Below are 114443 nucleotides of genomic sequence, written 5' to 3'. Positions count from 1 at the left end.
CGGGCCGGGCTGCCGGTGGCGCGGACCAGGACCTGCCGGGTGAACGCGGCCGCCCCCTTGCCGTACCCGACGAGGATCGCCGCGATGGCGAAGGACAGGACGAACGACACCTCGCCGGCCGCCAGGCGACGGGCGGCCGACAGGAGCCAGGCCGCCGGCTTGCGCAGCATCGGGCCGTAGCGCGCGAGAGCCCCCGGCGCGTTGGCGGCGGCGAGCGCCCAGGCCTCCGTCAGCCTCCCGCCGACCAGCGGCAGGTCGGCGAGGCGGGCGGGCGGCGGGGGTAGGGTCAGCCGCTGGTCGCGCAGGTCCGAGACGAATGCGACGAGGGACGATCCGAGCGACGTCACGACCAGGATCGTCGCCGCCAGCATGACGGCGATGCCGACGACCCCGATCAGGGCGGCCGAGCCGCGCTCGCCGACGCCGACGAGGAGGCGGCGATGCAGCGGGTACAGCATGACGGCCAGGATCGCCGACCAGAGCAGGATCTCCGCGAGCGGCGACAGGATGCGGGCGCAGGCATAGACGAGCGCCGCGGCGAGGCCGATGCGCAGGGCGGCATCGAAAGACATCGTCGGTCCGGATTCCCGGTCGGAGCAGGATACGGTCTTGTCCATCTCGATGGCGCCTGAGCAGCAACACGCTGATCGGGATTTGACACCTGCACGCGTCACGCCTCGACGCCGCGACGTGTCCTCGTCCCGCATCCTGGATGCAGGACCGCCCACGTCCTTGAGGCAGGTCAACGCGCCGTTCGCCTCGCCCCGCATCCTGACGTCCCGTTGCGCCTCGGGGTCGAGCCGCGCTCCGGGACGTCACGAGAGGACCACATGGCAGCGACGCGTACGACCTGTCGCGCCGGGAGGCGCGGGCTCGTCCGGCACGAGGCCGGTCCGCGTCCCACCCGATCAAGCGGTCGGGCGCGGTCCCTGCGACATTGCCGGCGGGTCCGGGCCCGCCCAACCCGGGGGAGCGCCCGATGACCCAGGAGGCCCCGGCCCGCCGCCGGCACGAGAAGTACGACCGTCTGATCGCCGCCGCGCAGGCGCGGCCCCGCCTCACGGTCGCGGTCGCGCACCCTTGCGACGAGGCCTCGCTCGGCGCCGCGCTGGAGGCGGCGGATCTCGGGCTGATCACCCCGGTCCTGGTCGGGCCCCGGCCGAGGATCGCGGCGGCGGCCTGCGGGCGGGATCTGGCGGCGTTCCGCATCGTCGAATCGGCCCATAGCCACGATTCCGCCGACAGGGCGGTGGCGCTGGTGAGGGCCGGAGAGGCCGGCGCGCTGATGAAGGGCAGCCTCCACACCGATGAGCTGATGGGCGCGGTAGTGCGGCGCGAGGGTGGGCTGCGGACGGAGCGCCGCCTGAGCCACTGCTTCGTGATGGACGTGCCGGGCCACGACGATCCCCTCATCGTCACCGATGCCGCGATCAACATCGCCCCGACGCTCGAGGAGAAGCGCGACATCGTCCAGAACGCCATCGACCTCGCCCATTCCTTCGGGATCGAGGTGGTGCGGGTCGCGATCGTGTCGGCGATGGAGACGGTCAACCCGAAGGTCCCCTCGACCCTCGATGCCGCCGCGTTGTGCAAGATGGCCGATCGCGGCCAGATCACCGGGGCGGTCCTCGACGGGCCGCTCGCCCTCGACAACGCCATCGATCGCGGCGCGGCGGCGATCAAGCAGATCCAGTCGCCGGTCGCCGGCCGCGCCAACGTGCTGGTGGTGCCGGATCTCGAAGCCGCCAACATGCTGGCCAAGAGCCTGACCTTCCTTGCCGACGCGGACGCCGCCGGGATCGTGCTCGGCGCCCGGGTGCCGATCATCCTGACGAGCCGGGCCGATTCGCGCCTGACGCGGCTCGCCTCCTGCGCCGTCGCCTCGCTGTTCGCCGCGGGCCGTCGCGCCGAAACACCGCGGCCGGGGGTCCAGGGATGATCCCGGCCTACCTCGTGCTGAATGCGGGCTCGTCGAGCCTCAAGTTCCAGGTGTTCGAGCCGGGAGGGGACGGCGTGCCGCACCGCCTCTCCCGCGGCCTCTTCGAGGGGCTCGGCGGCGCGGCGCACATGGTCGTGCACGATCGGACCGGCGCGGTCGTCGCCGAGGAGCGGTTCGGGGCGGGCGAATTCGGTCACGAGGAGGCCCTTCTCCACGTCGCCGCGTGGCTGCGGGAGCATCGGAGCGGGCACCGGCTGGCGGCGGTCGGGCATCGGGTCGTGCATGGCGGCGCGGATTACGCCGCGCCCGTGCGGATCGACGACGCGGTGCTGGCGGCGCTGGAACGCCTCGTCCCGCTCGCGCCCCTGCACCAGCCGCACAACCTCGCGCCGGTCCGCATCCTGCGGCGGCTGTTTCCGGACCTGCCGCAGGTGGCGTGCTTCGACACCGCCTTCCACCGCGGCCAGCCGGAGGTCGCGCAGCTCTTCGCGCTGCCGGCCGAGATCACCGACCGGGGCGTGCGCCGCTACGGCTTCCACGGCCTGTCCTATGCCTTCGTCGCCGGGCAGCTCGCCGCCTGCGCGCCCGGCCTCGCGGAGGGCCGGGTGGTCGTGGCCCATCTCGGCAGCGGCGCGAGCCTGTGCGCGCTGGCGGGCGGTCGCAGCGTCGCCACCACGATGGGCTTCTCGGCCCTCGACGGGCTGCCGATGGGCACCCGCTGCGGCAGCCTCGATCCGGGCGTGGTGTTCTACCTCATGCGGGAGATGCAGCTCGACGTCCAGGCGGCGGAGCACCTGCTCTACACCCGCTCAGGGTTGCTCGGCGTCTCCGGCCTGTCGAACGACATGCGGGTGCTGCGCGCCCGCGCCGCCGAGGACCGGCGTGCGCGGATGGCCATCGACCTCTTCGTCTACCGCATCGGGCGCGAGCTCGGCTCGCTCGTCGCGGCGCTCGGCGGGATCGACGGCCTCGTCTTCACCGGCGGCATCGGCGAGAACGACGCCGCGACCCGGGCCGAGGTGCTGCGGGGCGCCGCCTGGGCCGGATTCCGGCTCGACGCGGCCGCGAACGCGGCGGGCGCTTCCCGGATCAGCGCCGGCTCCGGCCCCCAGGCCTACGTCGTCCCGACCGACGAGGAGGCGACGATCGCCAGCGGGATGCACGAGGTGCTCGACGATGCGCGCCTGACGGTGCCCTGAGACCAAGGAGGATGTCATGGAGGCGCTGACGACCCATCCCGACGCGAAGCCCGCCGCGATCGGCAACGAGCCCTTCATGTCGGCCGACGATCTCGCCGCCTACTCGGCCCGCATGCGCGCCGCCCGGGCCATGAAGGAGATCGAGGGGCAGGACCGGGCCGGCAAGGCGCGGGCGGAACTGGCCAAGCAGCTCGCCGAGCCCGTCGCGGTCACGCCGGAAAAGGTCGGCGAGATCATGCAGGCCCTGCTGCACAAGCTGCGCATCGCCGCCGAGCAGGGCCAGAAGGAACTGCTCGTGATGCGCTTCCCGAACCTGATGTGCAGCGACAAGGGCCGGGCGATCAACAACGGCGAGGCCGGCTGGGCCGAGACCCTGACCGGCCGTCCGCGGCAGGCCTACGAACTCTGGCGCGACCGCCTGCACCCCGCCGGCTACGGCCTCAGGGCGATGGTCGTCGACTGGCCGGACGGCATGCCGGGCGACATCGGCTTCTTCCTCACCTGGAAGGCCGCTCAGGCCTGAGCCGCGGGCACTGGAGATGCTCTCATGACACAGCCCGCGACAGGCAACGACTCCCGGCAGGATGCGGCGACCAACGGCCCGGCCTCCCTCCTCCGGCTCCAGGCCCGCTTCGCCGAGATCTACCGGGACCGCTGCACCGCGGCGCTCGGTGCGTATCTCGACGCGATGCAGGACGCCGGCGGCGTTTGGCTGGAGGCCTGCAGCGCCTGGCAGAAAGCCGGCGGCGCCTGGCAGAAGGCTGGCGGCGCCTGGCAGAAGGCTGGCGGCGCCTGGCAGAAGGCTGGCGGCGCCTGGCAGAAGGCCGGCGGCGCCTGGCCGGAGCACGCGCGGCCGACGAATCCGGTCCGGGCCGCCGGCGACGCCGTCACCTACTGGACCGACTTCGCCCAGCGCTCGCTCTTGTTCAGGGACACGCTCCGGCAGCGCGGCAACGACTGGCTCGTGCACGAGGCGGCCGGCAAGCCGCCGCTCCTCGCCTTTCCCTACGAGATCGTGGCCGATGCCCGCCGCTTCGAGCGGCCGGCGAACTACGCCCTGGCGCGGATCCTGCTGCCGGCCGACAGCCCGGCCGACGAGGAGAAGCGCCCCTACCTCATCATCGACCCGCGCGCCGGGCACGGGCCCGGCATCGGCGGCTTCAAGCCGGATTCCGAGGTCGGGGTGGCGATGCGCGCCGGCCATCCGGTCTACGTGGCGATCTTCTTTCCCGATCCGGTCCCGGGCCAGACCCTGGCGGACGTGGCGCAGGCGGAAGCCGCCTTCGTGCGCCTCGTGCGCGAACGCCATCCGACCTGCGGCAGGCCCGTCATCGTCGGCAATTGCCAGGGCGGCTGGGCGGCGATGCTGGTGGGCGCCCTCGATCCCGGGAGCGTCGGGCCGATCGTGGTGAACGGCGCGCCGATGTCCTACTGGGCCGGCAACGACGCCGAGAACCCGATGCGCTACGCCGGCGGCATGCTCGGCGGAAGCTGGACGGCTTTGCTTGCCAGCGATCTCGGCGGCGGCGTCTTCGACGGCGCCCACCTCGTCGACGACTTCGAATCCCTCGACCCCGCCAATACCTTTTTCGGGAAATCCTACACACTGTTCTCGAAGATCGACACCGAGCCGCCGCGCTACCTGGAGTTCGAGCGCTGGTGGGGTGGGTACTTCCTGATGAATCGGGAAGAAATCCGCTGGATCGTCGACAACCTCTTCGTCGGCAACCGGCTGGCCGCAGGCCGCGCCGAATGGGCCGAGGGCCGGGCCTTCGACCTGCGGGCGATCCGCTCGCCGATCATCCTGTTCGCCTCGCTCGGCGACACCATCACCCCGCCGCAGCAGGACTTCAACTGGGTCGCCGACCTCTATCCCACCACCGCGGGGCTGAAGGCGAACGGGCAGGTCATCGTCGGGCTGATGCACCAGAGCATCGGGCATCCCGGCATCTTCGTCTCGGGCAGCGTCGCCCGGCGCGAGCATGCGCGGATCGTCGATCTCCTCGACTATATCGAGCACCTGCCGCCCGGGCTCTACGGCATGACGATCGCGGCACGCTCCTGACCATGAGGTACCACGGCGCCACCAAGGTCGTGCCGAACTACAACCTGATGGGGCCGGTCAAGGCGGCTTTGGAGAGCGCCGTGCGCTACCTCGCCTACGAGCTCGGCGACCGCGGTATCCGCGTCCACGCCGTGTCGCCCGGCCCCCTCAAGACGCGCGCCGCCTCGGGCCTCAAGAATTTCGACCTTCTCCTCAACGAGGCGATCCAGCGCGCGCCGATCGGCGAACTCGTCGACATCGACGATGTCGGCCTCACCGCCGCCTTCCTGACGACGCCCTACGCCGCCCGTCTCACCGGCTCGACCGTCTACGTCGACGGCGGCCTCGGCATCATGGCGTGAGGGGGGGAGCATGGCAGGTCTTGTCGCGGAACTCGTGTCGCCCGAGCGGATCGTGTTCTCGGGCGAGGTCCGGTCGGTGCTGCTGCCGGGCGCCGACGGCGAGATGACGGTCCTTCCCGGCCACGTGCCCCTCGTCACCCTGCTCCATGCCGGGATCGTCTTCGCCACCGACGCGACCGGGACCGGCCGCCGGGCCTATGTCAGCGGCGGCCTCGCCGAGATCGCGGCCGAGGGCGGGGCGACGCGGGTCACGATCCTGGCGGAGCGCGTGACGGCGGTCGAGGAGATGACCGCCGACCGGATCGCGGCCGAGATCGAGGAGATCCGCCTGGAGCGCGACAGCTCGGCGGATCTCGACCACCAGGCGCGCTGCGACGTCTCGATCGGGCGGCTGGAGGAGATCGGGGCGAGCCTCGGACTGTCAGGCCGCTGCGGCTTCGCTCACGCGCCGCACGGGCTGGCGATCCATTTTCCGGATGAATTCTTCCGGACAATGGATCAGATCTGTTTGACTGATCGACGAGATCTTTCCCACCCTCGACCTCCTCCTGAGGTGTTAGTCGATCGAAGATCGACTGACCTCGAAGGAGGGTTCCAGAGAGCGCCGAGATTTCTGGAGCCTCCTTCGAGGCTCCCTTCGGTCGCACCTCAGGATGAGGTATGAGGGCAGGAAAGTACCATTTGCGTCAAGTTTTGATTATAAAACCCTTCTCAAAATACTTTCATGATAATCATCGGGCACCTCCGCCAGCAGGCCCGGGTCGGTCTCGTCCATGGCGGGTCCTCCCCTATTCCGCGGGCAGGTGCTCCGGCGTGTGCCCCGGGGCGCCCTCCGGCTCCTTCGGCGGCGACGGCTCCGTCGTCCTGCCGCCGAGGAGCCGCCAGGCCCGCTCGCGCAGGCTCTGGAACACGACGTAGAGCGGCGGGATCACGAAGATGCCGAGGAAGGAGGCGGCGATCATGCCGCCGAAGACCGGGGTGCCGACGTTCTTGCGGGCGAGCTGCGAGGCGCCGGTGGCGACGACGAGGGGCAGGAGGCCGAGGATGAAGGCGAAGGAGGTCATCATCACCGGCCGGAACCGCAGCCGCGCCCCCTCGGTGGCGGCCTCGCGCAGCGGCACGCCGTGCTCGCGCTGCTCCTTGGCGAACTCGACGATGAGGATGCCGTTCTTGGCAGCCAGTCCGATCAGCACCACCATGCCGATCTGGGCGTAGAGGTCGAGGGTGAGCCCGCCCCAGACCATCGCCGCGTAGGCGCCGACGATGCCGACGGTCACCGAGAGCAGCACCGGCACGGGGATCGTCCAGCTCTCGTAGAGCCCGACCAGGAACAGGAAGGCGAACAGAACCGCGAAGGCGAGGATGATCGCGGTCTTGCCCTCGGCGCGCTTCTCCTGGAAGGCGGTGTCGGTCCATTCAGCCCCGAAGCCCGACGGCAGGGTGCGGGCCGCGACCGCCTCCATGGCGGCGAGCGCCTGGCCCGACGAGACGCCCGGGGCCGGCCCGCCCTGCACCGTCACGGCGCGCAGGTTGTTGTAGCGGATGAGCGCGGGCGGTCCGACGACGATGCGCACCTCGGCGAGGCTGCGCAGGGGCACCATCTCGCCGTCCTTGTTGCGCACGTTGATGCGATAGATGTCGTCGATCCTCTGGCGATCGGTCGCCTCGGCCTGGACCTGGACCTGCCATGTCCGGCCGAACAGGTTGATGTCGTTGACGTAGTAGCCGCCGAGCGAGGCCTGAAGCGCCTGGAACACGCTGTCGAGGGAGACGCCGAGGATCTGGACCTTGTTGCGGTCGATATCGAGGAGGACGGACGGGTTCGTCGCCGAGAAGGTGCTGAACACGCGGCTGAGCTTCGGCTCCTGGTTGGCCGCGACGATGAGGCCGCGCAGCACCTGGGCGAGTTCGCGCGGATCGCCGCCGCGCAGGTCCTCCAGCACGTAGGCGAAGCCGCCGCCGGTGCCGAGCCCGATGATCGGCGGGGGGCTGAGCGGCACGACGAGGCCGCCCGGGATCTCGCGGAAACGCTGGCCGAGCCGGGCGATCAGCGCGGCGGCGCCGTCGCCCGCGCCTTTTCGCTCCTCGAACCCCTTGAGCGTCACGACCATGAAGGCGGCGCTGCTCTGCGAGTAGTTGTCGATGAAGTTGAGGCCGACCACGGTGGTCACGTCGGCCACCGCATGCTCCTCGCGCAGGATCGCCTCGGCGCTGGCCGCGACGTCGGCGGTGCGGCCCACCGCGGCGCCCTCGGGCAATTGCACCACGACGAAGAAGGCGCCCTGGTCGTCCTCCGGCAGGAACCCCGTGGGGGTGATCCGCGCCAACTGCACAATGCCCCAGGCCGCCGCGAGGGTGACGACGAGGCCGAGGACCGACAGGCGCACGATGCGGGCGACCGCCGCGCCGTAGCCGTCGCGCACGGCGTCGATGCTCCGCATGACGAAGCCCATGATGCCGCGCCGCGGCCCGTGATGGGGCCGCAGGAGCACGCCGCAGAGCGCGGGCGAGAGGGTGAGCGCGTTGATCGCCGAGAGCAGCATCGAGACCGCGACCGCGACCGCGAACTGGCGAAACAGCTCGCCCGAGATGCCCGGCACGAAGGCGACCGGCACGAAGACCGAGAGCAGCACCAGGGTGATGGCGACGATCGGCGCGGTGATCTCCGCCATGGCGCGCTTCGTCGCCTCGCGGGGCGAGAGTTCGGGATGCTCCTCCATCACCCGCTCGACGTTCTCGACCACCACGATGGCGTCGTCGACCACGATGCCGATGGCGAGCACCAGGGCGAGCAGCGAGACAGAGTTCGCCGAGTAGCCGATCGCCTTCAGGGCGATGAAGGTGCCGATCAGGCTCACGGGCACGGCGATCGTCGGGATCAGGGTCGCCCGCAGGCTGCCCAGGAACAGTAACACCACAATCACTACGAGGACGAAGGCCTCGACCAGGGTCTTCTGCACCTCGTGCACCGTCTCGGTGATGAAGGCGGTGGGATCGTAGGTGACCTTCCATTCGAGGCCCTCGGGAAAGGCCTTGGCCAGGGCCGAGACCCTCGCGGTGACCTCCTTGAGCGTCGCGATCGCATTGGCGCCGGGCGACTGGTAGATCGCGATGACGGTGGCCGGGCTGCCGTTGAGCCGGGTCTCGCGGTCGAGGCTCGCCGCGCCGAGCTCGACCCTCGCGACGTCGCCGAGGCGCAGGAGCGACCCGTCCGGGTTGGTGCGCAGGATGATGTTGCGGAACTGCTCGGGCGAGGTGAGCCGCCCCTGCGTCTGGATGCTGAGCTGGAGCTGCTGCTCGTCCGAGATCGGCCGGGCGCCGATGCGGCCGACCGGCGCCTGGACGTTCTGCGCCTTGATCGCCCCGATGACGTCGCCGGTGGTCAGGTTGAGACCGGTGAGCTGGTCGGTGCGGATCCAGGCCCGCATCGCGTAGTCCTGCGGTCCCCACAGGGTCGCGTCGCCCACGCCCGGCGTGCTGCGGATCCGGTCGAGCAGGTTGATGGTGACGTAGTTCGAGATGAACAGCGGATCCTGGATCGCCTTCGGCGAGTAGACCGCCAGCACGCCGAGCAGGGCCGAAGACTTCTTCTTGACCGTGACGCCCTGCTTGCGCACGTCCTCGGGGAGCTTCGCCAGCGCGATCTGGACCCGGTTGTTGACGTTGACAGCGTTGATGTCGGGATCGGTGCCGAGCTCGAACGAGGCGGTGAGCGTGTAGCTGCCGTCGTTGCCGCTCACGCTCTTCATGTAGATCATCTTGTCGACGCCGACGACCTGCGACTCGATCGGCTGCGCCACGGTCGATTCGACCACGTCGGCGGCGGCGCCCGGATAGGTCGTCGTCACCGAGACCTGGGGCGGCACGATGTCGGGATACTGCGCCACCGGGATCGCCAGCAAAGCGAGCCCGCCGGCGATCGCCGTGACGATGGCGATCACCACCGCCAGGCGCGGCCGGTCGACGAAGATCGCGGAGAGCATCGGATCAGGTCCTTCCGGTCAGGTTCTACCCGTGACTTGCCCGGCCGGCACCGACAGCACCGGGATGCCGGGGCGCACGCGCTGCAGCCCCTCGACGATGACGCGCTCGCCGCCAGAGAGGCCGGACTCGATCACCGCCTCCCCGCCGCTGCCGCCCGACGCCACGCTCACCCGCCGGACCACCGCGCGGCCATCCTCGACCACGAAGACGTAGACGCCGCCCTGGTCGGCGATGAGCGCGCCTTGCGGCACCACCACCTTCTCCTCGGGCGTCCCGGTCTGGAGCGCGACCTGGACGAGCTGCCCGTCCCGCAGGGCGCCCGCCGGGTTCGGCAGGCCGGCACGCACCGGCACCGTGTCGGTGGTGCGGTCGACGCTGATGTCGACGAAGTTGATGCGCCCGACCTGGTCGTAGGTCGTGCCGTCCTGGAAGCGGACCCGCACGGCGATCCGGCTGCGCTCCGGCATCGGACCGCCCTGGCGCATCCGCAGGAACTCGCGCTGGCTCACCGGGAAGGTGACGAACATCGGATCCTGGCTGACGATGGTCGTCAGCACGCCGCTGTCGGGGCCGACCACGTTGCCCTTGGTCACGCTGGTCCGGCCGATCCGGCCGGCGACGGGAGCCGCGATCCTCGTGTAGCCGAGGTTGATCCGCGCGGTCCTCAGGGTGGCGTCGTCGCCCGTGACGGCGCCCTTCGCCTGGTCGAGGGCGGCGCGGGCCTGGTCGCGGGCGACCACCGTGCCGGAATTGCGGTCGAGGAGGTCCTGGGCCCTCTGGAGCTGGATCGCCGCCAGGGTCTCGGCGGCGCGGCTGCGCTCCAGCGCGCCCTCGGCCTGCTTCACCGCGGCCTCGAACAGGTCGGGCTCGATACGATAGAGCGGCATGCCCTCCCGCACGACCTCGCCCTCCTTGAACAGGACGGCGTCGAGGTAGCCGACGACCCGGGCCCGCACCTCGACGCGGGCCGGCGCCTCGATCCGGCCGACGAAGTCGAGGGGCTTGTCGATGGCCTTGTGCTGGGCAGCGACGGTGCCGACGGTCAGGGCGGCGGGATCGGGCTCGGAGCGGGCGGCGGGCGCGACGACGAGCGCCAGGACCAGCGCCGGGACCAGCGCCGGGACGAGGCCGGGACCGAGGAGACGGGGACCCGCCGGACGGTGACCTGAACCTTGATGCATGATCGCCCTCGCCGCAGGGCCGTCCTCATGCGGAGGGCGGCTCGACAGTGTGGCGAGTCGCGCCGGGCCGGCTTGATCGAACGGGACAGCGGGGCGGTGCGCCGCCGCACGGCGGCAGCCGGCTTCATGGACCGGGCCGCAATCTCGCCCGATAGCAAGCTCCATCGTCCGTCAAACATCATATGATAAAAAACTTGAATGTAACCGCTAAAACCATCGTTTCTGCATCAATATCCATCAACACATCGAACACTGTTGCCAAATTGCACTTGCAAAGCTATCCACGGCAGAAGCCTCATGCGCCATCGGTCCGACCGTATCGGACCTGAAACGGAGGTGTATGCAAATGTTAAAGAATGCTCTACTGACATCGACGGTGGTACTCGCAGCTTCAGGTGCTGTATTTGCTGCCGACTTGCCGCCCCAGGCCCCTCCGCCGGCGCCGATCCCGGTCCCGATCTTCTCCTGGACGGGGTTCTACGTCGGCGTCAATGCGGGTGGGGCGTTCTCGTCGCAAGAGAACCGTACCGCTGCCGTCGCCGCCGTCGCTCCCGTGGGTACCTTCGCGGCGGCAGGGCCGGCCTTCGCGGCAACCTCCGGCACCTTCCTGGTCCCGGCCGGCGCCGGCGTGCGGAACGGCAACACCACCACGAGCGGCTTCGCCGGCGGCGGGCAGATCGGCTACAACTGGCAGGTCGGCAGCTTCGTCGTGGGTGCCGAGGCCGACATCCAGGGGCTTGCCGGAAACAACGGCCGGCGCGGATTCGGGGGCGTTCCGGCGGCTCCGTTCTTCATCACGGCGACCGGCCCCGGATTGCCGCCGGGAACGATCCTCGTTCCGCGCGGCGTACTCGGGACGCTCGACTGGTACGGCACGTTCCGGGGCCGGCTCGGCTACGCCATCGACCGCACCCTCGTCTACGTCACGGGCGGCCTCGCCTACGGCGAGGGCAGCCTCGACAAAGGCATCTGCGGGAACGGCCTGCTGAACTGCACCAGCAACATCCGGACCGGCTACACGGTCGGCGGCGGCGTCGAATACGCCTTCACCAACACCTGGACCGCCCGCGTCGAGGGCATGTACGTGAACATCAGCAACGACCGGCGCAACAACACCGCCGTCGGGCTCGGAGCTGTCGGCTACAACGCGCCGACGAACACGGTCCTGCTGCTCGCCAACGGCAACCGCAACGATAACGGGTTCGGCGTGGTGCGCGCCGCCCTGAACTACAAGTTCGGCACGTACTGACCGCGCCGGACGCGGCGCCGGTCGACCGAGCCTCCCAGCCCCCGATCGCCTGGCGGCAAGGGCGAGCGCCCCCTGGGACCATCCTTCCAGGGGGCGAGCGGGGCGGGCGAGGCCTTGCGACGCCACGCCCTTTACTTTGCGGAAGTCCGGCTTGCCTGCGCCGAACAGCGCCGATACGCGATGCCCGTCGGATCCTCGTCGCTGTAGTACCGCGTCAAGTTTCCGTCGGGCGTGGCCGCCATGATGACCTTGACGTCGTTGACGGCGACGGCATTCGCACAGTCGAGGTCGAGATGGTCGCGGCCCTGCACGGTCCGGACCGCCTTGATGCGGCACGAGGCCATCGGCGTCTTCAGGCGCTGGCCGGAGACGATGAAGGCGGGGGCGAAGAGGTCGATCGGCTTGCGGAACGACAGGCTTCGCCCGGCGGAGGCGTAGACCTCGGCGCAGTCGCGCCCGGCCAGAACCCAGGCTCCCTGGTAGCCCGAGAGGCCCGCCGTCGCCGGCCCGGCCGCGACTGCGAGCCCCAGGCCGATCGCAGTAGAGCGGAGCGACCGCGAGAGCCGGGCCCATGACGCATGCCGTGACGGACTCTCGATCCTGCGGGCGGGTTCCATCGGCACCTCGGAGCCGGCGTTGCGTGCCGCGTCCTCGACCATGCGCGCCGTGCCGAGGGCTCCCCGAAATCCCCGGCAGGTCCTCGCCACCGGTCTCCCGAATGCGCCGGGCCCGAGGCCGCACGCTCGAAAACACTCCCATGACCTCGCCTCACGAGCAAAGCCAGGATCGCGCCATTTCGACAAATCTGCCTGCGCAAGACAAATAACGTATGCTAAGTTTCTTATTGCCTAACGGTTAGATAGTGCAGTCGAAATTCTGCATTGATTCAACTTATCAACGTCTATTCGATCGACATCTCCGGATCCGGCACGTCGCGGCTGTCGAATTGCACCGCATGCGCGATGCGGCTCACGGCCGGCCATTCGTGCGCACGGCGCAGCGGGATGCGCGCTTCGATCAGGAGATCATCGTCGAGCAGGCCCTGGGCCACCTCGAGCGAGGCCTCGGGGAAGGCCTCCAGGATGGCACGCACCGCCGCATCGATATGCGCGTCGCAGTCGGGGCCGTACTCGATCAGGACGTGCTTGAGGACGCAGAGCATAGCCGTGATGTAGCCGCTCCGGGCCTCAGCGAGGTAGTGCGTCCCGGCCACGGTCGCGCGGCCGGATGGGGGCCGCCGCGGGTTCGGGCACCGGCGCCAGGTTGCGGGGGCCGCCCGACGGCACGGCCTGGAATGCCCGCTCGCCCCCCGATCGACAGGATGGCTCGTCGTCTCTCCGAGTGAGCGCCCCGAGTGAGCGCCGGTCCGACCTGGGCCTTCGACGGCGTGCCGACGGTGATCCCCTCCCCGATCGGCAGCGATTCCGATCGCATCCCCGAGCCATTGCCGCTATGCTCCGGCCTCGAGATCGAAACTCCTCGGATGTCCTGCGATGACGCCGCAACGGCCGTTCGACAGGAGAGGCCTCCTGTTCCGGCAGGCGAACCGACGGGACGTGATCGCCGGGCTCGCGACCGCGCTCGCCCTTCCGGGCGCGGCCGGCGGGCAGCCGGCCTTGCCGGTCGTCGGCTATCTCGGCCCCGAATCGCCCGAGCCCTTCGCGAGCCGGCTCGCCGCCTTCCGCGAAGGCCTGGCCGAGGCGGGCTTCGTCGAGGGACGCGACGTCGCGATCGATTTCCGCTGGGCGGACGGGCACTACGAGCGGCTACCCGGGCTCGCGCGGGACCTGGTTGCGCGCCGGGTCGCGGTCCTCGCCGCGCCCGGCGGGGCGCCGACCGCACTCGCCGCGAAGGCCGCCACCGCGACGATCCCGATCGTGTTCGAGATGGGCGGCGACCCCGTCGCGCTCGGGGTCGTTCAGGATCTGGCGCGCCCCCGCGGCAACGTCACGGGCGTGTCCAGCCTGAGCGTGGAGGTGTCGCGCAAGCGGCTGGAATTCCTGCACGAGGCCGTGCCGTCCGCCGCCACGATGGCGGTCGCCTACAATCCGACGAGCCCGACCGCGCCCGGGCAGCTGCGATCCCTGCACGAGGCCGCCGAGACCCTCGGCGTGCGGCTCCGGACCTCGCCGATCGGCAGCGAGGCGGAGTTCGAGCCGGTCTTCGCCGGGGCGGCGGGTTTACGGCCCGCGGGACTCGTCTTCACCTCCGATCCCTATTTCGCGCTGCGCAGCCGGCGGCTCGCCGCCCTCGCCCGCCGGCACGCCGTACCGGCGGTCACGCAGACGCGGGATTTCCCCCTCGCGGGCGGCCTGATGAGCTATGGCGGCGACTTCACGCAGACGCACCGGCTGGCCGGGCTCTATGCCGGCCGGGTCCTCAAGGGCGAGCGGCCGTCCGACCTGCCGGTGCAGCTCGTCACGAAGGTCGAGCTGTTCGTCAACCTCCAGGCCGCCGCCGCCCTCGGCGTGACCGTCCCGCCCGGGCTCCTCGGCAGCGCCGACACCGTCATCGAATGATCCACCGTCAGGCGCCGCACGCGACGCCGAAGACCGGCACCTCACCGGCCAGGCCCTTCAGCGGCAGCGCGCCCAGCGCCGTGACGGCGCAGCGGCCGCGCACGGCCTCGGCCAGGGCCGCGTCGATCAGGATCTGGGCATCCGCCGCCGCGGCGCAGAGGCGGGCCGCCAGGTTCACCACCGGCCCGACCGCCGTGTAGTCGGAGCGGCCTTCGTAGCCGATCCGCCCGACGGTCGCGGGCCCCATCGCGGCGCCGATCCCGAACCCGATGCCGTAGCCCCTCGCCGTCCAGGTCGCGGCGAGCGGCCGGACCGCATCCTGCATGGCGATCGCGAGCTGCACCGCCGTGAAAGCCGGGTCCGGCGCCGGCACCGGCGCGTTCACCAGCGCCATCAGACCGTCGCCGGTGAAGGAGACCAGGGTGCCGCCATGCGCGGTGATCGCGCTCCCTAAGGCCGCAAAGAGCGTGTCGAGCACCTCGATCACCGTCTCCGGGGGCGAGCGGGCCGAGAACGCCGTGAAGCCGCGCAGGTCGCCGAAGATCACCGCGACCGCGACCCGGCGCCCGTCGAGCACGCCGTCGTCGCCGCAGCGGTCGACGAGCTCGGCCACCTGCGGAGCGAGGAAGCGGCGCAGACGCCCGATGCGCTCCTGCCGCTCCTGCGACAGCGCGAGCTCGCCCGCCATCGCGTTGAACCGCGCGGCGAGCCGGCCGAGCTCGTCCGCCGAGCCGATCGCGATGCGGTGCCCGAAATCCCCGGCGCCGATCCGTTCCGTGCCGTGCTCGAGCAGCCGGATCGGCCCGGTCATCCGCCGGGCCAGCCCGTAGGCGAGGGACGCCGCGAAGGCGATGCCGAGGAGGATCAGCGCGCCGGTGCGCAGGAGTGCCCGGGAGATCGGCTCGAACGCCTCGGCGACAGGCTGCATCACCACCACCGTCCAGTCGACGCCCGGGACCATCGCCGTCGCGGCGACGACGCGGCGCCCGCCGGCCTCCACGCCCGTCGCGATGCCCCCGGCGCTGCGTGCGACCGTGCGCAGGCTCGCCAGGCGGCGCGACGCGGGATCGTCGGCGCCCCGCAGCACGAGGCTGAGGTCGGGATGGGCGACGAGCCGGCCCGGCCCGTCGAGGACGAAGGCCTGCCCGGTCTCGCCGACGCGAATCCCCGAGATCACCTCCCGGATCAGCTTGAGGTTGATCTCCGCCACCGCGACGCCGATCGAGGCGCGGTTGCCCGCCACCGCCACCGTCATGAACGGCTCGGAGCCGCGGTGGTAGGTCACCGGCCCGTACCAGGCTTTGGCCGTCCGGGCGCCCGCCACGGCCGGGTCGGCCGAGCGGTCGGCGCCGCTCCCGGTGCGGTTGAGGCTGACCCGCGACACCTGCAGCCGCTCGCGGCCGTCCCCGTCGACGAGGGTGAGCTCCGCGACCGCCGGCACCTGCCGCAGCAGGCGTAGCGCATCGAGACGCTGGCTGTCCTCGACGGCGGCGGGCCAGGGCAGCTGCACCATCCAGCCGAGCTGGCCGCGGATGAGGTCGAGGAAGCCCTGGATGCGGAAGGCGGCGTCGCGCGCCTCCAGGGCGAGCAGCGCATGCAGCTGGTCGCGCCGGTCGCGATAGCCGAACCACGCCTCCAGGCCGCCGCTCGCGAAGAGCGGCAATGCCACCGCCGCGAACAGGACGGCGAAGTACTTCGCGAACAGCGAGCGGCGCGGATCAGCCCTGGACATCACCATGACCTGCGCGGGACCCCGGAGCCTCGTCCGACGCGGCGGAGGGCCGGGTCGTCGGAGACCCTGCGGAACGATCGGGGACCCGGAGCATCGCCGTGCGACCGGGCGCGGACGCACACCCGGTGGTGCCGCATCTCCGCTCACGCCGAGCGCGTGTCGAGGCCGGCGATCGTCCAGCCGAAGTATCGCCATGCACAGCCACCCGGCACCCGTCGATGACGCCGCTGTGAACTGAGCACCTTCCATGCTTCGCTCATTTGGGTGGACTGTCAATCACCGTTCCGGTCGAGCCGACCGGGCATGGAGTCGACGACGCCGTCGAGCCGGAGAGGGCCGGCGTGGCGAGGGCCGCGATACGGTTCGGGCGTCGCCGGCATCGACGTTCCGCGGCCTCCGCGCCGCTCCGAACGTCCAATCGAGGGCGATCCCGTACAAGCCGGCCCGGAGCCACCACGTTAAGCCGCCGGGACGGTCGCGCCCATGGCGGCCGATGAGGAGAATCCCCGGATGCGCCTCCCCCCGATCGCTTCCGCGGACCTGACTGACAGGCAGCGCCCGCTCTACGACGACATGAGGTCGGGCGTCGCCGCCAAGTACGATCTCTTCACCACCATGCGGAACGACGGTGCGCTCCTCGGGCCCTGGAACGCGTGGCTGCACCAGCCCGAGGTGGGCGCGGCATTCTGGACGGTCACCCGGGCGATGACGGCGTTCCAGATCCTGCCCGACGCGGCGCGGCAGGTCGCCATCCTGGCGGTCGGCGCGCGGTTCGGTGCCGCCTACGAGATCTACGCGCACGGGGCGGTTGCGCAGGCCCGCCACGCCATGGGCGACCAGCGCCTCGCGACCCTGGCCGCGGGCGAGCGGCCGCCGGACCTTACCGACGAGGAGGCGACGGCGTTCGACGTCGCCCGGGCGCTCACCGGGGGTGGGGTCCTGCCGGAACCGACCTACCGGCGCGCCGTGGCGCTGTTCGGCCAGGCGGGCGCCAACGAACTGATCTATCTCGTCGGCCATTACTGCTTCGTCTCGGTGACCCTGAACGGCTTCGCGATCCCCGTCCCCGGGGACGAGCCGGCCGGAACGGGGGAGCGGCCGTGACCGGGCCGGACGAAGGCGGTGCCGCGGCCGGCATCCTCCGGCGCCTCGGCGGCGCCTGCGCCCTGGCCCTCGGGCTGGTCCTGGCGGGACCGTCCGGCGACGCGCGCGCGACGGCGCCCCAGGTGGCGCGGCAGGCGCCGGGCTTCTACCGCATGATGCTCGGGCGCTTCGAGGTGACGGCCCTCCTCGACGGCACCCACACCTTTCCGATCCCGACCGTGCTCCAGCGCCCCCGCGACGGCGCCGGCCCGCGCGCCCTCCTCTCCGAGGTCCGGCCGGGCGAGGCGGAGAGCCGGCTCGCGCGAGACTTCCTCGCGCTGCCCTTCGAGGGCTCGATCAACGCGTTCCTGGTCAATACCGGGTCGCGGCTCGTGCTGATCGATGCGGGCGCGGGCGACCTCTACGGTGCCTGCTGCGGCAAGCTCGTGGCGAACCTGCGCGCCGCCGGCTACGCCCCGGAGGCGGTCGACGAGGTGCTGCTGACCCATCTGCACGCGGACCATGTCGGCGGGATCATGCATGACGGGAGGGCCGTCTTTCCGAACGCGACGATCCGTGTCAGCCGCCGCGATGCCGATTACTGGCTGAACCCGGGCAACGAGGCGGCAGCACCCCCGTTCCTCCTGCCGATGTTCAAGGGCGCCCAGGCCGCGCTCGAGCCCTACCGCGACGCCGGACGGCTGGTGCCGTTCGACGGCGACGGTGAAATCCTGCCGGGCTTCGTGGCGATCGCCACCCCGGGGCACACGCCGGGGCACAGCTCCTACCGGGTGTCGAGCGGGGGCGAGACGCTCCTGGTCTGGGGCGACATCGTCCACGTGGCGCCGATCCAGTTCCCCGATCCGCAGGTCACGGTGACCTACGACAGCGACGGTGCGGGCGCCGAGGGGCGGCGCGAGGCGCTGTTCTCGGAGGCGGCCCGCACCGGCGCCTGGATCGCCGCCGCCCACATCTCGTTCCCGGGTCTCGGCCACATCCGGGCCGAGGACGGACGGTTCGGCTGGGTTCCGGCCAACTACACCACCGTGCTCCCCGCCCCTCCGCCCGGCGAGGCGCGGTAACGGCACCGGCACCATCGCCGGTCTCCTCCGGCCGCCGTCCTGAGACGGGGATCTCATCGTCGGGCGCAGGATCGAAGGATGTCGGCCCCGTAGTACGCTTGGCGTCTCCCCTCGCGCCTACTTCTCGACCAGCTCCAGCCGGCGGTTCCTGGCCCGGCCGGCCTCGGTGGCGTTGCCGGCGACCGGGGCGTAGGGGCCGACGGCCCCTGGCATTGAGGCGGCCGGGATCGATGCCGAACCGGCCGGTCAAGGCCTTCGCGACGGCGGCGGCGCGCGCCTGGGACAGCGTGAGGTTGTGATCGAGCGTCCCCGACGCGTCGGTATGGCCGACGATGTAGACCTGCCGGGCCGCATCCCGCGTGAGCAGAGCGGCCATCTGGGCGAGCGTCGGATCGGATTCCGGCTTCAGGGTGGCGCTGTCGGTCTCGAACTGGATCCCGTCGAGGGCGACATGGCCGAACGACGCGAGGCCGTCGCCCATCGCCTTGGCGTCCACGACGACCTGGCCCGTCTTCATCGCGCGCCCCTCGACGACCTGCAGCAGCACGCCGGGTTGCCGGGCGCCGTCCTGGCTCACGAGCAACGACACGTCGACGTTCCCCTCCGGACGGGTCAGGCGGGCCGTCAGGGACCGCACGTTGCAGTCGGTGGCATCGAGGAGATCGAGCCGCAGATTGAACAGGGTGCCGCCCATGGCCCGGTTGACCGGGTCGGCGAGGGCGGCGGCGAGAGAGGTGAGCGCAATTCCGTCCGCCCGTCTCTTGAGACGTGAGAACAAGGCCGCGATCCTTTCGTGGCTGGAGACGCAATCGGAATCCGGGAGGCGGTGGCCGCACGCCCGCGTCATGCGGCCGGGGAGCCGGCTCCTACGGCCGTGCCCCTGATCAGAATGCTCTTGGCCACGATGCTCTTCGCGACGACGACGGAGCGCAGCTCGGCCGGACGGACGGGCTTCGACAGGATCGGCATGTCCGGCGCGCCCCGCTCCTCGCGCACCCGCGCCTCGTCGTGGCCGCTGATGACCACCACGGGAACCTCGTGCCCGGCCAGCCGCCGCACCGCCGCGATGCATTCGGCCCCGGTGACGCCGTTGCCGAGGTCGAAATCGGCGACGAGGAGGTCCACGGCGGCGATGGACGCGGGAATGCCCGGCTCGGCCTGGACCTCGCAGCCCCATCTGCGCAGCAGGCTGGCGGTCGCGGTCAGCACCGCCTCGTCGTCCTCGATCAGCAGCACCCGCAGGCCGCGGACGGCGGCGGGCGGGTCGAGCCGGCGCCACACTCGCCGTCGAGGACCGGCGCCCGCACCACCGGGAGGTTGCCCAGCGTCACGCAGGTGCCCCGCCCCGGGACCGATCGGAGCGCGACGCCGGCCGAGCTCTCCGAGCGGCCGCAATCGGCCTTCGGCATCGTCCTGCCGCGCCGGACCTTCAAGTCCGTCCCGCGCGCTCGACGATGCGGCCCGGGTCGAGGGGGCAGGCGCCCTTCAGATCCTGCTCCGGGTCTACGTGCTGCCCGCCCGGCCGGTCTGCATCGCCTACGGCCTCGTCTCGCCAAGAATCACTTGCCAAGAATCACTTGCCAAGAATCACTTGCCAAGAATCACTTGCCAAGAATCACTTGCCAAGAATCACTTGCCAAGAATCACTTGCCAAGAATCACTTGCCAAGAATCACTTGCCAAGAATCACTTGCCAAGAATCACTTGCCAAGAATCACTTGCCAAGAATCACTTGCCAAGAATCACTTGCCAAGAATCACTTGCCAAGAATCACTTGCCAAGAATCACTTGCCAAGAATCACTTGCCAAGAATCACTTGCCAAGAATCACTTGCCAAGAATCACTTGCCAAGAATCACTTGCCAAGAATCACTTGCCAAGAATCACTTGCCAAGAATCACTTGCCAAGAATCACTTGCCAAGAATCACTTGCCAAGAATCACTTGCCAAGAATCACTTGCGCTGGATCAAGGCACCGGACGTGGGGCCCGTCAGGCTCGGCCTCCAGCCGGAACGGGGAAAGCGCGCCCTGCCCTCCCGAGGCTCGCTCTGGGCCGCTCCGCGAAAAGCCGCCGCGCCCGCGAAGTCCCGCGGCGGGCTGCCCGGTCGGGGCGGGCCGAGCGCCGTCATGCATGGCCGTGAGGGTCCGGTGCGATGCGGCCGGCCGCGAGGAGGCCGACGAAGGCCTCGAAGGCGAGCGGCTTGTCGATGAGCGGCACGCCGGCATCCCGGGCCCGGGCCCGGATGCGCGGGTCGGGATGACCGGTGATCAGGATCACCGGCACGGCGGCATCGAGGAGCCGCAGGCGCCGGCAGACCTCGAGCCCGTCCATCCCCGGCATCACCTGGTCGAGCAGCACGCAGAGCGGGCACGGTCCGGGGAAGGCCGACAGGAGCTCGGGCCCGCTGGCGAAGGTCTCGACGCGGTGCCCCTCGCACTCGAACAGGAAGCGGGTCGAGTGCAGGATCGCCGGATCGTCGTCGACGACGTAGATGGGAGAGAGGCGCGGCGCAGGGGTCGAGATGGGGCTCGGCATGGCGCTCGGCATGGGGCCCCCCGTGGCGAACGAGGCTCGGATGCGTGATCCGACCCTCGGACGCCCGGAGGCCGCCCGCCTTGACCTGCCTCAAGCGGCTCAGGCGAGGCCGGCCAGCACCGCCCGGCGCACCAGGTCCTGGAGGGTGGCGGCCTGCGTCTTGGCCATCAGCTTGGCCCGGTAGATCTCGACGGTGCGCGGGCTGATGGCGAGGGCGCGGCCGATCTCCTTGCTGGTCGCGCCGGCGACCAGGCGGTCGAGGACCTGGCGCTCGCGCTCGCTGAGCGTCGCGACCCGCCGCAGGAAGTCCTGCACCGCCGGGTCGGAGCCGGCGGCCGGCGGATCGGGAGCCAGGGCGGCGCGCAGGGCCCGCAGGAGCACCTCGTCGTCGAACGGCTTCTCGATGAAGTCGCGCGCGCCGCGCTTCATCGCCTCGACGGCGAGCGGAACGTCGCCGTGGCCGGTCATCACGATCACCGGCAGTCGGTTCCCGGCCTCGCGCAGGCGGCGGAGCAGGGTCAGCCCGTCGATGCCGGGCATGCGGATGTCGGTCAGGACGCAGCCCGAGACCGGCGCTGCGAACCGCGCGAGCCGGTCGAGCAGTTCGAGGCCGGTCGCGTAGAGGCGCACGGCGTAACCGGCGGTGTCGAGCAGGAAGGCGAGCGAATCCCGCATGGCGGGATCGTCGTCGACGACGTGCACCAGGTCGGCCGTCTTGGGGTCGGCCGTCTTGGGGTCGGCCGTCTTGGGATCAATCGTCATGGGGTCAATCGTCATGGCCCCGATCCCCGTCGCGCGTCGCCGGCATGGTCGGCCGGAAGGATCAGCCGGAAAGTGGCGCCGCCGGACGCGCTGCGCTCGACCTCCAGTCGCCCGCCATGCGCCTCGGTGATGGTGCGGCAGATCGAGAGGCCGACGCCCATGCCGCCGGGCTTGGTGGTGACGAAGGGCTGGAACAGGCGCCCGGCCACGTCCTCGGCGATGCCGGGCCCCGTATCCGAGACGGCGATCTCGACCCTGTCGGGCGCGAGGCGCCGCGCGGCGATGCCGAGTTCGCGGCGGGGCCCCTGCGCCACGGCCTCGCGGGCGTTGCGGATCAGGTTGACCAGCACCTGCTGGATCTGCACCCGGTCGGCCAGGACCGAGCCGGCCCGCCGGTCGAGGGCGAGGCGCAAGGCAACCCCCTGCTCGCGGGCGCCCACCATGGCGAGCGCGCAGGCATCCTCGATCAGCCGCGCGACCGGCTCGACGCGGCGCTCGGTCTCGCCCCGCGCCACGAAGTCGCGCAGGCGGCGGATGATCTGGCCGGCCCGCAGCGCCTGCTCGGCGACCTTGTCGAGGACCTCGACCGCCGTGGCGACGGAGCCGGAATCGGAATGGGCGAGGAGGCGGCGGCACCCCTTGGTGTAGTTGGTGATGGCGCCGAGCGGCTGGTTGAGCTCGTGGGCGAGCGTCGAGGCCATCTCGCCCATCGCGCTCAGGCGCGAGACGTGGACCAGTTCGGACTGGAGTTCCTGCAGGCGGGCCTGGATCCGCTGGTACTCGGTCAGGTCGTCGACGAAGCCGGTGAAGAAGACCTGCGTCCCCGAGCGCATCTCCCCGACGGCGAGCTCCATCGGGAAGGTCGAGCCGTCGCGCCGGCGCCCCGTCACCACCCGGGTGGTGCCGATGATGCGGCGCTCCCCCGTGCGGCGGTAGCGGGCGAGGCAGTCGTCGTGCTCGGACCCCATCGGCTCGGGCATGAGGATCCGGACGTTCTGCCCGATCGCCTCGCCGGCCGCGTAGCCGAACAGGCGCTCGGCGGCGGCGCTGAAGGAGTGGATCAGGCCGGCCTCGTCGATGACCACCATCGCGTCCGGCACGGTGTCGAGAATGGAACGCAGATGGGCCTCGCGGGCCCGCAGGTCGGCCTCGACCCGCTTCCGCTCGTCGATGCTGACGATGATGCCGCGGTGCCGGACCGGTTTTCCGTCGGCGTCGAGGTGCACCTGGCCCCGCGAGCGCAACCAGCAACACTCGCCGTCGGGCCGCACGACGCGATAGACGATCTCGTAGGCGCCGCCCTCCGCCAGGGCGCGCCGGATCGCCTCGGCCCTCATGGGCCGGTCGTCGGGGTGCACGAGGTCCTGGGTCGCCGCGAACGTCGTCAGACGGTCGGACGGGACGCCGAAGAGGCGGGCACAGGCCGGCGAGACCGTGATCGGGCCCCGCGACACGTCCAGCGACCAGATGCAGACGCCGACCTCGTCGAGGGTCCGCCGAAGCTCGTCGGCACTGAGAAGGTCGGTGCCGCCTGGATCCACAGGCGCTGCGGTCACCGGGTCGATCATCGCTCAGTCCGGAAGCGAGGCTCCAGGCTCGCTCTCTCGCGCATTATCGCTTCGCGCGCCCTGCCTGTGGCTATCATTTGATAGCGGCGCGGTTCCCGCCCGGGGTGTCTCCAGCCGCGTCACCGTTTCACGGGCGATTCGCTGCTTGACCGGAGCAGTCCGGCCCACGCATGCCCGCGGATACTAAATTGGAGTATATTGATCGAGATGGCACCTCTCTGCAGAGCAAGCCCGGCGGAGCGGAGGCGGCATTGTCTTGGTGACATGAAGGACTGCAGAGAGGAATCCCGTCCGCTGCATTGACCTTGGGGACGTCGGCCGCGATCCGGCATAGCAGAGGTACAGGCGGGATCGATGCATCGCGTGCGGCGCGACATGCAAGCACGGGCTCGGTTGGATTCCCCTGCGGACACCGCCCGCGAAGAGCCGGGACACTCCATCTCCCTTGCTCGACCGCAAGCCGTGCCGCATGCGCCAGATGCCGCGAGAAAAGACGGCAACATCGCCGGCCCTCGGCGCTCGCCTCCGTGTCGTTCGACAGCGTCGCCCGCGCGCTGGACGGGCCGGCTCGTCCCGGGATCCTTCGCGAGGCCGGTCTGACCGCGCCAAAGTCTATGCAAGAGCCATCGTCATGCCGCAGCATCCGACCTGGATTTGTCGTGTCCGGAGCGCAATCCACAGGGCATGAATGACTTTATTTGATATTTTTCACGCATTCGTCCAATGGAAGAGTGATGCCGAGACAGAAATCGCAGGATCGTAATACCGCATGACAAAAATCGACACTTCTGGATACGATCTGATTAGCCTCGCAGCCAGCATCGTTTCGTCCTATGTGACGAGGAATAGCCTGCCCGCCGCGGACCTCCCGGGGCTGATCACGACGACGCATGCGGCGCTCGGCAAGCTCGGCGCCCCGGCCGAACCGGAGCCCGTCCGCCCGCAGCCGCCCGTGGCGATCAGGAAGACGGTGGGCTACGATTACATCATCAGTCTGGAAGACGGCCGGAAGTATAAGGCCTTGAAGCGCCACCTCACGAGCCGCGGCCTCACGGCCGAGGAATACCGGCAGAAATGGGGGTTGCCGGCCGATTATCCGATGGTGTGCGAGGCCTATGCGAAAACCCGGTCCGATCTGGCCAAGAGTAACGGCCTGGGTCAGTCGCGAGGCGCAGGATCGCGATTGCGGTAACGATCGCGACCCGACCCTTCACGGCCCGCTACGCCTGAACGGGTCGTTTCGCCGGAGCGATGCGCGCATCGGCGCGGCCGCCGGCGCACCCTGTTCGAGCGTGGCCTTCGGCTTTCCGTCACCACCGGCCGGCCCGCCGACGCGCAAGGACGCGATGATGCCGCACGACCGACCGCGCCTGCCGGACGACGGCCGCCCCGTCGTCCTCGCCCATAAGACGTTCCTGGCGAGTCGGGAGGCCTTGGCCTCCCTGTCGCTGAAGGACAGGTTCCGGTTCATCCACGACCACAATCTCTGGGGCGCGGCGACGTCGGCATCGGGCCTCGGCTCGGAGGCGGGTGCCACGCGGGCGATCCGCGACGGGCTGCCCGGCCTCCTCGACGGATTGGGCGTCGCGACCCTGCTCGATGCGCCGTGCGGCGATGCCGGCTGGATCGTGGGCGTCGATCTCGGCGCGATCCGTTACGTCGGGGTCGACATCGTGCCCGACCTGATCGCCCGGAACAGGACCGAACATCCGCCCGGATTCGAGTTCCGCGTCGCCGACATCACGCGCGACACGCTGCCGGAGGCCGATGCCATCCTGTGCCGCGACGGCCTCGTTCATCTCAGTTTCTCGAACATCGACGGGGCTCTGGCGAATTTCAGGCGCTCGGGCGCACGCTGGCTCGTCACGACGACCTTCACGCAGTGGCAGGCCAACCGGGATTGCGAGGACGGCGATTGGCGCGCCCTCAATTTCGAGCGCGCGCCCTTCGCCTGGGGACCGCCGCTGCGGCTCCTGGACGAGCGCTGCGAGGAAGGCGGCGGCGGGTGGCGCGACAAGAGCCTCGCCGTGTGGGATCTCGCCGCGACCGCCCGGCCGTGAGGGGCGCGGCGAGGGCCCCCGCGGTCTATCGCTTGTCGGTCTTCCGCCCCGGGTCCGACGAACGGTTTCCCCGCTCGCGGTGGGCCCGGTGGCGGCCGCCCCAGCCGAAGCCCCGGACGACGACGAGATGGGAATCCCGCATCGCCGGAGCCGTGGCGGGCACGGGACCGGGCCAGGCGAGCGCGGCCGGCGGCCGCATCACCGCGAGCAGCGATGCCACGAGGACAGGTCCTGCGATCCGTCGAGAAAGACGCATGGTCGGCTCCGTTCTGTCGTGTCCGCGTTGCCGGTGGAACGGCCATGCGTCATTGGCCCGACGCCTCCATCGACTTCTGCATCTGCTCGATGATCTGGTCGACGCTGAAGCTCGCGGCGCGCTGGCGCGGCGGGAAGTCCCGGAACGTCGCCAGGAACTTCGCGACCTCGGCCTGCGCCGCGAAGACGAGATAGGGCTGCGACAGGAACCAGTCGTAATAGGTGTTCGACGTGACGTCGGCGCGTTCGTACGGATCGGCCCGCAGGTCGAACAGCTTGGGGACGCGCAGGCGGGTGAACGGCTCGGCCCAGACCCGCAGGGTTCCCGGCGCCCGCTGCTCCTCGAACACGAGCTTCCAGTTCTCGTAGCGCAGTCCGACGAGATCGCCGTCGTCGTTGAAGTAGAAGAACGAGTTGCGCGCCCCGCGCTCCTGCCGTCCCGTGAGGTAGGGAAGCTGGTTGTAGCCGTCGAGATGGACCCGGAAGGTCCGCGGGCCGACGCCGTAGCCCGTCAGGAGCTTGGCGACGATGTCGGGCTCGCCGGCGGCGGCCATCAGGGTCGGCAGCCAGTCGAGGCCGCTGACGATCTCGTTCGAGGCCGACGCCGCCTGGATGCGGCCCGGCCAGCGGATCATGCAGGGCACCCGGAAGGCCCCCTCCCAGTTGGTGTTCTTCTCGCTCCGGAACGGCGTGACCGCCGCGTCCGGCCAGGAATTCAGGTGCGGGCCGTTGTCGGTCGTGTAGAGCACGATGGTGTCGTTCGCGATGCCGAGCTCGTCGAGCGCCTTCAGGAGCCGGCCGACATGGCCGTCATGCTCGACCATGCCGTCGGCGTATTCCGTGCGCGCGGTCAGGCCCGGCGGGCTGCGTCGGCTCTCGGCGACATGGGTGCGGAAGTGCATCCGGGTCGCGTTGAACCAGCAGAAGAAGGGTGTGTTCGCCCGCACCTGCCGCTGCATGAAGTCGATCGCCGCCGCCGAGGTCTCGTCGTCGATCGTCTCCATGCGCTTGCGGGTCAGCGGGCCGGTATCCTCGATCCGGCCGTCGGCCGAGGCGCGCAGCACGCCGCGCGGCCCGAACCGCTTGCGGAAGGCGGGGTCGCGCGGATAGGTCCGCTGCTCCGGCTCCTCCTCGGCGTTGAGGTGGTAGAGGTTGCCGAAGAACTCGTCGAAGCCGTGCTTCGTCGGCAGGAACTCGTCGCGGTCGCCGAGGTGGTTCTTGCCGAATTGGCCGGTGGCGTAGCCGAGCGGCTTGAGCAGTTCGGCGAGCGTCACGTCCTCCTTCTGCAGCCCGACCGTCGCGCCGGGCACGCCGACCTTCGACAGGCCGGTGCGCAAGGTCGCCTGCCCGGTGATGAAGGTGGAGCGGCCCGCCGTGCAGCTCTGCTCGGCATAGTAATCGGTGAAGATCATGCCCTCGCGGGCGATCCGGTCGATGTTGGGCGTTCGGTAGCCCACCAGGCCGAAGGTGTAGGCGCTGATGTTCGACTGCCCGACGTCGTCGCCGAACATCACCAGGATGTTGACGGGACGGCCCGCGCCGGCGGGCCGGAGCGGCGCCGGCTGGGGCGCCGGGGCAGGCTGCTGGGCTCGCGCCGGCACGGCCCCGGTCCCCGCCATCGCGGCGGCGAGCGCGGTCCCGCCGAGCAGGATGCGGCGGCGGTCGAGGATCCCGTCGGAGTCGCCCGCGCGGTGGGCGGCGTCTGCCGATCCTGGATCCGCCGGTCGTTGCTCCGTCAGTCGTTGCTCCGTCAGTCGTTGCTCCGTCATGGCCCTCTCCTCTCGACGCAGCGGAAGCCGACATGGCTCGTGGAGGTATCGACCGGGTGGGGGTGGCGCGCCGCCGGGCGGTAGCGGCGGCAGTAATTCGGCGCGCAGAGATGCGAGCCGCCCTTGAGCACCCGGCGCGGGATGGGACCCGCGGGCTCGCCCGGATCGTAGCTCGCGTCCTCCCGGCCCCCGCGAGGGTTCCGGGGAATGCAGCAGGCGCCCGGCGCCTCGTCGGGGTGGCGCGGCACGAAGAAATCGGCGGTCCACTCCCAGACGTTGCCGATCATGTCGTGCAGGCCGTAGCCGTTCGGCGGGAAGGCGGTGACCGGCGAGGTGCGCTCGTAGCCGTCCTCGGCCGAGTTCTCGTACGGGAAGGCGCCCTGCCAGGTATTGGCCCGGTGCCGCCCGCCCGGCACGAGCGTGTCGCCCCAGGCGAATTCGGCCCCGTCGAGGCCGCCGCGCGCCGCGTATTCCCATTCCGCCTCGGTCGGCAGCGCCTTGCCGGCCCAGGCCGCGTAGGCCGCGGCATCGGCATAGGCGACGTGCACCACCGGATGGTCGTCGAGGCCGGCGATCGAGGAGCCGGGCCCGAGCGGGCAGCGCCAATGCGCGCCGGGCCGGAAGCGCCACCAGGCGAGGGGGTTGCGCAGGTCGACCGGTCCCTTCGGCGGCTTGAACACGAGCGAGCCCGGCTTCAGCTTGTGCGGGAGCGCGCCCGGATAATCCGCGGCGCGCGGCGCCCGCTCGGCGAGCGTCACGTGGCCCGTCGCCCGCACGAAGGCGCGGAACCGGGCATTCGTGACCGGCGTGCGGTCGATCCAGAACCCGTCGACGGCGACGCGGTGGACCGGCGCCTCCTCGGGATAGTGGCGGTCCGAGCCCATGCGGAAGGTTCCGCCGGGCAGGAAGACCATGTCGTCCCGTGCCGGCGGTGCGTCGGGGCGGTCGAGGGGAATCGCGTGCGGCATCGCTCGCTCCTCGGCGTCTTCGGATCGGGTCGTCGGGGTCGTCGGGGTTCCGATCCCGGCTCACTCCGCCGGGGCGGGCGGTGCCATGCCGGCGACCTGGACCGGGGGCTCCTCGCTCATCGCGCGGTAGAGGACGCCGCCCAGGACCCCGCCGGCGATCGGCGCGACCCAGAACAGCCACAGCTGCGCCAGCGCCCATCCGCCTACGAACACGGCCGGGCCGGTGCTGCGGGCCGGATTGACCGACAGGTTGGTGATCGGGATGCCGACGAGGTGGACGAGGGTCAGGCACAGGCCGATCGCCAGGGGCGCAAAGCCCACCGGCGCCTTGCCGTGGGTCGCCCCCATGATCACGAACAGGAACATCGCCGTCAGCACCACCTCGGCGAGGAGGCAGGACATCAGGGAATACTGCCCGGGCGAGTGCTCGCCGTAGCCGTTGGCCGCAAAGCCCTTGGCGAGGTCGAAGCCGGGCGCGCCGGCGGCGATCGCGTAGAGCAGAGCCGCCGCGACGAGGCCGCCGAGAACCTGCGCGATCACGTAGGGCGCGATGTCGTGGGCGGGAAACCGGCCTCCGGCCGCAAGCCCGATCGTCACCGCCGGGTTGAGGTGGCAGCCCGAGATGTGGCCGATCGCGTAGGCCATGGTGACGACGGTGAGACCGAAGGCGAGCGCGACGCCGAGGAGCCCGATACCGACCTGCGGGAAGGCGGCGGCGATGACGGCGCTGCCGCAGCCGGCGAAGGTGAGCCAGAAGGTGCCGATCGCCTCGGCGGTGCATTTGCGGATGTCCATGGCGGCCTCCCTCCGTCAGGTGGGCCGGTCGCGGGAGCGCGGCGGTGAAGGCGCCGGGCCGCCCGCGGCCGTCGCGGTCGTGCATCGTAGGGGCGCGCCGGCCCGGCCGGTTTGAGCCAGGTCAATGCCGGGCCGCACGGCGTTTCGTCGCCCGGGGAGTGAGGGCTCAGCGGGCGGCGTGCTCTGCCAGTGGGCCGCGCGTGCCGGGCATCAGGCTCGGATGCGCGACCGCGACGATGCCGTTGTCGTGGAAGGCCCGCTGCACCGCCGCCAGCACGGCCTTCCGAATCGCGAATTGCCGCCCGGCGCGGGCCTTGAACTTGCCCCGGATGACCAGCGTCCCGTCCTCGACCGCGGCGATGCCCTGGCTCTTGAACGGCTCCAGCAGATCCGGGCGCAACTCCGGATCGGCCTCGAGGTCCCGGCCGATCTGCTTGAACAGCCGGCGCACCTTCTCGACGTCGGTGTCGAAGGCGACCCGGAAGGCCAGCTTCTCGATGACCCAGTCGCGGCTGTAGTTCTGCACCTTGCCGATCTGGCCGTAGGGGATGGTCGCGAGCGCGCCGCGAGGATGGCGCAGCGAGACCGAGCGGATCGAGATCTTCTCCACGCTGCCCTTGGCGCCGGCGGTCTCGATGTATTCGCCGAGGCGGAAGGCGTCGTCGGCAAGGAAGAACAGGCCCGACACCACGTCCTTGACCAGGGATTGGGAGCCGAAGCCGATGGCGAGGCCGAACACCGACAGCCCGGTGACCAGGGGCCAGACGTTGATCCCGAGCGCCAGGAGGACCGACAGGACCGCGAGCGCGGCGAGCCCCGCCTTCGCCGCCCCGGCGAGCAGGGGCAGGACCGTGCCGAGGCGCGTCCGCGGCGCCTCCTCGGCCTCCTCGCCCCCGGATTCCGCCCCCGCGCCCCGCTCCCCGGCCAGGAGCCGGCCGGCGGCGACCCCGATCACGTTCCACAGATAGGCGGTGGCGAGCGCGACGGCGGCGATCTCCATCAGGGTCCGGGCGAGCGTTCCGACCGCGATGCCGAGACCGAGGGCGGCGGGCGCCCCCCACAGGGCGGCGAGCGCCGCGCCGATCACCGCGGCGAGCGCCATCCGGGCGGTGCGGCGGGCCGCGACCGCCGCCGCCGGGACCGTCTCGACCTGGAAACCCCGTTCGGCCCAGGCGGCGATCCGCCCGTCGCAATGCGGCCAGGTCAGCACGAGGACCAGCGTGACCAGGGTCGCGAGCGGCGGGAGCGGGCGCCCGAGCGTCGTCGCCACCTGCGAGGCCGCGAGTGTCACCGCGACGACGGCGACGGCGGCGACCGGCCAGCACCGGGCGAGGAGGCGCCGCGCCCCGCTGCGCGGACGCGGTCCGGCGAGCGCGGCGGCGAGCGGCCGGCCGGAGCGCAGATAGGCGCCCGCGATCAGGCAGGCGGTCGGCAGCGCCACGAACGCCGTCCCGACGAGGTCGCGCAGGCCGCTGCCGGCCTCCCAGATCGCCAGCGTCCTCAGGAGGGCGATGCCGCCGAGCGCCCAGGTCACCGCCACGGTAAGGTCCCGCGCCAGCGGACCGAGACGCTTGCGGTGCGGGGCGGCGGATCGCTCCAGGATCGCGGCCCGGATCAGCGACGCGGCGAGCCCGGCGAGCGGGACGACGAGGGCCCAGGCGCGCAAGGTGCGACGGACGGCCTCCGCCTCCCCGGCGACGAGGGTGGCGGCGACGAGGCCGGCGGCCAGCGCGGCGGCGGCGGCGAGGACGCGGCGTGCGAGAAACCTCCCGCTCGCTCCCCCGACGGCGTCGCCATGGGTGCGGGCCGTCAGCCGGTATGCCGCGAGGCCCGCGACCAGCACGGCCGCGATCCCGGCCAGGAGCGGCATCGGCGACCAGTCGGCGGCGGCGAGGGTGGAGCGGACGAGGTCGAGATCGGTGCCGGCCGCCATCATCTGGTCGAGCCGCGCCCGCAGCCCGCCGGAGAACGCCGCCACGGCCCGGTCGACCGGCTCGACCACCGCCTCGGACCAGTCGGCATGCGTGGACGCCGCGCGGCCCTCCACGGTCATGAGGATGAGGACAAGGGAAGCCGAGGCCGGAAGCCGGGGGCAGGTCGGGCGCGGGCGGCGGCGATCGAACACGGCAGGGGATGTCCCGTCTCCGACGAGCCCCTCGGCCATCCGAGCGGCGGGATCGTACCGCGCCCGGCGGAATACTTCATATTGATCCACATCAACGCCATACCGTCAATATCGCCCACACAATCCCGACCATTTCGACACTATCGACTCTCGCTCACAACTGAAGATGGAGGCGACAGATGAGCGGTTCGGCAATCTTCGATCGGTCGCCGCTCGGCGCGGGGCGCGACCGTGGATGGTTCATCGCGATCGGCTGCGCCTTGCTGCTCCTCGGTGCCGCGGGCCTGTTCATGGTCACGACGCTGACGATCGCCAGCACGCTGTGGTTCGGCATCCTGTTGCTCGTCGCCGGCATCGTCGAGATCGTCGAAGCCCTCGCGCGGTCCGACGAGGCGGAAGCGCTCAGCTCCCGCATCGGGCGCTTCCTGGCCGGCCTGATGTATCTCATCGGCGGGCTCTACGCGGTCTTCCGGCCCCTCGAGGCCTCGCTCGCCCTCACGCTCGTTCTCGGGGCAACCCTGATCGCCTCGGGCGTGGCGCGGGCGATCTGGGCCGCCGCCCACGAGATGCGGACGTCCCGCGCCGCCGTGATCCTGTTCTCCGTGCTCTCGGTGCTGCTGGGCGCCGCCATCATCGGGCAGTGGCCGTATTCCGGCCTGTGGGCGATCGGGCTGTTCGTCTCCTGCGACCTCCTGGGCACCGGCCTGTCCTGGCTCGGGGTCGGCCTGTTCGGCGAGGCACAGGCCGCGCCGGCCCTCTCGCGGTGAGACGGCCCCGGTGGCGCCGCCATGCGGGTTCGACATGCAGTCCAACCAGGGAGTGAAGGCCATGGGATCGATGAAGGGAACCCGGGAAACGCTGTCGCGTCGTGCCGTCCTGGCGGGCTTCTCGTCCGCCGCCGTGGCGGCGGCCGGGCTCGCCGTCGCGGCGCGAACCGCCGAAGCCGCGATGCCGAGCGTTGGGATGGCGAGCCTGGGGCAGGTCGGCGGGCCGAACGACGACCCGCTCGTGCAGAAGGCCCAGGCCGTCATCGTGGCCCCACGGCGGCGGCGCCGCGTCTGCTGGTGGCGGGGCGGGCGCCGGGTCTGCACCTGGCGTTGATGGTTTGCACGGACGAGTATCCGGCGCCGACTACGGTACATGAGGTGCAAGAAGGCCGCGGTGATCCTCCGTCCCACCCGCAACCTCATCCTGAGGTGCGACTGAAAGGAGCCTCGAAGGAGGGATCCAGAAGTCTCGGCGATCCCTGGAGCCCTCCTTCGAGGTCAGCCGATCTTCGATCGACCAACACCTCAGATGAGGTCGCGGGTGGGAGAGGTGGGCCCCTCGGATGATCCGCCCCGGCGAGGACCGTGGGTGCCGACGACTTGGCACTTGCGATTCGTCACTAAAGACTTGGCACCAAAGACTTGGCGCGATTGCCTTTGCGCCGACCGAGCCGGGCCTTCCGGCTCGACCCGCCCGGAACGGAGCGAGCCGATGTCGACGAGACGCGCGTTCATCAAGGCGCTGCCGGGCGCGGGGGCCGCCTTCTCCCTCGCCGGCAGCGCCGTCTGGGGCGAGGGCGCCCCTCGGGCGGGGGACGAGCGGACCGTCCCGGCCTTCGCCGACCATTTCCACCCGCAGGGCAAGCCGCCCTCCGCCTTCACCCGGGAGGTGCTGCGGCGGGCGCGGTCCACCCTCCCCTTCTCGGACGAGCGGGACTTCGCGGAGCAGCGCAGGGGGCTGATCGCCCCGATGACCGCGATGACGATCCCGGCCGATGCCGGTCATCTGGCCTGGGACATGCGGCCGTTCCGGTTCCTCGACGAAGAGGACGCGTTCGACACCATCCATCCGTCCCTGCTCAGGATCTCGCGGCTCAACAACAATTACGGGCTCTACGAGGTGATTCCGGGCATCTACCAGGTGCGCGGCTTCGATCTTTCCGACCTCACCTTCGTGCGCGGCCGGACCGGGTGGATCGTGTTCGATCCGCTCGTCAGCCGGGAAACGGCGCGGGCCGCCCTCGCGCTGTTCCAGGAGCATGTCGGCGAGGGGCGGCCGGTCTCGGCGGTGATCTATTCCCACACCCACGGCGACCATTGGGGCGGCGTGCGCGGCGTGGTCGACGAGGAGGACGTGCGCTCCGGCAAGGTGCCGGTGATCGCGCCCGCGGGCTTCCTCGCCCACACCGTGGCGGAGAACGTCTATGCCGGCAACGCCATGAACCGGCGCCTGTTCTACCAGTACGGGCTGCTCCTGCCGTCCGGCCCGCACGGCTATGTCGGGCAGGGGCTCGGCCAGCGCGTCTCGGCCGGGGCGAGCGGGCTGATCGCCCCGACGCGCCACGTCGAGAAGCCGATCGAGGAATTCGAGGTCGACGGTGTCCGGATGGTCTTCCAGAACACGCCGGACACCGAAGCGCCCCGCGAGATGAACACCTACCTGCCGGACATGAAGGCGCTCTGGATGGCGGAGAACGTCATCGCCTCCCTGCACAACATCTACACCCTGCGGGGCGCGCCGGTGCGCGATCCGCTCAACTGGTCGAAATACATCAACGAGGCGCTCTACCGCTTCGGCCGCGAAGCCGAGGTGATGTTTGCCTCCCACCATTGGCCGCGCTGGGGCAACGCGCGGATCCAGGAGGTCCTGCGGGCGCAGCGCGACCTCTACGCCCACATGAACAACCAGGTGCTCCACTTGGCAAACCAGGGCGTGACGATCAACGAGATCCACACTGTCTACGCCTTGCCGAAAAGCCTGCAGCAGACCTGGCATTGCCGCGGCTATCACGGCTCGCCGGAGCACAACAGCCGCGGGGTGATCCAGCGCTATCTCGGCTTCTGGGACTGCAACCCGGCGACGCTGATCCCGCTGCCGGCCTCCGAGAGCGCACCGCTCTACGTCGAGATGATGGGCGGGGCGGGCGCGATCCTCGCCCGCGGCCGGCGCCTGCACGAGGAGGGGAAGTATCGCCTGGCCCAGGAGATCGTGAACACGCTGATCCAGGCCGAGCCGCACAACCGAGCCGCCAAGGAACTGCTCGCCGACATCTTCGAGCAGATCGGCTATCAGCAGGAGAATCCCGGCCTGCGCAACAGCTTCCTCTCCGGCGCCTACGAGCTGCGCTCCGGCATCCCCGAGGGCGCGACCGCGAATTCGAGCAGCCCCGACGTGGTGCGGGCGATGACGACCGAGCTGTTCCTGAACTTCCTCGGCATCCGCATGGACAGCCGCAAGGCGGAGGGACTGCGCTTCACGATCAACCTCGTCACGCCGGACAACGGCGAACGGTTCGTGATCGAGATGGAGAACGCGACGCTCACCAACATCGCGGGCTTCCAGGCCGAGAATCCGGACCTGACGCTCACCATCGACCGGGCCGAGCTCGAGCGGACGATGACCGGCGAAAGGACCCTGGAGGCGCAGATCGCCGACGGGACCGCGCGGGTCGAGGGCGATGCCGGGATCCTGGCGCAGCTCGCCGCCACGATGGTCGCGTTCGATCCGCGCTTCGAGATCATGCCGGGCACCAAGCCGGGCGCCCCCCACGGGCAGAGGCAGGCCGACGCCTACCGGGCCGAGCCCCGTGCCGTGATCGCCGAGTAGCCGGACGGCCGGGCGCCGGGGCCGGTGGACCCTGATCCAGATCAAGGCCCGTCAGCCCGGCCCGTCCAGAGTACGGGGCGACGCCGCTCGGGAGCCGATCGGCGCAACGCCCCGGAGGCCGTGAGCGGAGGCCGTGATGATCGTGCGTGACGTGATGACCCGCGAGGTCGCGACCGTGCAGGACGATGCTGCGATCGAGGCGGCCATCGCCCTGATGCTGGAGCGGCGGGTCAGCGGCCTGCCCGTCCTCGATCGCGCCGGCGCCCTCGTCGGCCTCGTCAGCGAGGGCGACTTCCTGAGGCGCCGCGAACTCGACACCGCCCCGCCGCAGCCCGGCTGGATCCAGTACATCGTCGATCCGGGCCGCCTGGCCGAGACCTATGCCCGGGAGCACGGGCGGGGCGTCTCCGACGTGATGACCCGCGCCCTCGTCACCGTCTCGCCCGAGGCGACGCTCGCCGAGGCCGCCGCGCTGATGGCGCGCCACCGCATCCGGCGCCTGCCGGTCGTCGCGCAGGGACGGCTCGCCGGGATCGTCGCCCGGGCCGATCTCCTGCGGGCCCTGCATGCGGCCCTCGGGCGATCCCGCGCGACGACGCCGAGCCCATCCGCCCGGAGCGATGCCGAGATCCGCGCCACCGTCGAAGCGGCCATCGCCGAGACGGGCCTTTTCCCCGCAGGCCGGATCTCCGTCGCGGTGGTGGACGGCACGGTCACCCTGCACGGGACGCTGGTCGGCGAGCGCCAGCGCGCCGCGATCCGGGCGGCGGCCGAGTCGGTGTCCGGGGTGCAGATGGTCCGCGACGGGCTGGCCTCCATCGATGCCCGGACGAACGGCGCCGATCCGCCGCCGGGCGACGGACCGGATGGCGGCGTGCGCGCCGCCTGACAAACCCGTGCGGCGTTCCCAGCGTCCACCCCGCGCGGCAGGACGTCCACCCCGGACGCGACGCGACCAGGAGATCACCATGGCATCCAGAACTATGGGCAGCGAGACGCCCCGGCTCGCCGGCTTCGGCGACATGTCCGCTCTGCTGACCACCGAATCCAAGCTCTGGCGCAGCCTCGGCGTCGACCTGCCGCTGCGGCTCACCGCCGAGATCCTGAGCTTCGGCAGCCGGCGCCTCCAGGCGCAGGCCGAGCACGTCGCGGCGCTCGGCCGCTGCGGCTCGCCCGCCGAGACGCTCAAGCTCCAGGCGGACTTCGTGATGAAGACGCTCACCGACTACCAGCGCGAGGCGGACACGCTCTCCCGCGACGTGGTCGACACCGCCGTGCCCGAATCCGGCAAGGCGGCCCGGTCCGTCACGGCCTGAGCCGCGCGAGTGCCGGAGAGGCCGAAACAATGGACGCGATGGTCCTGCACCGGATCGGCGGCCCGCTGGTCCGCGAGACCCGGCCCGATCCGGTGCCGGGTCCGGGCGAGGTCCGCATCCGGGTCGAGGCCTGCGCGGTCTGCCGCACCGATCTCCACGTCATCGACGGGGACCTGCCGGACCTCCGCCTGCCGATCGTGCCCGGCCACGAGATCGTCGGCCGGGTCGAGGCCGCGGGCGCCGGCACGGCCGGGCCCGCGATCGGCGCCCGGGTCGGCCTGCCCTGGCTCGGCCATACCTGCGGACATTGCGCCTATTGCGCGGCGGGCCGCGAGAACCTGTGCGAGGCAGCCGGCTTCACCGGCTATACCCGCGACGGGGGGTTCGCCTCCCACGTCCTGGCCGAGGCCGCCTACACCATCCCGTTGGGCGACGGCATCGACCCGGTCGCGACGGCGCCGCTCCTCTGCGCCGGGCTGATCGGCTGGCGCACCCTGCGGATGGCGGGCGAGGCGGCGGCGATCGGCCTCTACGGCTTCGGCGCGGCGGCGCACATCGTCGCCCAGATCTGCCGCCACCAGGGCCGCGTCGTCCACGCCTTCACCCGGCCGGGCGACCGCAAGGCGCAAGACTTCGCCCGCGACCTCGGCGCGGCCTGGGCCGGGGATTCGGATGCCCCGCCGCCGGTCCCGCTCGACGCCGCGCTGATCTTCGCGCCCGACGGCGCCCTCGTGCCGACGGCGCTCAAGGCCGTGCGCAAGGGCGGCAGCGTGGTCTGCGGCGGGATCCACATGAGCGACATCCCGTCCTTCCCCTACGCGCTGCTCTGGGGCGAGCGCCGGATCCTCTCGGTGGCGAACCTGACGCGGGCGGATGCGAAGGACTTCTTCGCCCTGGCACCGCGGGCCGGGATCACGACCCGGACCCGGGTGTTCCGCCTGATGCAAGCCGAGGCGGCCATCGCGGCGCACCGGGCCGGGATCGAGGGAGCGGCGGTGCTCGTGCCGTGAGCGCCGCCGCGGATGTCCGGCCTCACGCCGCCTTGATCTCGATCGCCTTCGGGGTGACGGCGGCGGTCTTGGGCTTCGGCAGCTTCAGGGTCAGGACACCCTTGTCCATCCGGGCGTCGATCTCCTCCGGCCTGGTTCCGGGCGGCAGCTCGATCGTGCGCGAGAAGGCGCCGTAGCTGCGCTCGGTCACCTTGCGGGCGCCGTTCGTCTCCTCCGTCTCCTGGCGCTTCTCGCCGCGGATGAGGAGCAGGTCGTCGGCGAGCTCGATATGGACGTCGGCGCGCTCGAGGCCCGGCAGCTCGGCCGTCACCTCGACGTGGTCGGCGCGCTCGACCACATCCATCCGCGGGAACGGCCCGGCCTGGAGGAAGGCGGGCATGCCCGACAGGACCTTGCCGGACCAGACGTCGCCCAGCATCCGGTCGATCTCGCGCTGGAACGGGAACGTGGCCGGCAGCGCCCGCTCCGCCGCGTCGTCGCCCCGGTTGAAGGCGAGGAGGGATTTGAGATTCATGGCGGTCTCCCTGTTCGAGGCCGGCCGGGGCACGGCCGGCAGAATCGGAGGAGGCCACCATCGCGACGCGCCCGCGTTGAGGTGCATCAAAGGCGACCGGGACGGCCCGTCAGCGCGACATCAGCACCGGGACCGTCATCGAGGCGAGAATCGTCCGGCTGGTCCCGCCGAGGATCGCCTCGCGCAGGCGCGAATGGCCGTAGGCGCCCATCACCAGGAGATCGGCCCCGCGATCGGCGCAGTGCGAGAGCAGGGCCTCGGCCACCGGCACCCCGCCGGGGATCGTGTGGACCGTGGCCTCGATCCCGTGCCGGGCGAGATGGCGGATCGCCCGCCAGCGCGTCGCCTCCGGCACCGGCTCGTCGGTCACGCCGACGAGTTCGACCCGGGCGGTGCGGCGCAGGATCGGGATCGCGTCGCTCAGGGCGCGCGCCGCGGGCGCGCTGCCGTCCCAGGCCACCACCGCGCAGGCGAGCCGGGGCGGCGCCTCGTGGATGTAGGGCACCACCAGCACCGGGCGCGCGCCCTGGAACAGGAGGTCGTCCAGATAGGCGTCCGCGGGCTTGGGCGCGGTGTCGTCGGCCTGCTCGATCACCGCGAGGTCGCTCAGGTGGACGAACTCGGCGAGGCGCCGCGGCGCGAGCGGGGCCGAGGTGCAGATCGCGCTCGTCTCGCAGGACAGGCCCGCGGCCTGGGCCGCGGCGGCCACGGCCGCGACCGCCGCATCGGCCTGCTCGCGGGCATCCTGCTCGGCGGCCACGACCAGGTCGTAGCGGATTTCGGCCTGCGCGAAGGTCTGGAACGGCACGAGCGGCAGGACGCTCACGGCGGAGATGCAGGCCTCGAACTGCGCCGCGAGCCTGATTCCGTACGGCGCGGCGCGCCGGCCCACCCCGTCGACGACGATCGTCAGATCCTTGATCACGGCTGCTGCTCCCGCTGGATGAGGCGCGCCCAGGATCGGCCCGATCGGGCGTCGCCACCTTGATGCAGCGCAAGCCGGGGTTGCCGATCTTGGCCGATCTTGGCCGATCTTGATCCGCCTCAAGGCGGCGGCGGGCCGCCGACGGGTAGACGAGCACTCGCCGGGGGCGGCTCTCGCCGAGGGTTCGTCCTCGCTCCCGGGGGCGACGGCATCGGGGACGACGCATGCCGACGAGCCTGCATACGGACTTGGCCGACCTCTCCCGGACCCGGCGGCCGGAGCCGTCCGACACCGCCTCCCCCGCCCCGCGCCGCACGGCGCCCAGTCTCCTCGCCTTCATCTGGCGGGAGAGCGCGCTCGCGCAGGCCGGGCTGGCGCTGCTCGCCGTCGCGGTGTTCCTGGCGGGCCTCGCCCCGATCGAGCTCCAGCGCCGCGCGGTGGGCCTCGCCGTGCGCGGCGCCGATCCGCGCCCGCTCCTCGGCCTCGCCCTGCTCTACGTGCTGGCCGCGGCCGGCCTCGGCGGGCTCAAGCTCGCGCTCAATCTCGGCCGCGGCTTCGTCGGCGAGCGCGCCGTCCGGCGCCTGCGCGCCGCGATCATGGCGGATGTCCATGCCGCCTCCGGCCCGGATCGGGGCATCGAGATCGCGATGGTGCTCGACGAGGCCGAGCCGGTCGGCAGCTTCGTCGGCGTGTGCCTGTCGGAGCCGCTGCTGCAGGCGGGCGTGCTCGTCTCCACGCTGACCTACCTGGCGCTCCTCCATCCGCCGATGGCCCTGGTGACGCTCGCGGTGTTCTCGCCCCAGCTCGTCTTCGTGCCGCTGATGCAGCGGGCGATCAACCGCCGCGTCGCCACCCGGGTCGGGCTGCTGCGCCGGATCAGCGGCGGGCTGGTCGAACGGCCGGCGGCGCTGCCGGGACCGACGCCGGCGGAGCTGGACCGCCTCGACGGCGTGTTCCGCCTGAACATGGGCATCTTCGGCTACAAGTTTTCGATGAACTTCCTGATGAACCTGTCCTACCACCTCGGCGTCGCCGGCATCCTGGCGGTCGGCGGCTACGCCGTCGCGACGGGCGGGGCGGAGCTCGGCACGGTGGTGGCCTTCGTGTCGGGCCTCGCCCACATGAACGACCCGTGGGGCGACCTCGTCGGCTGGTTCCGGGACGTGAGCGTGACGCGCACGAAATACGACCTGATCGCCCGGGCGACGGCGGGCCCCGCCGAAGGGCCGCTCGCCACGGGACCACTCGGACGTGTCACCTCCGATCAAGCGAACCGCCGCGAAGCGACCTAGCCTCCAGGGTGGCGCCCGGATCGAAAGCCGGGCCGTCTGTGGAGGTCGTCTTCGGAGGTTACAATGCCGGTCAAGACACCAAGGGAACTCTTCGTGCGGATGCTGAGCGACGCGCGGCACCATGCCGAGCGGGCGACGAAGGTCTACGACGAGCTGAGCCAGGTCGCACAGGATCCGGCCATCCAGGAAGCGCTGCAGTCGCGCGCCTTCATCCAGGACAAGATCATCAAGTCGCTCGACCGCTGCTTCGAGCTGATCGGCGAGAAGCCGATCACCGCCAATGGAAGGCTGCAGGAGGTCTTCATGGAGGACTTCCGGCGCGAGCTCTCCGAGATCCAGGCACCGGCGGCCAAGGCGCTGTTCATCCTCGTCAAGGCCAACCACCTGATGCACCTGCGCATCGCCGAGTACCGGGCCCTGATCGCCATGGCCGACGTGAGCGGGCATTTCGGCGTCGGCGTCCTGCTGGAAAGCTGCCTGGCCGACAAGATGGCCTTCATCGAGCGGACCGGCCGCCTGATCCGCCGCACCATCGAGAGCAAGCACGCGGTCAAGCTCGCGGCCTGAGCCCGACCGGCGAGGCCCCGCGCCGTGCTCTCGGCGCGGGGCCTTCGATCATGGGCGGGGATCGGGCTCGTCCATGCGGGCCGGCGCAGGCCGAGGCCCGGAAGCCGCGCGAGGAGACGGGACCTCCGGAGATTCACGCCATGCCCGCCACATCCCCCCGACAGGCCGCCCTCGATCCGCAGGACCGTGCCGGTGCCGGCCCGCCGAGGCCGACCCTGGCGCAACGGGCCGCCCGCGAGGCCGGGCGCTACCTGGGCTTTGCCACCTATCTCCTGGTCATCTTCGGCACCCTGATCCTGTTCAGCGTCAACATCTACGCGAGGGCCGACCAGGACGTCCCGCATTTCCCAAGCTATCATTTCTACGCGCTCGGGCTGATCAACGCCCTCGTCCTGGCCAAGTTCATGCTGATCGCCGAGGCGGCGAAGCTCGGCTCGCTGACCGTGGGCCGGCGCCTCGGGGAAGGGCCGCTCGTCTACGCGATCCTGTACCGCTCGCTCCTGTTCACGGCAGTCCTGATGGCCGCCTACGTGCTCGAGGAGCTGCTGGTCGGGGCCTGGCACGGGAAGGCGCCGCGCGCCGTCCTGCCCGAGATGGCGGGCGGCCCGCGCGGCTTCGCCTCCTTCGCCTGGGTGATGTTCGTGGCCCTGATCCCCTACTTCACCTACCGGGAGATCGACCGCGCGACCGGCGGGGCGAGGCTGCGCGCGCTCCTCCTGGAACCAGCCGGGCGGCGGGCGGATGCGGCGGCGACGGGCCCCGACGCTCCCCCGGCGCGGACGTGACAGGCCGCGTCGACCGGACATCCTCGCCATGTCACCCGGAATCGGGTCACCCGGACCGGGCCGGGGTCGCGGCCGGCCGGGAGGGGGCCTCGGGGCCGAGGACGGCGCGCCGGCTGTCCAGGGCGTGCCGGGCATGCGCGAGCGCCGTCGAGAAGGCCGACAGCCGGTCGGTATCCGCGGCGCCGGGCGAGCGGCCCAGGACGGACGAGACGAGAGCCCGGAACTCGCTCTCCAGCACCGCCAGTTCGGGGCCTGCGGCCCGCGGCGCCTCGTCGGCGATCGCGACCAGCCGCTGGATCGGCCGCCAATCCTGGGCCGACCGCCGCCTCGTCCAGTAGCTCGACAATGCGGCAAACAGCGAGCCGGCGAGGCTGACGACCAGGCCGCCGACGTAGAAATATTGCTGCGCTTGATCGAAGAAGCTCTCGTCCCCGTTGCTGAGATAGGCGGCGACGCCCGGGTGGAGCGGCAGGATCGGGCTCTTGTCGTCGGGATCGGGCGCCTCGATCTGGGCGGCGAGCGGCGTGACCGCCACGAGCTTGGCCTTCGTGGTCAGGATCGAGCGTGCGATCGCGGCCGCGACCACGTTGGGCATCAGTTCCGACGCGGCGAAGCGGTAGGTGACCGCGAGGGTGGTGGTGGTGTCGCTCGGCGTGGCCGGTCTCGCCCGGAGCGCCCCGGCGGGCACGTCGATCGACTCGAAGCCCGGGAAGCGCTTGCCGATGGCCTCCGCCTCGTCGAGGGCGAGGAGGCCCGGCGTCCCCCTGGTCGCGCGCGCGACCGCGGCGACCGCGTCGACGGCCTCGCCCGGGGCGATCGGGCCGACCGCCAGGATGGCGGCCAGCTTCTTGTGGCTCACGGCCTGGGCGAGGTCGTCGAGCGGCATGAACACCCGTCCGACCTCCTTCGCGGGGACGTTGAAGAAGCTCAGCACGGTGTCGAGGATCCGGGCATTGTCGGCCTGCAGCGGGCCGGAGGGGATGCCGACCGTCCGGCCGGCCAGGTTCGCGACCGCGCCGACGGGGCTGTGGGGCGGCAGGACGAAGGCGACCACGTCCCGGCGCAGGATCACGATGGTCTGGGCATTGGCGGGCGGGGCCGCGTCGCTGCGCAGGATCGCGAGATCGGTTTGCCGCTCCTCCAGCGCCTTGGCGCTGCCTGCGAGGCCGTCCACCTGCACCAGTTGCAGGGCGACGCGGGGGTGCTGGACCTTCGAGACCGACGCGAAGGCCGTGATGAAGCGATAGGCCGCGCTGCCGGGCGGGCCCGTGGTGATGCGCAGATCGGCGTGGGGCGACCAGACATGGGCGAGCCCGAACCCGGCCGCCGCCACGAGCAGCACCCCGATCACCGCGATCGTGCGGCCCCATCCCCGCCGCGGCGGCACGACGGGATCGGGGCGATCGGGATCGGGGTGATCGGCCCCCACCCGATCGGGATCGGCGGGGATGAGACTTGCCTCGTCCATCATCAGCTCGCCTCCGGCTCACCGGCCGCATCGCGCGGCTTTCTCGGCCGCGACCCCGGCGCCAGACGGAGCGGCGCAGATGGCCCAGACTGGCCCGGACGCGCCTCGCCGACTTGATCCGAGGGGACATGTTCCGGGCGCGCTTGATCCGAGCGCGCTTGGACGATGCGGCAGGCGGCAGTCTTCGGGGTTGGCCCGGCGACTGGGCCGGCAGGACGGCAAGGTCGATCGGCCAAGACCGCATGGGAAAGACCGGATGGCCAAGACCGGATGGACAAGTCCTGCCGGGCCTTCGCACCATCGCGAGCGATTCGACCGGATCATCCGTGCCGCAGGAAGACTGCGCGCGAGATTGTCCTGTTCGATCAAGCCTCTGCCTGCGAGGCGTGCTCCAATCCGATCGATTTCTCAAGATCGAAGCGTGCATGACATCGAATACATCGAATGACGATCAGTCGAATTGTCAAATTTTGTCCGATTGGACAGTATTTTATAAATACCTAAAGATATTTCAAGACCGATATTTCGATGGCGAATTGCGCGCCTGAAAAAAGACCGAAGCCGGAAACCGGGAGGCTACTCATGATCCTCGACATGCGACGAATGGTGGCCGCTGGGGCGCTCGGATCTGCGATCGCGCTGGGCTCCGGCGCGCCGGCCGGTGCCGGACCGTTCCCGGTCGTGTCCGGCGAGCAGATCGCCGGCCGGTCGATCACGGAATCCGTCTATTGGTACGGATGGGGGCCTGCCTGGGGCGGCGCCTTGGCGGCGGGGGCCATCGTGGGCGGCGCCGTGGGCCTCGCGGCGGCGGCCACCGCTCCGCTCAACCCGTACTGGTATGGATACCCGGCCTATTATCCGGCCTACTACTCCTATCCAGGATATTATCGCCCCTATCGTCGCGTCTATTGGAGAGGATACGGCGGGCCTGGATATTATGCGTATCCCGTCTATCGCTACGGTTACAGACGGTCCTATTGGCGCACAGGCTACCGATGGGGATATCCTCGCGTCTATTATCGTCGGGCATACTGGTATTAGAGCATTTTTCGACGAAGTGGATACCGGTTCGTCGCAGAAAAATGCGCCACGATCGACCACCTGGAGCGGCAACCAGAATCCGGTCCCGCGTATCGGCGCGGGCCGAAGCGGCGGGGTCGGATCCAGGCAGGGCCGCGATCAGGCGCGTTCGACGTCGGAGACGACATCCGCGAGGTAGAGTTCGAGGCGGCGGACGGCCTCGCCGTCGCGGCCGATCACCGCGACCGCGATGGCGGCGCCGCGGGAATGGGCCCGGCGGATCAGGGTCTCGGCCTTGGTGGCCACCGCGCGCTCGGTGGCAGCGCGCAGGATCGCTCCCGCGGCTCCCGTCATGATCCTGATCTCGTAGAATCCGTCATCGGCCATGGTCGGATCGATGCTGCGCCGGGCCGGGTGGCGGCCGCGGAGTCCATCAATGAAATCGTGGCGATCGACGGCGCAAGACCGTCACATCGCCAGCGGTTTTCGACTTTCTGTGCTGTATGACGCTAACTCTTGGCATCCTATATTGCAATCGATCTGCGGCGTCCGTCAGTGATATTGACAATGCCATTCGATCGGGTGCGACCGTCACGCGCCCTGCCGATCGCGTTGCGGGGTCGCGACAGCGCACGATCCATCGCGGCGATCGGCGATGCGAAGCTTGATCTCGATCAAGGGCGGCTCGGCGAGATCGCAGTGAACTCGACCGACGACCGAGACAGGGAGGCACGGTCATGAAAACATCCATTCCGACTGCCATAGCCGCGCTCCTCTTCGGGGCATGGCTCGGATTCGGTGCCGCGCCGGCGCAGGCCGCCCAGGGATGCGGCCCGGGATTCCACCGCAACGTCTACGGCTATTGTCGGCCGAACGCCGGCGGATACTACGGCGCGCCGGGCTACTACAGGGGCGGCTACGCCTATCGCGGCGCCTACGGCCGGCGGGTCTATGGCGGGCGCGTCTACGGGGGGCGCGCTTATGCCGGTCGCGCCTATGGCGGCCGTGCGTATGGCGGCCGCGGCGGCTACGGGTACCGGGTCGGCCATTACGGCGGGCGCGGCGTCGGCGGGCGAGGCCGGCGGTAACCGCCCGGCGGGACATCGCCCTGCGGCCCCGATCGCGGCCCGTCCGATCAAGCATGCGCAAGGTCCCGACGCTACCGTCCGACGGAGCCGGCGCCGACGGCCCACGGCCCGCGCCGCCGGACGGGCGACCACCATCCGGACACGAGGAAGGAGACGAACCGATGAGACGCTTCATGATCGCGGCATCCTCCCTGGCCGCACTGCTCCTCGCGACCGCCGCCGAGGCGCGCGGTGGCGGCTTCCATGGCGGCGGCTTTCATGGCGGCGGCTTTCATGGCGGCGGGTATCGGGGCGGCGGGTATCGGGGTGCGGCCGGCTACCGGGGCGGACGCGTGGCCGGTTACCGGGGCGGCTACGGCTATCGCGGGGGCTACGGCTACCGGGGTGGATACGGTCGCTACGGCTACGGCTACGGCCGGTACGGCTACCGGCCCTACGGGCTCGCGGTCGGCGCCGCCGGGGCCGCGGCCGCGGCAGGCTATTACGGCGCGACCCGCGCCGGATGCGGCCCCTACCGGTACTGGGACGCCTATACGAGCCGGTGCCAACCGTATTGAGAGCCCGCTTGACGGGTCGCGCCGATGATCCGGCGCAGAGGCCGACACGTCTCCCCGTCATCCCGGGTTCCGCTTTCGCGGCCCCGGAACGACGGGGAGGGTTTCCCGAGTTTGCGGCATCGTCCGACGAACCGGCATCCACGGCATCGGACGATGCTCCAGTGCCGGAGCGACATTCATGCACACACCGATCGCGATTCTGCTGTTCGCCACGGCCGGGCTGTCCTGTTTGTCCTGCGCGCAGGCGCAATCGAACGGGCACGGGGGAGATCCGTCTCTCCTCGTGCATGGCAACTATTGCGGCCTGGGAAACCGGTTCCCGCTCCCGCCGGTCGACGCGCTCGACGCGGCCTGCGCGCAGCACGACGCCTGCACGCCGGCGGGCGGCCTTCCGTCCCGCTTCTGCAACATGCGCCTGTTCCGGAAGGCGGATCTCATCTCGCGCGACCCGCACCAGCCCGACGACGTGCGCGCCGCCGCCGGCTTCATCGCCTTCGGCGCGTCGGTGATGCCGTTCGATCCCGCGCCTCCCGTGCCCCGCACGGTCGTCGCGGCGCCGTGGCGGGAGGCTCCGGCTCCCTACCGCCGGGCACGGCTCGCATACTGAACAGTCCCGCGGGAGGGCATCCCGACCGATGACGATCGCAGCGATCCGCAAGGTGTCCCGCGTGCGGGATTCCCCGCGGATCGTCATCGCAACAGGTCGCCCGGTTCGGCGCGGCCGAGGCTCAGCCCTCGTCGTCCTCGTCCTCGATCATCTCCCGCCGGCGAGTCTCGACCACCTCGCGCACCCCGCCGATGATCCGGGCCGCGACCAGCCGCATCCGCTCCTTCTGGTCCGGGCCGAGGGCCTGGTAGAGGGGCTGCCATGCATCGGCGAGCCGCTTGAGCTCGGCCGAGCGCTGGCCGAGCGAGTCGGCGCGCGCCCGCATCAGGGCGACCGGATCGACGTCACCCCGCTGCTGCAGGTGCCCGACCACGGTGGACAGCCGGTGATACCGCCCCTCCGCACGGGCGCGGATCGCCTCCTCGACGGCCGGCCAGTAGCGCTGCTGCTCCGGCGTCAGCTGGAGCACGGCCTTCACGACGCCGATCCGGGCATCGGTCAGGACCTTGAAGTTGGTTTGGCTCAGGGTTCCGTTCTCGCCGATCGCGCCGGTCGTCGACACGTCCGCGGCCCGGGCCGCGGACGATCCGGCCCAGGATCCCGTCCGAGATCCCGTCCAAGATCCCGTCCAAGATCCCGTCAAGGATCCCGTCACGACGATCGCGATGGCGATCCCGTTCATGCTCTTGTGCATCGTTGCCTCCTGATGGGCGGTGTCGGACGCGGGAAGAAGGCGGCCGCCGACGGCTCGGGCGTCCGTTGTCCGAATCGTCTCGCAGCGGCGCGGAGGAGGAGATCGCACGATCGCGAATCCCCTCGATCCGGCCGCGAACGAGGCCGCCTCGATCGATCGGGTGCCGCGCCGGATGTCTCGCCTTTCCGGCCGATGCGCGGCCCGCGAAAAGGCTCGTCCGGCGCGACGGCCGGGCTCGTTCAATGGTTGATGACGCGCATGACCCTGCGGGAACCGAGATCGACCACCACGGCGTGATCGTCCGGCGAGATGTAGTAGCCGTAATATCCGACCGGGTTCAGGCCGGGGATCGAGACGTTCTGGAACGACCCGAGTTCGAGCCAGTCGGGAATCACGCTCCCGCGCCCGACGCGCACGCCGCTCGGCTCGGAGTAGCGGGGCCCCGAATCGAACAGGGTGTCGATCGTGCCGGGCGTGCCGCCGGACATCAGCACGCCGCCTTGAGCGAGTTGCGGGTTGACGCGCACCACCAGCGGCTGAGCCGACGCAGCCGCGCAGGCAAGGCCGCTCGCCAGCGCCAATCCGAGTCCGGCAGTCAGGCGCGTCCTGCGCCCGATCCTGCGCCACGTCCATGACAGCATCGTGCTCTCCCTCGTCATGCCATCCGGTCGATCGGACGGTCGCGAGTATTGTGGCGGGTCGCCGGCAACGCGCTTGATCTGTCGAGACAACGGGGCCGGGGAACGGAAAATTTCGACCGCATGCCCGCAATATCGCAAAGCAACAAGACTACGAGACACAGCCGAACCGTGATCTGTGCCTCGGGTTGGCCGGGATGAGGCCGTATCATCGCTTCATCGCTCGCGACGGCGGCGCTTCATCGGCGGCGAATTCTTTGTCGGCGAAGAAGTCTTGCACGTCAGAATGCACCGCGCGGCCGACTGCGATCCGAAGCAGAGCGCGACCCTCGATCAAGCACGAGAGGACATCGGCCAGGATCATCGGGCGGGTTGCCTGCCGCGAGCGTGGCACGGCGTCCGATCCCCGCCCGGCTTCGGCACCCTCGCGCCAGACTCTCGCCCCGAGGCATCGCAGTCGGCGGAATACAAGGCGAGGCAGGCCTCGCCCCGCCAGCGGTCGCAGTTTCAGCGGGCATCGGATCCACTTCCAGACTACAAAACAACAATACCTTGTACATTTTCTTGCAATGACACGACTTTATCGCACATCCTTGCTGCGGATAGCCGCGCCTGAGCCAGATAGTTCTTGATCCATGTCAACGCCGATTGTGCCGTGTCGGCTACCGTTTCGGCATCGAGGAGCAGGCAGGCCGTCGCTCGCATCCTCGCCGAGACAACCGATGGCACGAGCCGCGCAGCATCCGCACGCACGGGCACAGGCATCGGCGACCACGATCGTGACATGCACTCGCCATGATATCGCAATCGTCTTACAGTAATTACAGTCCATATTATTTGAATATATAACAAATTTAAACGACCATCAAACCATAATATTCATTTTATTCTATAACAGAGGCTCGATTTGAAAGAATAGGCATACATCACACCCTGATAGTCCGCCGATTTCGGGCGCCGGCGACGGGACGCCTCGTCGATCGTGCCGGCCGGCATGGCGGCGACCGCGATCGGATCCGGCACACGGCGGGACGGTCGGGAGGCAAGGCTTCGGGAGGCAAGGCTTCGGGAGGCGAGGATTTGGGAGGCAAGGATTTGGGAGGAACGAGCATGACGACGTCGCTCTCCGCCGGCCGCGAGCGATCGCCACGGGAGGCCGAAGGCGACGGCACCCAACGGCCGCCGATGGCCGTCGGCTTCGTCTCCGGCAGCGCCGTCGAGGCGGTCTGCGAGACCCTGGCCGCGCTCGGGATCGAACCGGATCGGGCGCTGGCACAGAGCGGCATCGATCCGTTCGGCCCCGGGCCTGCCGATCCGATCTCGTTCGCCGCGCTCGGCCGCCTGATGGCCGTCGCCGAGCACCGGAGCGGCTGTCCCCATATCGGGCTCCTGGCCGGCCAGCGCACGAGCCTGGCCTCGCTCGGCGAGCTCGGCCTGCTGATGAGGCATTCGGACACGCTCGGCGATGCCCTGCGGACCCTCGAGCGGCACCAGGGGCTCTTCGACCGCGGCGCCGTCGTCGATGTCGGGGTCAGCGGCTCGGTCGCCATCGCGAGCTACGCGCCCTACGAACCGGATGCGGACGGCATCGCGCTGCATTGCGAGCGGGCGCTCACCGCCCTGACGACAGTCATGCGCGCGCTCCAGGATGCGGACTGGGCGCCCGACGAGGTGCTGGTACCGCGCCGGCAGCCGCCGGACGCGAAGCCCTACGCCGAGTTCTTCCGCGCTCCCGTGCGGTTCGAGCAGGAAATCGCCGCGCTGGTGTTTCCGGCAACACTCCTCGACCGCCGGATCGGCGGCGCGAACCCCGTCCTGCGCCGGATCGCCGAGCGGCGCCTGCGCCGGTTCGAGGGCGGCGACCTCACGGAGGTACTGCGCCGCCACCTGAGGTCGACCCTGATCCGCGGGCGGCTCAGCGCGCAGCAGGCCGCGGAGACGATGGCGGTGCACCGGCGGACGCTGAGCCGGCGCCTGAAGGCCGCGGGGACCTGCTACCGCTCGGTGGCGAACGAGACCCGCCTCGCCGTCGCGAGGCAGCTGCTGGCGGATACCGATCTCGGCCTGGCCGAGATCGCGTCGGCCCTCGAATTCTCCGAGCCCGCGGCCTTCACGCATGCCTTCCGGCGCTGGACCGGCACGACCCCGAGCGCGTGGCGCCGCGATCGGCGCAGTCCCGTGACCGTGGCGGAACGGTTCGCCCCGGGTCAGGGCGGCGAGGCGCCGTGACGGTCGGGATGCCGCTCGCGGAAGGGCTTGATTCAGGGCAACCGCCCCCCGGCGCGGAGCACCTCGGCCGTCTGGCGGCGATACTCCGCCGGGTACGGGGGACGGGTTCTCGGCATGGCAAACACACCTCACGCGAAAGCGTTCTCGGTGCCCGCCGATGGTTCACAATCCGTGGCGCCGCCTATGGAAGAGGCAGGCCGTTGCGGCGGTGAAGCTCGCGGAGGACGGCGCTGTGGTCGAGATCGCCGTCGCCGTGCGCGACCATGTCTGAAAAGACCTGATCGACGAGGGACAGGACGGGAAGCGTCAGACCGAGCGTCGCGGCATGGGCGAGCGCCGTTCCGGTGTCCTTGACCTGGTACTTCGCAGGGCCACCGGGCGCGAAATCGCGTTCGATCATCCGCAGGGCGTGCTGCTTGAGGATCGTCGAGTCGGCGAAGCCACCGAGGAGCGCCTCGCGGACCTTTGCCGGATCGGCGCCGCCGCGCTCGACGAACGTGATCGCTTCCGCCACCGTCAGAATCGTCGAGGCGACGATGGCCTGATTTGCAAGCTTGGCCAGCTGTCCGCAGCCCGCCGGGCCGACATGGGTCGGGCGCCCCATCGCGGCGAGAAGCGGCTCGGCCCGCCTGAACGCCTCCGGGCTTCCACCGGCCATGATCGCCAGCGAGCCGGCGATCGCACCCCGCTCACCACCCGAGACCGGTGCGTCGAGGTAATGGAGACCGGCCTGCGCTGCGGCCGCGGCCTGGCGTTGCGCCGTCTCGACGGGGATCGAACTCGTCACCACGAGCAGGCTGCCATGCGGCATCGCGGAGAGCGCACCGTCCGGGCCGAGCAGGATCTCGTCGCAGACCGGACCGGAACTCAGCATGCAGATCACCGCGTCGGCGCCGCGCGAAGCTGCGCGCGGATCGGCCGCGATGCTCGCCCCCGCCTGCGCGAGCGCGGCGGCCTTGCCGGGCGAGCGATTCCAGGCGCGCACGGCGTGTCCGGCCCGGCACAGGTGGCGCGCCATCGGGCCGCCCATGATACCGGTACCGAGGAAGCCGACCGTCAGCGGTGCCATCACGGGGCATCCGTTCCGCTCGACGTGCGGGTGAGGAAGCGCACCGGGCGCTCCTCCTCGATCAGGGCCGGGAAGCCGGCCCGGAACCGGGCGAGGTGCGGGGTCTCGAGATGCGCGTCGAAGGCGGCGCGGCCGTCGTAGACCTCGTAGAACACCACCGTGAGGGTGTCGCTCTCGTCGACCGCGACATCGAAGGCGCGGCAGCCCGGTTCGTGCGCCACCGAGGCGCGGGCATCGTCCCGGGCAAGGGCGAGGAAGGCGTCGAGGCAGCCGGGCTTCACCCGGAACTCGGCGATGACCACGAAGGGCCGGGGTGAGGACGGCATGGCTGGACTCGGCTTGCAGGGGTAGATCTTGCAAGGATAGATCTTGCAGGGGTAGATCTTGCAGGGGTAGATTTGGACGAGCGGGGAGCGGCGCCGACCGGCCGGCGCCGCCCGTCTCGCGTCAGGCCGCCTTCGGTGCCGCCATCTGCCGGGTCGTGTCCTCCATCTGACGGCGCAGCGCCACCACGTCGAGGTCGTTGACGAGTTCCACGTCGTCGACGCTCACGATCGTGTCGCGGGCCACCGGGCGCTTGAGCTTGACGTTGTGGGCGAGCCCGATCGGCAGGGCGCCGAGCGCCAGGCTCCTCGAGGCGGGAATCGCGTTGGCCCAGACCGCGTAGCCGCCTTCACCGTCGAGCATCTCGCCGGGCTGCAGGTCGCGCTTGGCGGTGGCGACCGCATCGCCGCGGAATTCCTTCGAGCAGCCGGTCGGCTCGCCGCGCAACACCGCCGAGAGCACGCTGACGCTGGTCTCGAGCCCGATCATGTGGAACGGCCGCCACATCGAGCCGTACCAGCCGGACGGATCGGTCAGCAGGCCGTACTGCTTGAAGCAGGCCCTGGTATACTCGCTCGTCGCCTTGAAGGTCACGAACACGCCGTAGCGGATGTTGTTGAACACCTCGCGCCCGTCCGGCTCCTGGCTCGCCGCGATGTCGACGAGGCCGCTGCGGGGCAACCGCCCGCCGTCGCTCACCGGCCGGAAGACCCGGGCGAGGTCGTGCAGGCCGGTCGGCGGGAAGGCGAGGCCGTCGTCGGGGCAGTCGAGCCCGGTGCCGTTGGCCACCGCCGCCATCTCGATCGCCGCCTTGGTGCCGTCGGTGAACGAGTTGTACATCTTCGGGTTGAAGTCGCCTTGTCTCACCTCCTCCTCGGACCAGCCGAAGAAGCCCCACACCGTGTCGGGGGTCGAGTAGCGGTAGCGCGGCTCGAAGTTCATGCCCTTGCCGGCCGAGGTCAGCTCGAAGCCGCAGGAGCGGGCCCAGTCGACGAGCTCGCAGATGATCGCGGGCTGGTCGCCGTAGGCCATCGAGTAGACCACGCCCTGGCGGCGCGCCCGCTCGGCGAGCAGCGGGCCGCACAGCACGTCGGCCTCGACGTTGACCATGACGACGTGCTTGCGGGCATCGATCGCCTGGATGGCGTGGCGGATGCCGGCGATCGGGTGGCCGGTCGCCTCGATGATGCACTCGATCTCGTCGCAGGCACTGAGCGCGCCGGCATCGTCGGTGACGAAGGTGCGGCCGCTCTTGACCGCATCTCCCATCGAGGTCGCGGCGTAACGCTCCTCCGGCCAGCCGACGCGGGCGAGCGAGGCGCGGGCGCGGCCCACATCGAGGTCGGCGACGGCGACGACGTGCATACCCTCGATGCGCTGGGCCTGGGCCAGCACCATCGAGCCGAACTTGCCGGCGCCGATCAGGCCGACGCGGACCGGGCGGCCGGACGCTGCGCGGGCAAGGAGCAGGGTGGAGAGATTCATCGGTTTCCTCCTTTGCCGACCGGCTCTCGCCGCCGGTCCTCGAAGGATGGCGGGGCCGGTCTCGGCGCGATCCCGGCGGCGCGAGCGATCGGCTCGGCGGGACCCAACGGCCGGGAAGCTAGAAGCCGTATCCGTGAAGGACAATCCAGTTTTCCGAGCCGATCATGAAGCAACGCTAAAGGCTCGCGGCGTCCCGCTCCATGGCCCAAGCGTCTCGCTCGCGGCGGATCCAGTCGAGGAAGGCGCGGACCTTGCGGTGGCGCAGGTGGTCGGGCGGGCACGTCACCCATTGGGTGACGAGGGTGATCCGCGGCGGCGCGGCAAGCGGGCAGGCCAAGCGTCCGGCCCGCAGGTCGCCCCACAACATCAGGTCGCTCTCGAGCGCGATGCCGAGGCCGCCGGCGGCCGCGTCGATCGCCATGTGGGTGCGGTCGAACAGAAGCCGGCGCCACCGCGTCGTCGGCACCATGCCGGCGAGCTTGAACCAGTGCGCCCACTGCACCTGCGACTTGACCGAGTGGATCAGGAGGTGGTGGGGCAGGTCGGCCGCCGCGAGGCTGCCGGGCGCGGCCAGCGACGGCGCGCAGACCGGCCGGAAGCTCTCCTCGACCAATCCCTCGGCGAACAGACCCGGCCAGCCGCCGCTGCCGTGGCGGATCTCGACGTCGACGCTCTCCTTCAGGAAGGCCGTCGGCTCGTTGGTGCCGTCGAGGCGCAGTTCGATGTCCGGATGCGCCTCGATGAAGCCGGAGAGACGCGGCAGCAGCCACTTCGTCGACAGGCTCGGGGTCGCCCTGACGGTCAGCGTCGTCACCGAGCGGAAGCCCTGGATGCGCTGCGTCGCCTCCATGATCCGGTCGATCTCGCCGCCGATCATCTCGAAGTAGCGCTCGCCGGCCTCGGTCAGCACCACGTTGCGGCCGGCCTTGGCGATGAGCGCGGTGCCGAGGCCGACCTCGAGCGCCTGGACCTGCTGGCTCACCGCCGAGGGCGTGACGCCGAGATCCTCCGCCGCCCGGGTGATGCTGCCGGAACGGGCGACGGCGTGAAAGACCGTGATGGCGCGGAGCGGGACCGACATCGCAACAGTTTAGCAGCGCTTCATGGATGCGCAAATAATCTGGATTGTCCTACATGGACCTCGTTCCATAGTGTCGCCTCCCAGCGAGACGGGACGCCCCGGAACAGGGGTGCCGCTTACGGAGGATGACGAGCGAACAGCCTCGCGCCTCCTCCGCCTCGACCTGAACGATGCCGCACCGCATGCCCCGCGGATGCCGGCACGCCGGAGGAAACCCATGATGTCCAAGCCCGAATCCGGACCCTCGCGCCGCCTGTTCCTGGCTGGCGCCGCCGCCTTCCCGCTCGTCGCCATCCGCACGGGCCCGGCGCGGGCGGCCGAGTTCACCTACAAGCTCGCCACGGGCCAGTCCCTGACCCAGCCGATCAACGCCCGGCTCGATCAGGCCTGCCAGCGCATCCGCGAGGCATCCGGCGGACGGATGGAGCTGAAGTTCTTCCCGGCGAGCCAGCTCGGCTCCGACACCGATCTCATCACCCAGGTGCGCAGCGGGGGAATCGAGTTCCTCAACATCGCCGGCTCGGTGATCTCGACGGTGGCGGCCGGCGCGGCGATCACCAATGTCGGCTTTGCCTTCTCCGACTACGACCACGTCTGGCGCGGGGTCGACGGGCCGATCGGTCAGTACGTCCGGGTCCAGATCGAGAAGGCCGGCCTCGTCGTCGCGGCCAAGGCCGCCGACAACGGCTTTCGCCAGATTACCTCCAACGCCAAGCCGATCAAGACGCCCGACGACCTCAAGGGCTACCGCATCCGCGTGCCGGTGGCGCCGATCTTCACCTCGCTGTTCTCCAGCCTCGGGGCGAGCCCGACCTCGATCAACTTCAACGAACTCTACACCGCGCTTCAGACCCGGCTGGTCGACGGCGAGGAGAACGGGCTGGTGACGATCGAGGCCGGCAAGCTCTACGAGGTCCAGAAATACGTCTCCGAGACCAACCACATCTGGGACCCCTTCTGGATCGTGGCCAACCGGCGCGCCTTCGGGAAGCTGCCCGAGGCGCTGCAGGAGATCGTCCGGCGCGAGCTCGACCGCGCCGCGATGGAGGAGCGCGAGGACATCGTGCGGCTGACCGGCACCCTGAAGGGGCAGCTCACCGCCCGCGGCCTGGCCTTCGAAGCCGCCGACAAGCCGGCCTTCCGCAAGGCCCTGACCCAGGCCGGCTTCTACCGCGACTGGAAGGAGAAGTTCGGGCCCGAGGCGTGGAAGGCGCTCGAGGCCGTGACGGGGGACCTGGCATGAGCGCGCTCGCCCAGGCCGATGCCACGCCCGCAGCCCTTCCCGCCGACTGGCTCTCGTCGGCCGAGCGGGCCCTGCGCCTCGTCGTCGAGGTGCCGGCGGCGATCCTGGTCGCCGCCGAGGCGGCGATCCTCTTCGCCGGCATCGTCTCGCGGGCGATCGGGCACTCGATCATCTGGAGCGACGAGCTCGCCTCGATCCTGTTCCTGTGGCTCGCCATGCTGGGCAGCGTCGTGGCGGTGCAGCGGGGCGAGCACATGCGGCTGACCTTCGTGGTCGGCTCGCTCTCGCCGCGGGCCCGGGCCTGGTGCGAGGCTCTGGCCGTCGGCATGATCTTCGCCTTCGTGGTCCTGCTGATGCACGCGGCCTACGACTACACCGAGGACCAGTCCTTCGTGGAGACGCCGGCCTTGGGCTGGTCGGGCACGGTGCGGGCGCTCGCCGTGCCGGTCGGCTTCGTGCTGGCGCTGCTGGCCTGCGGCTTGCGCCTCGCGCGCCACCGCCCGGCCGACCTGATCGGCGTCGGCACGGTACTCCTGGGCCTTGCCGCCCTCCTCGCCCTTGCGGCGCCGGCGCTCGCGGGGATGGGCAATTGGGCGCTCCTGGTGTTCTTCGTCGGGCTGCTCGGGATCGGCATCCTGGCCGGCGTGCCGATCGCGTTCTCGTTCGCGCTCGCCACCTCCGCCTACCTGCTCACCACCACCTCGACGCCGCTCACCATCGTGGTCGGGCGGATGGACGAGGGGATGAGCAGCCTGATCCTGCTCGCCATCCCGCTCTTCGTGCTGCTCGGCCAGCTCGTCGACGCGACCGGGATGGCGCGGGTGATGGTGGCCTTCCTCGCCTCGCTGCTGGGCCACGTGAAGGCCGGCATGTCCTACGTGCTGCTCGGCGCGATGCTGCTGGTGTCGGGCATCTCCGGCTCGAAGACCGCCGACATGGCGGCGGTCGCGCCCGTCCTGTTTCCCGAGATGCGCAAGCGCGGGATGAAGGACGGCGAATTGCTGTCGATCCTCGCCGCCTCGGGGGCGATGAGCGAGACGATCCCGCCCTCCATCGTGCTGATCGCCATCGCGTCGGCCACCGGCGTGTCGATCGCCGCCCTGTTCACCGCCGGGATCCTGCCGGCCCTGGTGCTCGCCCTGGTGCTGGCAGCCGTGGCCCGCTACCGCGCCGGTCGCGAGGAGGACGCGGTCGCGATTCCGCGCGCGCCGATGTCGGTGGTGGGCAAGACCCTGATCGTCGCGCTTCCGGCCATATTGCTCCCGTTCCTGATCCGCACCGCGGTGGTGGAGGGCGTCGCCACCGCCACCGAGGTCTCGACCATCGGGATCGTCTACTCGTTGGTGCTCGGCCTCGTGATCTATCGAGGCGGGCTGAAAGCTCGGGACGTCGTCCCGATACTGGCACGGACCGCCTCGCTCTCCGGAGCGATCCTGTTCATCGTCGGAGCGGCGAGCGCGATGGCCTGGGCGCTGACCCAGTCGGGCTTCTCGCACGATCTCGCCCGGGCGATGGCGGCGGTGCCGGGCGGCAAGACCGGGTTCCTCCTGATCTCGGTCGTGGCCTTCATCGTGCTCGGAAGCTTGCTCGAAGGTATCCCGGCAATCGTGCTGTTCGGCCCGCTGCTGTTCCCGATCGCGCACCAGTTCGGGATCCACGAAGTCCACTACAGCATGATCGTGATCCTGGCGATGGGCCTCGGCCTGTTCGCCCCACCCTTCGGCCTCTGCTATTACGCCGCCTGCATCATCGGCGGGGTTCCGCCCGAGGCAGGGATGCGCCGGATCTGGATCTATCTCGGCGCGCTGTTCCTCGGCCTCCTGGTCCTGACCTTCGTGCCGTGGTTCTCGATCGGGTTCCTGTAAGACCAACGGTCGTTGAAAACGACCTCCGGTTCCGTTCGCGAATTGTCGCCAAGCCCGAGGTCCCGGACTTCAGGGCTTGGGATCGAAGATTCGAGATGGATCGACGGCCCCGTCGATCTCGGGCCTGCCCGAGATCGAATCGATGCGTCAGCATCTTGGGGTTGTTGGCATAAGAGCGTGTTTGACCTGATCAACGGTCTTCATACCCTCCTCGTCGTTCCGGGGCCGCGCGGCGGAGCCCCGAATGACACGGCGGGCTCAGACTCTGTACAAACCAATCAAACAGGCCCCGGGTGATGGGCAACGCACCTACGTCGCGCGGTGGTGGACTGACGCGACGTCCTTCTCGCGCCCTGGCGATACGGCTTCCGGCGGATTCCTTCCGGACGCCGTATCAGCAGCCCGCGCGGCGCGTGAGCGAAGCCGGTTTCCGCATCGCGAAGCGATCAATCGGAAAACCGTATCAGTCCCCGTCCTGCCACCTCCGCAGATCCGTCTGGTCACGATAGCCCATGCGGTCGGGTGTGGTGATGAATTCCATCGTCGTGCCCCAGGGCATCCGGCAGTAGCAGACCTTGTTTCCCGGACCTTTTTCAGTCGCGTAAGGAATGGCGCGCGGCGCGGTCAGGGGCGTGCCGCCAGCCCTCTCGAAGCGCGCGACCGACGCCTCGATGTCGTCGGTGTAGAGCGCGAAATGCGTGATGCCGAAGTCGCTGGCGCGGACCGGCTCGGCCTGTTCGGGGCCGTGCATCTCGAACAGCTCGATGTCGGCCCCGGTGCCGATCTTGACCATCGCCTGGGCACGAACGACCGTTCCGGGGAACGCGCCGACCGCCCGCTCGAATTCGGGCCCCTGTCGCGGCGGATCCTGCGGTCCGAAGGACTGGTAGATCACCTGGCCGCCGAAGGCTTCCACCAGGAACGATTGCGCCGCCTCGATGTCGGGCACCGTGATGCCGATATGATTGACGCCGCGAATGACGGATGCGGACATGACGGTCTCCTTGTCTTGACTGGATCCTTCGCGACCCGTCGACCGGGCCTTGCCCGGAGGGTCGCGACCGGCTCGGGCCCGCACTCTCTCGCGGGCGCCGGTCCTCAGTCGGTCTCGAGGAACGCGATCAGAGCGGCCGCGACGTCGTGCGGCCGCTCGTCGGCGACATAGTGGCCGCATCGTGCAATCGAACCGCCCGTGACGTTGCCGGCGAATTCTCGCAGCATCGGTACCATCTGCGCCCCGAACCGCTGGTCTCCGCCCAGGCCAAGCACCGGTATCGTGAGCGGTTGCTTCTTGTATTCGAGGGCCGCCGCATGATCGACGGCGAGGGTGCGATACCATTCCATGCCGCCGCGCGTGCGGCCGGGAAGCACCATCGCCCTGGCGTAAATCTCGATGTCCGCCGGATCGAAGGTGCCGTGATCGTAGAACCGCTCGGCCATGAACGTCGAAACATAGTCGTACTCGCGACCGTGGATCAGGCGCTCGGGCAGATCCCGGTTCATATGGAAACCGAAATGCCAGAGCCTCGCGGTGGTCGCCTCCCATCCGGTCCAGCCGGGAAGCGGCACGTCGAGCACGGCCAGATGCGTGACCGCCTCCCGGTAGGTCGTCGCCTGCGGCAGCGCCACCATGCCGCCGATGTCGTGCCCGCACACCGCGTAGCGCTGGTGCCCGAGGGCGACCATGACCTCATGCGCATCGCGCGCCATCGTTGCCTTGTCGTAGCCGTCGGGCGGACAGTCGGAGAAGCCCGCGCCGCGCAGATCGATGGCCACCACGCTGAAATGCGCCGCCAGCAGCGGCATCACATGGTGCCATTCCCACCAGGTTTCAGGCCAGCCGTGAAGCAGGAGGACCGGCGGGCCGGCGCCTCCGGTGACGGCGTTGAGCCTGATGCCGTTCACGGGCACGAGTTGCTGGGTAAATCCCTGCAAAGCTGCGATCATGATCGCACTCCGGTCGGATGGTGGGGATAGTACGGCGCTGGCGGCCGGCGCTCAGGGCCGATCGAAATCCGTGGCGATCGAGAGTTCGCGCCAGGCATCGATATCGCTGCGAAACGCCGCCAGCTTCCGCTCGGCGATCGCATGCGCGATCGGGCCGAGCGGCAGATGAAGCGGAGCGTCGTCGGCGTCGACCGCCCGCAGGATCACCGCGATGGCCTTGTCGGGATCGCCGGTCTGGTTGCCGTCGTATTCTTCGAAGCCGCCGCGAACCGTCATGTCGGCCATGATCGACCAGTCCTTGTCCCCGAGGCCTGCCGAGACGGCTCGGCCGAGCCCGTCGTGGACGGCTTCGAGCAGCACAAGCCTGCGTCCGATCTCGTCGCCGGCCGCGATCGCCAGGCGCATGTCCTTGAGGGCGAGCTTGGCTTTGAAACCCGGCTCGAAGGATCGTTCGGTGATCTGCGCGCTGTAGCTCTCGTAGGCGCGGCCCGAGAACAGGGTGCCCAGGATGAGGTCGAAGAAATCCGCACGGTCGAGGCCGACGCTCTCGGTCAGCACGACGCCCTCGGCCATCGCCGCGATCGCCGCGATCGCCATGGCGATCATCATGTTGCAGGCGAGCTTTGCCGCATTCGCCCGAGCGGGGTTCTCCCCCAGCTTCCAGACCTTCTTGCCGAGGGGGGCGAGCAGCGGCTCGATCGCCGCAACGGCATCGGCCTTCCCGGCCGCCAGGATGTTGAGCTGACCGCTCGCCGCGACGGTCGGTCGACCGAGGACCGGTGCGGACACGTAGCCGAGGCCCGCCTCGTCGTGCAGGCGTTCCAGTTCCCGTGCGAAAGCGACCGAGATCGTCGATGTGACGACATGGATGATTCTCGGTTGCGCACTCGCCAGCAGGCCGGCGTCAATGATTACTTCCCGAATGGCCGTGTCGTCGGACAGCATCGTGAAGACGGCGTCCGCCTCGAATGCATCCGCCGCGCGTTCGACCAGCGTGACCCCGGGAACGCTGTCCTTCGCGACCTTGCTCCGGTTCCAGGCCCGCACGTCATGGCCGGCATTCACCAGGTTGATGGCCATGACCGAGCCCATGCTGCCGAGGCCGATGAATCCGATCTGCATGGTCCGTCTCCCGTCGTTCGGGTGGAGCCCGAGCGGCCGTCCTCATGGGCCGGACGATCCAAGACAGGACGCGTCGTCCGGCGATGGCGGCAATCTAGATGATCGGATTTGTACTGAAACTGACATCATTGTACTCTCGCCGTTCATTTTTGTGCGGGTGGTCGCGATGGAATGGAGCGACGTCAGAATCTTTCTTGCCGTCGCGCGATCCGGCACGCTCGGCGGCGCCGCGCGTTCTCTCCAGACGAGCCATCCGACCGTGGGCCGGCGCCTTCGCGCATTCGAGCAGGCGATCGGTCACACGCTCTTCCAGCGCACGGCGGACGGTCTCGTACTGACCGACGAGGGTCACGGGATCATCGCGCTGGCCGAGCAGATGGAAGAGGGAGCCCTGGCCATGGAGCGCCGGCTCGCGGGGCAGGAGCAGAACCTCAAAGGCAGTCTGCGGATTTCGTCGGCGGACTGGTTCGGGGCCTATGTCCTCCCTCCCATCCTGGCGGATTTCTCGAAGGCCTACCCCAATGTCGACGTCGAGATCCTGACCGGCACGCGCCTGTTCAACCTTGCCCAGCGGGAGGCCGACGTCGCTTTTCGGATCGTTCCGTTCGATACGGCCGATGTCGTTCAGCGGCGGCTGTTCAGGCTCGAATACGGTGTCTACATCGCCGAGGAGGCGGCCGACCCCCAATATGGCGACGGGACCGGTTTTCGGCTGATCACCCACGACACGTCCACGGGCCACTTCCCCGACATCGCATGGCTCACCGAGAGTTTCCCCAACGCGAAGCCGGTCCTGCGATCGAACAACCGCAACGTTCAGGGGCGCATGTGCCGGCAAGGCGTCGGCATCGCCGTCCTGCCCCGGGTGGTCGGCGATCAGATTCCGGGTCCCCGCAACCTGGAGATGCCGACGCCGCCGCCGGCACGCGACATCTGGATGGGATATCACCGGGACCTGCGGCGTCTTCAGCGTCTTCGTGCATTCATCTCGACCGTATCGGACCATCTCGCGAACGCCACCGCGTGATGCCGACTTGGGAGAATGTCGACTTGGGAGAATGCCGACTTGGGAGAATGCCGACTTGGGAGAATGCCGACTTGGGAGAATGCCGACTTGGGACGACGCGGGTTCGAGCGGTCCGCTCGCAGCCTGTCGGGTTGGGGCGAGATTTCGCGGCTGGCGCATTGCCTGACGAAACAAATGCCGGTTCGTCGAAGAAAATGCGGACAAATCAAGGATCCAGAGAGCTTCGCGATTGCCGCGCGATCGTGACGTGCGCGAGCACAGGAGCGGGCGTGTCGAGCCGGGGCGGCGGGGCAGCCTGCAACTTCGCCGGACACTTCGAGGCGCTGCGCTGGAGGACCCCGTTCCAGACCATCCGTCAGGCCTGGACCAAAGACCCGGACCGGTTCAAGATCGACCCGCACCACGTCATTCCGGGACCATGCAGCCAGGCTGTCCGCCCGACGCGAGTTGGCCCGAGAATGTGGCCCGTGCGGGCGGGAGCCCGACCGCGATGTCAGGCTGGAGGCAGGCATGCGCAAACCCGTCTTTCAGGATCGTGCCGATGCGGGCCGCGCCCTCGCCGGCCGGCTGTCGGCCTACGCCGCCGACCCGGACGTGAGCGTCCTGGCGCTGCCGCGCGGCGGCGTCCCGGTCGCGGCCGAGGTCGCCCGCGCGCTGCATGCGCCCCTCGACGTGTTCGTGGTGCGCAAGCTCGGCGTGCCCGGCAACGAGGAACTCGCCATGGGGGCGATCGCGAGCGGCGGCATCCGCACGCTCAACGCCGACCTCGTCGCGGCTCTGCGGATCCCTCCTTACGCGATCGATGCCGTGGCGGCGCGCGAGCAGCGCGAGTTGGAGCGGCGCGAGCGCCTCTACCGGGGCGGCCGGGCGCCGGCCGACCTGCGCGGCCGCACGGTGATCCTCGTCGACGACGGGCTCGCGACCGGCGCCACGATGCTGGCGGCGATCGAGGCTCTGCGCTTGCGCCGGCCGGCCCATCTCGTCGTCGCGGTGCCGACGGCCTCGCGCGAGACGCTGGCGCGGCTCAAGGGCGAGGCCGACGTCGTGGTCTGCGTCGACAGCCCCGAGCCATTCCACTTCGTCGGTGCGGCCTACGCGGATTTTACCCAGACGAGCGACGCCGAGGTCCGGCGGCTCCTCGGCGACGAGGGCGCGGCGCCCGACGGCGACCCGGTCCCGGCGGAGGATCGCGACATCCTCGCCCTCCTGCGGCAGGAGGCGATCCGCCTGACCGGCGAGGCCCGCGACTACGATCCTCTGATGGCGATGATCGGCGAGGCGCGGCTGGTCCTCCTCGGCGAGGCGACGCACGGCACGCAGGATTTCTACCGTGAGCGGGCCGAGATCACGAAGCGCCTGATCCGCGAGAAAGGCTTCGGGGCCGTCGCGATCGAGGCCGACTGGCCCGACGCCTGGCGGGTCAACCGCTACGTGCGCGGCGAGAGCGAGGATCTCGACGCGGTCGAGGCGCTCTCGGGCTTTCGCCGCTTCCCGACCTGGCTCTGGCGCAACACCGAGATGGCCGCCTTCGTCGAGTGGCTGCACCGTCACAACGCGACGCAGCCGGAGGGAAGCCGGGTCGGCGTCTACGGCATCGACCTCTACAGCCTACACGCCTCGATGAAGGCGGTGCTGGCCTATCTCGACGCGATCGATCCGGCGGCGGCGGCGAAGGCCCGCGACCGCTATGCCTGCTTCGACCGGTTCGGCGACGACAGCCAGGTCTACGGCTTCATGACCGGCATGGCGCTCGCACCCTCCTGCGAGGCGCAAGCGGTCGCGCAGCTCGCGGCGCTGCGGCGCCGGGCCGCCGACAGCCTGGCCTGGACCGGCAGCACCGAGCGCGACGAGCTGTTCTGCGCCGAGCAGAACGCAGGCGTGGTCCGGACCGCCGAGGAGTATTACCGGACGATGTTCCTGCGCGAGGTCTCGTCCTGGAACCTGCGCGACACCCACATGGCCGACTGCGTCGGGGCGCTCGTCGCGCATCTCGGCCGCACGGGCCGCGCCACGAAGGTCGCGGTCTGGGCCCACAATTCGCATCTCGGCGATGCGCGCGCGACGGGGATGGGCGAGCGCGGCGAGATCAACCTCGGCCAGATCCTGCACGAGCGCCACGGCCGCGCCGTGGTGCGGATCGGCTTCACCACCCATTCCGGCACCGTCGCGGCCGCCGCGGACTGGGGCGCGCCGGTCGAGCGCAAGCGGGTCCGCCCGGCCCTGCCCGGCAGCCACGAGGCCCTGTTCCACGCCCTCGGCCTCGGCCGCTTCTGCCTGATCCCGGCGCCCGGGACGCGGGCTGCGCAGGCCCTGCGCGAGGGCCGGCTCCAGCGGGCGATCGGGGTGATCTACCGACCCGACACGGAGCGGGAGAGCCATTACCTCCGGGCTCGCCTGCCCGACCAGTTCGAGGCGGTGGTGCATCTCGACGAGACCCGGGCGGTCGAGCCCCTGGACGCCGGTGCCGCCTGGGAGCCCGGCGAGGTTCCGGAGACCTTCCCGGCCGGCCTGTGACGCCGACGCGCCGCCGGACGGGTCCGTCCGGCGGCGCGTCCGTCGATCGTCTGGAGTCCGATCCGGCTCAATGCGCCATCAGGAGCGGGACGGGGCAGGCGCGCAGCATCTCCTGCGTCACCCCGCCGAGCACCGTCTCGCGCAGGAGGGAGTGGACGAAGGCGCCCATCACGACCATGTCCGCCCCGGTCGCGGTCGCGTGGCGGCGCAAGGTCCCGGCGACATCGCCATCCGCGGCCGGCAGATCGGTAACGGTCACGGCGACGCCGTGATGCGCCAGGCCCGGCGCCGCCTCGACCCCCGGGACCGAGCCGGACAGATCCTTCTCGCCGGTCACCGCGACGATCTCGACGATGTCGGCCTGTCGCAGGAACGGCAGGGCGTCGCGCAGGGCGCGGGCCGCCTGGGCGCTGCCGTCCCAGGCGACCAGGATGCGGCGCACCGTGAACGTCGCGCAGCCCGGCGGGACGACGATCAGCGGGCGTCCGCTCTCGAACAGGAGGGTCTCGATCAGGCCGCGATCCCCCGTCAGCGCCCGCGGCTCGGCGTCGATCACCGCGAGGTCGTGCAGCCGCCCCTCACCCGCGAAGCGCGCGAGCAGGCGGTCGTAGGACAGGTGCTCGGCCTCCGCTCTGCACAGGATGCCGGCGGCGGCCGCGTCGCCCCAGGCCCGCTCGGCCACCTCCTGCGCCAGCTCCCGCAGCCGCCGGTTCTCGGCGGCAACGACCATGCCGACGAAGCGGCTGATCCAGGCATGCGGCAGGACCAGCCGGACCGAGACCGCCTGGACCGTCACCCGCGCCTGCGCGCGCTCCGCCAGCGACAGGCCGTAGGCGAGCGCGCTGGACGGCATCTCGTCGCCGAGCCGCTCCGTCAGGGCGATCAGGATGGTCCGCAGGTTCTCGATCATGGCCGCCCCGCCCGTGTCCAACGCCAAGTTGAGTCTGCGAGCGAGTCTGGCAGCCCGGCCCGGGGGCACGTTGCGCTGGATCAACGACGACCCTCGTCGACGACCGGACCGGTCAGGCGCGGCAGTCGATGGAAAATCGACGGACCTCGAAGGAGGGCTCCAGGGATCGCGAGACTTCTGGATCCCTCCTTCGAGGCTCAGCGACCTTCGATCGCCCGCATCTCAGGATAAGGTTGCGGATGGGAAGGGAAAATTTTTCTGCGAAGCCGATCTCGTGCAGACAAACATAATATCGGCATAATATTACGGTAAAAGAGATTTATAAATGCCTTCTGATGCCTTTCGTAAGAAAAACCAGCCCCGATCCTTGCACAAGTCGTCCGGTTTCGCGCACCAGAGCACTATTTTTCGACTGCTCGCGCCACAACTCTGGATTTCGACGACGCATTGCCCTTGCCTGCCGGCCGAGCAAGCCCCGGAACCGGAGCCCGTCGCAACGATCTCCGGTCCCTCTCGGCCGAGGAAGGATCGTCTTCCGGAAAGATGATCGATCGGCCCTAGAGCGCCTCACGATCGCGTTGCCATCGCGAAGCTCTCCAGGACTTTGTTTTGACGCATTCTCTGCGACGAACCGGTTTCCACTTCGTCGGAAAATGCTCTAGGCGTTCATCGGCCACAGCAGGCGGGATGATGCAAACTCCTTCGGGAAGACGGTCACGAATTGGCCGTCCTGGTACTGGATGAGGACCGGATCGCACAGGGTATTCTGCCCATCGGGCCCGAACTTGATGCCCCGCCAGGGCATGATGGTCTGCTCGGCCGGCGTGTCCGTCGCCATCAGGGCGTCGCGGATCTTCGCGCCGTCGGTGGACTTGGCCCGGTCGACCGCATCCGCCATCACCAGCATCGCTTCGACGAGCCGGGACGTGTTGTCGTTGAGGTCCCGGCCGGCGCGGGCCTTGTACATGCCGTTCACCGCGCCGATGGCGGGGCGTTTCGCGGCCAGGTCGAGGGCGAAGGACGCGCGGCTGATGAGGCCGTTGAGCTTGTCGCCGACACTGTCGAACGTCGCCTTCTCGGCGAACCCGGCCGCCTGCGCGATGATGTTGCGCGGCCTGTATCCGAGTTCCGCCATGGTCTTGACGAGAAGGATGGCGTCCGTCGTGTAGCTGGACGGCAGCAGCACGTCGGCGTCGGCGCTCTTGAGCTGCTGGACCTCGGCGGTCAGGGACGGCGAGCTTGCGCGGTACTTGACGTCGGCCGCGACCTTGTAGCCGCGCTCCTTCGCCAGCTTGCGCTGCACGTTGGACGAATCGGTCCCGAAGATCGTGTCTTCGTAGAACAGGGCGACCGTCTCGATCGTCTGCCCGGCCTTCTTCTGGGCATCGAGGAAATCGAAGATGGCGACGGAGAACATCTCGTCGTGGGCGGCGGGGCGGAAAAAATACTTCAGATTGCGTCGATGCAGGCTCGGCGACGAGCTGTCGGCGGCGACGAAGGGCACGCCGTAGCGCTCGCAGGTGACGCTCACCGTCGCGGCGACCGAGGAATGATAGGTGCCGACGACGCCGACGACCTTGTCCTGCGTGATGAGGCGCTCGGCTTCCGAGCGGCCCTTCTGCGGATCGCCCTGGTGATCGGCCATGACCAGGCGGATCTTCGCGCCGCCGAGACCGGCGAGCCCGGCCGTGCGGGCGCCCGGCAGGTCGAGGTCGTGGACGCCGTTGACGATCTCGATCGCGGTCTCGAGGGCGTGGCGGCCATCGACCCCGACCTGAGCGCTCGACCCGGACATCGGGTAGACGGCACCGATCAGCACCTCCCCCGCCGCCCGGGCCGTGCCCATGCCGGTCAGGCCGGCGGCCAGGGAAGCGACGCCGCCGACAAGGATATCCCGCCTGTTCACGATCTCGTCCCTCCGATCGACAGCCGTCATCTGATCGCATCTCCTTCGTCTCGGAAGACACGAGACACCGGGCCCCGAGACACCGGCCCCCCGAGCGCGATGCACGTCCCGGTCCGCCGACACCGTCGCTTCCTGAGGCGGCATCGGCCGGCCCGCAATCGGCGGCGGCTGCGCGGGAGCGGGTCGCACGGTGTCCTCGCCCCGCCCCGACGGCACAGGAAAGTCACGCAAGGAGTGTGCCGCGGCTCCTACCTTCATCGAAGCAAGAACGGTCGCCGAACGGCAAATTTTACTGACCCGGGTTTTGCTCGGCCCAATGTTTCATCGACCCCAGATTTTTCAGGCCTCGGAGGCGGCGTCGGGGCACCCCGGCCGCGCGGCTGTGCCCCCCGGCTACGGCTTGCCCACCCGTGCGACGACCGGAAGCACGACGGCGCTCGGCGCCACCCAGCCGAAGATGCCGCCCTGCGCGACGATCATCGCGAGGCCCGCCGCGTGGAAGGCCGGGATGTACGAGCCGCAGGCATCCGACACGACGAGGCAGCGATAGCCGCGGTCGTTGGCCTCGCGCACCGTTGTGTGGACGCACACCTCGGTGGTGACGCCGCAGACGATCAGGTTCGCGATGCCGTGCTCCGCCAGCACCGCCCCGAGACCGGTGGCGTAGAACGCGCCCTTGCCGGGCTTGTCGATCACGATCTCGCCGGGGGCGGGCGCGAGATCGGGGACGATGTCGTGCCCGGCCTCGCCCCGGATCAGAATCCGGCCCATCGGGCCGGGCTCGCCGATCCGGGCGCGCGGGGCGCCGCGGGCGACCTTGGCGGGCGGCGCGTCGGACAGGTCCGGCGCGTGGCCCTCGCGGGTATGGACGACGAGGAGGCCGGCATCCCGCGCCGCCGCCAGCAGCGCCCGGCACGGCGGCACGGCCGCGGCGAGGAGCGACACGTCGTTGCCGAGGCTCTCGCCGAAGCCGCCGGGCTCCAGGAAGTCGCGCTGCATGTCGATGATGACGAGGGCCGTGGCGTCGAGGTCGATCGTCAGCGGTCCGGGCTCGGCGGGGATGGTGAGGATGCGCGGCATGGGATGTCCTCGAGGCGTCTCGCCGCCATCATGTATGCACGCAAGCAAAAGCGCCTGCCTCATCGGCGCGCGGCGTTGCGCGAGTTTCGGGCAGGGCGCGCATCGGGCGGGCCGTCGTCCCGGCGCGGCGCCCCGCGCCTCCCGGGAGGCGGGTCACTGGGCCACGGGGCCTCGCGCTGGCTCGCCCCCGTCATGTCGACGACCACGTCCTCGACCACGCTCATATGGACGAGCATCGCCGCATTGGCCCCGGCGGCGTCGCGGGCGAGGACCGCGCGGACCACGAGGTCGTGCTCGGCATGCGAGCGGGCGAGCCGCCCCGGCGCCTGGAACTGCGCGCGCCGGTAGGGCATCAGCCGCCGCCGCAGGGCCCGGGCGACCTCCTCGATCGGCGGGTTGTGGGCGCCCGCGTAGATGAGGCCGTGGAACTCGAGATTCGCCTCGACATAGGCCTCGCGGTCGCCGGCGGCGGCGAGCCCCGCCATCGCCTCGTGATGGGCGCGCAAAGCCGCCCGCTCGGGCCGGGTCATGCAGAGCGTCGCGAGGCGGGCGCAGCTCGCCTCGATCTCCCCCATGGCGACGAACAGGGTGTCGAGCTCCTCGGTCGTCACCGTCCGGACGGTAGCCCCGAGCCGCGGGCGGATGTCGATCAGCCCGGTCCCGCTGAGCAGGCGCAGCGCGTCGCGCACCGGCGTGCGCGACACCCCGAAGCGCCGGGCCAGCACCTGCTCGTCGAGATGCATCCCCGGCGGCAGGATGCCGGCCAGGATCTCGTCGGCGATGCGCTCGGACAGGAGGTCGGCGCGGGTCTTCGAGACGGCCACGGGAACGGACGCCCTCCTCACGATGACACGATCCCCGACATCGGGGTCCGGCGCGGCCGCCTCCTCCGGCTGCGCGAGCCGGGTTCCGCAGCCACCGCCGTGCATACATGGCGATGCCGCGGAAGGCCATCCTGCGAACCGCTATGGCCCCCGGGTATCCAGCGCGAAACCCGTCCGGACCCGCGAGGCCTGGCGCGCGATTGTGCATACAAGGATGCGAATTTGGGCGAGGGCGTCCGAATCCTTCGCCCGCCCGAGCGCGGCGGCGGCGGCGCGGTGCCGAAATTCCATGCTTCGCCGCCGGAACACCTGGTTCTAGTCTTCGGTCCGCACGGATTTCTTGCCGGCGGAGCGCGACGCTGTGACGAAGACTGATCTCACCCGGCGGCATCTTCTCGGCGGCGCGGCCGCAATCGGCCTCGCCGGCCTGCCCGGGCGGGCGCGGGCCGCCGGGCCCCTGACGGTCGGGTTCATCTATGTCGGGCCGAAGGACGATTACGGCTACAACCAGGCCCACGCGGTCGCCGCCAAGGCGCTCAAGGGCCTGCCCGGCCTCGAGGTGATCGAGGAGGAGCGGGTGCCCGAGACCAACGCCGTCGAGAAGACCATGGAGAGCATGATCAATCTCGACGGGGCCGGCCTGCTGTTCCCGACCTCGTTCGGCTACTTCAACCCCTTCGTGGTCGCCGAGGCGAAGAAGAACCCGAAGGTGCAGTTCCGGCATTGCGGCGGGCTGTGGACCGAGAAGGACCCGAAGAATGCCGGATCCTATTTCGGCTACATCGCGCAGGGCCAGTACCTGAACGGCATCGTGGCCGGCCACACCACGAAGTCGAAGAAGATCGGCTTCGTGGCGGCCAAGCCCATCCCGCAGGTCCTCAACAACGTCAACGCCTTCCTGCTCGGCGCGCAGAGCGTCGATCCGGGAATCACCTGCCAGGTGATCTTTACCGGTGAATGGTCGCTCGCCGTCAAGGAGGCCGAGGCCACCAACGCGCTGATCGACGGCGGCGCCGACGTGATCACCTGCCACGTCGACAGCCCGAAGGTCACGGTCGAGACCGCCGCCCGCCGCGGCGCCTTCGTGTGCGGCTACCACGTCGACCAGTCGCCGCTCGCCCCCAAGACCTACCTCACCGGGGCCGAGTGGGACTGGCTGCCGATCTACAAGAGCTTCGTCGCCGACGTGCAGGCCGGCCGCAGCCCGCCGAACTTCTTGCGTGGCGGGCTCGCCGACGGCTTCGTCAAGATGAGCCCCTACGGGCCGGCGGTGAGCGACGGGGCGCGGCGCAACGCCGATGCGGTCAAGGCCGAGATGATGAAGGGCGGCTACGAGATCATCAAGGGACCGCTCAAGGACAATACCGGCAAGGAGGTGCTCGCCGCCGGCAAGGCGCTGCCCGAGAACGCGATCGAACTCGAGGGCACGAATTATCTCGTCGCCGGGGTGAAGGGGGCGGTGTGAGCCGCGGTACCGGAGGGTTCCCCCCATGGTCGCCGATGCCGCCCCATCGGGCATGACGGCCGCCGAGACGCGGCACGCGCCCGCGATCCGGGCCCTGGCCTGGCTCGCCCGGCGCGCCGAGGCGGTGGCGATCCCGCTCGGCGCGGTGCTGGTCGGGCTCGCCCTGTTCAGCCTGTTCCTCGTCACCCTCGGCAAGTCTCCGGCCGCCCTGGTCGATCTCGTCTGGCGCGGCGGCTTCGGCTCGGCCTTCGCGTGGCAGAACAGCCTCCAGCGCGCCGCGCCGCTGCTCTTCGCGGGCCTCTGCGTCGCGCTGCCCGCCCGGCTCGGGCTGGTGGTGATCGGCGGCGAGGGGGCGATCGTGCTCGGCGGCCTCGCGGCGGCTGTCGCGGCCCCTCCCCTCTCGGGCGCACCGGCGCCCTTGGTCATCGCCGCGATGGCTCTCGCCGCGATGCTGGCGGGGGCCGCCTGGATCGGCGCGGTCGGGGCGCTCAAGGCCTATCGCGGCGTCGACGCGACGATCGCCAGCCTGCTGATGTCCTACATCGCGATCGCGCTCGCCAACCACCTGATCGAGGGGCCGCTGCGCGATCCGACGAGCCTCAACAAGCCCTCGACCCTGCCGGTCGGCGAGGCCAACATGCTCGGGGCCATGCCGGGAATCGGCGTGCATTGGGGGCTCGGTGCCGGCGTCGTAGCCTGCCTCGCCGCCTGGCTGCTGATGGACCGCACGACGCTGGGCTTCTCCGTCCGGATCGCCGGCGGCAACGTGCGGGCGGCGCAGATCCAGGGCCTGCCGGTGCGCCGCCTGATCGTCGGCTTCACGGCGCTGGGCGGCGCCGCTGCTGCGCTCGCCGGCTTCTTCGAGGTCGCGGCGGTTCAGGGCAACGCCAACGCGACGCTCGCCGCCGGCTACGGCTTCACCGGCATCCTGGTCGCCTTCCTCGCCCGCCACAACCCGCTGGCGATCCCGCCGGTGGCGCTGGCGCTGGGCGGCCTGGAGGCGTCGGGCGGGCTGATCCAGCGCCGGATGCAATTGCCCGACGCCACGATCCTGGTGCTGGAGGGCCTCCTCTTCCTCTGCCTGCTGGTCGGCGAGACGGCCTATGGGCGCTTCAAGATCTTCAGCCCGCATCTCTGGGCGTCCAGGAAGGCCTCCGCGACATGAGCCAGGATCTCGGCCTCTGGACGGTGCCGCTCGCGGTGATCGGCGGCGCGATCCGCGTCTCGACCCCGTTCCTGTTCGTCAGCCTCGGCGAGACGATCACCGAGCGGGCCGGGCGGATCAATCTCGGCCTGGAGGGCACCCTGGTCTTCGGGGCGATGGCGGCCTACGCCACCGCATTCCTCACCGGCTCGCCCTGGGCCGGCGTCGCGGCGGCGGGCCTGGCCGGCGCCGGCTTCGGCCTCCTGCACGGGGTGATCTGCTCGCTGCCGCGGGTCAACGACGTCGCGGTCGGCATCGCCCTGATGCTGTTCGGCCTCGGCCTCGCCTTCTTCCTCGGCAAGCCCTTCATCCAGCCCTCGGCGCCGCCCCTGCCGTCGATTCCGTTCGGGTTCTGGTCGGACCTGCCACAGGTCCAGGCGGCCTTGCGGGTCAACGTGCTATTCCTCGTCGGCGCCGCCTTGAGCGTCGTGCTGTGGTGGGCGTTCCGCCACACCAAGGCGGGCCTGGTGGTCCGGGTCGTCGGCGACAGCGCCGAGGCGGCGCGGGCCATGGGCACCTCCGTCACGCGGGTGCGGGTGCTCGCCACCATGGCGGGGGGCGTGCTCGCGGGCATCGGCGGCGCCTACCTGTCGCTGTATTATCCGGGCTCGTGGAACGAGGGCATCTCGTCGGGCCAGGGGCTGATGGCGGTGGCGCTCGTCATCTTCGCCCGGTGGAATCCGCTCGCCTGCTTCGGCGCGGCGCTCCTGTTCGGCGGCGCCGGCGCCCTGGGCCCCGCCCTGCAATCGGTCGGCGTCTCCTCGGGCTACTACCTGTTCTACGCCGCCCCCTACGTCCTCACCCTCGGGCTCCTCGTCGCCACCTCCTCGCCCGACCGGGCGCTGGCGGGCGCGCCGGGCGAGCTCGGCCTGTCGCGTTGAACGCAATTCGCGGCGTTGTCGAACGGCTTCGGTCGACCGCGCCGGGCAAGCCCGACCGGGCGCCGGCGCCGATGCGCCGAACGCTCCTGCATCGCCATGGCGATGCAGGAGCGCAAAGGAAAAGGAGTACCGCATGAATGGCCTCGGCGGATTGAACAAGGCGCCGGACGGCGTCGTCATCGGCCTCGTGCAGCTGCAATTGCCGGTCGTCGCGACCCCGGCCGACCTCGCGGCCCAGACCGCCCGCATCGTCGCGATGGTGGGCAAGGCGCGGGGAAACCTCGCCGGGATGGACCTCGTGGTCTTCCCCGAATACGCCCTGCACGGCCTCTCGATGGACACCAATCCCGAGATTATGTGCCGCCTCGACGGGCCGGAGGTCGCGGCGTTCAAACAGGCCTGCCTCGACAACCGGATCTGGGGCTGCTTCTCCATCATGGAGTACAATCCCGACGGCAATCCCTATAACGTCGGCCTGATCATCGACGACACGGGCAAGCTGCGGCTCTATTACCGCAAGATGCACCCTTGGGTGCCGGTCGAGCCGTGGGAGCCGGGCGACACCGGCATCCCGGTGATCGACGGGCCCAAAGGGGCCAAGCTCGCCCTCATCATCTGCCACGACGGCATGTTCCCCGAGATGGCGCGCGAATGCGCCTACAAGGGCGCCGAGATCATGCTGCGCACCGCGGGCTACACCGCGCCGATCCGCGAGGCCTGGCGATTCACCAACCAGTCCAACGCCTTCTGCAACCTGATGGTGACCGCGAACGTCTGCATGTGCGGCTCGGACGGCACCTTCGATTCGATGGGCGAGGGCATGGTCGTCAATTTCGACGGCACGATCATCGCCCACGGCACCTCCGGCCGGCCCGACGAGATCATCACCGCCGAGGTGCGGCCCGATCTCGTCCGCGAGGCGCGCCGGCACTGGGGGGTCGAGAACAACATCTACCAGCTCGGCCATCGCGGCTACGCCGCCGTGAAGGGCGGCGCCGGCGACTGCCCCTACACCTACATGCACGACCTCGCCGCCGGCCGCTACCGGCTGCCCTGGGAGGCGGAAGTCAGGATCACCGACGGCACCTCCTGCGGGATCCCGGCGCCGACGCGGAGCTACCGGCCCGGGGCGGCGGCGGGCGCGAAGGAGGCGGCGGAGTGAGCGGTGCGTCACTCTTCCCGCTTCAGTGCCGCCAGCATCTCGCGGCGCAGGATCGCATTGATGCGGGTCTGGTAGCCGCGCCCTTGCGCTCGCAGCCAGGCCAGCACGTCGGAATCGATACGGACCGTCGTCGACGTCTTCGTCGGCCGATCGTATCGACCCCGCACCGCATCGGCCCAGAACGCATCCGAGAGCGGCGGGATCTCACTGTAGTCGATCTCGTCGTCGGGCCGCGCGGCCAAGGCTTCGAGCCGGGCCTTCTGCTCCGCCGTGAGCGGCGGCAGATCGGCGGCATCGATCGTGACGCTAGAGTGCTTCGTTCGCATATCGCTTTCGCTCGGCCCGTCCGGCGCGTCGTGCGGAAATGATGCGGATGATCTCGATCGTCTCTGAACACGCGCGCCGCTTCCTCGAAGCTCACGCCGTGCTTTCGGAGGTTCGATGCGGACTTGACCGGGTCCCATTCGAATCGCGTCGTCACAACCATAGTGTTACTGCAAAATCGTCCCGGCACCAAGATCGCGGAGGCCGCATGAGCATCGCCACGGACAGCGCGGAAGCCCCCTCCACCGGCACCTTCGTCGCCGCCGAGCCCTATCCCTGGCCCTTCGACGGCAGCCTCTCAGCCAGCAACACCGCCCTCGTCATCATCGACATGCAGACCGATTTCTGCGGCAAGGGCGGCTATGTCGATGCCATGGGGTACGATCTCGGCCTGACCCGCGCCCCGATCGGGCCGATCGGCCGGCTGCTCGCGGCCGCGCGGGAGACGGGCTACACTGTCATCCACACCCGGGAGGGCCACCGGCCTGACCTCGCCGACCTGCCGGCGAACAAGCGCTGGCGCTCGCGCCGGATCGGTGCCGGCATCGGCGATCCCGGCCCCTGCGGCCGGGTGCTGGTGCGGGGGGAGCCCGGCTGGGAGATCATCCCGGAACTGGCGCCGCTCCCCGGCGAGCCGGTCATCGACAAGCCCGGCAAGGGCTCGTTCTGCGCCACCGACCTCGAACTGATCCTGAACCGGCTGGGCATCCGCAACCTGATCCTGACCGGGATCACCACCGACGTCTGCGTCCACACCACGATGCGCGAGGCCAACGACCGCGGCTTCGAATGCGTCATCGTCTCGGACGCGACCGCGGCGACCGATCCGGGCAACCACGCGGCGGCGCTGAAGATGGTGACGATGCAGGGCGGCGTGTTCGGCGCCGTCGCCTCCTCGGCGGCGATTCTGGAGGCGTTTCGCTGATGGGCGCCCTCGCGGTCGAGACGATCGGCATGACGAAGCGCTTCGGCGCCTTCGCGGCCCTCGACGACGTGTCGATCAAGATCGAGGCCGGCGGCTTCCACGCGCTGCTGGGCGAGAACGGGGCCGGCAAGTCGACCCTGGTGAAATGCGTGATGGGCTTCTACGCCCCGACCAGCGGCAGCCTGCTGATCGACAACCGCGAGGTCGCGATCGACGGCCCGAAGGCAGCCCAGGCCCAGGGCCTCGGCATGGTCTACCAGCATTTCACCCTGGTGCCCTCGCTCACCGGGGCCGAGAACCTGGTGATCGCCCGGGCCGACGTGCCGCGCCTCATCGACTGGGGCCGGGAGCGGGCGGCGCTCGCAGCCTTCATGGCCGGGATGCCGTTCCGCCTCGACCTCGACCGGCCGGTCGCCACGCTCTCGGCGGGCGAGAAGCAGAAGCTCGAGATCGTCAAGCAGCTCTACTTGAAAGCCCGGTTCCTGATCCTCGACGAGCCGACCTCGGTGCTGACGCCGGGCGAGGCCGAGGAGGTGCTGGGCCTGCTGCGCGGCATGACCGATGCCGGGCGGCTGACGGTGCTGATGATCAGCCACAAGTTCCGCGAGGTCGAGACCTTCGCCCGCTCCTTCAGCGTGCTGCGCCGCGGGCAACTCGCCGGCGGCGGCGCGGTCGGTGCGGTCTCGCGCGACGACATGGCGGCGATGATGATGGGCGAGCGCCGGGTCCGCACGGTCGCCGCCCGGTCAGGCGCGCCGGATCCGGACCGCACCGTACTGCAGCTCGACAGCGTCACCGCCACCGATGCGTCGGGCCTGCGCCGCATCGCGATCGACGACTTACGCGTGCGGGCCCGGGAGATCGTCGGGATCGCGGGCGTCTCCGGCAACGGCCAGAAGGAGCTGGCCGACGTGCTCGGCGGCCAGCTCCGCGCCACCGGCGGCCGCGTCGCGGTGGCGGGCGCGCCTTACGCGGGAACCCGGGCCGAGAGCCGGAGCCGAAAGGTCCGGTTCATCCCCGAGGAGCCCCTGCGCAACGCCTGCGCGCCGCAGATGTCGGTGACCGAGAATATCGGCTTTCGCGCCTTCGACCGGCGCGACGACGGGCGCACCGGCCTCTGGCTCGACAAGGGCGCGATGCGCCGGCGCGCCCGCGACCTGATCGCCCGGTTCGGGGTCAAGACCGCCTCCGCCGAGGCGCCGATCGCCACGCTGTCGGGCGGCAACGTGCAGCGCGCGGTGCTGGCCCGGGAGCTGACCGACCCGGTCGATCTCCTGATCGTGGTCAATCCGTGCTTCGGCCTCGACTTCGCCGCGGTGTCGGACATCCGCTCGCAGATCGTGGCAGCCCGCAACGGCGGGGCGGCGGTGCTGCTGATCAGCGAGGATCTCGACGAGATCCTCGAATTGTCGGACCGGATCGTGGTGATGTCGGAGGGCCGCCTCGTCTACGAGACCGAGGCGGCGGGGGCCGAGATCGGGGTGATCGGGCAGCATATGGCCGGGCATCACTGACATGACGCTCATCAAGTAGGATTTTTACTCAAGTCGGCGGCGAAAAACAATATTCAATCAGATTTTTGAAAAATAATCCGACAATCCTATCCAACCACCTCATCCTGAGGTGTCAGTTCATCGAAGATCGGCCAACACCTCAGGATGAAGTGAGAGGGTGAGACAACACTGCTCGTACCAAGCCTCCAGTCGAGAGAAATGCTCGAAACAACCCCTCAGCAACACCCGACACGACGGTAATACCCGGCCACCGCCGCCTCGAAGCCCGGCATCGCCCGCCACAGGCCGGCGCGTCCGGGCATCGCCGCCCGGCACGCGTCGCGCAAGGCCCGGTGCGCCGCATCGAGATCGACGCCGAGCACGACCCCGTCCCGCACGACCGTGCGCCCGGCGACGATCAGCTCGCGCACGTGGCTTTTCGTGGCGCGGGCGAAGAGCAGGTCGAGGGGATCGACCTCGGCCAGGGCGTCCTCGTCGAGCGCCGCGCGGTCGAGCACCAGGAGGTCGGCGGGAGCCCCCACGGCGATCCGCCCGCCCTCGGGCGCGCCGATCGCGGCGCGGCCGGTCTCGAGCGCCATCGCCAGGGCCTGGCGGGGGGAGACCTCGCCGTCGAAGCCCCAGCCGCCATGGAGCGACCACAGCAGGCGCAATTCGCGCAAGGCGTCGTCGTCCTCGTCGAAGGCCTGGCCGTCGAGGCCGAGCGCGACCCGGCAGCCGCGGCGCACCATCTCGGCGACCGGCGCGATCCCGGAGCGGAGCGCGAGGTTGGACGAGGTGTTGACGGCGATGATGCAGCCGGCCTCGGCGATCATCTCCAGTTCGTCCGGCCGGGCATGGACGCAATGGGCGAGGGTCAGCCGCGGCGAGAGCAGCCCGATCTCGCGCCAGCGCCGCACGAGGCCGCCGGGATAGGTCCGGTCGGCCCAGTCGCGCTGGTACCGGGTCTCGAAGAGATGCGTCGTGACCCGGCGCCCGGTGCGGGCGGAGGCCTCGGCGACCGCCTCCCAGAGCGCGTCCGAGCCCCATTGCGGCCCGTTCGGGGCGTATTGCACGTCGACCATCGGGCCACCGACCGAGGCGGCGACCGCCTCGACGCGGGCGAGCTGCTCGGCGAGCGGCAGCATGGGGGCGAGGAAGCGCGCCTCGATCTCCGCCCGCGCCTCGGGGTCGAGGGCGTCCAGCACCGGCCCGTGGTCGCCGTAGACCAGGGGGTTGCGGTCGCGCAGGCCGATGCCCAGCGCGATGCGCACACCGACGTCGCGGGCGGCGCGCGCCATCGCCTCCACTTCGGTCGGGTAGTCGGTCAGCCCGACCGGACGCACCTGGTGGATCATCACCGCGCCCTGGCCGCCGAGCGCCGCGCGCGCGAGCGGCGCCAGCGTCGCCAGATAGGGATCGACCGGCGCGAGGAGCGCGAGCCGGTGCAGCCAGGTCTCGAGTGGCTTGTTGAAGCCGCCGACCGAGCTCGGTCGCAGCGGGCGGGCATGGTCGTGGGCATTGGCGAGCGCCGGCAGCACGACGAGGTCGTCCGCCACCGCAGCGGGGCCGATCGCGGCAATCCGCCCGTCCTCGATCGTGAGCGCGAGGTCCCGGACCGCGCCCTGCGCGTCGAAACCGTGTCGGGCCGCAAGCTGGCGCACTGGCTTTACGTCTCCCCAAGTCCTGACGGCGGCGAGGATACGCGCGGGTCCCGGCGCCGGGAAGGCGCAGCCGACGGTCTCGACGCAGCCCCGGCGCCGGGCGATGCTGCGGCCTCCCGCCGATCCCGGATTTTTCCGCATGACGCATCGCCTGACCGCCTCGCCCGAGACCTGCCGCTGGGGCTACCTCGACGCGGCCGTGCCGCCGGTCCTCACGATCCGCAGCGGCGAGCGGGTCACGATCGAGACGGTCTCCGGCGGCCCCGACGCCCTGCCCCCAGCGGGCTTCCACGTGCCGCCGGAGCTCTTGGCGATCCACGCCGCCGAGACCGGCATCCCGCAAGGCCACATCCTGACCGGTCCGGTGGCGATCGAGGGCGCGCAGGCCGGCGACGTGCTGGAAGTGCGGATCCTCGACGTCGGTTTACGCCAGGATTGGGGCTTCAACCGCCACCGGCCGCTCGCCGGGACCCTGCCGGACGATTTTCCCGTCTTGCACCAGATGAACATCCCCCTCGACCGGAATCGCCTGACCGCCCGGATGCCCTGGGGTCTCGACATCCCGCTGTCGCCGTTCTTCGGAGTGATGGCGGTGGCCCCGCCACCGGAATGGGGCCGCTGCACCTCGATCATCCCGCGCGCCTTCGGCGGCAACCTCGACAACAAGGAGCTCACCGCCGGCTCGACGCTCTTCCTGCCGGTCTTCGTCGAGGGCGCCCTGTTCTCCTGCGGCGACGGGCATGGGGCGCAGGGCGACGGCGAGGTCAACGTCACGGCGATCGAGACGGCGCTCACCGGCACCTTCGAGTTCCATATACGCCGCGATCTGCGGCTCACCACCCCCCGGGCCGAGACGCCGGACCACGTCGTCACGATGGGTCTCGATCCCGACCTCGACCGCTGCGCCGAGCGGGCCTTGCGGGAGATGATCGATCTCGTGGTCGCCCGCACGGGCATCACCCGCGACGAGGCCTATGCGCTCTGCAGCATCGCCGCCGACCTGCGGGTGACGCAGACGGTCAACCAGCACAAGGGCGTGCATTGCATGCTGCGCAAGGAATACCTGGTGCGGTGACGCACCGAACTCTTTCCGGGACGGCCGGTCGGGCTCGTTCCGCGCGCCGGGAGCGGCGTCCGTCAGGCGTGCCCGGCGAGGAGCCGGCGGGCGGAAACCGGCCGATCGTCGATCGGAAAGTGGAGCGGTGCGGCCAGCAGCCCCGCGAGGGCGGTGGCCGCCCACAGCGCGTCGTAGGAGCCGGTGACGTCCAGCAAGACGCCGCCGAGCCACGCCCCGAGGAACGATCCGATCCGGTGGCTCAGGAAGACCATGCCGAACAGCGTGCCGAGATGACGGACCCCGAAGACCCGCGCGACGAGCCCGCTCGTCAGCGGGATGGTGTCGAGCCAGGTGAGGCCCATGATCGCCGCGACGACGACGGTGTCGGATTTCGGCGCGACGACGAAGAGGCCGGTCGCGACGCCCCGGACCACGCAGAGCCAGCCGAGCACGTGCCGCGGCCGGAAACGGCCGCCGAGCCAGCCGCAGGCCCATCTGCCGACCATGTTGAACAGGCCGATCACCGCCAGGGCCGTCGCGCCGAGGCCGACCGGCATGTGGCAGAGGGCGAGGATGGCGTGGCTCGCCGCGCTGGGCGTCACGTTCAACTCGGCCGCCGCATGCGCGAAGCTCAGATGCCGGCCGGCCGCGTCGAAGAGCCTGAGCGTCGACTAGGGGGGCAGGCGCGTCCGCATGGTCCTGCCCCCTCCCCCGGTCGACGCTGCGCGGGCGCGAGGCCTGCGCGGCGCGCCCGACCCACGGGGCCTGCACGGCCAAAGTCTCGTGAAGTAACCTAAATTTTCGTGATCGCGGGCTTCTTTTCGGCAGCCGGCTTCGACGGGGCGACCCAGAGCGGCGCCGATATCGTCAGGTAGGCCGCCGTACCGGTGAACCGGTTCTGGACGTCGAACTCCCGGAAGAACCTGACATTCGTCGAAACCGGGATGTCGCCTACCTTGAACGTGTAGCCGACCTGGCCGCCCAGCGCCGTCACCCGGCCCTTGAACGGACCGATGCGGTTCCCCGCGCCGCTGTCGCCCGTGAGCTGATCGTAGAAATAGCCCACGACCCCCAAAGACAGCTCCTTGCTCAGGTATTTCGACGCCGACCACTCGAGGTGGAACTCGGTTCCGGTGAGATACTGGGTCGCCGGGTTGACCCAGTTGAAGGTGATCCCCGGTACCACCGAGAGTTCGTAGCCGAGCACCGGATCGAGATAGGTCAGGGCGCCGCTGAGATCGAGGGCCGGACGGTTGAGCGCGACGTTGGACAACTGGCCGGGCTGGTAGGAGCCGGACGGCACGACGCCGAGCAGCGTGGCGCTCCAATGGAGGTTGCCGGAATGCCACCCCACGAACGAGGTGAGATAGATGTCTCCCACGTTGACATTGGCATCGTGCTCGCGCCCGGCAACGATGCGGTCGATGCGCGGCGAGGACAGAACGGCCCCGGCGCCGACATTCGGCGTGCCGAACGGGAGGGTGATAGAGAGGCCGAGGTTCCCGCCGAGGATCTCGGCCGGCGTCACCCAGACCGGCGTCACGAAGTCCGCGCTGAAATCGAGCTTGACGTTCGCGGCAGCGACGCCGCCGCTCTGAAAGGTGCGGTTGCCCCCGAGGTTTCCCGAGTAATAATACGTCTGGCTTCCGACGTAGAACCCTGGCGGTGGGGTCACGCCGGCGAGCGGCCCGCGATTGCCCAGCACGTACACGCCCTGCGCCGATTCGGCGGCGCGGGCGGCCTCCGTCGCCGCGAGGCTCATCGGTGCCAGAATGGCGGCGACGATCCAGTGTCTCGACCGGGCTCCAGCTTGCATTCCCACGTCCCCCTCCCATGGTGCATGAGCGAGAATTTGACGAGGGAAAGACAGTAAAACCAGGCTATTCGCTCACGTCGTATCATTTGAAAATTTCGATGATTGGTTTCGATACGTGATGCAGATCGGCAACGACGTCAGCGAAAAGGCGCGGGCGGCCTTGTCTGGATAAAGCCCGCTCGTCGGCACCGCTCCCTGCGCCGACCGCACAGAAATCGTCTCATACGCTTTCCGATTGATCGCTTCGCGATGCGGAAAGCGGCTTCGCTCAGGCGTGTGAAGCCTACGGCTTCACCGCGCGGGCTGATGATACGAAATCCGGAAGTGATCGTCCAGATTTCGTATCAGTCGGCGAGGTCCGGTCTGCTGCACGTCTCCCTGGAGAATCGATCATCCTCCGTATCTTCGTTCTGCCTCATAAGCGAACCGCGATCGACAGCCCGGCTTCCTTCGCGATCTAATCAGCCAAGCCTTTCTTCAAGGCCCCGGTTTCGCGGGCGCGCTCGGCGTCGTCCTGTTCGGCCTTCTCGATGTCCTTCAGCGCGATCGTGACCTTGTCGATCCTGCCCGTGAAGGTGAACGGCACCCGGTAGGCCTCTGTCACCGGCGTGCCCTCATCGGCGCCGACATCCGCGCCCTCGTCGGCCGAGAAGGCGCAGCACTGGGTCTGCGCGATGCGTCCCGTGGCGACGTTTCGCCCATTGACCGAGAGGGTGCCCGTACCGCCCTTTCCGGGGCCGCCGCCGTCATACGCGAAATCGAAGCGCAAGCTCGCTTTTCCGGGAGGCAGGGGTTCATCGGCGGCGATCGTGTAACGCTCAAGGCCGAGCCAGTTGTAGGTGTAGGTCGGCCTGCCGTCGTCGAGGTAGAGGCTCCAGCCTCCGAAGCGCCCCGCCTGGGCCAGGATGGCACCGCTCGCGCCGCCGGCAGGAACGTCCAGGTCGGCCGTGATCGAGTGGGAACGATTCTTCACGTTGATGAAGGCGTGCTCCGACATCCCGGTCATGCCCGCGTGAACGGTCAGGGAGGTACGGCCGGCCATCAGGTCGGGCCGTCCGACCAGGGACGCGGTCAGGCGCTCCAGGGTGCGATCGTCGAGGGGAAGCACGGAATACTTGACCGCCTCCTCCAGGAACACGCCCTGCAACTCCTTGAGCTTGGCCGGATCGGCCGCCGCTCTGTCATGCGCGAGGCTGAAGTCGGAGCGGGTGTCGTACAATTCCCAGACATCGGTCTCGAGCGATCGGCGCGGCGTGTATTCCCAGGCCGCCCGGTGGACCGTGCCGGCGAGCCAGCCGTCCCGGTAGATGGCGCGGTTGCCGAAGATCTCGAAATACTGGATCGTGTGCCGATCGCGGGCGCCCGGATCCGCGAAGGTGTAGACGAGGCTGGTCCCTGCAATCGGAATCTGGGCCGTTCCGTTCACGCTTGTCGGCTCGGGCAGCCCGGCCGCTTCCAGCACGGTGGGCGCGATATCGATGACGTGGTGCCACTGCGACCGCACTTCGCCGCGTGCCGCGATGCCCTTGGGCCAGTGGACCACCATCCCGTTGCGGGTCCCGCCGTAGCTCGAGGCGATCTGCTTGGTCCAGGTGAACGGCGTGTCGCCCGCGACCGCCCAGCCCGCAGCGTAATGACCGTAGGTCGTCGGGCTGCCGAGCTCGTCATAATGCTTGAGGATGTCCCCCGTCTTCTCGGGCACGCCATTGAAGTAGGTCATCTCGTTGAACAGGCCGTTCATCCCGCCCTCGGCGCTCGCGCCGTTGTCCCCGACGATGTAGAAGACCAGGGTATTGTCGAGCTGGCCGGCCGCCCTGATCGCCTCGACCAGTCGGCCGGTTTCCGTGTCGGCATATTCGCCGAATCCGGCGAACACTTCCATCTGGCGGGAAAAGAGCTTCTTTTCATCGTCGCTCAAGGCGGCCCAGTCCTTGATCGCCTCGGGCTTCGGCGCGAGCGTCGTTCCCGCGGGAACGATGCCCATGGCGATCTGGTGCGCGAGCGTCTCTTCTCGCAACGCATCCCAGCCCCGGTCGAACTTCCCCTTGTACTTCGCAATCCACTCCTTCGGCACCTGATGGGGGGCGTGGGTGGCGCCCGGGGCGAAGTAGATGAAGAACGGTTTATCGGGCGTCAGCGACTTCTGATAGTTCATCCAGGCGATGGCCTGGTCGGTCATGTCGGCCATGAAATGATAGTTCGGATCGCGCGGCGGCTCGACCTGGTTCATCCCGTCGTAGAGCCGCGGGGCCCACTGGTTCGTCTCGCCGCCGATGAAGCCGTAGAACTTGTCGAATCCGGAGCGGGTGGGCCATCGGTCGGTCGGGCCGGAGGGGCTGACCTCCCAGGCCGCGGTCTCGTGCGACTTGCCGAACGCGGCCGTGCTGTACCCGTTCAGGCGCAGCATCTCGGCGAGCGGCGCGACGCCGTTGGGGCGCTGCCCGGTCTGGCCGGGGAACGCGGTCGCGGTCTCGGTGATCGAGCCCATGTTGTTGGTGTGATGATTGCGCCCCGTGAGCAGGGCGGCCCGCGTCGGCGAGCACAGGGCCGTCGTGTGGAACTGGTTGTAGCGCAATCCCCCGGCTGCGAGCGCCTCCACGGTGGGCATGGCGATCGGGCCGCCGAAGGCTCTCGACTGGCCGAAGCCCATGTCGTCGATCAGCACGATGAGGACGTTCGGCGCCTGCGCGGGCGCCTTGACCTCGAAGCGGGGCGGCGGCGTCGCGTTGCGGACGTCGAAGACGGTGCTGTGCGGAATGCGGGGCTCCGGGATCGGCAGCACCGTGCGGTCGGTGGGGAGCACGACGGCGTTCGGTCGCGACGGCGCCTGCGCGGAGACGGGACCGATCCCGATGGCCAGCATCAGCGACAGGGACGACACACCGGCCGCATGGCGCAGCATCGGTCTCATGACAGGCCTCCCCTGGAAGCATGCTGGAGTTCTTCGGATCCGGCGCGACCCCGGCGACCGGGACGGGCGAGCTGTCGATCCCGATCTCGCTCGACGCAGGGGGCTCGCACGCTCGGCTCGGCTTTCCGCACGTCGGAGGGTCCTCGATGTCGTCGATCGGGACGATCCCGTCGACGCGGGGGTTGCAGCCGCCACGGGTCCGGCGGTGGAACACCGCGACGGCGATCGATGGGCGCGGCCGTCCGATCATCGGTGGTTTTGCAGGCGCCGCTTGATCGATCGGGACTCCATCCCTGTGCAAGTTCGCATGCTTCCGCCGCTTGGGGCCGGTCTCGTCGACGGGCGAGCGCTGGAATCATGGCAACGGCCCAAGATGCTGACGCATCGATTCGATCCCAGGCAGGCCCGAGATCGACGGGGCCGTTGATCCATCTCGAATTTCCGACACCAAGCCAAAGTCTCGGCGAGAAAATTCGAGAACGGAACCAAAGGTCGTTTTCAACGACCGTTGGTATCATAGGACCGCCGACGCGATCGTGATCGCGAGCGGCATGCCGTCGAGGCGGCGGCGGGTCCCGGCGATGGTGTCCGGCTTTCGCCTTCGGCTCGTCGCTGCCCAGGGTCGCGGCGGCCCGCTCCACGAACGGCGGCACCCGCCCGGCTGCAGGGACGCGGACATGATGGACATCCGGACGGACATCGATTCGGCCAGTCGGCAACGGCGCCGGCGAGCACCATTTCGACGAGGTGGTGTTCGAGGACGTCCCCCGTCCCGAGGACGCGCTCCTCGGGCGCCAGGGCGAGGACGGGGTACAGGTCACCGGCGAGCTCGCGCGTAAGCGCAGCGGGCCGGAGCGATTCCTGTCGCCGTTCCGGCTCCTCGTCGCATCGCCCGCGGGCTCGGGCATAGATGATCGGAGATTTCCCATGACCGATGCGGTGCTCTACGAGCAGGATGGCGGCATCGTCACCCTGACGCTCAACCGGCCGGAGACGCGCAACCCGATCTCCGAGCGCGACGTGGTCGACGGCCTCGTGGCGGCGCTCGGGCGGCTCGGCGCCGACCCGTCGGTCCGGGTGGCGATCCTGACCGGGGCCGGCAGCGCGTTCTCGTCCGGCGGCGACCTGCGGGCGATGCAGGACGCCCTGGACGCGCGTGCCCGCGACCCCCACGCCACGATCGCCTATTACACGCAGGGCATCCAGCGCATCCCGCTGGCCTTCGAGGCGCTGGACGTGCCGGTGATCGCCGCCGTCAACGGCCCGGCGATCGGCGCGGGCACCGACCTCGCCTGCCTGTGCGACCTGCGCATCGCCGCCGACACGGCACGCTTCGCCGAGAGCTTCGTCAAGATCGGCATCATCCCGGGCGACGGCGGCGCCTGGCTCCTGCCGCGGATCGTCGGCTGGTCGAAGGCCTGCGAGATGGCGCTGACCGGCGACGCGATCTCGGCCGCGGAGGCCCTGGCCTGCGGGCTGGTCTCGCAGGTGGTGCCGGGGGCCGAGCTGATGACGGCGAGCCGCGCGCTCGCCGCGCGCATCGCCGTCAACCCGCCCCAGGCGGTCCGGGCGACGAAGCGCCTCCTGCGCGAAGGACGCTCCACCACCCTGCCGACCCTGCTCCAGCTCTCGGCCACGGCGCAGGCGATCGCGCATACCAGCGCGGAACACCGGGACGCGCTCGCCCGCGCCCTGGCGCGGAGGTCGAAGGGCTAAGCAGACTTGCGTTGGCAGGCCAACGCTTCGTCCGCTTAGGTTGTTGAATTATCGCAGATTTTTGTCGCAAAACCGGCCGCCACTTTTGCGAAATCTGCTTAGATCATTGTCCGACGAAGTGGATGCCGGTTCGTCGAAAGAGAATGCGACGAGGCCGGAGACCTGGAGAGCTTCGCGATCGCAACGCGATCGTGAAGCGCTCTAGCTACTCCCCTGCCCGCCGGGGGTCGGCCGGGGCGACCGGGCGTTCGTCACGCGGGTCTCCGCCATACCCGGCACGGGTCCGATCCTTCCTCGCTTCCGCGGGTGGCGTGGAGACGTGCAGCCATCGGCTGCCGTCATGGCGAGCACGGTGCCCCGAATCTTTGCAAGCGCGAGCGTGGCGCTTAGAGCTACGCGCCGTCGGCGCTCTTCCGTCGGCCCCGTCACGCTCCGCTCGTCCAAGGATCCAGCCCGCATGTGGGGGATGTCGCGCCTGTCACGGATCGTCCGGCCGCTGCGTGCGGGCGGCAGGACATGGGCAGGACGGCTGTCGACGCCCATACTCCCGGGCGCGAGCTTACGCGAGCGCCTGCTCGCCTGCCTGGGCGCCCTCATCGGCATCGCGCTCACCGGCCTGATCAGCGGCTGGATCGTCGGCCAGGGGCCGCACATCCCGATGATCGTCGCGCCCATGGGGGCGAGCGCCGTGCTGCTCTTCGCCGTCCCCGCCAGTCCGCTGGCCCAGCCCTGGTCGATCATCGGCGGCAACACGCTCTCGGCCCTGATCGGGGTGACCGCCGCCCACGTCATTCCCGATCCGGTGGCGGCGATCGGCGTCGGCGTCTCCCTCGCCATCGCGGTCATGTCGCTCACCCGCTGCCTTCACCCGCCCGGCGGCGCCGCGGCGCTGACCGCGCTGATCGGCGGCCCGGCGGTGACCTCGTCCGGGTTCCTGTTCCCGTTCGTCCCCGTCGGCCTCAACTCGCTTATCCTGGTCGGCCTCGGCATCGTGTTTCACCGGCTGGCCCGCCGCCAGTATCCCCATGTCCCGGCCGCGGTACCGGCCAATGCCCACGACACGGCGGACCTGCCCGCCGCCTTGCGCGTCGGATTCCATGCCGAGGACATCGACGCGGCTTTGCTCACTCTCAACGAGTCCCTCGACATCGACCGCGCCGACCTCGACCGGCTGCTGCGCGAGGTCGAGCACAAGGCGCTCGTCCGGTCCCGCGGCACCGTGACATGCGCCGACATCATGTCCCGCGACGTCGTCACGATCGGGCTGCACGAGCCGGCCGCCCGGGCACGGGAGCTGCTGTTCAAGCACGACGTCCGCACGCTGCCGGTCGTGGACGAGAGGGACCGGCTCGTCGGCACGGTCGGGCTGCGCGAGGTGACGCTGCAGGCCGCGGGCGACATCGCACAGGCGCTCTCGGCCGCCAGGACCGCCGGGCCGGACGAGCCCGCGGCGGCCCTGGTTCCGGTCCTCACCGACGGCCGCACCCACGCCGTCGTCGTGACCGGGCCGGATCGCCGCGTGCTCGGGATCGTGACGCAGACCGACATGCTGGCGACCCTGGCCCGTGCCGCCACCGCGCAGGCCCTGCTGCCCTCGTGAGCGGGCGACGCCGAAGCGAGGAAGCGCGCGCAGGTCCCGGTACCGGCCGTCATCCGCCTGGCGAGGGCCCGATCGTTGCATGGGGGTAGCGGCCCACGAACGGCCCGCCCGCAGGGACGATATCCATGCCCGATGCCCCCCAGGTCCTCACCCTCCTGCACGCCGCCCTCATGGTGGCGAGCATGATGATCACCTGGCAGGTCTACCTGCTCGGCAAGCGGTAGGGACCGCACCGGTGTCGCCGGGGCGGAAGAACAGGCCGGCCTGAAGGCTCGCGCCGATCCGCTCGGCCCGCGCCTGCAGGGCCTCCGCCTCGTCCGGGGCGAAGCACGAGGCGGCCGTCTCCCGGAACAGGGCGAGCCACCGCGCAAAGTGCTCCGGTCTCAAGGCGCCGAGCGCCTGGTGCCGGCCGAACGGATTGCCCTTGTAGCGGCCCGTCTTGAACAGGACCGACGACCAGAATGCCTCGATCGTCGCCATGTGCCGGGGCCACTCGGCCTCCGGAATCGCGGCGGCGAAGACCGGCCCGACGAGCGGGTCGCTGCGGACGCGCGCGTAGAAGGCTGCCAGGAAGGGGGCGAGGCTGCTCTCGTCCAGAATCATCCGAGCCATTCCCGTTGGATGCCGACCGGTGCGGGCCCGTGCAAGGGCTGGCGGATCGCCTTTGCACCATTCCGCTTCGTGCGTCGGTGCCGCATGGCTGTTAACCGCGGCTAACTCCGGTGGCGACCGAGACGGCAGGGCAATCAGAAACGCGCATCGGTCAGGTGCGCGAGCTGGGCCCCGGCCTCGTAGAAGGCCTCCTTCAGCCGCCGCCGGGGCGCCGCGACCGGATCGGTGACCGGGAGCGGCAACGCGTCCTCACCGATCGCGCCGGCGACGAGTTGGGCGAGGCAGCGGCCGAAGACCGTGCCGGGCGCGATGCCCCTGCCGTTGTAGCCGCTGAACGAGACGACGTTCCGGCCAAGGCGGTGGAAGCGCGGCAGGTTGTTCACCGTCATGCCGATCTCTCCGTACCACTCGGTCTCGAAGGATACGCCCGCGAGTTGCGGAAACAGCCTGGCGAGGGCCCGCCGGCCCCAGCCGCGGTGGATGGGCAGGCCCGTCCCGCGTAAGGCGCCGACGCTGCCGAAGACGAGCCGGCCCGCCTGGTCGAACCGGAACGAGCTCAGCACCTCGCGGGTATCCCAGGCGCCCTGGCGCTCGGGCAGGATCGAGCGGCGCAAGTTGTCGCTCAACGGTGCGGTCGCCATGTTGAAATACGGCAGATGGACGAGTTCCGTCCGGATCTCCGGCCAGACCGCGCTGGTATAGGCGTTGGTCGCCACGATCACCTGGGCGGCCTCGACGCGGCCGTGCGGGGTGTCGAGCCGCCAATGCGTGCCCGCATCGATGACGGCGACGACCGGGCTGCCGGTGTGGATCCGGGCCCCGGCCTTGATCGCAGCGCCTGCGAGGCCGCGGGCATAGGCGAGCGGCTGGATGGTGCCGGCTCGCGCATCGAGCAGCGCGCCCGCATAGGCGCGGGTGCCGACCTTGGCCGCGGTCTCCTCCGCGTCGAGCAGCCGGACCGGCGCGCCGCGGGCCTGCCACTGGCGGGCGCGCTCCTGCAACTCGGCGAGGCCCTTCTTGCCCACCGCGCAATGCAGCGTTCCCCGGCGCTCGGGCTCGCAGGCGATGCCGTGCCGCTCGACGAGATCGAACACCGCGGCGGGTGCTGCGCCGAGCAGGTCGAGGAGGGCTGAGCCGTAGCGATCGCCGAGTTCGCCCGGCAGGTCGTCGGGCATGACCCACATCCCGGCATTGACGAGCCCGACATTCCGGCCCGACCCGCCGAATCCGATCTCGACGCCTTCGAGAATCGCAACGCTCGTCCTCCCTTCCGCGAGGTGGAGAGCGGCGGACAGGCCCGTGAACCCGCCGCCGACGATCGCCACATCGACCGCGATCCGACCCTCGAGTGGCTGCGTCGGCGGAGCCGGGGGAGCCGAAAGCTCCCAGAGGCCGTGGCTGCGCGGATCATCTCTCATGGATCGTCACTCGCGATAGGGCGGACCGGAATCGGCACGGCGCGAGCGATACCGGCGCGCGGCGCACCTGTCTTGTGCGGCGGGGGGCGCCCCATCGAACCCAGCCCATGTCGCACGCGGCCCGTGTCGCACGGGCCGAGATTCGTGGCTTGCCTCGACGATGTGAAGTCCCTCCCCTGCCACCCGCCGCCACATCGCGGGAGACATTCGAGCCCGCCTCGATTCCGAATCGCAACCGGTCTGCGGCACGGTTGCGATTCGGAATCGAGAAGTCCGAGCCGGTGGCGGCGGTTCCGAGCGACCCGGCCTGTGAGAATCGCGAGGACGCCGGAATGGCGGGACCGCGGACCATGGCGCACGGCGCAATCCTCGACGGGACGATCCGGCACGGGCCGCCGGCCGGAGCATCATGCGGCGGCAAATCGGCGGAGCGCCGACGCTTCGGTCGCCGCGACTGTGCATCGGCCTTCGACATCGGAGGATACGGACCGGTTCAGGGCCTGTGGTCGGTGGAGGTGAGTCGCTGTTCTGCCTCTCTCGACTGGCACGAAAACCGTGCTTGTGCGAATCGAGGCGTGAGCGGACCGAAATACGCCTCTCCCTCTTCTTCCTCGGAATCGAATGATTTTTGTCAGCCGAAGGCGTTTCAAGAATCTGTTTCTCTAGTTTTGATTCTAAGTTTTAGGTGCCTGACCACGCCCTAAAGCGATGATCGTTAAGGTAAATTTCCGGTTGCCGGAGTCCCAAGTACGGCGCTGCCGGATCGATCTACGCCGTCGACAGATCGATGTACGGCGCGTCCCGGAGTGATGTACGCCAGGATTCGGCTTATCCACAGCCGTCCACAGGGGCCGTTTTTGTCATGATCGGGCCGGACCGATGTACGGCGCCCGCCAAAATCCGGGGTCACCGATTCGCTTCTAGGCCGTCTCGCTTTTTGGCAAAGCCGGGCGGATCGAAATACGGGGGTTTTGGCAGCCCCCTCCCCTGCCCGGTTTTGTCACGGATTGCCGGACTCATGTACGGCGGATTTGTCATTGGACCGGTTCACCATCCGCAGCACCGGCTCGCGCTCGCCGTCGATGATGCTGAGGTCGTAATCGGGCAGCGGCACCGCCGCCTCGACGATCTCCTTGATCGCCTGACGGAATTTGTGCTTGGGCAGCTTCGAGCCGCTCCGCTTGTGGAGTTCGGTCATGCCGTAGCGGGCTTCCGTCTGCCCGGCCGCCTTGCGGGCGAGGCGGTAGAGGAACTTGGCGATCGGCCGCGTGATCAGGAAGTAGTCCGGGTTCAGGGTCAGGATCGACGGCTTGCCGTCGGGCTTGACGACGCCCTCGTAGACCCAGTCCGGAATGTCGATCTCGACCTGGTCGATACGGTCGGCGCTGGTCCGGGACACGACCTTGTAGCGGCCGATCAGCGGAAACGCCTCGGTCTCGCGGCGGCGCGTCTTGGCCTTGTCGCTCGACAGGTTGGTGATCTTGATGCGGGTCGCCTGCAGGCGATCGAGTGCGCGCTCGAGATCCTCGTACTGCTTGCCGCCGAGCTCACGCCGGCAGAATTTCAGGATCTCCGAGGCGGCGGGCCGGTAGGTCCGGGGCGGCAGGGACGGACGCAACCCCTTGGAATCGTCGATCCGGTACTGGCGCGTCTGCTCCGCCAGATGCGAGATCATGTTGATGACGATGTCGTAGTCGTAAGCCGTGGCGAGCCCGACCTCGGCGCCGCCCTCGACGGTGATGACGGAATCCTTCAATTCGTACCGGATCACCCCCTCCCCCGTCGTCTTCGACAGGGCGAAGGGCGCGATGTCCATCAGGTTCATGTCGTCCTTGATCGGCGCGTCGTGGACGGTCGGCACGAAGAAGGCCAGCTGGGCGTCGTCGATCGGCGGCGGCCGGACGAGGGCGCGCGGGGGCCTCACCACCTCGTGCTCGACGATCTTGGCGACCTCCTCGGAGCGGATCGCCTCCGCCAGGACCGTGAGGGATTTTCGGAGCGGCTCCTCCTCGCCGAACTCCGCGAGCTTCAGGTCCGCGAAGGAGCGTCGGCTGTAGAAGCGCCGGATGCGGCTGAGGCCATCCTTCGACAGGCGGGTGAACTCGTCCCCGCGTAAGTGCGCGACCTGCTGCGCGACGCCTTGCAGGTACTCGTTCTTCTCGTGGAGCGAGAGTTGGGCGAACTCCTCGCGCGTCTTGAGATGCAGCTTCGCCATCGGCATACCAGTTCCTCAAGCGCTACCATAGCACAGTACCACCTTGCGCATTCGTCTCCAGATTCGCGGTGTCGTGCGGGCCGGTGGCTTCGGCCGTCCGGACACCGCACGGCGATCGGTTGGCGGACGACTCCCCTTCAGGCCTCCCTTCCCGGCCCGGACGGCGCGACGGCGATTCGATCGCCCATCGCCGCAAAGTATCCGGTGAGGCGCGAGCACGGCGTGACGACGCGGGACCGACCCCGCAGGAAGGCCGCCACGATCCGGCGGTGCGGTTCGGAGCGGGAGCGCCACCGACCGGCGGGACGATATCGGGGCGGTCGGCATATCGTTAAGCAAAGGATAATCGATGCCGCATGGGCGAGACCGACGGTGGCCGCATTCTCATCACGCGCACCGGCCGCCCCTCCCAGGCGCCCGGCATGACGGCCTATCCGAGCCGGAACGTTGTTCATGGTATGATGCGCCGCAGGTCCGGACGTCGGCCAAGCCGGCACGGCGCTTGAGCAGACCCTGTCGGCGCATGGCCCGGCCGTCGGCCGGCAACCGCAGGAGCGATCGGGCGCCGCTCTGGGTCCGCCCCCACGCGCGGACGGGCACGCTGCGGCATTCTTCCCCACATGGTGCAGGGCTGGTCTGGCAGGCAGAATCCGTGCCTCGTCCTTCCCCGAGACGACCTGCCCCATGGCGGAGGAAGGTCGTGACGTGCAGGCTTGCGACGCATCGCGGCGTTGTGGCTCCCGGTTACCGAAGCCCCCCGTCGCTTCGCCATCCGGCAGGCGTTAGCCGCGGCTAACACATGTCCTCGGCCATCCCTGCAAGCGCGTGTCGTGAAGGTGAAGGCGACGACGAGCAGCGCGCATTCCGTCGGCCGGGTGATCGCGCTCGACGCTCCTCCGCGCCCTGACCCGCCCCGGTTGCTCGCCCGGTGGCTCCGCGAAGCCGGGAAGCGACCCGCGTTAGCCGCGGCTAACACGCGCGCACCGCCCGAACCGGATCGTCGAATTACCGGCGAGATACCGCTTGAATATCGCCCGGAATCGCTTCTACCCTGCCAGCCGCGCAGTTTCATCGATTCTGCCGATAAATGCGATTCTGGCCACGGACGACGAGATGAGTGCGGAGACGGCGAATGCGGCGGCCATGCCCGGGGCGGCGCCTCCTTCCGAGCTGAAAGAGCTGGTGCAGCGTCACGGCGCCGAGCTCTCCGCCCAGCTGCAGGCCCACCACCGCAACATCTTCCCGCCGGAAGCCGAGAAGACCATCCGGCCGTTCAGCCCGGCGGAAGCCGCCCGGCTGCTCGGGATCCACGAATCCTACCTCCGGCAGGTCGCCACCGAGGAGAACGGGATCACGCCTCTGGTGAAGAACGGCCGCCGCAGCTACTCGGTCGAGGATATCCACGAGCTGCGCAAGCGCCTGGACCAGGGCACGCGCGGGAACCGCCGCTACCTGCCGCATCGCGGCCCGGGCGAGCACCTGCAGGTCGTCACGGTGATGAACTTCAAGGGCGGTTCCGGCAAGACGACGACCGCGGCGCATCTCGCCCAGCACCTTGCGCTACACGGCTACCGGGTGCTCGCCATCGATCTCGATCCGCAGGCCAGCCTCTCGGCCCTGTTCGGGCACCAGCCCGAGACCCATGTCGGGCCGAACGAGACGCTGTACGGCGCGATCCGCTACGACGACCAGCGCCGCCCGATCGCCGAGATCGTCCGGGGCACCTACATTCCCGGCCTGCACATCGTCCCGGCCAATCTCGAACTGATGGAGTTCGAGCACGATACCCCGAAGGCCCTGCTCCAGCGCCGCTCCGGCGACACCCTGTTCTTCGCCCGGATCGGCCAGGCGATCGGGCAGGCGCAGAACCTCTACGACGTCGTCGTGATCGATTGCCCGCCGCAGCTCGGATACCTGACGCTCTCGGCGCTGACCGCCGCGACCGCGGTGCTGATCACCGTCCATCCCCAGATGCTGGACGTGATGTCGATGAGCCAGTTCCTCCAGATGACCGGCGATCTGCTCGACGAGGTGTCGCGGCACGGGGCCTCCACCTCCTACGACTGGATGAAGTACCTGATCACCCGGTTCGAGCCGGGGGACGGGCCGCAGAACCAGATGGTGGCGTTCCTGCGCTCGATCTTCGGCGAGCACGTCCTGATTCACCCGATGCTGAAGAGCACGGCGATCTCGGATGCGGGCCTCACCAACCAGACCATCTTCGAGGTCGAGCGGCAGCAATTCACCCGCTCGACCTACGACCGCGCCGTGGAAGCGGTGACCAACGTGAACACCGAGATCGAGGCCCAGATCAAGAAAGCCTGGGGGAGGGCGGTTTGAGCAGGAAGGCGCTGTTCGGCGCGATCGGCAATCGCGAGTCTCAAGCCCCCGAGGTCCCGGCCCCCGCGGTCGCCCGCGTGCGGGCGCGGCCCATCCTCGGCTCGCCCGACCTCATCGCGGACACGGCCGCCAAGCCCGTGGGCGCCATCAGCCAGTCGCTCGGCGAGGTCAGCGAGCGCGCCAAGCGTGCCGAGGAGATCGAGAAGAAGCTGACCGAAGGCCAGGTCATCGTCGCGATCGACACGGACCTCGTCGACCCGTCCTTCGTCTCAGACCGCATGCCGGTCTCCGAGCAGGCGCTGGCGAGCCTGGCCGAAAAAATCCGCGACCACGGCCAGCTCAACCCGATCCTGGTCCGGCCCCATCCGGAGGCGCCTGGCCGCTACCAGGTCGCCTTCGGCCACCGCCGGCTGCGGGCGGTGACGGCGCTCGGCCTCCCGGTGCGGGCCGTGGTCCGCGAGCTGACGGACGAGCAGCTGGTCGTCGCGCAGGGACAGGAGAACCACGAGCGCGAGGATCTCTCCTACATCGAGAAGGCGCTGTTCGCGCATCGCCTGGAGCGGCGCGGCTTCACCCGCGCGACGATCATGGCGGCGATGTCGATCTACAAGAGCGACCTGTCGAACATGCTCTCGGTCGCCACCAGGATCCCCGAGGAGATCATCCACGCCATCGGTCCGGCGCCCGGCATCGGCCGGCGGGCCTGGCTCGATCTGGTCGGCCTGATGGCGGAGGAGGGGCGGGCGGATGCGATCCGTAGGGCGATCGCCGATCCGGCCTTCGCCGCGCTCGAGAGCGAGGCCCGGTTCAAGCAGGTCATCGCCGCGACGAAGCCGCCGCCGGTCCGGGCCAAGGCGGAGAGCTGGTCCACGGCGAACGGCGAGACGCTGGCGAAGGTAACGCAGGACGAGGACCGCGTCTCGCTCACCATCGACCGGCGCAAGTCGCCGGACTTCGCCGAGTTCGTGCTGACCCGCCTGCGCGACCTGTATGCGGAGTTCAAGGCCGGCGCGTGAGCGCCGGTCCCGGTGGTGTATCACGAGCCCGCGACGGTGAAGCTTCGCTTCACACGCCTGAGCGAAGCCGATTTCCGCATCGCGAAGTGATCAGCGGAGAATCGTGTGAGAGGAGCGACGACGCTCCCGTCGTGCCGCCGCCGGCCTATGATCCGGTCCGTCTGACGTCGTTCTGACGCACGGACGTCCTTCGCCCGCCGACAGCCGAGAACGACCTCCGTAGCGAGGTGGTCGCATTCACGCATCTCGGTGCGAGCGCTTCCCCCTTCGGGGATAGCGCAGCTCTCCTCCCCCAAGGAGGACATCGCTTTTTTACAACGAGTTCGTCGTCAGGGACGGGGGGTGGACCTGCGGTGGCGGGGGAGGGGGCTTCGAGGGACCCGTCTGCACCGCGAAATGAAGGAGCCGATCGGGAAGCGGACCGTCGGCGCAGACGGCTTTCGACGGGGCATAGTATGATGATGAACGCTCCCGTGCGCGCAGCCACGAAGACTTGCGATGCCGGCGAGCCGATTTCGGCGAAAGCAAAGAATGTTCGACTGTACCGCCAAATTGTGAGATCGATTGCCCGATGCTTCGACGTGGACGATATTTCATGGCCGCTTCGATGCACGATCTTCGCAGCTGGCAAGACGAATTGTTCGTCCTTTGCAATCCGGACGAGCGAGTCCTGAGCCGGCCATCGAGATTTTTTCTGATCTGAAATTGCAATCACCCACCTCAGGGTGTAATTGATTCGAGCGCAGTAGACACGCATCGGGTCGATGCCTTCGAGGTCAATCATCTCACAGCATCGAAGATCGTCGATCTGATGGTGTGCTTTGAAGATGCATTATTTGCATCCTCTTGTCTTCGCTGAAGATTTTGCCGCGGTTCTGAAAATCCACGAATAATTTCCAGTCGATGCGCAGTCATCGATGAACCTCGTCGGAGGATGCCGTGACGACGCCCTTAGCCCATGGTGCCTTTCCGCCCACGCAGCGGGTCGGGATTCTCGTCTACGACAACTTCGAGCCGATCGACGTGTTCGGGTTCGCGGAGGCGTTCACGATCGCCCGGTTCGTCGGAACCGGTTACGACAGCCCGCCGCCCTATCCGTTCTCGGTCAAGCTGATCGGGCATCGGCGCGAGCCGGTGCGGAGCATCAACGGCCCCGCCGTCATGCCGGATTGGGACATGGCCGAGGCGCTGGCCGAGGCGCTGGCCGAGCCGCTGGACGTCCTCATGATCCCGGGCGGCGGCGGAACCTGGCCCCTCCTCGACGAAACGACCGACCCCGAGGGCGTGGCGGCTTTGCTCGACTGGGTCCGCCGGATGGACGAACGGGTGAAGCTCATGGCGTCGGTCTGCACCGGCGCCGCGGTGCTCGCCCGCGCCGGGCTGCTCGACGGCCATCCCGCCACCACCAACCATGCCAGCTTCGCCTGGGTGGCGCAGCACGGGCCGGCCGTCCTCTGGGACAGCGTCTCGCGCTGGGTCGATGCGGGCCGCTACGCGACGTCCGCCGGCGTCTCGGCGGGGATCGATCTCGGCTTCTACCTCGTGTCGCGGCTCGCCGGCCGCGCCGTGGCCGAGAATGCCGTCGCCTCGGCCGAGTACGACTGGCACCGCGACCCGCAGATGCCGATCGACTACCCGCAGCGGGCGCAAGCCTGATCGCCGGACCATCAAGAGAGACGGAGACGCACATGCGGTTCACACGGCGCGCGTTCGTGGGCACGGCCCTGGCGGCCAGCATCGCCCCGCCGATCGGACGGGCCAGGGCGGCGGCGCGGTACAAGAGATGCCTCGTCACCACGCCGGAGGGGCAGAAGGCGCTGGCGAGCTACGCCAAGGGCGTCCAGGCGATGCTGAAGCTGCCGGCCGACCATCCCCACAACTGGTTCCGCAACGCGTTCGTCCATCTCATGGATTGTCCGCACGGCAATTGGTGGTTCTACGTCTGGCATCGCGGCTATATCGGTTATTTCGAGCAGACGATCCGCAAGCTCAGCGGCGATCCGGACTTCGCGCTTCCCTACTGGGACTGGACGCAGGAGCCCAAGATCCCGGATGGCATGTTCGGCCCCGGGCTGACGCCGACCGATGCCGCGTTCGAGCCGTATACGAAGACGCTCGACATCTTCACGGCGTATTTCAAGCCCGGCTTCGAGCGCTACTGGGGCGGCCTCACGCCGGCCCAGCAACAGCAACTCGCCGCGCGCGGCTACAAGACTCTCGGCAATGCCTGGAGCGACGTGACGGGCATCGACGGGAAGGGCAAGTACGATCCGGGGAACGAGGCCTTCGCGGCCACGTCCCGCGCCCGGTACCTCTCCCGCGACAAGCCGGGTCTTGACGCGGGCGCCACAACCGCCGTGTCCAAGTACACCGTGCTTGCCGGATTGCTCGCACCGCACTTCAACGACCCGACCGTCTCGCTCAGCTTCACCAGCTCGAAGAGCCCGTCCCATACCGCCCCACCCGCCGAGAAGCCGGCTTTCTCGGTTCTCGAAGGGCAGCCGCACAACCTCGTCCACAATTGCATCGGCGGGGTCGGGCCTTTCGATCCGGGGCCGTACGGCAACATGACGAACTTCCTCTCGCCGGTCGATCCGATCTTCTTCCTGCATCACGCCAACATGGACCGCCTCTGGGACGTCTGGGTCCGCAAGCAGCAATCGTTCAAGCAGCCGTATCTCCCGGAAGGGAAGGACCTCGATCTTCTTTCGAAGGAGCCGTTCCTGTTCTTCGTCGATGCGGACGAAAAGGCGGTCCTCGACGGCAAGGCCGGCGACTATCTCTCGACCGACCGCTTCAACTACGAGTACGACCGCGCGGGCTACGGCGAGGAACTGATCGGATCGACGATCGCGGCGCCCGTCCCCGCGGCGCCGACGCTGACGACCGCCCGTGCGACCGGCAATGCCGCGTCCCTCAGCCTGCCGGCTGCGGCCCTGCGGCGACCGGGGGCCGCGGCCGAGACCGCGCGGCCGATCGTGGCGCTGATCACGCTCGATCGCGCGGCGGCCGGCTCGGATGTCAGGCAGTTCCGTGTGCTGCTCGGCGACGCTGCGGGGAGCGATGCGAACCCCGCCGGCACGATCGGGTTCTTCGGTCCGGCCATGGCGCATGGGCATGGCGGCCACGAGACGACCTTCGCGATCGCCCTGCCGCCGACGAATCCCGTTCTGGCCGATCGGGCGAAGGCGGGCACCAGGCCTGCGGGTGCGGGCGAGAGGCCGGCGGACGTGGTGGTGCGGGTCGTGCCCGCGGATGGCGGGAGGAACGCACCCAACGTTCTCAAGTCCGTCGCCATCGGGCCGCTCTAGCATGTCGCGCCGGATGCCCGGTCACGCGTCGCGGGCGCGGCGGCGCGGCGGGCATGCGGCGCCGGCCGGCCGGCGGGCGCTGCGGGCGGCGATCCTCCTGGTGCTCGCCGCCATGCCCGCCCATGGTCAGGACAGATCTGTGCAAGAGGGACCCGGTCGAGAGGGATCGGACATGGAGCGGACGTTCACGCTCTCCCGGCCGCCCGCCGGGCCAGCCGGTGCCTTCCTCGAAGTGGAGGTCGGGGCCTTGCCGGCCGGCCGTCGGGTCGACGTGACCACGCCGTCGGGTGTCCCGATCGGCACGGTCGCGCCGTTCGGTCCGGCCGCCCGCGGCGGCGGTGGCGTCTACACGCTGCCGGTGCCGGCCGGCGCCATCCGGGACCGGACGTTGTCCGTTCGCGTCACGATCGTCGGAGGGGGCGAGCCGGCGCGCGCGCCGACCGCCGCGGAAGTGACGAGCCTGAAGCTGCTGACGCCCGACCTCACCCGGTAGGGCGCCAGGGCGGCGGCGGACCGACGATCGCGCGCCACCGACTGCCTGGCTTCGGTCTCGAATCGTCGCCAAGCCCTCGAGCATTTTTTTACGACGAAGTGGATGCCGGTTCGTCGAAGAACATGCGGCATGACCAAAGACCTGGAGAGCTTCGCGATTGCAACGCGATCGTGAAGCGCTCTATCCTGGTCCGCTGGTACGAGATGAATTCCGGAGATTTTTTCTGGAACTCATCTCATCAGCCCGCGCAGCGCCTGAGCGGAGCCGCCTTCCGCAGTGCTTCAGACGATCTCTGTTGGGGTCGCCTGAATTAATCAATCAGAACTTGTATGAGTTGCCGGATCGAGCCGAAGGGCTCGACTGCCGGAGCCGCCATGTCGTGACACAACGATCGTCCGACATTTCAACCATGACTATCGAAGGTCAGATGCGATGAAACATTTGCGTTCGTCTTGCAGCCGTTCGTCCTGGCTCCGTGCGGGAGGCATCGTCGGCCTCGCCGCGAGCCTCGCGGCCGGGATCGCAGGTGCGGCCGGGGCTCAGGTCCTGCCGCCATCGCCCGATCCGACCTGCACCGTGCCGCAGCAGGACTTCACCGGCTGGTTCAAATCGAAGCCCGGATTGAACCAGCCCGTCAATCCGGCCAACAGTCTCGGACTCGATACGAGCAACAACTGCAACTTCTATAAATGGTCGGCGCAGATGTTCCTGTGGCTGACCTCGCCGGACGCCGGCACGCTCCACGACAAGCGGGTGCTCCGTTCGGAGGCGTTCTACCGGCTCGACCAGGGCAACCTGATCAAGCAGGACGGCATCCTCGCGCGAAACCTCTCCCTCAGCGCGACCAAGTTCGGCCCCGATGGATTGCCGTTCGTGCTCGACGCCAAGGGGCATCTGCGCGAGTTCGTCACGGTCCCCGACCGCGCCGGCCTCACCGCCAGCAACGCGCTCGGGGCCGAGGGGACGGCGGAGATCGCCGCGGTGAGGGCCGGGGCCGGCGGCAAGGCCGAATTCCTGAACGCCGAGGGCAAGCCGATCCAGACCTTCGCGCCGAAGGTGACCGCCGGCATGCTGCCGCAGCAGCTCGGCCGCCTGGCCGGCCTGGCCGCACCGACGACGACTAGCGGGGCGCCGGGCGCGACCAGTGAGCGCCGGCAGATCGCCGATGCCCTCACCGCCAAAAAGGTGTTGATGAAGATCGCCACCCGGACGGGCCCGGTCTTCGTCGAGGCCGGCAGCGGCGACATCGTCACCTTGAGTCCCGGCCAGGCCGGCGACCACGGTGTCCTGGTCTCGCAGAACGATGCGATCGTGTACTACGAGGTGCTCGTCAACGACGTCTATGCCTGGTACCTGACCGGCCGCAAGACGCCGAACGGCATCGCCCCGACCTACGACGCCGACGATCCGGCCACGTTCGGCCTGTTCCCGACCTCGCAGCCGGATCTGACGGCGATCTTCGACTTCGCCAAGAAACACGGCGGCCCGTCGAGCTTGGCGGACGGCAACGCGCTCGCGGTCGAGGTCAAGCTGGCCTGGGTCGAGGCCGCGACCCTGCCCGATGGGGGGAAGGGGTACATCACGGCGCAGGCCGAGGTACCGGAGTACGATCGGACGACCAATCCGGCCGATTGGGCGCCGACGGGAAAGACCAATCGGACCCAGGTCGCGCTGGTCGGCGCGCATGTCGTCGGCAGCACGAACGGCCATCCCGAGATGGTCTGGGCGACCTTCGAGCATCAGGCCAACGCGCCGCTCGCCGATTACAGCTACATGTCCGGCGGGAAGGAGACCCCCGTTCCGAGCAATCCGACCGGCCCGTGGACGTTCTCGGCCAGCGGCCCGCAGACCAATTACAACGCGCAACTGGCCCAGTACGACAAGGCGAACCAGCATATCGTCTCGACGGCATCCCCTCCGGTGAAGATCGCGCCGAACGACGTCCTGCATCAGAAGGCCTGGGGTGTCGCCTCGGACGGCCAGCCCAACCAGGCGGACAAAACCCCGGCCATCGCCGCGAACCAGATCGTCTCGCTCAACACCGACATCCGCGCGAAGCTCAGTGCCGTCGGAGCCGCGTCCGATCCGCGCTTCAACTACCTCCTGATGGGCGCGACGTGGACCTTGGGCGGAGCCCGGCCCACAGGCCCCTTCCCCCAGGGCGGCAACGAGATCGGCACCAGCATGCTGGCCAACGGCACGATGGAGACCTTCGCGCAGGGGAACGATACCAAGTCCACCTCGGGCACCAACTGCTTCGCCTGTCATAGTTCGAATCCGAAAGAAACGCAGGCGCAGGCAAGCACCTCCGTCAGCCACATCTTCGGATCGACCAATCCGTTGAAGACGTCCGTGGAGTCGAAGGAGAAGTAACTCCTTTCGGGAATGACGGCCCGAGAGCCTGTCCGATCGGTCTCCCCGGGATCGACGCCCTCCTAAGCGGACTTGCATTGGCAGGCCAACGCTTCGTCCGCTTAGGTTCTTGTTTTATCACGGATTTTCATCGCGAATCCAGCCGCCACTCTTGCGAAATCTGCTGAGTCACGACGGGCCCCGCTGCGCGGGACCGCAGGGACCGGGAGGGCGTCGAGACGGGCGATCGAACCGAACGGGCTTTCGACCTCCGGAGCCGGGCGATTTCCTCGGAAAGGACGAGGCGGGGCGCCCGGACGGACGCTCAAGCCCGGCCGGCCGCCAGATAGGCGCGCCATCCGCCATGGCCCGACACGTCCTCCGCGTCCCGGACCCCCTCCGGCTCGCACAGGAATCCCTTCGGGGTCGTGCTGTCGGAAAGCCGCAGGGTGCCGATGCCGAGGGGGGCGGGAATGCCTGCGACGAAGCGGCCGAAGGCCTCGGGCGTGAGTGCCCAGACCTCGGTGGCGATCGACGTGCCCGTCCCCGCCGCCACCCGCACCAGGCCGGGACGGCGCGGGCCTGCGCCCGGCAGGGCGAAGAGCCGGTAATCGGGCGTGGTCGCGACCGCCCGCAGGAGCCGCGCGCCCAACGCCGTCAGCTCGCCGTTGAGGGGAAGGCCCGACAGGTGCGCGCCGACCACCACCAGTTCGATCTCGTCGTCGCCGGCGCGTGCCGGGCCCGGCGCGGGCGCCGGCGGCAGGGGTGCGCCGGTCGCGCCCATGGCGAGGCCGGCGGCGCGGTGGAGGGCCTCGCCGAGGGGGACCAGGGCGGCATCCCGGCCCGCCGGGGCGATCAGCGTCACGCCGGCCGGCCATCCGTCGGCGCGGGGATGGCTCGGCACCGCCAGCGCGCAGAGATCGAGCAGGTTGACGAAGTTGGTGTAGGTGCCGAGCTCGGCATTGGGGCCGATCGGGTCGGCGGCGAGCGCCGCCAGGGTCTGCGGGCGCGGGAAGGTCGGCACGCAGAGCGCGTCGATTCCCTTTCCGTCGATCCCTTGCCAGACCGGTTCGGTGGCCCGGCGCAACTCCGCCAGCCGATAGCGGCCCGCGAAGGCATCGGCGGCTGAGAAGGCGGTGGCGCGTTCCGTGATGGCGCGGGTGACCGGGTGCAGTGCCTCCGGCCGTTCGGTGATGAGGTCGCGGATCGCCTCCCAGCGCTCGGCCACCCACGGCCCGTCATAGAGGAGGGCGGCGGCGGCGAAGAACGGTGTCAGGTCGACCGGGACCAGGGTCGCGCCGAGCGCCTCGAGATCGGCGAGGGCGCGATCGAAGGCGGCCTCGGAGAGCGCGTCGCCGCCGAATCGCCGGCTCGCACCGTCCGGCACGCCGATTCGCCGCGGCAGCGGTCCCGGCCGCCCGACGGCCATGGCCCGCGAGAACGGATCGGCGGCGTCGAATCCGGCAAGCGCCGAGAAGCCCGCGAAGGCGTCCTCGACGGTCAGCGCGAAGACCGAGACGCAATCGAGGGTGCGGCAGGCCGGCACCACGCCGCGTGTCGACAGCGCCCCGAGGCTCGGCTTGAGCCCGACGATATTGTTGAGCCCCGCCGGCACCCGGCCGGAACCTGCGGTGTCGGTGCCGAGCGCCAGCGGCACCAGCCCGGCCGCCACCGCGACGGCCGAGCCCGACGACGAGCCGCCGGGCACGAGCGCCGGATCGAGGGTGTTGCGCGGCACGCCGTAGGGCGAGCGCACCCCGACGAGGCCGGTGGCGAACTGGTCGAGGTTGGTCTTGCCGATGACCAGCGCCCCGGCCTGCCGCAGCCGCGCCACCACCGCGGCGTCCTGCGTCGCGACGCGCGCATCATCGGGGCAGGCGCAGGTGGTGGGCAGGCCCGCCACGTCGATATTGTCCTTTACCGCAACCGGGATGCCGTGGAGCGGGCCGGCCGGCAGGTTTTCCGCTTCCGCCGCCACTTCGGCCTCGGGCCGCAGGGTGAGGAAGACCGCCGGATCGTCATGTGCCGCGATGCGCCGGTAGACCTCGCGCACGGCTTGCTCGGGCGTGAGCGATCCCGAGGCGTAGGCCGTCCGGTAATCGGCGAGGGTGAGAGGAAAATCGGTCACGCGGGAACCTCGTCGATCAGGCTGACATGGGCGGCGACGACCCGCCAGCCCTCGGGGAGCCGGGCCCAGGACTGCATCTGGCGCCCGACCTTGCCGGGATGCGCCTCGCGCCAGAACAGCGTCGAGGCGGTGGCGAAGTCGCGCCCGAAGGTGGTGATGACGGTCCGATCGATCCGCCGCTCGACCCCGACCGGCGAGCGCGCCCGGCGGAACGCCCGGATCGCGTCCATGCCGTAGAGATTCTCCCCGATGCCGTACCGGATGGTGCGGGGATCGTCCCAGAACAGGGCCTCCAGGGTCGGCACGTCGTTGGTGACGAGGGCGGTTTCGTAAGCCGCGAAAGCCGCCTCGACCTCGGCCTTCACGTCGGGGTGGTCGATGTCCATGGGGTTTCCTTTCTAGAAAAGCAGGTTGTGATCATCCAAATTCATCCCGCCTGCGACTTCATCCTGAGGTGTTGGCGATCGCAGATCGCACGCGATCGAAGATCGACTGACCTCGAAGGAGGGCTCCAGAAATCTCTGTGGCCTCTGGAGCCCTCCTTCGAGGCTGCCGCATGCGGCAGTACCTCAGGATGAGGTGGGAGGGTTGGACAAGGCCTCACCCCGCCACCGGCGCCGCCCCCACCCCCGCCGCCTCGATCGCTCCGGCGACCCGCAAGGCCAGGTCCTCCCGCCACGGCGCCGCGATCACCTGCACGGCCAGCGGCAGCCCGCCGCCCACCCGCACCGGCACGGCCACGACCGGCAGGCCGATGAAGGAGATCGGCTGGGTGAACACGCCGATATTCGGCCGCGCCGGCACGGTCACGCCGTCGAGTTCCATCGTGGCCTGGCCGATCCGTAGCGCCCGGCAGGGCGTGCAGGGGGCGAGGATCACGTCGACCTCGTCGAAGAGCGCCAGCACCCGCGCCCGGTACCAGCTGCGAAAGCGTTGGGCCCGGTGCACCCAGGCCGCCGGGATGGTCGTGCCGGCGATCAGCCGGTCGCGCACCGCCGGGTCGTAATCGCCGGGGCGTTCGCGCAGGCGGTCGAGATGGAGGCCGGCGGCTTCCGAGGCGGTGATGAGGAAGGCCGCGGCGCGGGCGCGGGCGGCCTCCGGGATCTCGATCGTGCGGGAGGCACCCGAAGCCTCGGCGGCGCGGGCGACGGCCGCGAAGCAATCCGGCTCGCCGCCGCGGGCGAAGTAGCCGCCCGCCACCGCGACCCTCAGGCCCGTCGTGCCCTGCGCGAGGGCACCCGCCACCGGCTCCACGGGCCGCGGCGCCTGCCAGGGATCGTCGGAATCCTCCCCCTGCATCGCGTCGTAGACCAGGGCGAGATCGGCGACGGAGCGGGCGAGGGGCCCGAGATGGTCGAAGCTCGCGACGAACGGGAAGGAGCCCGCCCGCGACAGCCGGCCGAAGGTGGGCTTGAGCCCGAAGGTGCCGCAGAAGGCCGAGGGCACCCGGATCGACCCGTTGGTGTCCGAGCCGAGGGTGAGCGGCACGAGCCCCGCCGCCACCGCCGCGCCCGAGCCGCCGGACGAGCCGCCGGACATCCGCTCGCGGTCGTGCGGGTTGCGCGAGGGGCCGTCATGGGCGTTCTCGCCGGTGAAGTCGTAGGCGTATTCGCCCATGTTGAGGGCGCCGACGAGAACCGCGCCGGCCGCCTCGAGCCGCCGCACCAGGGCGCCGTTGCGGGTGGCGGCCGGATTGTCGCGGTTGATCTTCGAGCCGGCGCGGGTCGGAATCCCCTCGACGTCGAACAGGTTCTTGACCGCGAAGGGCACCCCCGCCAGCGGGCCCGGCGCCCGCCCCGCGGCGAGGCCGGCATCGATCTCGGCCGCCCGGGCCCGGGCGCGGTCGGCGGTCACGTCCGTGAAGGCGTTCACGCCGGGGTCGATGGCGGCGATCCGCGCCAGGGCCGCCTCGATGGCGGCCGCGGCGGTGAGCCGGCGCGCCGCCACGGCGGCGGCGATTCCGGAAGCGGTATCCTGCCCGCTCATGCCAGCCGTCGTCATGCCCGGAACACCGGCGCCGGCTCGACGGTGTCGTCGAGAGGGAAGTCCAGCACCAGCTTGGCGGCTGCCGCCGTCGCCTTGACGCTGGCGATCACCGTTCCGCGCCATTCCGGCGCCATCGGGATGCCGACCAGCGGCATCATCGCGTCGACGACCGCGCCGGCGGACTCGTCGTCGAGCAGCAGGGGAGGGGAGGGGGGCGCTGTCGTCATGGGCGAGCCTCGCGGGTGGATCGATGAGGTGACGTACCGTGTTGGCGGAACTTGTCGTTCCCTCCCGCGACCTCATCCTGAGGTGCGACCGGAGGGAGCCTCGAAGGAGGGTTCCAGGGAACTCGGAGACTCCTGGAGCCCTCCTTCGAGGTCAGTCCATCTTCGATGGATCGACACCTCAGGATGAGGTTGAGGGTGGGGAGGGAGGAACATGCGCAGCCGCCTCACACCGGCGGCCTCGGAATCGCCGCGAGCAGCGCGCGGGTATACTCGGCGTGCGGCGCCTCCAGCACCGCTTCCGTCGTGCCTTCCTCGACGATGCGGCCGGACCGCATCACGATCACCCGGTCGCAGAGCATCCGAACGACCTGCAGGTCGTGGCTGACGAAGAGATAGCTCATCCCGAGCGCCTGCTTGAGGTCGGCGAGCAGGTTCAGCACCACCGCCTGCACCGACACGTCGAGGGCCGCGGTCGGCTCGTCGAGGATGACGAGGTCGGGGGAGGGGGCGATGGCCCTGGCGATGCCGACCCGCGCCTTCTGGCCGCCGGAGAGCTGGTGCGGGAAGCGGTCGAGGAGATCGACCGGCAGGCCGACGAGGCGAGCGAGTTCCTCGCACCGCGCCCGGATCGCGTCGGCGCCCCGCACGGTGCGGAAGCGCAGGAGCGGATCGGCGATGGCCCGCGCCGCGGTCCAGCGCGGGTTGAGGGATTCGGTCGGATCCTGAAACACCATTTGGATCTTCGGCCGCAGAGGATGACGGGCGAAGCGCGCCGCCGGCACGCGGCCGATCTCCTCGCCGGAAAACACGATCGAGCCCTCGGTCGGGTCGAGGAGCCGCATCACCATCGTCGAGGTGGTGGACTTGCCGCAGCCCGATTCGCCGACGAGTCCGACGCTCTCGCCGCGATCGACCGTGAAATTCAGGGAATCGACCGCCCGGAACGGCGCTTCCTCCTGGCGCGAGAGCAGGGATTTCGGCTTCGGATAGGCCTTCACCAGCCCCGAGACCGCCAGCAGCGGGGCGCCTGCTCCTTGAGCGTGCTCCAGGGGTGCTGCCGGCGCCCCCTCGGGCAGGAGATCACGGAGAGTGACGCCCGGGCGCGGCGTCGCCTGCATCAGCTTGCGGGTATAGGCGTGGGCGGGTGCCCGGAAGATCGTCGTGGCGGGCGCCGTCTCGACCACGCGGCCCTGCTCCATCACGACGATCCGGTCGCAATAGGTGGCGGCGAGGCCAAGATCGTGGGTGATGAGCACGGTCGCCATGCCGCGCTCCCGGGTGAGATCGGTGACGAGGTCCATCACCGCCTTCTGGGTCGTCACGTCGAGGCCGGTGGTCGGCTCGTCGGCGATGAGGAGCTGCGGCCGGCACGCGAGCGCGAGCGCGATCACCACCCGCTGGCACATGCCGCCGGACAATTCGAACGGGTAGGCGTGGTAGCGCTCCTCAGGCCGGGCGATCTTCACCTGTTCGAGCGCCGCGATGGCCTTCGCCTTGGCATCGCCCGAGCCGGCCTCGGCGTGCTGGCGCAGCACGTCCTCGATCTGGTGGCCGACCTTGCGGATCGGATTGAGCGCCGCGCGGGGATTCTGGAAGATCATCGAGATCTCCCGCCCGCGCAGGTCGCGCATCTGGCGCTCGGTCGCCGCGCGCAGGTCGATCCCGGAGAAATCGACCGCGCCGCCGGCGATGCGGCCGGCCCGGTCGAGGATCCGCATCACCGCGTAGGAGGTGACCGACTTGCCCGAGCCGGATTCGCCGACGATGCCGACGGTCTCCCCCTTGGCGACCGAGACGTCGACCTGGCGCACGGCCTGGACCGGGCCGCGGCGGGTAGCGAACTCGACCGTGAGGTCGCGGATGGCAAGCAGCGGGATCGCGGTCATGTCCGCCTCTGGGGATCGACGATGTCGCGCAAGCCGTCGCCGATGAGGTTGAAGCAGAACACCGCGAGCATGAGTGCCAGACCCGGGAAGAGCGCGATCCACCACTCGCCCGAGACGATGAAGCCGGCGCCCTCCGCCACCATGATCCCCCATTCCGGGGTCGGCGGACGCACGCCGAGCCCGATGAAGGACAGACCCGCCGCGTTGAGGATCGCGTAGCCCATGGTCAGCGACATCTGCACCATCATCAGCGGCAGGATGTTCGGCAGGATCAAGGTCAGCACGATGCGCAGATCGGTGTTGCCGGTGAGCCTCGCCGCCATGACGAAGCCGGCATTGCGGCGCTGCGCGGCCTCGGCCCGGGCCAGCCGCGCGTAGAGCGGAAAGTTGATGATGGCAGTGGCGAGCACGATGTTGCCGACCGTGTTGCCGAGCGCCGCCACGATCCCCATCGCTAGGACGAAGAGCGGGAAGGCCATGATGGTGTCGGCGAGCCGTCCCACGATCCGGTCGGTCCAGCCGCCGAAGAACCCGGCCATGATGCCGGCGAGCCCGCCTGCGACGAAGACCAGCGCCACCGAGAAGACCGCGATGGCGAGATCGAGCCGCGCCGCCACCACAACCCGCGAGAGGATGTCGCGCCCGAGCTGGTCGGTGCCGAAGGGATGCGCCAGGGACGGGGCCTGGAGGGCTGCCGCGGTGTCGGAGGCGAGCGGATCGTAGGGCACGAGCGAGGGCCCGAGCACCGCGCAGGCGACGAGGCCGAGGAGCAGCGCGAAGGCAAAGCCCGTGACCGGGTTGCCGGCGACGACGGTGCCGGCATGGGCCAGCGTCGCCGAGAGCCCGGTGCGGGGACGGGCGGGGGTGAGGGCGGGGGAGCCGGTGGCGCTCATGCGGCCCCCCTCACGCGCGGGTCGATCAGCCCGTAGGCGAGGTCGATCAGGAGGTTCAGCACGGTGTAGAGCAGCGCCATCGCCAGGACGAAACCCTGGACCGGGGCGAAGTCGGAGGCGATCAGGGCCTCGACCGCGTAGGAGCCGACGCCGGGCCAGGCGAACACCTTTTCCACCAGCACGTTGGCGCCGAGCAGGAAGGAGAACACCATGCCGAGCGTCGTCACCACCGGAAGCATCGCGTTGCGCAACGCGTAGGTGACGACGACCCGGCGGCGCGACAGGCCGGCGGCCCGGGCGGTGCGGACGAAATCGGCGGCGAGCACCGCCAGCATCGCCGCCCGGGTGATGCGGGCGATCGGGGCGAGCGCGAAGATCGCCAGCGTCAGGCCCGGCAGGGCGATCTGGCCGAGTGCCGCCCGGAAGGTCTCGAGGTCGCCGGCGGCCAAGCTGTCGAGGAGGAGGAAGCCGGTCCGCGTCGGCGGCGGCGAGGCGAAGGCGTCGAGGCGCCCCAGCGGCGCCGGGGCCCAGCCGAGCACGAAGTAGAAGACGTAGACGAGGAGGAGGCCGGTGAAGAAGACCGGCAGCGACACGCCCGCCGTCGCCACCACCCGGCAGGCGTGATCGACGAGGGAGCCTTGCCGCAAAGCTGCCGCGACCCCGAGCGGCACCGCGACGAGAAGCGAGAGGACGAGGCCGAACAGGGTCAGTTCGGCCGAAGCCGGCAGCCGGGCGCCGAGATCGACCGTGACCGGCTGGCCGGTGGTGAGCGAGCGGCCGAGATCGCCCCGGGCGAGGTCGGCGACGTAGCGGGCGAATTGCTCGGGCAGCGGCCGGTCGAGGCCGAGTTCGGTGCGAATCTGGGCGATCGCCTGCGGGGTCGCGGCAGGTCCGGCGAAATAGGCCGCGGTGTCGCCGGGCAGGACCCGGGTGAGCAGGAACGACACCACGACCACCCCGGCGAGTGCCGGAAGGGTGGTGGCGAGGCGGTCGAGGAGCGTGCGCAGCATCGTCGTGTGGCCCTCCTGGGTGTGTGTGTCGCGGGGCTTTGACTGGCCGGTCCGGATTCTTTGCTTTCCGCAAGACGTTCCGCAGAAAGACGAGGCGCGGGTTCCCCTCTCCCCGCGGGCGGGGAGAGGGCTGCGTCGCCGTTCAGGCGATGCAGCGAGCCCGCAGGGCAAGAGTGAGGGGGTGTTTCCGGAGGAGCCTCACTGGTCGAGACCCCCTCACCCTCGCTCCGGCTGCGCCTTCGCTTGCTGTGTCTCCTGAACGGAGACACATCCCTCTCCCCGCCCGCGGGGAGAGGAGAAACCCGCGCCTCTTCTTTCCCTGGACAGTTCAGTGAAAAAGGAGGGGCGAAGCCACGCGCCCTACGACGCCGTCCCCTTGGTCAGATACCGGAAATCCGGCTCCCGACACGGCTGGAACTGGTAGCCGTTGATCGTGCGCTGCATCGCGACGTCGTGGGTCGGTTGGGCGATCGGCACCATCGGCACCTCGCGCTCGGCCAGCGACACGAAGTCGATCACGCTTCTCTGGTAAACCGCCGGATCCTCGGTGAAGCGCGCGGTGTCGATCAGCTTGTCGAGTTCCGGGTTCTGGTACGAGGCGATGTTGAAGATCGAATTCGCCCCGTGCAGGGTCCAGAACAGGTAATAGTCCGGGTAATCGAGCCAGCCGGCGAAGCGGTTGAGCACCATCGGGTTGGTCTTCTTGGAGATCTCAGCCCGGAAGTTCGCGCCCGGAATCTTTCCGATCTCGACGGTGATGCCAATCCCGGCGAGTGCCTCCTTGATCAGCACCGCCATCGGCTCGGCGACGGTAGCGTTGCCGGCATCGAACAGCAGCGTGGTCGTGAGCCCGCCGGGCGCGGCCGCCTGGACCAGGGCCTTCGCCTTCGCCGGATCGGTCCGGTACGGATAAGGCTGCGGCCAGGCCACACGCGGCGTCTCCGGCCCGCCCGACATGTCGAGGCCGCGGCCGAACAGCGAGGCCTGGAGAATCTTCTCGTAAGGCAGTACCCAGGCCACCGCCTGGCGCAGCCGCACGTCGGTGAACGGCCCGACCGCGGTGTTGAGATAGACCGACCAGACCCCGTTCGGGATCGGCACGCCGACGACCTTGATCTTGCCGGCGTCGATCAGGTCCTTGAAGTCCTTCGGCGGCAGCCCGTACGAGATGTCGGCGTCGCCCTTCTCGATGAGCGCCCGCCGGGTCGAGGGCGAAGCGATGTCGCGGGCGATGACCCGGCGCAGCTGCGGCAGCTTGCCCGACGCCCAGGCATCGTTGCGGGCATAGATCGTCTCGACGCCGGGCTTCCAGCTCTCGACCCGGTAGGCGCCCGAGCCCGCGACGTTGTTCTTGAGCCAGTCCTTGGCCCACGGATCGCCGCCGCTATTGGCTTTCGCCAGTTCCGCATCGATCACGAAGGGAATCGTGACCGCGAGGTTCGACATCGTCATCTTGTCCTTGCGGACGAAGTCGATGCGGAAGGTCTTGTCGTCGAGGGCGACGAACTGCTCGGGCTTCTCCAGCGAGCCGGCATTCATCTGCGTGGTGGCGAAGCCCCCGATCGACACCGCCCGGTCGAGGGACCACTTCACGTCCTTGGCCGTCACCGGCCGTCCGGAATGGAACTTGGCGTCGCGGAGCTTGAAGGTGCAGCTCATCCCGTCGGAGGCGACCTGCCAGCTCTCGGCGAGCTCCCCTTCCATCTCGCCCATCTTCACGGCATTGCCGCCGCCGCCCGGAATCGGCACCGGCTTGAAGCGCAGGAGCCGGTCGTAGCAGTTGAGCGCGACCCCGTTCACCGGCTGCGAGGCGCCGATGCCCTGCATGTCCAGGGAATTCGGCCCGTATTCCTGCACCAGCAGCAGGGTTTCGTTGCGGGTCGGGTTCTGCGCCTGAGCCTGGCTCCTGGCCACGAACGGCGCGGCGAGCCCGGCGGCGAGGGCGGTGCGGCGGGTGATCATGCGGCACGGGCCTTACGTCAGAGAGGGGGCGAATGCCCGCGCGGCGGGCGTCGCGCCGCAGCGAGGCAAGGTTCGGACCGGGACAAAAATTGTATGCAACATGGAAAGAGTGCATGCATTTCGGAGATCTTGCACGCATGTTGTTTGGGCGCGTGCGCCTGAATTTCGGGCATGCCTGCGCGGTGACGATGCGGCAGGGTGCGGGCCATGCGTGACGGGGCTGAGATGGACGAGGCGGCAGGACGGACGCGGACCGAGCGGCTGGCGGCCGAGATCGCCGAGGCGATCGTCACCGGGGCGCTGGCGCCGGGCCACCGCCTCGACGAGCAGGCGCTCGCGGACCGATACGGCGTGTCGCGTACGCCGGTGCGCGAGGCCCTGCGCCAGCTCGGCACGTCGGGGCTCGTCGAGGTGCGGCCGCGCCGGGGCGCGGTGGTGGCGCAGGTGACACCCGACCAGCTCGCCGCGTTGTTCGTCGCCATGGCGGAGATCGAGGCGACCTGCGCCCGGCTCGCCGCCCTCTCGATGAGCCCGCTGGAGCGCCGCCGCCTCGACGCCCTGCACGACGCCATGGGCGAACTGGCCCGGGCCGGCGACCCGGCGGCCTATGCCCAGGCCAACACCGCGTTCCACGGCGCGATCTATGCCGGCGCCCACAATGCGGTCCTGTCCGACTTCGCGCGCTCCTTGCGCCGCCGCCTCCAGCCCTACCGCGAGGCGCAGTTCCGCCAGGCCGGGCGCCTCGACCGCTCGCATGCCGAGCACGGGGCGGTGGTCGCCGCGATCCTGGGCGGGCAGGCGGGGGAGGCGCATGCGGCGATGCTGCGGCACGTCACCCTGGTGGAGAGCGCGGTGGAGGGGTTGCTGGTCAGGGGGGCGGGGGAGGAGGCAGGCTCGGAGCAGCCTTCGCCGAAGCGGTTACCGGTTCGACGATGAGAATGATGCGAAAACAACAGCACCAGAAGTATTTTTTATTTAACTCATAATGAAAGACACAATAGATTGCTTGATATGGGGGCGACGTCCGCCGCGCGTGAACCCTCCCCCCTCCGCGGCAGGGCTGTCCGGGGAAAGAAAAAAGCGCGGGTTTCCCCTCTCCCCGCGGGCGGGGAGAGGCCTGAGCTCCGAAGGGGCTCAGGAAGCCCACAGGGCGAGGGTGAGGGGGTGTTTCCGAAGAAGCCTCATCCGGAAACACCCCCTCACCCTCGCTGCGGCTTTCGCCTCCGCTCCTTTCGTCCCCGACAAGGGGGACGAAAGCCTCTCCCCGCCCGCGGGGAGAGGGGATTTCCTGCGCCTCGTCTTTCCCCGGACAGCCTTGCCTCTGCGGGGGAGGGATCAGGCTCCCGGCCGTCGCTCCCGCCCCTACGCGTTATCTCCCCGGATCGCCGCGATGACCGCATCCGTGACCTGGCGCGTCGTTGCCGTGCCGCCGAGATCGGGGGTGTGCAGGCTCGAATCGGCGGTCACCCGCTCCACCGCGCGCATCAGCCGGTCGGCAGCCGCTTCCTCGCCGAGGTGTTCGAGCATCTGGCAGGCGGTCCAGAAGGTCGCGATCGGGTTGGCGATGCCCTTGCCGGCGATGTCGAAGGCCGAGCCGTGGATCGGCTCGAACATCGACGGGAATTTTCGCTCCGGGTTGATGTTCGCCGTCGGCGCGATTCCGAGTGAGCCGGCGAGCGCCGCGGCGAGGTCCGACAGGATGTCGGCGTGCAGGTTCGTCGCCACGATGGTGTCGAGGGTCTCGGGCTTGATCACCATCCGCATGGTCATGGCGTCGACCAGCATCTTGTCCCAGGTCACGTCCGGGAAGTCCTGGGCCACCTCGGCGGCGATCTCGTCCCACATCACCATGGCGTGGCGCTGCGCGTTCGACTTCGTGACGACCGTCAGCAGCTTGCGCGGCCGGCCCTGCGCCAGCCGGAAGGCGTAGCGGATGATGCGGGTGACGCCGGTGCGCGTCATCATCGAGACGTCGGTGGCGACCTCCTCCGGGTGGCCCTGGTGCACGCGCCCGCCGACGCCCGCATACTCGCCCTCGGAGTTCTCGCGCACGATCACCCAGTCGAGCTCGGGTCCCGAGACGTGGCGCAGCGGGCTGGTGATGCCGGGCAGGATCCGGGTCGGGCGGACATTGGCGTATTGGTCGAAGGGCTGGCAGATCGCGAGCCGCAGGCCCCACAGGCTGATATGGTCGGGCACGTCCGGCGCGCCGACCGCACCGAAGAAGATCGCGTCGTGGTTCCTGATCCGCTCGCGACCGTCGGCCGGCATCATCGTGCCGTGCTTCTTATAGTAGTCCGAGCCCCAGTCGAAATGGTCGAACCGGAACCGGAACGTGCCGGTCTTCTCGGAGAGCGCGTCCAGCACCTCGATGCCGGCGGCGATGACCTCGATGCCGATGCCGTCGGCCGGGATCGCCGCGATGGTGTAGGTCTTGGTCATGACGGGTGTCCGTGAGGGCTGCCGGCATGGCGCTCTCCCACCCGCGACCTCGTCCTGCGAGGCTCGTGTCACCCGCGCCTCGGGATGAGGTCGCGGGTTGGAAGGGTCGACGCCACGGACGAACCACTCTGTCGTGTACCGTGTGGCTTGCCGACGCAAGCCTGCTCGGGCGGCGGCCGGTCGATCGCCTGGAGCCTGTAGGTCGAGGGTCGGGCCGTTCGCCGGGAGCCGGCCGTCGAGCGCCGAGGTGCCGATCGTGAAGGCCGCCGCGCCGGCCGGCCGGAGCGTCCGCACCTGCTCGGGGTGACGTTTCCCTCGGCCGGCTCGTGACGCCACCCTGCTCCACCCGGAGCACCGCACCTCCGCGCGGAAGGTGCGGCCCCGGTCCTCAGAACTCCGCCACCTTCCCCCAGGCCGAGGCGCCGAAGCGGTCCGGATGGTAGGGCTTGGGATCGACGATCGGGTCGGCGCCCGACACGATGTCGGCGATGAGGTGGCCGGCGCCCGGGCCGATGCCGAAGCCGTGGCCCGAAAAACCCGCCGCCAGGACGAGGCCGGGCACGCCCGTCACCTCGCCGATCCCCGGCACGCCGTCCGGGGTCGAGTCGACGTAGCCGGCCCAGGAGGCGGTCATCGAGGTCTCGCGCAGGGCCGGCAACATCTCGAGGGCACGGCGGTAGGTCTCGGCGATGAGCGTCGGGTCGGGGCGGGGATCGAGGATGCGCATCCGCTCCATCGGCGTCGGCCGGTCGAGGCGCCACTTCTTCACGCCCTCGTGCCCGCTGCGCCAGGCCTCGGTGCCGCCGGGCGCCAGGGAGCGCCAGCGCCGCGCGAACATCGGCACGAATTCGCGAGCGAACAGGATCTGCTGCGGGGTGGGATCGACGCGAGCCCGCCCGCTGATCGCCAGGTTGTAGCCGCCGCTCTCGCCGCGGCGCGTGAGCGAGATGCCGGCCGTGTACAGCGCGTCCGGCAGGCCGGAGACGTTGGGGCCGACCGCCATGATCGACTGGCGCACCGCCGCCTGCGGGAAGCGGATGCCGAGCTGGCGGACGAAGGACGACGCCCATGCGCCGCCCGCCATCACCACCGTGCGGGTGCGGATGGTGCCCTTCTCGGTCACCACGCCGCAGACCCGGCCGCCCTGGAGCTCGAGGCCGCGGGCGGCGCAGAACTGGTGCACGGTGCCGCCGTACTTCATCACGCCTAAGCCGGCGACCGGCACCGCCCGCGAGGTGTCGGCGATGCCGTCGGTCGGCGAGAACACGCCGCCCTTCCAGGCGCGCCCGGTCGCCTTGCCGTGCTCGCGCGCTTCCGCCGCGCCGAGCACGTGGGTGACGACGCCCTCGCCGGCCGCGAAGTCGCGCCACTTCGCCCAGCGCTCGATCTCGGCCTCGTCGTTGCTGAGGTAGAGCAGGCCGCAACGGCGGAAGCCCACATCCTCGCCGATCTCGGCCTTGAGGCGGTCCCACAGGTCGAGGCTCTTCGTCGCCATCGGCAACTCGCGGGCGTCGCGGTTCTGCTGCCGGCACCAGCCCCAGTTGCGGCTCGACTGCTCGGCGGCGATCCGGCCCTTCTCGACCAGTGCGACGCTGACGCCGCGGCGCGCCAGGTAATAGGCCGTGAAGGTGCCGACAACGCCGCCGCCGATCACCACGACGTCGGCAGCTTCCGGCAGGTCCGGCGTCGTGTCGATATGCAGGAGAGGTGCTGGCATGGTCGGCTCCGTTTGACCGAGGCAGCCTAGCAGGCAGCCGCCGGGGGATGCCGCTGGAGAGTCCGGGCGCCGCAGCATATTCCGCCGTGCGCCGGGCCGATCCTGCGCATTCCTCGCATCTCGATCGCGCTGCGGGCCGGGACGGCCTGCCGCGTCGGCGCCGGGCGCGGAGCACGGCGATGCGGTCCTGCCGCCGACAGCCAAGCCTCACGGGTGGCGCGTCGTGGCGGTCCTGTCTTTTTTACGCCTTCTGGGCCTGGCCGTCGGCCTTGGGAGGCCGGAGGCTCACCGAGAGCCTGCGACGACGC

Annotated in this window: 96 protein-coding genes and 7 pseudogenes (1 of these 103 cut by a window edge); 49 read left to right on the top strand and 54 right to left on the bottom strand. The window is 69.9% G+C overall.

The genetic code is table 11. The features are described 5' to 3' along the window. Nucleotides 1-572, bottom strand: the 5' portion of a protein-coding gene (locus HBB12_RS31895) for an AI-2E family transporter (protein ID WP_236993094.1). The gene continues 487 nt to the left of window position 1, outside the view; 572 of the gene's 1059 nt are visible here — the first part of the coding sequence; the start codon lies at nt 570-572; its stop codon lies beyond the left edge, outside the window. 407 nt (nt 573-979) lie between these two features. Here HBB12_RS31895 and HBB12_RS31890 point away from each other — a divergent pair, with 407 nt between their 5' ends. From HBB12_RS31890 to atpC, 6 genes and pseudogenes are all read left to right on the top strand, one after another. Continuing rightward, nucleotides 980-1939, top strand: coding sequence for a phosphate acetyltransferase (locus HBB12_RS31890; protein WP_236993093.1), 960 nt, complete (start codon nt 980-982; stop codon nt 1937-1939). Further along, a complete protein-coding gene (locus HBB12_RS31885) occupies nt 1936-3138 on the top strand; it encodes an acetate/propionate family kinase (protein ID WP_236993092.1) in 1203 nt (400 codons plus the stop codon). The genes HBB12_RS31890 and HBB12_RS31885 overlap by 4 nt, the downstream gene beginning before the upstream one ends. A 16-nt stretch (nt 3139-3154) precedes the next feature. After that, entirely contained in the window at nt 3155-3661 is a 507-nt protein-coding gene (locus HBB12_RS31880) for a hypothetical protein (RefSeq protein WP_236993091.1), read from the top strand. Nucleotides 3662-3850: 189 nt separating this feature from the next. Beyond that, nucleotides 3851-5188, top strand: a pseudogene (locus HBB12_RS31875) (DUF3141 domain-containing protein); the annotation flags it as partial. Nucleotides 5189-5190: 2 nt separating this feature from the next. Beyond that, nucleotides 5191-5544: pseudogene (locus tag HBB12_RS31870) on the top strand (enoyl-ACP reductase FabI); the annotation flags it as partial. 10 nt (nt 5545-5554) lie between these two features. Further along, complete coding sequence (gene atpC, locus HBB12_RS31865; protein WP_236993090.1) at nt 5555-6208, top strand: ATP synthase F1 subunit epsilon; 654 nt, start codon at nt 5555-5557, stop codon at nt 6206-6208. Nucleotides 6209-6332: 124 nt separating this feature from the next. On the opposite strand, the gene HBB12_RS31860 is transcribed toward atpC, so the two are convergent. Both HBB12_RS31860 and HBB12_RS31855 read right to left on the bottom strand, forming a co-directional pair. After that, nucleotides 6333-9527: an efflux RND transporter permease subunit gene (locus HBB12_RS31860; RefSeq protein ID WP_236993089.1), complete on the bottom strand. Its 3195-nt coding sequence runs from the start codon at nt 9525-9527 to the stop codon at nt 6333-6335. An 18-nt stretch (nt 9528-9545) separates the two neighbouring features. Next, complete coding sequence (locus HBB12_RS31855; protein WP_236993088.1) at nt 9546-10709, bottom strand: efflux RND transporter periplasmic adaptor subunit; 1164 nt, start codon at nt 10707-10709, stop codon at nt 9546-9548. A gap of 415 nt (nt 10710-11124) precedes the next feature. Between HBB12_RS31855 and HBB12_RS31850 the strand changes: the two genes are divergently transcribed. Beyond that, nucleotides 11125-11958 (top strand): outer membrane protein, encoded by an 834-nt coding sequence (locus tag HBB12_RS31850; RefSeq protein WP_236993087.1) that lies wholly within the window; start codon nt 11125-11127, stop codon nt 11956-11958. A gap of 131 nt (nt 11959-12089) precedes the next feature. On the opposite strand, the gene HBB12_RS31845 is transcribed toward HBB12_RS31850, so the two are convergent. Both HBB12_RS31845 and HBB12_RS31840 read right to left on the bottom strand, forming a co-directional pair. Continuing rightward, nucleotides 12090-12617 carry a hypothetical protein gene (locus tag HBB12_RS31845; RefSeq protein ID WP_336886970.1) on the bottom strand — a complete coding sequence of 176 codons (528 nt, stop codon included), beginning with the start codon at nt 12615-12617 and terminating at the stop codon, nt 12090-12092. Nucleotides 12618-12859: 242 nt separating this feature from the next. Then, complete coding sequence (locus HBB12_RS31840; RefSeq protein WP_236993086.1) at nt 12860-13171, bottom strand: hypothetical protein; 312 nt, start codon at nt 13169-13171, stop codon at nt 12860-12862. 280 nt (nt 13172-13451) lie between these two features. On the opposite strand from HBB12_RS31840, the gene HBB12_RS31835 reads away from it, so the two are divergent. Further along, nucleotides 13452-14477, top strand: coding sequence for an ABC transporter substrate-binding protein (locus HBB12_RS31835; RefSeq protein WP_236993085.1), 1026 nt, complete (start codon nt 13452-13454; stop codon nt 14475-14477). Between the two features lie 7 nt (nt 14478-14484). On the opposite strand, the gene HBB12_RS31830 is transcribed toward HBB12_RS31835, so the two are convergent. Further along, nucleotides 14485-16209, bottom strand: coding sequence for a cache domain-containing protein (locus tag HBB12_RS31830; protein WP_236993084.1), 1725 nt, complete (start codon nt 16207-16209; stop codon nt 14485-14487). Nucleotides 16210-16719: 510 nt separating this feature from the next. On the opposite strand from HBB12_RS31830, the gene HBB12_RS31825 reads away from it, so the two are divergent. Together HBB12_RS31825 and HBB12_RS31820 are read left to right on the top strand one after the other, a co-directional pair. Continuing rightward, the gene (locus tag HBB12_RS31825) at nt 16720-17313 is read left to right on the top strand and encodes a carboxymuconolactone decarboxylase family protein (protein ID WP_236993083.1); all 594 of its coding nucleotides are present in this window, start codon (nt 16720-16722) and stop codon (nt 17311-17313) included. After that, nucleotides 17310-18374 carry an MBL fold metallo-hydrolase gene (locus tag HBB12_RS31820; protein ID WP_236993082.1) on the top strand — a complete coding sequence of 355 codons (1065 nt, stop codon included), beginning with the start codon at nt 17310-17312 and terminating at the stop codon, nt 18372-18374. Before HBB12_RS31825 ends, HBB12_RS31820 begins: the two co-directional genes overlap by 4 nt. A 259-nt stretch (nt 18375-18633) precedes the next feature. Here HBB12_RS31820 and HBB12_RS34580 read toward each other — a convergent pair. Continuing rightward, a pseudogene (locus HBB12_RS34580) lies at nt 18634-18750 on the bottom strand (OmpA family protein); the annotation flags it as partial. Here HBB12_RS34580 and HBB12_RS31815 point away from each other — a divergent pair. After that, nucleotides 18697-19146 (top strand): hypothetical protein, encoded by a 450-nt coding sequence (locus HBB12_RS31815; protein ID WP_236993081.1) that lies wholly within the window; start codon nt 18697-18699, stop codon nt 19144-19146. The pseudogene HBB12_RS34580 and the gene HBB12_RS31815 sit on opposite strands and share 54 nt — an antisense overlap. Nucleotides 19147-19217: 71 nt before the next feature. Here the strand turns inward: HBB12_RS31815 and HBB12_RS31810 are convergent, their stop codons facing one another. The 4 genes from HBB12_RS31810 to HBB12_RS31790 form a co-directional block, all read right to left on the bottom strand. Next, complete coding sequence (locus HBB12_RS31810) at nt 19218-19655, bottom strand: response regulator (protein WP_236993080.1); 438 nt, start codon at nt 19653-19655, stop codon at nt 19218-19220. Between the two features lie 843 nt (nt 19656-20498). Continuing rightward, entirely contained in the window at nt 20499-20909 is a 411-nt protein-coding gene (locus HBB12_RS31800) for a response regulator transcription factor (protein ID WP_236993079.1), read from the bottom strand. Nucleotides 20910-21008: 99 nt separating this feature from the next. Continuing rightward, entirely contained in the window at nt 21009-21671 is a 663-nt protein-coding gene (fixJ, locus tag HBB12_RS31795; protein WP_236993523.1) for a response regulator FixJ, read from the bottom strand. Nucleotides 21672-21682: 11 nt separating this feature from the next. Continuing rightward, on the bottom strand, nt 21683-23239 hold the full coding sequence (locus HBB12_RS31790) for a PAS domain-containing sensor histidine kinase (protein ID WP_442919388.1): 1557 nt from the start codon (nt 23237-23239) through the stop codon (nt 21683-21685). A gap of 769 nt (nt 23240-24008) precedes the next feature. On the opposite strand from HBB12_RS31790, the gene HBB12_RS31785 reads away from it, so the two are divergent. Both HBB12_RS31785 and HBB12_RS31780 read left to right on the top strand, forming a co-directional pair. After that, complete coding sequence (locus HBB12_RS31785; protein WP_236993077.1) at nt 24009-24431, top strand: Ros/MucR family transcriptional regulator; 423 nt, start codon at nt 24009-24011, stop codon at nt 24429-24431. Further along, a complete protein-coding gene (locus HBB12_RS31780; protein WP_336886969.1) occupies nt 24355-25299 on the top strand; it encodes a class I SAM-dependent methyltransferase in 945 nt (314 codons plus the stop codon). Before HBB12_RS31785 ends, HBB12_RS31780 begins: the two co-directional genes overlap by 77 nt. A gap of 25 nt (nt 25300-25324) precedes the next feature. Here HBB12_RS31780 and HBB12_RS31775 read toward each other — a convergent pair whose 3' ends face one another. The 5 genes from HBB12_RS31775 to HBB12_RS31755 all read right to left on the bottom strand — a co-directional run bounded on the left by HBB12_RS31775 (nt 25325) and on the right by HBB12_RS31755 (nt 31211). Beyond that, nucleotides 25325-25519 carry a hypothetical protein gene (locus HBB12_RS31775; RefSeq protein ID WP_236993076.1) on the bottom strand — a complete coding sequence of 65 codons (195 nt, stop codon included), beginning with the start codon at nt 25517-25519 and terminating at the stop codon, nt 25325-25327. Nucleotides 25520-25604: 85 nt separating this feature from the next. Next, complete coding sequence (locus HBB12_RS31770) at nt 25605-27173, bottom strand: arylsulfatase (protein WP_236993521.1); 1569 nt, start codon at nt 27171-27173, stop codon at nt 25605-25607. Between the two features lie 146 nt (nt 27174-27319). Then, complete coding sequence (locus HBB12_RS31765) at nt 27320-28291, bottom strand: formylglycine-generating enzyme family protein (RefSeq protein ID WP_236993075.1); 972 nt, start codon at nt 28289-28291, stop codon at nt 27320-27322. 60 nt (nt 28292-28351) lie between these two features. Further along, on the bottom strand, nt 28352-29086 hold the full coding sequence (gene aqpZ, locus HBB12_RS31760) for an aquaporin Z (protein ID WP_236993074.1): 735 nt from the start codon (nt 29084-29086) through the stop codon (nt 28352-28354). A gap of 166 nt (nt 29087-29252) precedes the next feature. Next, nucleotides 29253-31211 (bottom strand): mechanosensitive ion channel family protein, encoded by a 1959-nt coding sequence (locus tag HBB12_RS31755; protein ID WP_236993073.1) that lies wholly within the window; start codon nt 31209-31211, stop codon nt 29253-29255. 179 nt (nt 31212-31390) lie between these two features. Here HBB12_RS31755 and HBB12_RS31750 point away from each other — a divergent pair, with 179 nt between their 5' ends. The 6 genes from HBB12_RS31750 (at nt 31391) to HBB12_RS31725 (ending at nt 37131) form a co-directional block, all read left to right on the top strand. Next, complete coding sequence (locus HBB12_RS31750; protein WP_236993072.1) at nt 31391-31978, top strand: HdeD family acid-resistance protein; 588 nt, start codon at nt 31391-31393, stop codon at nt 31976-31978. A 61-nt stretch (nt 31979-32039) separates the two neighbouring features. Continuing rightward, on the top strand, nt 32040-32312 hold the full coding sequence (locus tag HBB12_RS31745; protein ID WP_236993071.1) for a hypothetical protein: 273 nt from the start codon (nt 32040-32042) through the stop codon (nt 32310-32312). Between the two features lie 378 nt (nt 32313-32690). Next, nucleotides 32691-34805 (top strand): alkyl/aryl-sulfatase, encoded by a 2115-nt coding sequence (locus tag HBB12_RS31740; RefSeq protein ID WP_236993070.1) that lies wholly within the window; start codon nt 32691-32693, stop codon nt 34803-34805. Between the two features lie 136 nt (nt 34806-34941). Beyond that, complete coding sequence (locus HBB12_RS31735; protein WP_236993069.1) at nt 34942-35694, top strand: CBS domain-containing protein; 753 nt, start codon at nt 34942-34944, stop codon at nt 35692-35694. Nucleotides 35695-35773: 79 nt separating this feature from the next. Next, a complete protein-coding gene (locus tag HBB12_RS31730) occupies nt 35774-36121 on the top strand; it encodes a phasin family protein (protein ID WP_236993068.1) in 348 nt (115 codons plus the stop codon). Between the two features lie 29 nt (nt 36122-36150). After that, nucleotides 36151-37131 carry a zinc-dependent alcohol dehydrogenase family protein gene (locus HBB12_RS31725; RefSeq protein WP_236993067.1) on the top strand — a complete coding sequence of 327 codons (981 nt, stop codon included), beginning with the start codon at nt 36151-36153 and terminating at the stop codon, nt 37129-37131. A 22-nt stretch (nt 37132-37153) separates the two neighbouring features. Here HBB12_RS31725 and HBB12_RS31720 read toward each other — a convergent pair whose 3' ends face one another. Then, nucleotides 37154-37645 carry an Hsp20/alpha crystallin family protein gene (locus HBB12_RS31720; protein ID WP_236993066.1) on the bottom strand — a complete coding sequence of 164 codons (492 nt, stop codon included), beginning with the start codon at nt 37643-37645 and terminating at the stop codon, nt 37154-37156. Between the two features lie 109 nt (nt 37646-37754). Further along, nucleotides 37755-38570 (bottom strand): universal stress protein, encoded by an 816-nt coding sequence (locus tag HBB12_RS31715; protein WP_236993065.1) that lies wholly within the window; start codon nt 38568-38570, stop codon nt 37755-37757. Between the two features lie 224 nt (nt 38571-38794). Between HBB12_RS31715 and HBB12_RS31710 the strand changes: the two genes are divergently transcribed. The 3 genes from HBB12_RS31710 (at nt 38795) to HBB12_RS31700 (ending at nt 41214) form a co-directional block, all read left to right on the top strand. Then, a complete protein-coding gene (locus tag HBB12_RS31710) occupies nt 38795-39862 on the top strand; it encodes an ABC transporter ATP-binding protein (protein WP_236993064.1) in 1068 nt (355 codons plus the stop codon). Nucleotides 39863-39925: 63 nt separating this feature from the next. Next, nucleotides 39926-40429 (top strand): DUF892 family protein, encoded by a 504-nt coding sequence (locus HBB12_RS31705; RefSeq protein ID WP_236993063.1) that lies wholly within the window; start codon nt 39926-39928, stop codon nt 40427-40429. A gap of 140 nt (nt 40430-40569) precedes the next feature. Further along, nucleotides 40570-41214 carry a hypothetical protein gene (locus HBB12_RS31700; protein ID WP_236993062.1) on the top strand — a complete coding sequence of 215 codons (645 nt, stop codon included), beginning with the start codon at nt 40570-40572 and terminating at the stop codon, nt 41212-41214. Between the two features lie 46 nt (nt 41215-41260). On the opposite strand, the gene HBB12_RS31695 is transcribed toward HBB12_RS31700, so the two are convergent. Then, entirely contained in the window at nt 41261-42682 is a 1422-nt protein-coding gene (locus HBB12_RS31695) for a TAXI family TRAP transporter solute-binding subunit (RefSeq protein ID WP_442919400.1), read from the bottom strand. A gap of 582 nt (nt 42683-43264) precedes the next feature. Between HBB12_RS31695 and HBB12_RS31690 the strand changes: the two genes are divergently transcribed. Continuing rightward, nucleotides 43265-43723 (top strand): hypothetical protein, encoded by a 459-nt coding sequence (locus HBB12_RS31690; RefSeq protein WP_236993060.1) that lies wholly within the window; start codon nt 43265-43267, stop codon nt 43721-43723. Nucleotides 43724-43861: 138 nt separating this feature from the next. Here the strand turns inward: HBB12_RS31690 and HBB12_RS31685 are convergent, their stop codons facing one another. Beyond that, on the bottom strand, nt 43862-44089 hold the full coding sequence (locus HBB12_RS31685) for a hypothetical protein (protein ID WP_236993059.1): 228 nt from the start codon (nt 44087-44089) through the stop codon (nt 43862-43864). Nucleotides 44090-44439: 350 nt separating this feature from the next. Here HBB12_RS31685 and HBB12_RS31680 point away from each other — a divergent pair, with 350 nt between their 5' ends. The 3 genes from HBB12_RS31680 (at nt 44440) to HBB12_RS31670 (ending at nt 45954) form a co-directional block, all read left to right on the top strand. Continuing rightward, on the top strand, nt 44440-44790 hold the full coding sequence (locus HBB12_RS31680) for a GCG_CRPN prefix-to-repeats domain-containing protein (RefSeq protein ID WP_236993058.1): 351 nt from the start codon (nt 44440-44442) through the stop codon (nt 44788-44790). Nucleotides 44791-44951: 161 nt separating this feature from the next. Beyond that, nucleotides 44952-45347 (top strand): hypothetical protein, encoded by a 396-nt coding sequence (locus HBB12_RS31675; RefSeq protein ID WP_236993057.1) that lies wholly within the window; start codon nt 44952-44954, stop codon nt 45345-45347. Between the two features lie 178 nt (nt 45348-45525). After that, complete coding sequence (locus tag HBB12_RS31670) at nt 45526-45954, top strand: phospholipase A2 family protein (protein ID WP_236993056.1); 429 nt, start codon at nt 45526-45528, stop codon at nt 45952-45954. 121 nt (nt 45955-46075) lie between these two features. Here HBB12_RS31670 and HBB12_RS31665 read toward each other — a convergent pair whose 3' ends face one another. The 4 genes from HBB12_RS31665 to HBB12_RS31650 form a co-directional block, all read right to left on the bottom strand. Continuing rightward, the gene (locus HBB12_RS31665; protein ID WP_236993055.1) at nt 46076-46516 is read right to left on the bottom strand and encodes a Spy/CpxP family protein refolding chaperone; all 441 of its coding nucleotides are present in this window, start codon (nt 46514-46516) and stop codon (nt 46076-46078) included. A gap of 371 nt (nt 46517-46887) precedes the next feature. After that, nucleotides 46888-47289: a hypothetical protein gene (locus HBB12_RS31660; RefSeq protein ID WP_236993054.1), complete on the bottom strand. Its 402-nt coding sequence runs from the start codon at nt 47287-47289 to the stop codon at nt 46888-46890. Between the two features lie 205 nt (nt 47290-47494). Next, nucleotides 47495-47650, bottom strand: a complete 156-nt coding sequence (locus HBB12_RS31655; protein WP_236993053.1) for a hypothetical protein — start codon at nt 47648-47650, stop codon at nt 47495-47497. A gap of 170 nt (nt 47651-47820) precedes the next feature. Further along, entirely contained in the window at nt 47821-48051 is a 231-nt protein-coding gene (locus HBB12_RS31650; RefSeq protein WP_236993052.1) for a hypothetical protein, read from the bottom strand. Between the two features lie 345 nt (nt 48052-48396). Between HBB12_RS31650 and HBB12_RS31645 the strand changes: the two genes are divergently transcribed. Next, nucleotides 48397-49515, top strand: coding sequence for an AraC family transcriptional regulator (locus tag HBB12_RS31645; protein WP_236993051.1), 1119 nt, complete (start codon nt 48397-48399; stop codon nt 49513-49515). 181 nt (nt 49516-49696) lie between these two features. Here HBB12_RS31645 and HBB12_RS31640 read toward each other — a convergent pair whose 3' ends face one another. The 4 genes from HBB12_RS31640 to HBB12_RS31625 form a co-directional block, all read right to left on the bottom strand. Next, on the bottom strand, nt 49697-50584 hold the full coding sequence (locus HBB12_RS31640; RefSeq protein ID WP_236993050.1) for an NAD(P)-dependent oxidoreductase: 888 nt from the start codon (nt 50582-50584) through the stop codon (nt 49697-49699). After that, complete coding sequence (locus HBB12_RS31635; protein ID WP_236993049.1) at nt 50584-50910, bottom strand: putative quinol monooxygenase; 327 nt, start codon at nt 50908-50910, stop codon at nt 50584-50586. Before HBB12_RS31635 ends, HBB12_RS31640 begins: the two co-directional genes overlap by 1 nt. Nucleotides 50911-51031: 121 nt before the next feature. Further along, nucleotides 51032-52393 carry an NAD(P)H-dependent oxidoreductase gene (locus tag HBB12_RS31630; protein ID WP_236993048.1) on the bottom strand — a complete coding sequence of 454 codons (1362 nt, stop codon included), beginning with the start codon at nt 52391-52393 and terminating at the stop codon, nt 51032-51034. A 175-nt stretch (nt 52394-52568) separates the two neighbouring features. After that, nucleotides 52569-53474, bottom strand: a complete 906-nt coding sequence (locus tag HBB12_RS31625) for a LysR substrate-binding domain-containing protein (RefSeq protein WP_236993047.1) — start codon at nt 53472-53474, stop codon at nt 52569-52571. A 217-nt stretch (nt 53475-53691) separates the two neighbouring features. On the opposite strand from HBB12_RS31625, the gene HBB12_RS31620 reads away from it, so the two are divergent. Together HBB12_RS31620 and HBB12_RS31615 are read left to right on the top strand one after the other, a co-directional pair. Continuing rightward, nucleotides 53692-54717 carry a TRAP transporter substrate-binding protein gene (locus HBB12_RS31620; RefSeq protein WP_236993046.1) on the top strand — a complete coding sequence of 342 codons (1026 nt, stop codon included), beginning with the start codon at nt 53692-53694 and terminating at the stop codon, nt 54715-54717. Continuing rightward, complete coding sequence (locus HBB12_RS31615; protein ID WP_236993045.1) at nt 54714-56582, top strand: TRAP transporter large permease; 1869 nt, start codon at nt 54714-54716, stop codon at nt 56580-56582. The genes HBB12_RS31620 and HBB12_RS31615 overlap by 4 nt, the downstream gene beginning before the upstream one ends. A gap of 463 nt (nt 56583-57045) precedes the next feature. On the opposite strand, the gene HBB12_RS31610 is transcribed toward HBB12_RS31615, so the two are convergent. The 3 genes and pseudogenes from HBB12_RS31610 to HBB12_RS31600 form a co-directional block, all read right to left on the bottom strand. Beyond that, nucleotides 57046-57576 carry a VOC family protein gene (locus HBB12_RS31610; RefSeq protein ID WP_236993044.1) on the bottom strand — a complete coding sequence of 177 codons (531 nt, stop codon included), beginning with the start codon at nt 57574-57576 and terminating at the stop codon, nt 57046-57048. A 104-nt stretch (nt 57577-57680) separates the two neighbouring features. Then, the gene (locus HBB12_RS31605; protein ID WP_236993043.1) at nt 57681-58529 is read right to left on the bottom strand and encodes an alpha/beta fold hydrolase; all 849 of its coding nucleotides are present in this window, start codon (nt 58527-58529) and stop codon (nt 57681-57683) included. Nucleotides 58530-58787: 258 nt separating this feature from the next. Further along, a pseudogene (locus tag HBB12_RS31600) lies at nt 58788-59651 on the bottom strand (NAD(P)-dependent oxidoreductase); the annotation flags it as partial. Nucleotides 59652-59817: 166 nt separating this feature from the next. Between HBB12_RS31600 and HBB12_RS31595 the strand changes: the two are divergent. From HBB12_RS31595 to HBB12_RS31585, 3 genes and pseudogenes are all read left to right on the top strand, one after another. Next, entirely contained in the window at nt 59818-60678 is an 861-nt protein-coding gene (locus tag HBB12_RS31595; protein ID WP_236993520.1) for a LysR family transcriptional regulator, read from the top strand. 293 nt (nt 60679-60971) lie between these two features. Then, a pseudogene (locus HBB12_RS31590) lies at nt 60972-61097 on the top strand (IS481 family transposase); the annotation flags it as partial. Nucleotides 61098-61188: 91 nt separating this feature from the next. Then, nucleotides 61189-63192 carry an erythromycin esterase family protein gene (locus HBB12_RS31585; RefSeq protein WP_236993042.1) on the top strand — a complete coding sequence of 668 codons (2004 nt, stop codon included), beginning with the start codon at nt 61189-61191 and terminating at the stop codon, nt 63190-63192. Between the two features lie 67 nt (nt 63193-63259). On the opposite strand, the gene HBB12_RS31580 is transcribed toward HBB12_RS31585, so the two are convergent. The 4 genes from HBB12_RS31580 to HBB12_RS31565 all read right to left on the bottom strand — a co-directional run bounded on the left by HBB12_RS31580 (nt 63260) and on the right by HBB12_RS31565 (nt 67912). Next, nucleotides 63260-64102: a universal stress protein gene (locus HBB12_RS31580; protein ID WP_236993041.1), complete on the bottom strand. Its 843-nt coding sequence runs from the start codon at nt 64100-64102 to the stop codon at nt 63260-63262. 658 nt (nt 64103-64760) lie between these two features. Further along, nucleotides 64761-66008: an ABC transporter substrate-binding protein gene (locus HBB12_RS31575; RefSeq protein ID WP_236993040.1), complete on the bottom strand. Its 1248-nt coding sequence runs from the start codon at nt 66006-66008 to the stop codon at nt 64761-64763. Nucleotides 66009-66401: 393 nt separating this feature from the next. Beyond that, on the bottom strand, nt 66402-67088 hold the full coding sequence (locus tag HBB12_RS31570) for a cysteine hydrolase family protein (protein WP_236993039.1): 687 nt from the start codon (nt 67086-67088) through the stop codon (nt 66402-66404). Nucleotides 67089-67147: 59 nt separating this feature from the next. After that, nucleotides 67148-67912: a GntR family transcriptional regulator gene (locus tag HBB12_RS31565; RefSeq protein WP_236993038.1), complete on the bottom strand. Its 765-nt coding sequence runs from the start codon at nt 67910-67912 to the stop codon at nt 67148-67150. 361 nt (nt 67913-68273) lie between these two features. On the opposite strand from HBB12_RS31565, the gene HBB12_RS31560 reads away from it, so the two are divergent. The 4 genes from HBB12_RS31560 to HBB12_RS31545 all read left to right on the top strand — a co-directional run bounded on the left by HBB12_RS31560 (nt 68274) and on the right by HBB12_RS31545 (nt 72624). Beyond that, a complete protein-coding gene (locus HBB12_RS31560; protein WP_236993037.1) occupies nt 68274-69377 on the top strand; it encodes a BMP family ABC transporter substrate-binding protein in 1104 nt (367 codons plus the stop codon). A 25-nt stretch (nt 69378-69402) separates the two neighbouring features. Beyond that, nucleotides 69403-70542, top strand: a complete 1140-nt coding sequence (locus HBB12_RS31555) for an ABC transporter permease (protein ID WP_442919387.1) — start codon at nt 69403-69405, stop codon at nt 70540-70542. After that, nucleotides 70539-71462: an ABC transporter permease gene (locus HBB12_RS31550; protein ID WP_236993036.1), complete on the top strand. Its 924-nt coding sequence runs from the start codon at nt 70539-70541 to the stop codon at nt 71460-71462. The genes HBB12_RS31555 and HBB12_RS31550 overlap by 4 nt, the downstream gene beginning before the upstream one ends. 133 nt (nt 71463-71595) lie before the next feature. Further along, nucleotides 71596-72624: a formamidase gene (locus HBB12_RS31545; protein ID WP_236993035.1), complete on the top strand. Its 1029-nt coding sequence runs from the start codon at nt 71596-71598 to the stop codon at nt 72622-72624. Nucleotides 72625-72632: 8 nt separating this feature from the next. Here HBB12_RS31545 and HBB12_RS31540 read toward each other — a convergent pair whose 3' ends face one another. Then, the gene (locus HBB12_RS31540) at nt 72633-72950 is read right to left on the bottom strand and encodes a BrnA antitoxin family protein (RefSeq protein ID WP_236993034.1); all 318 of its coding nucleotides are present in this window, start codon (nt 72948-72950) and stop codon (nt 72633-72635) included. A 59-nt stretch (nt 72951-73009) separates the two neighbouring features. Further along, nucleotides 73010-73111, bottom strand: a pseudogene (locus HBB12_RS34575) (BrnT family toxin); the annotation flags it as partial. A 45-nt stretch (nt 73112-73156) separates the two neighbouring features. On the opposite strand from HBB12_RS34575, the gene biuH reads away from it, so the two are divergent. Together biuH and HBB12_RS31525 are read left to right on the top strand one after the other, a co-directional pair. Further along, complete coding sequence (gene biuH / locus HBB12_RS31530; RefSeq protein WP_236993033.1) at nt 73157-73873, top strand: biuret amidohydrolase; 717 nt, start codon at nt 73157-73159, stop codon at nt 73871-73873. Beyond that, complete coding sequence (locus HBB12_RS31525) at nt 73873-75387, top strand: ABC transporter ATP-binding protein (RefSeq protein ID WP_236993032.1); 1515 nt, start codon at nt 73873-73875, stop codon at nt 75385-75387. The genes biuH and HBB12_RS31525 overlap by 1 nt, the downstream gene beginning before the upstream one ends. 215 nt (nt 75388-75602) lie before the next feature. Here HBB12_RS31525 and HBB12_RS31520 read toward each other — a convergent pair whose 3' ends face one another. After that, nucleotides 75603-77027, bottom strand: coding sequence for an amidohydrolase family protein (locus HBB12_RS31520; protein ID WP_236993031.1), 1425 nt, complete (start codon nt 77025-77027; stop codon nt 75603-75605). Nucleotides 77028-77166: 139 nt separating this feature from the next. Between HBB12_RS31520 and HBB12_RS31515 the strand changes: the two genes are divergently transcribed. Further along, a complete protein-coding gene (locus tag HBB12_RS31515) occupies nt 77167-78102 on the top strand; it encodes an acetamidase/formamidase family protein (RefSeq protein WP_236993030.1) in 936 nt (311 codons plus the stop codon). Nucleotides 78103-78164: 62 nt separating this feature from the next. Here the strand turns inward: HBB12_RS31515 and HBB12_RS31510 are convergent. The 3 genes and pseudogenes from HBB12_RS31510 to HBB12_RS31495 form a co-directional block, all read right to left on the bottom strand. Then, nucleotides 78165-78737, bottom strand: a pseudogene (locus tag HBB12_RS31510) (MFS transporter); the annotation flags it as partial. Between the two features lie 140 nt (nt 78738-78877). Continuing rightward, nucleotides 78878-79846, bottom strand: coding sequence for a SphA family protein (locus tag HBB12_RS31500; protein WP_236993029.1), 969 nt, complete (start codon nt 79844-79846; stop codon nt 78878-78880). Between the two features lie 511 nt (nt 79847-80357). Continuing rightward, the gene (locus HBB12_RS31495; protein ID WP_442919399.1) at nt 80358-82802 is read right to left on the bottom strand and encodes an arylsulfatase; all 2445 of its coding nucleotides are present in this window, start codon (nt 82800-82802) and stop codon (nt 80358-80360) included. Between the two features lie 29 nt (nt 82803-82831). Here HBB12_RS31495 and HBB12_RS31490 point away from each other — a divergent pair, with 29 nt between their 5' ends. The 3 genes from HBB12_RS31490 to HBB12_RS31480 all read left to right on the top strand — a co-directional run bounded on the left by HBB12_RS31490 (nt 82832) and on the right by HBB12_RS31480 (nt 86127). Continuing rightward, complete coding sequence (locus tag HBB12_RS31490; protein ID WP_236993027.1) at nt 82832-83086, top strand: hypothetical protein; 255 nt, start codon at nt 82832-82834, stop codon at nt 83084-83086. A 652-nt stretch (nt 83087-83738) separates the two neighbouring features. Then, a complete protein-coding gene (locus HBB12_RS31485) occupies nt 83739-84527 on the top strand; it encodes a crotonase/enoyl-CoA hydratase family protein (protein ID WP_236993518.1) in 789 nt (262 codons plus the stop codon). Between the two features lie 466 nt (nt 84528-84993). Beyond that, nucleotides 84994-86127, top strand: a complete 1134-nt coding sequence (locus HBB12_RS31480; RefSeq protein ID WP_236993517.1) for an HPP family protein — start codon at nt 84994-84996, stop codon at nt 86125-86127. Between the two features lie 189 nt (nt 86128-86316). On the opposite strand, the gene HBB12_RS31475 is transcribed toward HBB12_RS31480, so the two are convergent. The 3 genes from HBB12_RS31475 to HBB12_RS31465 form a co-directional block, all read right to left on the bottom strand. Further along, on the bottom strand, nt 86317-86739 hold the full coding sequence (locus HBB12_RS31475) for a group III truncated hemoglobin (protein WP_236993026.1): 423 nt from the start codon (nt 86737-86739) through the stop codon (nt 86317-86319). A 134-nt stretch (nt 86740-86873) separates the two neighbouring features. Next, complete coding sequence (locus tag HBB12_RS31470) at nt 86874-88157, bottom strand: NAD(P)/FAD-dependent oxidoreductase (RefSeq protein ID WP_236993025.1); 1284 nt, start codon at nt 88155-88157, stop codon at nt 86874-86876. A 1000-nt stretch (nt 88158-89157) separates the two neighbouring features. Then, nucleotides 89158-90378: a replication initiator protein A gene (locus HBB12_RS31465; protein WP_236993024.1), complete on the bottom strand. Its 1221-nt coding sequence runs from the start codon at nt 90376-90378 to the stop codon at nt 89158-89160. Nucleotides 90379-91485: 1107 nt separating this feature from the next. On the opposite strand from HBB12_RS31465, the gene repA reads away from it, so the two are divergent. The 6 genes from repA (at nt 91486) to HBB12_RS31435 (ending at nt 99905) form a co-directional block, all read left to right on the top strand. Further along, complete coding sequence (repA, locus tag HBB12_RS31460) at nt 91486-92712, top strand: plasmid partitioning protein RepA (protein WP_442919386.1); 1227 nt, start codon at nt 91486-91488, stop codon at nt 92710-92712. Beyond that, nucleotides 92709-93728 (top strand): plasmid partitioning protein RepB, encoded by a 1020-nt coding sequence (repB, locus tag HBB12_RS31455; protein WP_236993023.1) that lies wholly within the window; start codon nt 92709-92711, stop codon nt 93726-93728. Before repA ends, repB begins: the two co-directional genes overlap by 4 nt. A 939-nt stretch (nt 93729-94667) precedes the next feature. Next, nucleotides 94668-95384 carry a DJ-1/PfpI family protein gene (locus HBB12_RS31450; RefSeq protein ID WP_236993022.1) on the top strand — a complete coding sequence of 239 codons (717 nt, stop codon included), beginning with the start codon at nt 94668-94670 and terminating at the stop codon, nt 95382-95384. Between the two features lie 32 nt (nt 95385-95416). Beyond that, nucleotides 95417-97039: a tyrosinase family protein gene (locus HBB12_RS31445; protein WP_236993021.1), complete on the top strand. Its 1623-nt coding sequence runs from the start codon at nt 95417-95419 to the stop codon at nt 97037-97039. Between the two features lie 13 nt (nt 97040-97052). Continuing rightward, a complete protein-coding gene (locus HBB12_RS31440) occupies nt 97053-97532 on the top strand; it encodes a hypothetical protein (RefSeq protein ID WP_236993020.1) in 480 nt (159 codons plus the stop codon). 432 nt (nt 97533-97964) lie between these two features. Next, nucleotides 97965-99905, top strand: coding sequence for a hypothetical protein (locus HBB12_RS31435; protein ID WP_236993019.1), 1941 nt, complete (start codon nt 97965-97967; stop codon nt 99903-99905). 304 nt (nt 99906-100209) lie between these two features. Here the strand turns inward: HBB12_RS31435 and atzF are convergent, their stop codons facing one another. The 8 genes from atzF to HBB12_RS31395 form a co-directional block, all read right to left on the bottom strand. Continuing rightward, complete coding sequence (gene atzF / locus HBB12_RS31430; RefSeq protein ID WP_236993018.1) at nt 100210-102012, bottom strand: allophanate hydrolase; 1803 nt, start codon at nt 102010-102012, stop codon at nt 100210-100212. Then, nucleotides 102009-102398: an oxalurate catabolism protein HpxZ gene (gene hpxZ, locus HBB12_RS31425; RefSeq protein ID WP_236993017.1), complete on the bottom strand. Its 390-nt coding sequence runs from the start codon at nt 102396-102398 to the stop codon at nt 102009-102011. The genes atzF and hpxZ overlap by 4 nt, the downstream gene beginning before the upstream one ends. 214 nt (nt 102399-102612) lie before the next feature. Next, the gene (locus HBB12_RS31420) at nt 102613-103998 is read right to left on the bottom strand and encodes an AtzE family amidohydrolase (protein ID WP_236993016.1); all 1386 of its coding nucleotides are present in this window, start codon (nt 103996-103998) and stop codon (nt 102613-102615) included. Nucleotides 103999-104009: 11 nt separating this feature from the next. Then, nucleotides 104010-104225, bottom strand: coding sequence for a DUF4089 domain-containing protein (locus HBB12_RS31415; RefSeq protein WP_236993015.1), 216 nt, complete (start codon nt 104223-104225; stop codon nt 104010-104012). A gap of 224 nt (nt 104226-104449) precedes the next feature. Continuing rightward, a complete protein-coding gene (locus tag HBB12_RS31410; RefSeq protein WP_236993014.1) occupies nt 104450-106111 on the bottom strand; it encodes a dipeptide ABC transporter ATP-binding protein in 1662 nt (553 codons plus the stop codon). Further along, entirely contained in the window at nt 106108-107004 is an 897-nt protein-coding gene (locus HBB12_RS31405; protein WP_236993013.1) for an ABC transporter permease, read from the bottom strand. Before HBB12_RS31405 ends, HBB12_RS31410 begins: the two co-directional genes overlap by 4 nt. Then, nucleotides 107001-108014, bottom strand: a complete 1014-nt coding sequence (locus HBB12_RS31400) for an ABC transporter permease (RefSeq protein ID WP_236993012.1) — start codon at nt 108012-108014, stop codon at nt 107001-107003. The genes HBB12_RS31405 and HBB12_RS31400 overlap by 4 nt, the downstream gene beginning before the upstream one ends. A gap of 360 nt (nt 108015-108374) precedes the next feature. After that, complete coding sequence (locus HBB12_RS31395; RefSeq protein ID WP_236993011.1) at nt 108375-109976, bottom strand: ABC transporter substrate-binding protein; 1602 nt, start codon at nt 109974-109976, stop codon at nt 108375-108377. A 207-nt stretch (nt 109977-110183) separates the two neighbouring features. On the opposite strand from HBB12_RS31395, the gene HBB12_RS31390 reads away from it, so the two are divergent. Further along, on the top strand, nt 110184-110912 hold the full coding sequence (locus tag HBB12_RS31390; RefSeq protein ID WP_236993010.1) for a GntR family transcriptional regulator: 729 nt from the start codon (nt 110184-110186) through the stop codon (nt 110910-110912). Between the two features lie 426 nt (nt 110913-111338). Here HBB12_RS31390 and HBB12_RS31385 read toward each other — a convergent pair whose 3' ends face one another. Both HBB12_RS31385 and HBB12_RS31380 read right to left on the bottom strand, forming a co-directional pair. Continuing rightward, nucleotides 111339-112418 carry a tartrate dehydrogenase gene (locus HBB12_RS31385; protein WP_236993009.1) on the bottom strand — a complete coding sequence of 360 codons (1080 nt, stop codon included), beginning with the start codon at nt 112416-112418 and terminating at the stop codon, nt 111339-111341. Between the two features lie 388 nt (nt 112419-112806). After that, a complete protein-coding gene (locus tag HBB12_RS31380; RefSeq protein ID WP_236993008.1) occupies nt 112807-114135 on the bottom strand; it encodes an NAD(P)/FAD-dependent oxidoreductase in 1329 nt (442 codons plus the stop codon). Between the last annotated feature and the right edge of the window lie 308 nt (nt 114136-114443).

Origin of the sequence: Methylobacterium sp. SyP6R (assembly GCF_019216885.1) — a bacterium.
Taxonomy (GTDB): domain Bacteria; phylum Pseudomonadota; class Alphaproteobacteria; order Rhizobiales; family Beijerinckiaceae; genus Methylobacterium.
Note: the sequence above shows the minus strand (reverse complement) of the source record. Positions and strands in the feature narration are given on the sequence as shown.

Coding starts and splice junctions, on each gene's coding strand:
- HBB12_RS31890 (WP_236993093.1), top strand. CDS start 980: ATGACCCAGGAGGCCCCGGCCCGCCGCCGGCACGAGAAGTACGACCGT.
- HBB12_RS31885 (WP_236993092.1), top strand. CDS start 1,936: ATGATCCCGGCCTACCTCGTGCTGAATGCGGGCTCGTCGAGCCTCAAG.
- HBB12_RS31880 (WP_236993091.1), top strand. CDS start 3,155: ATGGAGGCGCTGACGACCCATCCCGACGCGAAGCCCGCCGCGATCGGC.
- atpC (WP_236993090.1), top strand. CDS start 5,555: ATGGCAGGTCTTGTCGCGGAACTCGTGTCGCCCGAGCGGATCGTGTTC.
- HBB12_RS31860 (WP_236993089.1), bottom strand. CDS start 9,527: ATGCTCTCCGCGATCTTCGTCGACCGGCCGCGCCTGGCGGTGGTGATC.
- HBB12_RS31855 (WP_236993088.1), bottom strand. CDS start 10,709: ATGCATCAAGGTTCAGGTCACCGTCCGGCGGGTCCCCGTCTCCTCGGT.
- HBB12_RS31845 (WP_336886970.1), bottom strand. CDS start 12,617: ATGGTCGAGGACGCGGCACGCAACGCCGGCTCCGAGGTGCCGATGGAA.
- HBB12_RS31835 (WP_236993085.1), top strand. CDS start 13,452: ATGACGCCGCAACGGCCGTTCGACAGGAGAGGCCTCCTGTTCCGGCAG.
- HBB12_RS31830 (WP_236993084.1), bottom strand. CDS start 16,209: ATGTCCAGGGCTGATCCGCGCCGCTCGCTGTTCGCGAAGTACTTCGCC.
- HBB12_RS31825 (WP_236993083.1), top strand. CDS start 16,720: ATGCGCCTCCCCCCGATCGCTTCCGCGGACCTGACTGACAGGCAGCGC.
- HBB12_RS31815 (WP_236993081.1), top strand. CDS start 18,697: ATGGCCGACGATGTAGACCTGCCGGGCCGCATCCCGCGTGAGCAGAGC.
- HBB12_RS31800 (WP_236993079.1), bottom strand. CDS start 20,909: ATGCCGAGCCCCATCTCGACCCCTGCGCCGCGCCTCTCTCCCATCTAC.
- fixJ (WP_236993523.1), bottom strand. CDS start 21,671: ATGACGATTGATCCCAAGACGGCCGACCCCAAGACGGCCGACCCCAAG.
- HBB12_RS31790 (WP_442919388.1), bottom strand. CDS start 23,239: ATGATCGACCCGGTGACCGCAGCGCCTGTGGATCCAGGCGGCACCGAC.
- HBB12_RS31785 (WP_236993077.1), top strand. CDS start 24,009: ATGACAAAAATCGACACTTCTGGATACGATCTGATTAGCCTCGCAGCC.
- HBB12_RS31780 (WP_336886969.1), top strand. CDS start 24,355: ATGCGAAAACCCGGTCCGATCTGGCCAAGAGTAACGGCCTGGGTCAGT.
- HBB12_RS31770 (WP_236993521.1), bottom strand. CDS start 27,173: ATGGCGGGGACCGGGGCCGTGCCGGCGCGAGCCCAGCAGCCTGCCCCG.
- HBB12_RS31765 (WP_236993075.1), bottom strand. CDS start 28,291: ATGCCGCACGCGATTCCCCTCGACCGCCCCGACGCACCGCCGGCACGG.
- aqpZ (WP_236993074.1), bottom strand. CDS start 29,086: ATGGACATCCGCAAATGCACCGCCGAGGCGATCGGCACCTTCTGGCTC.
- HBB12_RS31750 (WP_236993072.1), top strand. CDS start 31,391: ATGAGCGGTTCGGCAATCTTCGATCGGTCGCCGCTCGGCGCGGGGCGC.
- HBB12_RS31745 (WP_236993071.1), top strand. CDS start 32,040: ATGGGATCGATGAAGGGAACCCGGGAAACGCTGTCGCGTCGTGCCGTC.
- HBB12_RS31740 (WP_236993070.1), top strand. CDS start 32,691: ATGTCGACGAGACGCGCGTTCATCAAGGCGCTGCCGGGCGCGGGGGCC.
- HBB12_RS31735 (WP_236993069.1), top strand. CDS start 34,942: ATGATCGTGCGTGACGTGATGACCCGCGAGGTCGCGACCGTGCAGGAC.
- HBB12_RS31730 (WP_236993068.1), top strand. CDS start 35,774: ATGGCATCCAGAACTATGGGCAGCGAGACGCCCCGGCTCGCCGGCTTC.
- HBB12_RS31725 (WP_236993067.1), top strand. CDS start 36,151: ATGGACGCGATGGTCCTGCACCGGATCGGCGGCCCGCTGGTCCGCGAG.
- HBB12_RS31720 (WP_236993066.1), bottom strand. CDS start 37,645: ATGAATCTCAAATCCCTCCTCGCCTTCAACCGGGGCGACGACGCGGCG.
- HBB12_RS31710 (WP_236993064.1), top strand. CDS start 38,795: ATGCCGACGAGCCTGCATACGGACTTGGCCGACCTCTCCCGGACCCGG.
- HBB12_RS31705 (WP_236993063.1), top strand. CDS start 39,926: ATGCCGGTCAAGACACCAAGGGAACTCTTCGTGCGGATGCTGAGCGAC.
- HBB12_RS31700 (WP_236993062.1), top strand. CDS start 40,570: ATGCCCGCCACATCCCCCCGACAGGCCGCCCTCGATCCGCAGGACCGT.
- HBB12_RS31695 (WP_442919400.1), bottom strand. CDS start 42,682: ATGGACGAGGCAAGTCTCATCCCCGCCGATCCCGATCGGGTGGGGGCC.
- HBB12_RS31690 (WP_236993060.1), top strand. CDS start 43,265: ATGATCCTCGACATGCGACGAATGGTGGCCGCTGGGGCGCTCGGATCT.
- HBB12_RS31685 (WP_236993059.1), bottom strand. CDS start 44,089: ATGGCCGATGACGGATTCTACGAGATCAGGATCATGACGGGAGCCGCG.
- HBB12_RS31680 (WP_236993058.1), top strand. CDS start 44,440: ATGAAAACATCCATTCCGACTGCCATAGCCGCGCTCCTCTTCGGGGCA.
- HBB12_RS31675 (WP_236993057.1), top strand. CDS start 44,952: ATGAGACGCTTCATGATCGCGGCATCCTCCCTGGCCGCACTGCTCCTC.
- HBB12_RS31670 (WP_236993056.1), top strand. CDS start 45,526: ATGCACACACCGATCGCGATTCTGCTGTTCGCCACGGCCGGGCTGTCC.
- HBB12_RS31660 (WP_236993054.1), bottom strand. CDS start 47,289: ATGCTGTCATGGACGTGGCGCAGGATCGGGCGCAGGACGCGCCTGACT.
- HBB12_RS31655 (WP_236993053.1), bottom strand. CDS start 47,650: ATGATCCTGGCCGATGTCCTCTCGTGCTTGATCGAGGGTCGCGCTCTG.
- HBB12_RS31650 (WP_236993052.1), bottom strand. CDS start 48,051: ATGCCTGTGCCCGTGCGTGCGGATGCTGCGCGGCTCGTGCCATCGGTT.
- HBB12_RS31645 (WP_236993051.1), top strand. CDS start 48,397: ATGACGACGTCGCTCTCCGCCGGCCGCGAGCGATCGCCACGGGAGGCC.
- HBB12_RS31640 (WP_236993050.1), bottom strand. CDS start 50,584: ATGGCACCGCTGACGGTCGGCTTCCTCGGTACCGGTATCATGGGCGGC.
- HBB12_RS31635 (WP_236993049.1), bottom strand. CDS start 50,910: ATGCCGTCCTCACCCCGGCCCTTCGTGGTCATCGCCGAGTTCCGGGTG.
- HBB12_RS31630 (WP_236993048.1), bottom strand. CDS start 52,393: ATGAATCTCTCCACCCTGCTCCTTGCCCGCGCAGCGTCCGGCCGCCCG.
- HBB12_RS31625 (WP_236993047.1), bottom strand. CDS start 53,474: ATGTCGGTCCCGCTCCGCGCCATCACGGTCTTTCACGCCGTCGCCCGT.
- HBB12_RS31620 (WP_236993046.1), top strand. CDS start 53,692: ATGATGTCCAAGCCCGAATCCGGACCCTCGCGCCGCCTGTTCCTGGCT.
- HBB12_RS31615 (WP_236993045.1), top strand. CDS start 54,714: ATGAGCGCGCTCGCCCAGGCCGATGCCACGCCCGCAGCCCTTCCCGCC.
- HBB12_RS31610 (WP_236993044.1), bottom strand. CDS start 57,576: ATGTCCGCATCCGTCATTCGCGGCGTCAATCATATCGGCATCACGGTG.
- HBB12_RS31605 (WP_236993043.1), bottom strand. CDS start 58,529: ATGATCGCAGCTTTGCAGGGATTTACCCAGCAACTCGTGCCCGTGAAC.
- HBB12_RS31595 (WP_236993520.1), top strand. CDS start 59,818: ATGGAATGGAGCGACGTCAGAATCTTTCTTGCCGTCGCGCGATCCGGC.
- HBB12_RS31585 (WP_236993042.1), top strand. CDS start 61,189: ATGCGCAAACCCGTCTTTCAGGATCGTGCCGATGCGGGCCGCGCCCTC.
- HBB12_RS31580 (WP_236993041.1), bottom strand. CDS start 64,102: ATGATCGAGAACCTGCGGACCATCCTGATCGCCCTGACGGAGCGGCTC.
- HBB12_RS31570 (WP_236993039.1), bottom strand. CDS start 67,088: ATGCCGCGCATCCTCACCATCCCCGCCGAGCCCGGACCGCTGACGATC.
- HBB12_RS31555 (WP_442919387.1), top strand. CDS start 69,403: ATGGTCGCCGATGCCGCCCCATCGGGCATGACGGCCGCCGAGACGCGG.
- HBB12_RS31550 (WP_236993036.1), top strand. CDS start 70,539: ATGAGCCAGGATCTCGGCCTCTGGACGGTGCCGCTCGCGGTGATCGGC.
- HBB12_RS31545 (WP_236993035.1), top strand. CDS start 71,596: ATGAATGGCCTCGGCGGATTGAACAAGGCGCCGGACGGCGTCGTCATC.
- HBB12_RS31540 (WP_236993034.1), bottom strand. CDS start 72,950: ATGCGAACGAAGCACTCTAGCGTCACGATCGATGCCGCCGATCTGCCG.
- biuH (WP_236993033.1), top strand. CDS start 73,157: ATGAGCATCGCCACGGACAGCGCGGAAGCCCCCTCCACCGGCACCTTC.
- HBB12_RS31525 (WP_236993032.1), top strand. CDS start 73,873: ATGGGCGCCCTCGCGGTCGAGACGATCGGCATGACGAAGCGCTTCGGC.
- HBB12_RS31515 (WP_236993030.1), top strand. CDS start 77,167: ATGACGCATCGCCTGACCGCCTCGCCCGAGACCTGCCGCTGGGGCTAC.
- HBB12_RS31500 (WP_236993029.1), bottom strand. CDS start 79,846: ATGAGCCTCGCGGCGACGGAGGCCGCCCGCGCCGCCGAATCGGCGCAG.
- HBB12_RS31495 (WP_442919399.1), bottom strand. CDS start 82,802: ATGCTGCGCCATGCGGCCGGTGTGTCGTCCCTGTCGCTGATGCTGGCC.
- HBB12_RS31490 (WP_236993027.1), top strand. CDS start 82,832: ATGCTGGAGTTCTTCGGATCCGGCGCGACCCCGGCGACCGGGACGGGC.
- HBB12_RS31485 (WP_236993518.1), top strand. CDS start 83,739: ATGACCGATGCGGTGCTCTACGAGCAGGATGGCGGCATCGTCACCCTG.
- HBB12_RS31480 (WP_236993517.1), top strand. CDS start 84,994: ATGTCGCGCCTGTCACGGATCGTCCGGCCGCTGCGTGCGGGCGGCAGG.
- HBB12_RS31475 (WP_236993026.1), bottom strand. CDS start 86,739: ATGGCTCGGATGATTCTGGACGAGAGCAGCCTCGCCCCCTTCCTGGCA.
- HBB12_RS31470 (WP_236993025.1), bottom strand. CDS start 88,157: ATGAGAGATGATCCGCGCAGCCACGGCCTCTGGGAGCTTTCGGCTCCC.
- HBB12_RS31465 (WP_236993024.1), bottom strand. CDS start 90,378: ATGCCGATGGCGAAGCTGCATCTCAAGACGCGCGAGGAGTTCGCCCAA.
- repA (WP_442919386.1), top strand. CDS start 91,486: ATGAGTGCGGAGACGGCGAATGCGGCGGCCATGCCCGGGGCGGCGCCT.
- HBB12_RS31445 (WP_236993021.1), top strand. CDS start 95,417: ATGCGGTTCACACGGCGCGCGTTCGTGGGCACGGCCCTGGCGGCCAGC.
- HBB12_RS31440 (WP_236993020.1), top strand. CDS start 97,053: ATGCCCGGTCACGCGTCGCGGGCGCGGCGGCGCGGCGGGCATGCGGCG.
- HBB12_RS31435 (WP_236993019.1), top strand. CDS start 97,965: ATGAAACATTTGCGTTCGTCTTGCAGCCGTTCGTCCTGGCTCCGTGCG.
- hpxZ (WP_236993017.1), bottom strand. CDS start 102,398: ATGGACATCGACCACCCCGACGTGAAGGCCGAGGTCGAGGCGGCTTTC.
- HBB12_RS31420 (WP_236993016.1), bottom strand. CDS start 103,998: ATGAGCGGGCAGGATACCGCTTCCGGAATCGCCGCCGCCGTGGCGGCG.
- HBB12_RS31415 (WP_236993015.1), bottom strand. CDS start 104,225: ATGACGACAGCGCCCCCCTCCCCTCCCCTGCTGCTCGACGACGAGTCC.
- HBB12_RS31410 (WP_236993014.1), bottom strand. CDS start 106,111: ATGACCGCGATCCCGCTGCTTGCCATCCGCGACCTCACGGTCGAGTTC.
- HBB12_RS31405 (WP_236993013.1), bottom strand. CDS start 107,004: ATGAGCGCCACCGGCTCCCCCGCCCTCACCCCCGCCCGTCCCCGCACC.
- HBB12_RS31400 (WP_236993012.1), bottom strand. CDS start 108,014: ATGCTGCGCACGCTCCTCGACCGCCTCGCCACCACCCTTCCGGCACTC.
- HBB12_RS31395 (WP_236993011.1), bottom strand. CDS start 109,976: ATGATCACCCGCCGCACCGCCCTCGCCGCCGGGCTCGCCGCGCCGTTC.
- HBB12_RS31390 (WP_236993010.1), top strand. CDS start 110,184: ATGCGTGACGGGGCTGAGATGGACGAGGCGGCAGGACGGACGCGGACC.
- HBB12_RS31385 (WP_236993009.1), bottom strand. CDS start 112,418: ATGACCAAGACCTACACCATCGCGGCGATCCCGGCCGACGGCATCGGC.
- HBB12_RS31380 (WP_236993008.1), bottom strand. CDS start 114,135: ATGCCAGCACCTCTCCTGCATATCGACACGACGCCGGACCTGCCGGAA.